The following is a 114379-nucleotide window of genomic DNA, read 5'->3' as shown; positions in this document are numbered from 1 at the left end:
ACGGTACGGGTACCGACTTCCAGGCCGACCTGCGAGGCGTCGTACGCGCTCTGTGCCGAGACCACGGCCAGGCGACGGGCCTCCACTTCGCTGATGCCCTGTACCAGGGTCTGGTAGGCATTGCGGGTGTTGCGGTCCAGGGCGCGCTTCTGCTGCTCGTAGCCGTCCTGGGCGATGTCACGCTGGGCCAGCGCCTGGCGTACGCCGGACTGGGTGGCACCACCGGAGAAGATCGGCACGCTCAGGGTCAGGCCGATGCTGTTGGTGCGGGCGTCCGGCGACAGCGAACCGGAACCAGTGCTGTCACCCCAGGTCGCGCTCTTGCCCCAGCTACCGCCCAGCGACAGGGTCGGGTAATGGCCGCCACGGGCGGCCTGCACGCCAGCCTCGGCGGCGCTGACCTTCAGTTCCTGCGCCTTCAGCGCCGGATTCTGGGTGGTGGCCTGCTGCACCAGCTCATCGATGTTGCCACGGTTGGCCGGCACTTCCGGGCGGAAGTCGGCCGGCAGCCCACGCAGGTTGGTCACCGGCTGGCCGGTCAGTTCGGTCAGGGCCTGGTAGTTATCGGCCAGGGTGTTCTGCGCAACGATGGTGTTGGCACGCGCCTGGTCGTACTGGGCGCGTGCTTCGTGCACGTCGGTGATCGGCGCCAGGCCCACTTCCAGGCGCTTGTCGGCGAAGTCGAACTGCTTCTTCGCGGCCGCTTCATTGGTCTGTGCGGCATTCAGCGATTCGATCGCCACCAGCACGTTGAAGTAGGCCGCCGAGGTGCGAACGATCAGGCTGTCGTTGGCCGAATCGAGGGTGAAGTCCGCCGCCTTGCTCAGCTCGCGCTGCGAACGCAGGTTGTTGATCTGGGTCCAGTTGAACAGCGTCTGGCTGCCGTCGATCGTGTAGGTGCGGCGCTTGTTGGTGAACGAGCCGGAGTTGGCGTCGGCGTTCGGCTCACTGCGCGTGCGGTTCAGCTGGGCCTGGCCGTTGATCTGCGGCAGCAGGGCGGCGCGCGCCTGCACGGCGCCTTCCTTGTCATACAGCCGGGTCGATTCGGCGGCGGACAGCTGCGGATCGCCATTGCGCGCCATTTCGTAGACCTGCAGCAGGTCGGCGGCATGGGCGGACAACGGCAGCAGGGCAGTGGCCAGCGCAACAGCGAGGGATCGGCGGATCATTGCGGCTTCCTTGGACTCAGAGGTGGAACTGGGGGGCCGGGGCGGCACCACGCAGGTAATCGATATCGGTCTCGAACAGGGACTCGCTGCTGCCGTCGGCCTTGACCAGCAGGGCCTCCATCGCCGGCGAGCGGCCGTGGATCACGAACAGGCGACCACCCGGACGCAGCCACGAGGCGAACTGTGACGGCACCACGTCGACCGCACCAGTGACACAGATCACGTCAAAGCGGCGTTCGGTCTGCCAGGACAGGGCGTCGGCCACTTCCACGCGGACGTTGGTGCCCAGGCCGGACGCGTCCAGGCGGGCGCGCGCGGCGGCGGCCAACTCCGGGTCGATTTCCAGGCTCAGCACGTCGCGCGCCAGCGCGCCGATGCAGGCCGACAGGAAGCCGCTGCCGGTGCCGATTTCCAGCACTTCGTCACCCGGCTGCAGGTCCAGCGCCTGCAGGGTACGGCCCTCGATGACCGGCTTCATCATCTTCTGGCCATGGCCGATCGGCAGTTCGACATCGGCGTAGGCCAGTGCCCGGTGTGCATCGGCGACAAAAGCCTCGCGCGGCAGGCGGGCCAGGACGTCGAGCACCTTGATGTCCAGCACGTCCCAGGGACGGATCTGCTGTTCCACCATCAGTTCGCGGGCGTGGGCGTAATCAATCGTCATGAGGTTCAAATCCAGCGCAGTGGGCCGGCCATTTTACCGGTGCCGGAGGCCGGCGGCGCGCCCAGAGCATCAGCTGCCGGGTGGCCGGGGTCGCAGTGCCGGAAGTCATCGCGACCTCCGGTTCGTTCAGTTTTGGTTATTCAGCCGTCCCGACCCCTCGCGGCGCATAGGCGCGCAGGAAGAAGTCGATGCTGGCAGTCACGTGGGCAAGAGGGTCGCATTCCACCGGTGACAGTGGCATGCCGCACATCATATGCATGTGCACTTCACCCTTGACCAGGGTCAGGAACTGCTCGCCAGCCAGCGAATAGTCGGTGATTTCCAGCTCGCCGCGCTCGGCGCGTGCCCGCAGGAAGTCAGCCAGGGCCTCGCAGGTACGTTCCGGTCCTGCCTTCCAGAACAGCTCGCGCAGGCGTTCGTCGGTCTCCGGCGCCATCATCATGCGCTGGATCGAGATCGCCGCATCGGACGTGATCAGTTCGAAGAAGGCCAGACCGATGCCGATCAGCTGGTCGCGCAGCGGGCCGTCCGCGTCGGCCACGAACAGGGCATCGGGCAGCATTTCAATGCACTTCGACTGCACGGCCTCGGAGAACAGGGTCTCCTTGTCGCCGAAGTGGCTGTACACAGTCAACTTCGAGACGCCGGCCTGAGCGGCGATGGTGTCCATGCTCACGCCGGTATAGCCCTGTTCGATGAACAGTGTCTTGGCTGCTTCAAGGATCGCCGCGCGCTTGCCGAGGTCCTTGGGGCGCCCGGGTCCGGCGGCCTTGGCAGCGGGCTTGGCCGACGGCTTGCGGGAAGTGTGAGAACTCATCACCACAATACTAGACCAAGCGGTTCGATATTTATACTATACCGGCCGGTTTATTAAATTGGGCCGGCAGTCGCGGCTCCCCCTTAGTTGCAACCCTGCGTTTTCAGGACGTTGACCGATGAAGATCGTGCGCTGGATGGGCGGTATGGTGTGGATGGCTGCGCTGGCAGCCTGTTCGGGACAGGAACAGGCGCCCCAGGCGGCCGTTCCGGTGCTGGTGGTTCACCCTGGCGAGCAGGCCGGGCAGGCGCCGGCGGCGTTCCCGGGCACGGTGCGTGCGCGGCAGGAAAGTCCACTGTCGTTCCGCGTTGGCGGCAACCTGGTCAAGCGCCACGTCGATGCCGGGCAACGGGTGAAGAAGGGCGACGTGCTGGCCGAGCTGGACGTGGCCGACTTCGCGCTGCAGGCCCGCGCCTCGCAGGCGCAGCTTGCTGCGGCCGAAGCCGATCTGGTGCGTGCCCGTGATGATCTCAAGCGCTACCAGGTGCTGGCCGACCAGCAGCTGGTCAGCCGCTCGCAGCTGGACCAGCAGTCCGCCGCCTTCAAGGCCGCGCAGGGCCAGGCCAACGCCGCCCGCGCCAACCTCGATGTGCTGCGCAACCAGGCCGACTACGCACAGCTGCGCGCGCCGTCCGATGGCGTGATCGCCAGCCGCGAGGCCGAAGCCGGGCAGGTGGTGTCGGCCGGCCAGACCATCTTCAACCTGGCCGCCGATGGCGGGCGCGAAGTGCTGATCGACCTGCCCGAGGCCACCATCCGCGACTATGCGGTGGGCCAGCCGGTCGAGGTGGAGCTGTGGAACCGTCCTGGCCAGCGCCTGCCAGGCACGATCCGCGAGATCGCCGCTGCCGCCGATCCACAGGCACGCACCTATGCAACCCGGGTCAGCCTGCCCGCCGATGCGCTGGCCGATGTCGAACTGGGCCAGAGCGCGCGCGTCTACAGCAGCGCCGGCCGCCACGGCACCCTGCAGCTGCCGCTCGGTGCGCTGCAGCGCGGTGCCAACGGTGCCGCCAGCGTGTGGGTGGTCGATCCGGCCAACAGCACGCTGAAGGCCGCGTCGGTCACCACCGGTGCCTATGGCAGCGAATCGGTGCCGGTGCTGTCCGGCGTGAATGCGGGTGACTGGGTGGTCGCTGCCGGCGGACACCTGTTGCGTGCCGGCCAGCCGGTGATCGCCGTGGACCGCCAGAACCGCCCGGTGCTGAAGCCGGCCACGCCGGCCGCTGCCGCCAAGGCCAAGGAGTAAGCCGGTGCGCCGCTTCAATCTTTCCGAGTGGGCGTTGTCCAACCGCCCGCTGGTGCTGTTCGCGATGCTTGCCTTCGCGCTGATCGGCGCATGGTCGTACGAGCATCTGGGCCAGTCCGAGGATCCGCCATTCACCTTCAAGGCGATGGTGGTGCGCACGCTTTGGCCGGGCGCCACCGCCGAACAGGTCTCGCGGCAGGTGACCGAGCCGATCGAGAAGGCGCTGATGAACACCGGCGAGTACGAGTTCATCCGCTCCTATTCGCGCCCCGGCGAATCGCAGGTCATCTTCATGGCGCGCGACAGCCTGCGTTCCAGGCAGATCCCGGACCTGTGGTACCAGGTTCGCAAGCGCGTGGGCGACATCCGTGCGACGCTGCCGCGCGAGATTGTCGGCCCGTTCTTCAACGATGAGTTCGGCGACACCTACGGGAACATCTATGCGTTGACCGGCAAGGGCTTCGACTACGCGGTGATGCGCGACTACGCCGACCGCATCCAGCTGGAACTGCAGCGCGTACCCGATGTCGGCAAGATCGACCTGGTCGGCCTGCAGGACGAGAAGGTGTGGATCGAACTGTCCAACACCCGGCTGGCAACGCTGGGTGTGTCGATGCAGCAGGTGCAGCAGGCGCTGGCCGACCAGAATGCGATCACCGGCACCAGCTTCTTCGAGACCGCCACCGATCGCGTGCAGCTGCGCGTGACGGGCCAGTTCAACGACATCGACGCCATCCGCCAGTTCCCGATCCGTGCTGGCGACCGCACCGTGCACCTGGGCGACATCGCCGAGGTCAAGCGTGGCTTCGCCGATCCGGCGTCGCCGAAGATGCGCTTCATGGGCGAAGAGGCGATCGGCCTGGCGGTGGCGATGAAGGATGGCGGTGACATCCTCAAGCTGGGCGCCAACCTCGACGCCGAGTTCGAGCGGCTGCAGAAGACCCTGCCGGCCGGCATGCAGCTGCGCAAGGTGTCCGACCAGCCGCAGTCGGTGGAGGAGTCGGTTGGCGAGTTCGTGCAGGTGCTGACCGAAGCGGTGGTGATCGTGCTGCTGGTCAGTTTCTTCTCGCTGGGCCTGCGCACCGGCCTGGTGGTGGGCGTGACCATTCCGCTGGTGCTGGCGATGACCTTCTTCGTCATGCATTACTTCGACATCGGCCTGCACAAGATTTCGCTGGGCGCACTGGTGCTGGCGCTGGGCCTGCTGGTGGACGATGCGATCATCGCGGTGGAGATGATGGCCACCAAGATGGAGCAGGGCTTCGATCGCCTGCGCGCGGCCAGCTTCGCCTGGGAATCGACCGCGTTCCCGATGCTGACCGGCACATTGATCACGGCAGCCGGCTTCCTGCCGATCGCCACGGCGGCATCGAGCACCGGTGAATACACCCGTTCGCTGTTCCAGGTGGTGACCATTGCACTGGTGGTGTCGTGGATCGCAGCGGTGCTGTTCATCCCGTACCTGGGCGACAAGATGCTGCCGGACCTGTTCAATCCGCAGCCGCCGAAGCCCGGCAGCCTGTCCGCGCGTTGGCTGGCCAAGCGCCAGCAGTGGGCCGACCGCTATCCGCCGCTGGCCAACCTGATCGCACCGCCGCAGCATGGGCACGACCACGATCCCTACCAGCGCCCGTTCTACCGCAGCTTCCGGCGCTTCCTCGACGCCTGCCTGCGCCGCCGCTGGTGGGTGATCGCCGCGACCGTCGCCCTGTTCGTGTTCTCACTGATGATGTTCCGCTTCGTGCCGCAGCAGTTCTTCCCGGACTCGACCCGGCCGGAACTGATGGTGGACATCGAGCTGGCCGAGGGGGCGTCGCTGCGCTCGACCCAGGCCCAGGCCGAGAAGCTGGAGAAGCTGCTGTCCAGCCGCGAGGGCATCGCCAACTATGTGTCCTATGTGGGTACCGGTTCGCCGCGCTTCTACCTGCCGCTGGACCAGCAGCTGCCGGCGACCAACTTCGCCCAGTTCGTGGTGCTGGCCAAGGACATCAAATCGCGCGAAAGCACTCGTGACTGGCTGCTGCACGAGGTGATTCCGAAGTTCCCGGACGTGCAGATGCGCGTGACCCGCCTGGAGAACGGCCCGCCGGTCGGTTATCCGGTGCAGATGCGCATCTCCGGCGAGCACATCGAGAAGGTGCAGGCGATCGCGCGCCAGGTCGAGGCCAAGGTGCGTGAGAACCCGCACGTGATGAACGTCAACCTGGACTGGAGCGAGCCGAGCAAGGTGGTGCGGCTGGTGATCGACCAGGAGCGTGCCCGCGCGCTGGGCGTGAGCAGCGCCCAGGTCAGCCAGTTCCTGGCCAGTTCGCTGGCCGGCCAGTCGGTGAGCGTGTATCGCGAAGGCAACCGCCAGATCGAGATGCTGCTGCGCGGGCCGGCCGATGAGCGCAACCAGCTGGAGCTGCTGTCCAGCCTGTCGATGCCGACCGCCAACGGCGGCAGCATCACGCTGTCGCAGGTGGCGACGATGGAGTACGGCTTCGAGGACGGCATCATCTGGCACCGCAACCGGTTGCCGACCGTGACCGTGCGCGCCGACATCAGCGATGGCATGCAGGCGCTGGACGTGGTGCACCAGATCGTGCCCACGCTGGATGGCATCCGTGCCGAGCTGCCCAGCGGCTACCTGCTGGAAACCGGCGGCACCGTGGAGGACTCGGCGCGCGGGCAGAACTCGATCAAGGCCGGCATGCCGCTGTTCCTGGTGGTGGTGGCGACGCTGCTGATGCTGCAGCTGCGCAGCTTCTCGCGTGCGGCGATGGTGCTGGTGACCGCGCCGCTGGGCATCATCGGTGCGACCCTGTTCCTGCTGCTGTTCCGTGCGCCGTTCGGCTTCGTCGCGCTGCTGGGCACGATCGCGCTGGCGGGCATGATCATGCGCAACTCGGTGATCCTGATCGACCAGATCCAGCAGGACATCGATGCCGGGCATGATCGCTGGCATTCGATCATCGATGCCACGGTGCGCCGCTTCCGCCCGATCGTGCTGACCGCGCTGGCGGCCGTGCTGGCAATGATTCCGCTGTCGCGCAGCGCGTTCTATGGCTCGATGGCGATCTCGATCATGGGTGGTCTGATCGTGGGTACGGTGCTGACGCTGGTGTTCCTGCCGGCGTTGTACGCGGCGTGGTTCCGGGTGAAGCCGGACGAATCCGGGGCGTAATGCCCCGGGTTCTGCGGCTGCACCCATCCACGCATGGCGTGGATGGATCTGCTCGCGGAATCTGCCTTCTGTAGAGCCGAGCCATGCTCGGCTGCGCTATGCGCGATGATGGGATGAGTCGAGCATGGCTCGACTCTACAGAAGCACCCACGCATGACGTGCATCTACAGCAGCGGATCGTTGCCCTGGTAGGTGCCAACCTTGGTTGGCACTGCAGCATGCATCCACGCATGGCGTGGACTGATCTGCTCGCGGGATCTGCTTTCTGTAGAGCCGAGCCATGCTCGGCTGCTCTTCGCTCTTCGCTCTTCGCGCGATGATGGGATGAGTCGAGCATGGCTCGACTCTACAGAAACATCCCCGCATGGCGTGGATCTACCGCAACTGGTCCTTGTCCTGGTAGGTGCCAACCTTGGTTGGCACTGAAGCATGCATCCACGCATGGCGTGGACTGATCTGCTCGCGGGATCTGCTTTCTGTAGAGCCGAGCCATGATCGGCTGCTCTTCGCTCTTCGCTCTTCGCTCTTCGCGCGATGATGGGATGAGTCGAGCATGGCTCGACTCTACAGAAGCACCCGCGCATGACGTGGATCTACTGCAGCTGCAGGCCGATCCGCAGCACTGGCAGCAGCCACTCGACGAACACCTGCACGCGCAGTGCACGGTGTTGCCGATGCGGTTGCAGCAGGGTCACCGGCAGCGGCTGCGCCGCGTACTGCGGCATCACCTCCACCAATGCGCCTGACTGCAGCTCGGCCTGCACGTCGTAGCGCGGAATCTGCAACAGCCCCAATCCCGCCACGCAGCACGCGATCGAGGCCTCGGCGCTGTTCACGCGTACCCAGCCGGGCATCGGCAGCGTGCGCAGCTGGCCGCCATCCTGCCATTCCCACGGTTCCACCCGTGCCGTGGTCGGCGATGCGTAGTTCACCGCGCGGTGCTGCTGCAGGTCGGCAGGGTGCTGCGGCATGCCGTGCTCGCGCAGGTAGGCCGGCGCGGCCACGTTGACGAAGTCGAGCTGGCCCAGCGTGCGCGCCACCAGGCTGGAATCGCCCAGCTGGCCGACCCGCAGCACGGCATCGCAGCCGTCTTCGATCAGGTTCACCGCGCGGTCGGTCATGCCCAGGTCCAGTTCCACCTGCGGGTAGCGCGCGAAGAAATCCGGCAACGCCGGGGCGATGATGCGACGGCCGATGCGGCTGGGTACGTCGATCTTCAGCAAACCGGCCGGTTGCGCGTCGTCCTGCCGGAACAGCGACTCGGCGTCTTCAACCTCCGCGATCAGGCGCAGGCAGCGGGCATGGAACACGTCGCCGTCATGGGTGGTGGATACCCGTCGGGTCGAGCGCTGCAGCAGGCGGGTGCCAAGCCGCTGTTCCAGCTCGGCAATCGCCGCCGAGACGGTCGAGCGGGGCAGGCCGAGCTGGTCGGCGGCGCGGGTGAAGCTCGCGCACTCCACGACCCGGGTGAAGATGCGGAAGCGATCGATCCGGTCCATTGTTCGCTGGCTCTGGAAAGTTAAGTCAATGTGGCGGGCTTTATCCGCTTTTTCTGCACGATATCGTCGTCAGGGCAGGGTTGCCACCCCGGGCAGCCCCCTCCCGAGACCGAAGCCATGACCGAGCATTCCCTCAAGGGCAAGACCGTGCTGATCGCCGGTGGCGCCAAGAACCTGGGCGGCCTGATCGCCCGCGACTTCGCCGCACAGGGCGCCAAAGCCATCGTCATCCACTACAACAGTGCCGCCACCCAGGCCGATGCAGAAGCAACCGTTGCCGCCGTGCAGGCGGCCGGCAGCAGGGCGGTGGCCCTGCAGGGCGACCTGACCTCGGCGGCAGCGATGGAGCGCTTGTTCGCCGATGCCGTGGCCGCAGCCGGCCGTCCCGACATCGCCATCAATACGGTCGGCAAGGTATTGAAGAAGCCGCTGCTGGACATCAGCGAAGCGGAGTACGACGAGATGAGCGCGGTCAACGCCAAGGCGGCGTTCTTCTTCCTCAAGGAGGCCGGCCGCCACGTCAACGACGGCGGTCGCATCTGCACCCTGGTCACCTCGCTGCTGGGTGCGTTCACGCCGTTCTATTCCAGCTATGCCGGCACCAAGGCGCCGGTCGAGCATTTCACCCGCGCGGCGTCAAAGGAGTTCGGTGAGCGCGGCATCTCGGTGACTGCGATCGGGCCGGGCCCGATGGACACGCCGTTCTTCTACCCGGCCGAGAGTGCCGATGCACAGGCGTACCACAAGACCGCGGCCGCGCTCTCGGCGTTCACCCGTACCGGCCTGACCGACATCGCCGACATCGTGCCGTGGATCCGCTTCCTGGTCACCGATGGCTGGTGGATGACCGGGCAGACCATCCTGGTCAATGGTGGGTACACCACCAAATAATGCAGCCGCGCATGGCGTGGATCTGCTGCGCGACATTCGAACGATCCACGCATGGCGTGGATCTACAGTAGAGCCACCCCATGGGTGGCTGCGCACAATGACCAAAGGCAGAGGCGCCACGCATGGAGTGGCGCCATCGGATCAGTTGAGTTTGGCCAGCACCGCATCCGTGGCGGCGGCGGTACTCACGGCCTGGCCCTTGGCGGCCAGGTCGGCAGTGAACACCCCATCATCCAGCACCGCGTGCACCGCCGCTTCCACTGCTGCGGCTTCGTCTTCCAGCCCCAGCGAATGGCGCAGCAGCATCGCCGCACTGAAGATCGTTGCGTAGGGATTGGCGATGCCCTTGCCGGCGATGTCCGGGGCCGACCCGTGGATCGGTTCGTAGATGCCGACCGCACCCGGCTCACCCAGCGAGGCCGAGGGCAGCAGGCCGAGCGAGCCGGCCAGCATCGAGGCTTCGTCGGTGAGGATGTCGCCGAACATGTTCTCGGTGACGATCACGTCGTACTCGCGCGGCTTGGCCAGCAGGTGCATGGCCATCGAATCGACCAGTTGGTGCTCCAGCGCCACCTCCGGGAACTCCTCGCGGCCGATGCGCGCGGCCACGTCGCGCCACAGGCGCGAGGTTTCCAACACGTTGGCCTTGTCCACCGAGGTGACCTTGCCACGCCGCTGCCGGGCCAGGCGGAAGGCACTGCGCAGCACGCGCTCGATCTCGGCCACGGTGTAGCGGCACAGGTCGCTGGCACTGTCGGCATCGCGGGTCTTGTCGCCGAAGTAGATGCCGCCGGTCAGTTCGCGCACCACCACGAAGTCCACACCCTGCAGCAGCTCGGCCTTGATCGGCGAGGCGTGCAGTGCGGCCTCATGGGTGCGCACCGGGCGCAGGTTGGCGTACAGGCCCAGCGCCTTGCGGATCGCCAGCAGGCCCTGTTCCGGACGCACCTTGGCGTTCGGGTCGGACCACTTCGGGCCACCGACTGCGCCCAGCAGTACCGCGCTGGCGGCCTGGCAGGCGGCCAGGGTCGACGCCGGCAGCGGTTCGCCGTGGCGGTCGATGGCGATGCCGCCGATGTCGTGCTCGCTGAAGGTGAAGCTGTGGTTGAAGCGTTCGGCGACGGCCTTCAGGACGGCGACTGCCGCGGCGGCCACTTCCGGGCCGATGCCATCACCGGGCAGGACAACAATTTCAGCGTGCATGCTCACTCTCGTAACGTTCGATTTCAGGGACACGGCCCAACAGATACCCCAACTGGTCGACACCTTCCAGCAGGCAGGTCTGCGAGAAGCCGTCCAGCGGGAAGGAATAGACGCGGCCGTCCGGCGTGCGCAGTTCGCGCGCGGCCACGTCGATGGTCAGCTCATCATCCGGGCGCTGCATCAGCGCCTGCACGTCGGCCTCGTCCAGCACGATCGGCAGCAGGCCGTTCTTCAGCGAGTTGCCACGGAAGATGTCGGCGATCTCGCTGCTGACGATGGCGCGCAGGCCCAGGTCGGTCAGCGCCCACGGTGCATGTTCGCGCGACGAGCCGCAGCCGAAGTTGCGACCCGCCAGCAGGATGCTGCGGCCGGCGTTGTGCGGCTGGTTGAAGGCGAAGTCGGCCACCGGTGAACCGTCGGCCTGCCAGCGCCAGTCATTGAAGGCGTTGCGGCCCAGGCCGGCGCGTTCGGTGGTGGACAGGAACCGCGCCGGGATGATCTGGTCGGTGTCGATGTTGGTCTGGCGCAGCACCACGCTGGCCGAGGTCAAGGTACGGAAACCGGCCATCACGCCACCTCCTGTGCGAACAGCTCGCGGGTGTCGGCGACATGCCCGTTCACCGCGGCCCACGCCGCGCTCATCGGTGAGGCCAGCAGGGTGCGCGAACCGGGACCCTGGCGGCCTTCGAAATTACGGTTGCTGGTACTCACGGCCAGTTGCCCGGGCGCGACCAGATCACCATTCATGGCGATGCACATCGAGCAGCCCGGCTCGCGCCATTCGGCACCGGCCGCGCGCACGATCTCATGGATGCCTTCGGCCTCGGCCTCTCGCTTGACGATCTCCGAGCCCGGCACCACCAGCATGCGCACCCGGTCGGCGACGCGACGACCGCGCAGCACCTGCGCCACCTCACGCATGTCACTCAGGCGGCCGTTGGTGCAGGAACCGACGAACACCACGTCCACCGGCGTTCCGGCCAGCGCCTTGCCGGCCTGGAAATGCATGTAGTCCAGGCCCTTCTGTGCGGCGGCATCGTTGGCGGCCGGGATCGGCGCATCCACCGCGATGGCGGTACCCGGGTGGGTGCCCCAGGTCAGGGTCGGGCGGATATCGGCGGCGTCGATGTGCACTTCGCTGTCGAAGCGCGCGCCGTCATCACTGCGCAGCTGCTGCCAGCGCGCCACCGCAGCCTCGAAATCGGCGCCCTTTGGGCCGCGCGGGGTGTTGGCGACGAAGTCGAAGGTGACCTGGTCCGGCGCCACCATACCGGCACGCGCACCCGCTTCGATCGACATGTTGCACAGGGTCATGCGCTGTTCCATGTCCATCGCTTCGATGGTGCTGCCGCGGAACTCGATCACGTGGCCGGTGCCGCCATTGACGCCGATCACGCCGATGATGTGCAGAACCACGTCCTTGGCGCCGACACCCGGCGCCAGCGGCCCATCGACGGTGATCGCCAGCGTCTTCGCCTTGCGCTGCAGCAGGCATTGCGTGGCCAGCACGTGGCCGACCTCGCTGGTGCCGATGCCGAACGCCAGCGAACCGAAGGCACCGTGGGTGGAGGTGTGGCTGTCGCCGCAGACGATGGTCATGCCCGGCTGGGTGAAGCCCTGCTCGGGCGCGATCACGTGGACGATGCCGCGGTTGTCCGAGGCCATGTCGAACAGCTCGATGCCGTGCTCGGCGCAGTTGCGCGCCAGCGTGGCGACCTGTGCCTCGGAGGCGGCGCTGGCATAGGGCAGCGTGCCGTCCGCGGCGGCCGGCAGGGTCGGCGTGGAGTGGTCCATCGTCGCCTTGGTGCGGTCCGGCCGGCGCGGCGACAAGCCGCGTTCGCGCAGTTCGGTGAAGGCCTGCGGCGAGGTCACCTCGTGGATCAGGTGCAGGTCGATGTACAGCACGGCGGGCGCGCTGTCGGATTCGGGAACCACCACGTGGGCGTCCCACAGTTTGTCGTACAGGGTGCGGGGTGCGGAAGTCATGCGTATGCCTGGCAGAAGTACGAAATAGCGAACATCAGTAAGGAAAGCGGAACGGTCAAGTCAGCGACGGCGGGCGAGCACACGCAGGCGCACGTAGTCGGCCAGCGGCTGGCCAGATGCGTCACGCGGCAGCTCGGCCAGCAGTGCGGTGGCCGCCTCGCGCACGGTGGCGCGGGCCTCGGCCGGCAGGTCGTCCAGCAGCGGTGCGGCGAATACCCGCAGCCAGCCGGCCACGCCGGTCGGCAGTGCGGTCGGGCGCGGCGTGCACTCGATCAGTTGCACCTGGAAGCCATGCTGGCGCAGGCGATCGGCGTAGGCGTCGGCCGTCGGGAAGTACCACCGGAAGGTGCTGGCGCCATGCCCGTGGGCCACGCGCGCGGCCTGCACGGCCGCGACGATCGTGGCCACGTTGCCGTGGCCGCCGAACTCCGCGACGAAGCGGCCACCGGGGCGCAGGGCGCGGCGCACGCCTTCCAGCACGCGGTCCGGAGTCGTCATCCAATGCAGTGCCGCATTGCTGAACACCGCATCGAACTCGCTGTCGAACGACAGTGCGTGGCCGTCCATCAGCTGGGCGTCGACGCCGCGCGCACGGGCGGCGATCACCAGTTCCGGCGAGGCATCCACGCCGTGGATGCGCGCACCGCTCAGGGCCAGTTCGGTGCTGAGTACGCCATCGCCACAGCCCAGGTCGAGGATGCGCTCACCGGCGCGCGGGTCGAGCAGGCGCGATACCGCACCGCCGAGCAGCGGCACGAAGCCGGCATCGATCGCATAGTCCTGGGCGTTCCACTGCTGGCCAGCGGCGCTGGCCGGGGTGGGGGTGTCGAAGGCGCTCATGGTGGGATCCTCAGGCGGTGGCGGAAGCGGGAACGTCGGTGCTGCTGTGGACGGCGGCCTGACGCTGGCGCAGCAGGCGGTTGGCCACATCCAGCCAGGCCAGCGCGGAGGCTTCGATGATGTCCTTGCTGGTGCCGGTGCCGTCGTACTCCACGCCGTCATGGCGCACACTCAGGTTGGCTTCGCCACGCGCATCGGCACCGATGCCGACGCTGTGCACGTGATAGCTGTCCAGCATCAGCTGCACGCCGGTGGCGGCCGACAGCGCGCCGAACAGCGCATCGACCGGGCCGTCGCCCTGCGCGGTCTCGGCCACACGGTTGCCATCCGGGTCGGACAGTTCGACCAGCGCGTTGGCGCGGCTGCCGACGTCGCTGATGGTCATCGAGGCCAGGCGGTAGCCCTGCGCGTTGGAGCCGCCCTGCATCAACGTCTGCAGGTCGGCATCGGTGACCACGCGCTGCTGTTCGCACAGGCCCTTGAACTGCTCGAACACCAGCTTCAGTTCGTCTTCGTCCAGCCAGAAGCCCAACGCACGCAGGCGCGCTTCGACGGCGGCGCGGCCACTGTGGCGGCCCAGCACCATCTGCGAATCTTCCCAGCCCACGTCTTCCGGACGCATGATTTCGTAGGTGCCGCGGTGGCGCAGCATGCCGTGCTGGTGGATGCCCGATTCATGGGCGAACGCGTTGGCACCGACGATGGCCTTGTTGCGCTGTACCGGCATGCCGACCAGACGCTGCAGCAGCTGCGAAGTGCCGACGATGCGTGGGGTGTTGATCGAACTGTCCTGTTCGTAGAAGGCCTGGCGGACCTTCAGCACCATCGCGATCTCTTCCAGCGAACAGTTGCCGGCGCGCTCGCCGATGCCGTTGATGGTGCACTCGACCTGGCGTGCACCGCCTTCGATGGCGGCCAGCGAGTTGGCCACCGCCAGGCCCAGGTCGTTGTGGCAGTGCGCGCTGAAGATCACGTTGGCCGCGTTCGGCACGTCGGCGACGCCGGCGATGACCTGCTGGAACATCGCGCGGATTTCTTCCGGCGTGGTGAAGCCGACGGTGTCGGGCAGGTTGATGGTGGTGGCGCCGGCGGCAATGGCCACGCGCGAAACCTCGATCAGGTAGTCCAGCTCGGTGCGGGTGGCATCCTCGGCCGAGAACTCGACGTCGTCGATGTAGGAACGGGCCAACGAGACGTGCTTGCGTACCGACTCCAGCACCTGCTCGCGGGTCATCCGCAGCTTGTGCTCGCGGTGCAGCGGGCTGGTCGACAGGAACACGTGCAGGCGCGGGTTGGCTGCCGCTTCCAGTGCACGTGCGGAGGTCTCGATATCGGCCTGCAGGCAGCGCGACAGCACCGCCAGGCTCAGGCTCGGGCGGCGCAGTTCGCGGCCGATCATCGCCATCGCCTCGCGGTCGGATTGCGAGCTGGCCGGGAAGCCGGTCTCGATGATGTCCACGCCCAGTTCGTCCAGCGCACGCGCCATCACCAGCTTCTGCGGCGGGCTCATGCTGCAGCCGGGGGACTGCTCGCCGTCACGCAGGGTGGTGTCGAAGATGCGGATGCGCGGGGTGGTAATTCGTTCGATGGTGGTCACAGGGAAATCTCCTCGACAGCGGGTGCGACGGCTTGCAGGGGGGAAGGGGAAGAGGCGGGGGAGGCGAGGGCGCTGGCCTTGGTCGGCGAGCGCGGGGTTTCGCTGCGCCGTCGCCGCGGTTTGCGTGGCGGGCGCGGACGGATGTCGGTGAGCAGGCCGGCCAGGACACCGGCATCGATGTTGCCGCCGGACACCACCGCACACTTGCGGCGGCCGGCGACGCGGCGGCCGGCCGCCAGCGCCAACGCGCCCGCGCCCTCGGCGATGATGTGTTCCTCCAGCGCAAGCCGGACCAGCGTTTCGCGCAGTTCGGCCTCGCGCACGATCACCACATCGTCCAGCAGCGAGGTGCACAGGCGGCGGGTCAGGAAGCCGGGAATCTTCACCCGCACGCCGTCGGCCAGAGAGGCAACCGGGGCGATCTCGCGCACGTCGCCGCGGATCGCACGTGCCATCGAATCGACGCCTTCCACCTGCGCGCCAATCACGCGCACGCCCTGCGATTTCAGCGCCAGTGCAACGCCGGAGGCCAGTCCACCGCCGCCGATCGGCACGATCACCACGTCCGGCGCGTGTGCGGCCAGCTCGATGCCGACCGTGCCCTGGCCCGCGATCACATCGGCGTCGTCGAACGCGGACAGGAAGCGGTAGCCGTGTCGCTGTGCCAGTTCGACCGCGAAGGCGTAGGCCTCGTCGTAGCTGGTGCCGTGCTGGCGAACGGTCGCGCCCCAGTGGGCGACGCCGGCGATCTTGGTGGCCGGTGCGCCATGCGGCATCACGGTGATGGCCGGCACGTCCAGGCGGTAGGCCGCCCACGCCACGCCCTGGGCATGGTTGCCGGCCGAGGCGCAGATCACCGGCCGGGTATCGCCGCGCTCGCGGCCGGCCAGCAGCGCGTTCAACGCGCCGCGTACCTTGTAGGACCCGGTGCGCTGCAGGTTCTCCAGCTTCAGCCAGGTGCCGAAGCGCTCGGCATGGTGCAGCGGGGTAGGCGGCAGGAAGCGGCGCAGCCGGGCCTGCGCCGCCAGTACGTCGGCGACGCTTACGTCGCCGACATCGCTTTCCTGGCTGGCATCAGCGGCCGGCATGGGCCACCAGCGCGGTGCGGGCGACCGCCGCATGCGGGCACGGGCGGCGAAGAAGACGCCTCCGTACCGGCACCGTGGTCACTACGGTACGGGTGTTCATACGGATGCTCCTTCCACGGCAGTGACCTGCACGGACACGCAGTCGTAGATCTTCTCGATCTGCCGGCACAGCGTTTCCGCCGGGCGCTGGCCATCCACCACCAGCTGCAGGTGCCAGCGGCCATCGTCGTCGGCCACCGGCGCACCGCTGATCGCGCGCGGTGCGAAGCCGCGGCGTTCGGCCATGCCGATCACGCGCAGCAGCGCGCCTTCGGCCGGGTGCAGCACCAGGTCAAGCCGGTATTGCATTGGGGGTCTCCTGGCGGGCATGGGCGGGGTTGCTTTCCAGCATCGTGCTGTTGGCGGTGTTCGGCGGCACCAGTGGCCACACGTTGGCACGTGCATCGATGGCCACGTGCAGCAGGGCCGGGCCCGGTTCGGCCAGCAGCGCGGCCAGGCCGCCTTCCACGTCGTCGCGGTTGTCGATGCGGGTGGCGGCGATGCCGAACACCTGTGCCAGCGCCACGAAGTCCGGGTTGTCGGACAGGTCGATCTCGCTGTAACGCTCGGCGAAGAACAGTTCCTGCCACTGCCGCACCATGCCCAGCGAACTGTTGTCCAGCAGCACGATCTTCACCGGCAGGCGGCAACGCGCGATGGTCGCCAGCTCCTGCACGTTCATCATGAAGCTGCCGTCGCCGGACACCAGCACCACGGTGCGCTCCGGGCATGCGAACTGCGCACCCATCGCCGCCGGCAGGCCGAAGCCCATGGTGCCCAGCGCGCCACTGGTCAGGTGGTTGCGCGGGTGGTTGAAGCGGCAGTGCTGCGCCACCCACATCTGGTGCTGGCCGACATCGCAGGCGATCACCGCATCGGCCGGGGCCAGCTCGCTCAGGCGCTTCAGCAGCGCCGGGGCGTAGATGTGCTGGCCCGGTGCGTCGTAGCGTGCCGAGAAGCGGTCGCGGTGCTGCGCGCAACGCCTGCGCCACGCGTCCTGATGGGCCTTGGGGGAGGGGAAGGCCGCACGCAGGGCACGGATGGCATGGCCGACGTTGCCAGGCACGGCGACATCGGCGCTGCGCAGCTTGGAGATCTCGTAGGCGTCGGCATCGATATGGACGACGCGGGCGAACGGTGCGAACTCGGCCAGCTTGCCGGTGGCGCGGTCGTCGAAGCGTGCACCCAGCACCAGCAGCAGGTCGCTTTCCTGCACCGCCATGTTGGCCGCGCGGGTACCGTGCATGCCCAGCATGCCCAGTGACTGCGGATGGCTGGCCGGCAGCGCGCCCAGGCCACGCAGGGTCATCACGGTGGGGATGGCGCTGGCTTCGACGAAGTCGCGCAGGTCCTGCACCGCATCGCCCAGCGCGATGCCGCCACCGGCGTAGACCACCGGCTTCTCGGCGGCTGCCAGTGCGGCGATGGCTTCGGCGATGGCCGCTTCGGCCGGCGCAGGTGGCGGCTCGACGCTGCTCGGCACGTGCGCCGGCAGGTGGCTGGCATCGGCCAGCTGCACGTCCTTGGGCAGGTCGATCAGCACCGGGCCGGGCCGGCCCTCGCGGGCGACACGGAAGGCATCGGCGACCACGCGCGGCAGGTCGTCGACGCTGCGCACCAGCCAGCTGTGCTTGACGATCGGCATGGTCAGGCCGAACACATCCAGTTCCTGGAAAGCGTCAGTACCCAGCAGCGGCGTGGCGACCTGGCCGGTGATGCAGACCATCGGCACCGAATCCAGCATCGCATCGGCAATGCCGGTGACCAGGTTGGAGGCGCCCGGGCCGGAGGTGGCCACGCAGACGCCGACCTGGCCGCTGGCGCGGGCGAATCCATTCGCCGCCAGTGCGGCACCCTGCTCGTGGCGCACCAGGATGTGCTTCAGCGACGAATCCACCAGCGCGTCGTAGAACGGCATGATGGTGCCGCCGGGATAGCCGAACAGCGTGCGGATGCCTTCGGCTTCCAGCGCCTGGGTCAGCCAGCGCGCGCCGTTGGGCGGCGCGCTGCGGTGTGTGGAAGAGTTCATGGGGGAACCTTGCAAAGCGGGTGGGGGAGGGCCGCGCGGTTACGCGGCCTGTCCTTGCAACCAGACCATCTTGGCGCGCAGTTCCTTGCCCACCTTCTCGATCGGGTGCTCCAGGTCGGCCTGCTTGAACCGGTTGTAGTTCGGCAGGCCCGCTTCGTACTCGGCCACCCAGTTCTTGGTGAAGGTGCCGTCCTGGATGTCCTTCAGCACTTCCTTCATGCGCGCCTTGGTGCCGGCGTCGATCACCCGCGGGCCGCTGACGTAGTCCCCGTACTGCGCGGTCTCGGAGATGAATTCCAGCATGCGCGAGATACCGCCTTCATAGAACAGGTCGACGATCAGCTTCAGTTCGTGCAGCACTTCGTAGTAGGCGATCTCCGGCTGGTAGCCCGCTTCGACCAGGGTCTCGAAACCGGCCTGCACCAGTGCCGAGGCACCGCCGCACAGCACCGCCTGCTCGCCGAACAGGTCGGTCTCGGTCTCTTCCTTGAAGGTGGTCTGGATCAGGTTGGCGCGTGCACCGCCGAGGCCGGCCGCATAGGCCAGTGCGTACTCGGCCGCCTTGCCGCTCTTGTCCTGGTAGACCGCCCAGATGCAGGGCACGCCACGGCCGATCTCGTACTCGCGGCGCACCAGCGCGCCCGGGCCCTTGGGCGCAACCAGCACCACGTCCAGGTCGTCGCGCGGCCTGATCATGTCGAAGTGCACGTTCAGGCCGTGCGCGAACAGCAGCACCGCACCCTGCTTCATGTTCGGCGCCAGCACGTCGTCGTAGAGCTTCTTCTGCACCATGTCCGGGGTCAGCACGGCGACCAGGTCCGCATCCTTCACCGCGTCGGCCGGTGCTTTCACGGTGAAGCCGTCGGCCTGTGCCTTGACTTCGGTCGGGCCGCCCGGACGCAGGCCTACCACCACGTCGAAGCCGGATTCGCGCAGGTTCAGTGCGTGGGCGCGGCCCTGGCTGCCGTAGCCGATGACGGCGATCTTGGTCTGGGGCAGGTCGTTGGTGCTCATGGGGGAGGTTCCTTGCGGTGGGAAGAAAAAAAGAACGGCCGGTCGTCGAGGTGACGTACCGGCCGGTCAGGGGAAAGCGGTGGAGGAGGCACCATGCGCCGCGCAGGCACAGCCACCACGAGGCGTGGCGGCGGTGTGGGTCCGGGTTTTGCGTTGGGCGTTGTGCATGGTGGTTGCGTCTGAAACCAGGTTCTGAAATGAAAAAACCCGCACCGGGGCGGGTGCGGGTTTTTGAAGAGTTCCGGTGTATTCGTTGCTTACACGCTGGCTCGTCCCGCACCTGTTGGTTGGGTAATAAGTACGAGCACAAGAATCGAACGCAGCGAGGCGGCGCCGATGTCGGCGGCTTCGTTGTGGGTTCGCGGTGGCGTGTTGTGATGCAACATGTGATCGAGAGAAACACAGCCGTTTTGGCGATGTCAACCCTCGCGACGGAATTCTTGTTGGTTTCCGTTGCATCCGGCGCAATCGCCTGTGGCACAAGGATGGTTGCCGCTGAAAGTGTTTCGGTGAACCGGAATTCACTCCTTTCAGGGGGGTTTTTGCGCGGAATCCGGCGGATCCTCGCCTTGCTGGGTGCGGACCTTGCACACCCACCCCAGGATCAACGTCCATGACCTCTGCCCGATACCCCAGGATGGCCGCAGCGGCGAAGATCGGGGGACCACCCTTCCATCGGAACCCGACCGTGTCCCGACGCCTTGCCCGTTCCCTGCTGGCCGCCGCTGTACTGGCCGCTGTGCCCGCACTGTCTTCGGCCGCCGACCGCATCACCGGCCACACCTTTGCCACCCGTTCGGAGGTGATCGCCCCGCATGCGATGGCCGCTACCTCGCAGCCGCTGGCTACCCAGATTGCACTGGACGTGATGAAGGGGGGAGGCTCGGCGGTGGACGCGGCGATCGCCGCCAACGCCGCGCTTGGCCTGATGGAGCCGACCGGCAACGGCATCGGTGGCGACCTGTTCGCCATCGTCTGGGACCCGAAGACGCAGAAGCTCTACGGCTACAACGGTTCGGGGCGCTCGCCGAAGTCGCTGACCCTGGCCGAGTTCCAGCGACGTGGCCTGAAGGACATCCCGGCTACCGGCCCGCTGCCGGTCTCCGTGCCCGGCGCGGTCGACGGCTGGTTCGCGCTGCACGACCGCTTCGGCCGCAAGCCGATGGCCGACAACCTGGCGCCGGCCATCCGCTACGCGCGCGAGGGCCATCCCGTCGCCGAGGTGATCGCCTACTACTGGGACCGCTCGGTGCCCAAGCTGTCGCAGTACCCGGGCTTCAAGGAGCAGTTCACGATCAACGGCCACGCCCCGCGCAAGGGCGAGATGTGGAAGAACCCGAACCTGGCCAGCACCCTGCAGCAGATTGCCGACGGCGGACGCGATGCCTTCTACAAGGGCGCCATTGCCCACACCATCGGCGACTACTTCAAGGCCAATGGTGGCTACCTGAGCTACCAGGACATGGCCGACCACCATGGTGAGTGGGTCGAACCGGTCAGCAGCAACTACCGTGGCTACGACGTGTGGGAGCTGCCGCCGAACAGCCAGGGCATCGCCGCCCTGCAGATCCTCAACGTGCTGGAAGGCTACGATTTCTCGAAGATCCCGTTCGGTTCACCCGAGCACGTGCACCTGTTCGTCGAAGCGAAGAAGCTGGCCTTCGCCGACCGTGCGCGCTTCTATGCCGACATGGCCTTCCAGCCGGCGCCGGTGCAGAAGCTGATCTCCAAGGAATACGCCGCGCAGCGCCGCGCACTGATCTCGATGGACAAGGCGCTGAAGGAAGTGCAGCCGGGCACGCCGAAGCAGCTGGAAGAAGGCGACACGATCTACATGACCGTGGCCGACGCCGACGGCATGATGGTGTCGTTGATCCAGTCCAACTACCGCGGCATGGGCAGCGGCATGGCGCCGCCGGGGCTGGGCTTCATCCTGCAGGATCGTGGCGAGATGTTCGTGCTGCAGAAGAACCATCCCAACGGCTATGCACCGGGCAAGCGGCCGTTCCAGACGATCATCCCGGCGTTCATCACCAAGGGCGGCAAGCCGTACGCCAGCTTCGGCGTGATGGGCGGCGCGATGCAGCCGCAGGGCCACGCGCAGATTGTGATGAACCTGGTGGATTTCGGCATGAACCTGCAGGAAGCCGGTGACGCACCGCGCATCCAGCACGAGGGCTCGACCGAACCGACCGGACAGGCCACGGCGATGACCGACGGTGGTGAAGTGAATCTGGAAACCGGCTTCCCGTACGAGACGGTGCGTGCGCTGATGCGCAAGGGGCATCGCATCGTGTTCGCCGATGGCCCGTATGGCGGGTACCAGGCGATCATGCGCGACCCCGAGAGCGGGGTTTATTACGGAGCTTCGGAGAGTCGCAAGGATGGGCAGGCGGCGGGGTATTGAGGGTTCCCGGCCACCGGGCTGAGCCCCCTCTGCGGTGGGTTCAGAAGCGGAATAGCTTGTTGGGCCGGGTGGGTAGGCTGTTCGGGGGACGCCGCAAGTACGTCCTTGTAGGCTTGGCAGCCGCATCCATGCGGCTGACACCCCCGCCCAGCCCACCCACCCGGCCTCTGACAGTTTTCTGCGGCCGCCACCGCAGGAAGAAAAAAGAAGATCAAAAGCAACAGCAACAGCAACAGCCGCGTGCTGATGGTTGGGGTCGGATCCGTTTTCCGCAGGAAAACGGATCCGACCCCTTCTTGTTTTCCGATACACCTCATCCACGCATGGCGTGAAGAACCAACCGTCACCGAAAATCTGTCGGGCGTGGGGCGGTGTGGGTGGGCAGGACCGTTGGCGCCATGGATGGCGCCATCGAGCCCCCAAGGATGGGTTCACGGCGTGTCCTGCCCACCCACACCGCCCCGCCAAACCCTCAGCATCCCAGAGCCGGTTTAGACGTTGCCGTTGCTTGAAAAAAGCGGTGCAGCCGCAGGCTGCAAAACACCCTCAATCCTGATCGTGCGCGCGCGCGGCCTCGGCCTGCGTCTCCTCCTGTGCCGCCATCTCGCGTGCGATCCACGCATCGATCATGTGCCGCTGGCGCTGCGCCTGCCGCCGCTCACGCGTGTACTCCTGGTCGAGCACGCGGTACAGCGACACCATCACCAGCACCATCAGCAGCGCGAATGGCAACGCCGCAATCGTGATCATGCCCTGCAGTGCATCCAGGCCACCGGCCAGCAGCAAGGCCGCTGCGATCAACGCCACCGCGATGCCCCAGGCCAGCTTGCGCTTCAACGGAGGATCGCCTGCTTCGTCAGTGGACATGCTGGCCAGCACCAGTACCGCCGAGTCGGCCGAGGTCACGAAGAAGATCATCAGCAGTACCAGTGCGATGCACGACAGCAGCAGCGGCAGCGGCATGCTGTCGAACAGCGTGAACAGCACGGTCTCGTAGCCATTGCCCAGCGCCTGCACCAGGTCGGCATGGCCGAAGATCTGTGCCCACAGCGCGGTGCCGCCGAATACCGCGAACCAGAAGAAGCCCAGCAGCGTCGGCGCGAGCACTACGCCGATCACGAACTCGCGCACGCTGCGGCCGCGCGAGATGCGTGCGATGAACGACCCCACGAACGGTGCCCACGAGATCCACCAGGCCCAGTAGAAGATTGTCCAGTCCGCCACCCAGGTGCTGCCGGAGAACGGTGACATGCGCAGGCTCATCGTCACCAGCTGGTTGAGGTAGGAGCCCAGCGTGGTGGTGAAGGTATCGAAGATGAAGCCGGTCGGCCCCAGCACCAGCAGGATGGCGGCCAGCAGGGCAGCCAACGCCAGGTTGAAATTGGACAGCCACTTCACACCTCGCTCCACGCCACTGGCGGTGGACGCCATATACAGCACGAAGGCGACGGCAATGATGGTCATCTGCACTGCGACGGTAGCCTGCACGCCGAACACGCGCTCGATGCCGGCGGCGATCTGGATGGTGCCGAAGCCCAGCGTAGTCGCGACACCGATCGCGGTGGCGACCACTGCAGCGATGTTGACCGCCCTACCGATCCAGCCGCGATGGTGGCGGCCGATGATCGGCTGCAGCATGTCGCTGACCAGGCCGCGGCCGTTGCGGTTGAACTGGAACCAGGCCATTGCCAGCCCGATCAGCGCATAGATGGCCCACGGGTGCAGGCCCCAGTGGAAGAATGCATAGCGCATCGAGGCGCGTGCCGCATCCAGGCTCTGCGGAGCAAGCCCTTCCGGTGGCTTGCTGAAGTGCGAAATGGGCTCGGCGGCGCCCCAGAACACCAGGCCGATGCCCATGCCGGCGGCGAACAGCATCGACATCCAGCTGGCTCGCGAGAACTCGGGCTCGGCGTCTTCGCCACCGATGCGCAGGTTGCCGAAGCGACCGAACGCCAGGTACATCAGGAACACCAGGGCCAGGAATACCACCAGCAGGTACAGCCAGCCGACGCTGCGGATGACTTCTGCCAGCATCGACTGCACCACGGCATTGAAGGGGCCTGGTGCAATACCGGCAAGCAGCACCAGCAGCAGAACCAGTGCGATGGAAACGCGAAACACCATGAAGGAGCTTCTCCGATCAAGGGATTGAGGGGAGCGAGCAGAGCTTGCAGCGAAGGACCGGCGGCATGCAGCGCGAACCGGGCAGGGGCCGCGTCGGCGTCGAAGGAGGCATCGGTCGCTGGAGGGCGACGGACGTGCACGTTACTGAACGCGACGTCATGGTTCTGTTAACGAACAGCGATCCGGATCAGATCCGCTTTCCACAGGAAAGCGGAACTGACCGCGGGGGCAACTCCCGGAGCGGGCGCTCTATGCTCTAATGCACGCCAAGAAGCGGGGGTACCGCGGCCATGTGGCCACGGTTGAGACAGTCCCTTGGAACCTGATCCGGCTCATACCGGCGTAGGGAAGCTTTGCAGTGCAGCCGTGCCCGGACACCGCCCAAGGACCGTCCGTGCGCGGTCGCAGTGCGCCGCCGCTTCGTCCCTGACCTTCCTGGACGATGCCCGATGAACGCACAGCTCTCCGCCCTGCAGCAACAGGCCCAGCAACTCTCCGAATCCGTGACCCGGCCCATTCCCGGCTCGCGCAAGATCCACGTACCCGGTTCGCGTCCGGATCTGCAGGTGCCGATGCGCGAGATCGCGTTGACCCGCACGCCGACGCTGTTCGGCGGCGAGGAGAATGCACCGGTCACGGTCTACGATACGTCGGGCCCGTACACCGATCCGGACGCGCGTATCGATCTGTCCGCGGGCCTGCCGGCGCTGCGTCGTGGCTGGGTGGAGGAGCGCGGCGATACCGAACAGCTCGACGGCCTGAGTTCGTCGTTTGGCCGCGATCGCGAGCACGACCCGAAGCTCGATGCTGTGCGCTTCCCCACACGCAGCCTGCCGCGACGTGCACGTGCAGGCGCGAACGTCACCCAGATGCACTATGCGCGCCGCGGCATCATCACGCCGGAAATGGAATTCGTCGCCATCCGCGAAAACCAGCGGCTGGACGCGATCCGCGATGCCGGCCTGCTGCAGCAGCACCCGGGCGAGGCGTTCGGCGCCTCGATCCAGAAGATCATCACGCCGGAGTTCGTGCGCGATGAAATCGCGCGCGGCCGCGCGGTGCTGCCCAACAACATCAACCATCCGGAAAGCGAGCCGATGATCATCGGCCGCAACTTCCTGACCAAGATCAACGCCAACATCGGCAACAGCGCGGTGTCCTCGGGCATTGCCGAAGAGGTGGAGAAACTGGTGTGGGCGATCCGCTGGGGTGGTGACACCGTGATGGACCTGTCCACCGGCAAGCACATCCACGAAACCCGCGAGTGGATCATCCGCAACTCGCCGGTGGCGATCGGTACCGTGCCGATCTACCAGGCGCTGGAGAAGGTCGACGGCCGCGCCGAAGCGCTCACCTGGGAGATCTTCCGCGACACGCTGATCGAGCAGGCCGAGCAGGGCGTGGACTACTTCACCATCCACGCCGGCGTGCTGCTGCGCTACGTGCCGCTCACCGCCAAGCGCGTGACCGGGATCGTCAGCCGTGGTGGTTCGATCATGGCCAAGTGGTGCCTGGCGCACCACAGGGAGAATTTCCTCTACACGCACTTCGAAGACATCTGCGAGATCATGAAGGCCTATGACGTGACCTTCTCGCTGGGTGACGGCCTGCGCCCGGGCTGCATCGCCGATGCCAACGACGCGGCCCAGTTCGGTGAGCTGGAGACGCTGGGTGAGCTGACCAAGATCGCCTGGAAGCATGATGTGCAGACCATGATCGAAGGCCCCGGCCACGTGCCGATGCAGCTGATCAAGGAGAACATGGACAAGCAGCTGCGCGAATGCGGCGAAGCGCCGTTCTACACGCTGGGGCCGCTGACCACCGACATCGCGCCGGGCTACGACCACATCACCAGCGCGATCGGTGCGGCGATGATCGGTTGGTTCGGCACGGCGATGCTCTGCTACGTGACGCCGAAGGAACACCTCGGCCTGCCCAATCGCCAGGACGTGCGTGACGGCATCATGGCCTACCGCATCGCCGCGCATGCGGCCGACCTGGCCAAGGGCCATCCGGGCGCGCAGGTACGCGACAACGCACTGAGCAAGGCGCGCTTCGAGTTCCGCTGGGAAGACCAGTTCCACCTTGGCCTGGATCCGGAGAAGGCCAGGGAGTTCCATGACGAAACGCTGCCGAAGGATGCGCACAAGCTGTCGCACTTCTGCTCGATGTGCGGCCCGCACTTCTGTTCGATGAAGATCACCCAGGATGTGCGTGACTACGCCGAGGCCGGCATGAAGGAGAAGTCGGAGGAGTTCCGCGCCGCGGGTGCCGAGGTCTACCACCAGGGGTGATGCGCAGACGGTGGTGCCGGCCCGCGGCCGGCACTACCGCTCATCACGCCGCTCCCGGCTATCCTCCGCCCATCATCCCGGGGAAAGGACACCATGCCTGTTGCCATGACCACCCGTTGGCTGGCCATTGCCCGCCGGCATCCTTCGGCCTGGTTGCTGGGCGCGCAGCTGCTGGCGGTGCTGCTGTATCCCGCGCTGGATGACACCGCCGCCGGCCGCGCGGCACTTGGCATGTTCGGCATGGCGGTACTCGGCCTGGCGCTGTGGGTGGTCCAGCGCAGCCCGCTGGGCACCTGGCTGGCGCTGTTGCTGGCCATTCCCTCGGTGGTGTTCTCGTTGGCAGGCGCATTGCTTGATCGCACCGCATTGCTGACCACCGCGCAGGTGCTGGAGAGCCTGCTGTACTTCTACACGGCTGGCGCCCTGATTGCCTACATGCTCCAGGACCACAAGGTCACCCGCGACGAACTGTTCGCAGCTGGCGCAACCTTCACCCTGCTGGCGTGGGCGTTCGCCTTCGCGTTCGCGGTGTGCCAGCAGTGGTATCCGGGCAGTTTCCAGGGCACCGGCGGGCAGGCGCAGCGCAGTTGGATGGAGCTGCTTTATCTCAGCTTCAGCTTGCTGTCTGGAGTCGGCTTGAGTGATGTCGTGCCGCTTCATCCACAGGCACGAGCACTGGTCATGCTGGAGCAGTTTTCCGGCGTGATGTACGTGGCTTTGGTGGTTTCGCGGCTGGTCGGATTGACCATGCTGCGGCGCATGTGAAAATGAACGCCAGATAAAAATTTCGCGCCCAAGAGGGCGCGAATGATGTCGCGAATTATGTGAATGCGTCGGCGAGAGAGAGCCTGATGTCGACCACGCGATAGGCGAGGTAACTTGCATAGGCTAGTATTCGCGCGCTCGATTGTTTTTGCGGTATGCGCCGATGCTTTGTGCGGAGTCTGGCTTTTCGCTGTTCCCAGGACGGGACCGTAACGAAGGCAAACACTGCCCGGGACCTGTCTCTACTGTGTAGCAGAAAATGAACAGCAGCGAAATACAGCCACCCGTGTCCGATCGGATACGGATAGGAGAGTGCATCGTCACTCTGTCCTCGCGCGAAGTCGAGGTCGTCGGTGCGCGTCGTCCGCGCCGGCTGACGCCGAAGGCGCTGGGCGTGCTGCGCGTGCTGCTGCGGCAGCCGGGCCGTGTGGTCACCCGCGACGAGTTGTTCGCCGAGGTGTGGCCGGACACGCTGCCGACCAACGATGTGCTGACCCAGGCCGTTACCCAGCTGCGCAAGGCGTTCAGCAACGACGACGACAGCGGTCAGGCCTACATCGAGACCATTGCCAAGACCGGCTATCGGCTTCTGGTGCCGGTACAGGCGCTGGACGATGCGGAGCCGTCGGCTGCGGGCTTGCCTGACGACGAAGGTGTGGACGTGCAGCCCGCACTCGCCGCCGCTGCGGTGCTGCCCGCGCGCGCGCGGGAATCGCGCCGCCGCTGGCGCCATGTCCGCCGCCGCGTGCTGCTGGCGCTGGGCGTGTTGATGCTGGCCACGCTGCTGGTGATGACCACGCTGCTGCTGCGCCGCGCACCGGCCAGCAGTTCGCCGGTGGAGGCCGCCGTGGAGAACGGCACGCGGGTGATCGGCAGCCCCCAGCGTCCCTATCGGTTGATCACCGCAACCAGCGGCTTTGAAACCTATCCCACGCTGTCACCGGATGGTTCGCTGGTGGCCTATGAAGGCGCCAACGAAGATGGCAATGGCGGTGGTGCGATCAAGGTACAGACCTCCGGCAACGCGCCGGCGCGCCAGTTGCTGGCGCCGCCGGCCGGTGCCGTCGATCGATTCCCGAACTGGTCGCCGGATGGTCGCGAAATTGCCTTCGCACGGTTCTCCGCCGACGCTGGCTGCCAGGTGCTGATCGCCAGCGCAACCGGTGGCGCCCTGCGCCAGGCCACGCGCTGCGATGGCACCGAGCTGCTCAGCTTCGACTGGACGCCCGATGGTCGCGGCCTGGTGTTCGGCAGCATGGTCGGGCGCTACGCGCACCGTGGCATCCGCGTGCTGGACCTGGCCAGTGGTCAGTGGCGCGCGCTGGCGTACAGCGTCGACCAGGACGACTTCGACTACGCACCGCGTTACTCGCCCGATGGGCAATGGCTGGTGTTCGTGCGCAATCCGCAGCTGGGCGATCTGTGGCGGGTGCCGGCCGCGGGCGGTAAGCCCGAGCAGCTGACCAACGAGGCGGCAGAGCTGCGCGGATGGGCCTGGCTGGACGATGGCCGCACCATCGTGTTCGGTCGCCGCGTCGACAGCGAGGCGCGGCTCTATTATCTGGACGTCGAGCGGCACACGCTGCGCGATGCCGGCCTGGATGATGCGCAGTGGCCCGCCGTGTCGCGACGTGGCGGGATGCTGGCCTTCGTCCACCGGCGCGCGCAGTTCGGCGTGTTCAAGGTGCCGGTGCAGGGCAGCGGCGCGCCCGAACGCCTGTTTGCATCCAGTGGCCGCGATGGGCAGCCGATGGCAGCGCCGGATGGCCGCCAGCTGGTCTTCACCTCGGATCGCTCCGGCAGCTTCGCCCTGTGGTGGGCGGACATGCAGCGGCCGGATTCGCTGCGCCCCATTGAAGGGCTGCGGCCGGAAGCGCGGCAGGCACCGGACTGGTCGGCCGACAGCCGCCAGCTGCTCGTGGTCGGCCGCGACGCGCATGGGCGCACGGTGGTCTACGAGATCGCGCCACGCGATGAACGCCTGCAACCTTTGCCGGTCCCGGCCGAACAGCCGCTGCAGGCCCTGTATGGCGCGTCGCCGGAGCAGTTGTTTGTGGTCGAGCGCGATGCCGACCAGCGCACCCGGTTGAGTCTGTTCGACCGCAGCACCCAGCCCTGGCGCCGGTTGGCCAGCATCGAAGGGGTGTCGCAGGCGCGCTTCGACCGCAGCAGTGGCCGCGTGTTGTTCACCCGCCTGGCCGCAGGTGGCCTGTGGTCGGCCGACGCCGCGTTGTCGTCGGGCAGCGTGCAGCAGATCAGCGATGACCGGCCCAGCCGCTGGCGATACCGGGCCTGGACCGTGGCCGGCAACACTGGCGTCGGTTACCTCGGCACTTCGAGCACGTGTGGCACCACCTTCGTGCGCATCCTGCCCGGCCGCGCGGAGCCGGAACGCTGCCTGGATGCGGAACGGCTCAGCGCCGGCAACGGACTCAGCGCCAGCGCTGACGGGCGTGACCTGTTCGTGGCGATGGCGGTCAGCGATGGTGCCGACATCGGTGTGATGCGGTTGCCCGAACGCCCCCCCGCGCTGTTCCCGGCGTTCTCCAAGTTGTTGTTTTTCAGTGGAAATGGGCCTTCGTAATTTCTTCGTCTGGATCTCGTCGCGAATTCGTGGCGATCTCGTCGGACTTTCCTGACGCGGTGCCGCCTGATTAGGCAAAACGGAGTCCTGTACTAGGCAAATCCGTGGTGCCCCCATGCGTCAACTCTCGCTGGCCGATCGCGGCCAAACCGTCTCCCTGGACCGGTCGCTCGACGATGTCACGCCGACCTGCCTGGGCGTGGCCCGGCTGGGCAGCCTGCAGACCGCCGGCTCCAGCTTCACTGTCTGGATGCAGGTGCGTGGTAGTTCGTGGGTGGAGGCCAAGGAAGGACGATTCCGCCTGCGCCAGGGCGAGTGGATCGCCTTCGAGAAGGAATCGCGGCCGTTGGTGCAGGCCGGTCGCAACGGGTTGTGCGTTGGCCTGAACCTGAACGTTGAAGCGCTTCGCGTGCTGACCGAGATGGCCGACTGTGGCCTGTATGCCGGTCGTGGCCGCATGAACCGCAGTGACGCCCGCGTTGCGCTGCGCTTGTGGCGCGATGCGCTGGCCAGCGGCCAGCCGGCCCAGGCCTTGCGTCCGTTGCTGCTGCACCTTGCTGGCCTGCAGCGTGGCCTGGCCGACAACGTGCAGCGCTGCCCGGGCCGCTCGCGCAGCCGCAAGCGCCAGGTGTTCGGCCGCATGCAGCGTGCGCGCCTCTATCTGGAAGGCAACAGCCACCGGGTGGTGCGCATCGGCGAACTGGCCGAACTGACCAACTTCTCCAGCTGGTACCTCTCCAAGACCTTCCAGAGCCTGTACGAGGAAAGCCCGCAGTCGCTTTCGGCACGACTGCGCCTCGAACGCGCCGCTGATCTGCTGCGCGACACCGACATGATGGTGGGCGAGGTCGCTGCCGCCAGCGGTTTCGACAACTGCTGCAGCTTCGCGCGTGCGTTCCGCGCCCGCTACGGCCAGTCCGCGTCGCGCTTCAGGGAGAACGGCGGCTTGCTCCCGCCACAATCTGCAAAGTCTCCGGTTGGTTCGCGCAAATACAGCGCTGCAACGCAATCGTAACGTGCTGGGGTGTTTTAACACGCTGCTAACACGTACCTTGGAGAGATAGATGAACGTTCGTAATCCCGCAGTGCGGTTCGGCTTGCTGCCGGCCGGCATTGCGCTGGCGCTGGCGCCGGCCTTTGCTTCGGCTCAGGAAGCAAAGGGCACCACCGACCTGGACCGCATTTCGGTCACCGGCTCGCGCATCCGCGGCGCCTCGGTGGAGACCCAGCAGCCGATCCTGACGATGACCCGCGAATCCTTGGAAAAGCAGGGCTTCTCGAGCGTCGCCGACGTGCTGAACAACCTGACCTCGGCCGGCTCCCCGGCCATCTCGCGTTCGGAGTCGCTGGCTTCGGGCGAGAACGTGGGCGGCTACTACGTCGACATCCGCAACCTGGGCGCCGAGCGCACCCTGGTGCTGATGAACGGCAAGCGCCTGGGCGCTTCGACCTCGGGTCTGCAGGACCTGAGCCAGATCCCGATGTCGGCCGTTGAGCGCATCGAGATCCTGAAGGACGGCGCCTCGTCGATCTACGGTTCCGACGCCATTGCCGGCGTGGTCAACGTGATCACCCGCAAGAACTTCGACGGCGGCGAAGCCAATGTGTACGTCGGCCAGTACGGCAAGGGCGACGGCGACAGCGAAACCTATTCGATGACCCTCGGTGCCCGCGGTGAGCGCGGCAGCCTGACCCTGTCGGCCGAGTACTCGAAGCAGGATCCGGTGTGGGCCAAGGACCGCTGGTACAGCCGTGACGGCTCGCTGGGTCCGAACTCCACCTCGGCTGATTGGAGCCCGATCAGCCAGAACGGCAGCTGGTGCAACCCGAAGCTGTACGACTGCAGCAAGTCGAGCGCGGTGTGGCAGACCCTGAACCCGGGTGGCAATCCGAAGAACCCGAACGACTACCACGCGATCACCGAAGACGAGTTCGCCAACTCGAACGAGCAGATGACCCTGCTGACCGGTGTGAAGCGCAAGTCGGTCTACATCAACGGCACCTACGACTTCACCGATTCGATCAGCCTGAACACCGACGTGCTCTACAACGAGCGCCAGACGTTCCAGCAGATCGCCGGCTATCCGTACCAGTCCGCTTCCAAGTCGATCAACACCCCGCTGTCGGCAGACAGCGCCTTCAACCCGGTTGGCCAGGACGTCAGCTTCCGCCGCCGCCTGTGGGAAGTGCCGCGTACCACTGACAGCCAGCTGAAGACCCTGCGCTTCGCTCCGACCCTGACCGGCTTCTTCGAGCTGGGTGGCAAGACCTTCGACTGGGATGTCGGCGCGCTGTGGAACCGCAACGAGTCGATCAAGAGCAACCGCGGTGACATGAGCCTGATCGGCGCGCGTCAGGCGCTGGGCCCGTCGTTCATCGATGCCGGTGGCGTTGCCCGCTGCGGCACCGCCGCCAACCCGATCCTGGGCGATTGCCGTCCGTGGAACCCGCTGCTGCCGTACGGCGTTGAGGGTCAGGGCTCGCTGGCGAACCAGGAGCTGCAGGACTTCCTGTTCCCGACCTTCACCACCCGTGGCGTCACCAAGACCACCAGCTTCACCGCCAACCTGTCGGGCGCCATCGTGACCCTGCCGGCCGGCGACCTGGGCTTCGCCCTGGGTGTCGAGCACCGCAAGGAAGAAGGCAGCTACGTGCCGGACGCCTTCGCACAGTCGGGCCAGTCCACCGGCCTGGGCCAGAAGCCGACCCGCGGCCAGTACGATCTGAACGAGGTCTACCTCGAACTGAACGTGCCGCTGCTGGCCGACATGGCCTTCGCCAAGGAACTGACCCTGAACGTTGCCAGCCGTTATTCGGACTACAGCAACTTCGGTGGCACCACCAACAGCAAGTTCGGCCTGACCTGGCGTCCGCTGGATGAACTGCTGGTCCGCGGCACCTACGCCGAGGGCTTCCGCGCTCCGACCATCAGCGACCTGTACGGTGGCCTGAGCTCGAGCTTCGAGTCCTACATCGATCCGTGCGGCGTGAAGGCTCCGGGCAGCGTTGCAGGCAATGCCGCGTGCTCCGGCGCAGGCGTGCCGGCCAACTACGTGCAGCTGGGCCAGGCAGGCAAGGAATGTTCGACCCTGCCGTGCCAGTCGGGTGACCAGTTCATCTCGGGTGCCAATCCGAACCTGAAGCCGGAAACCTCCAAGAGCACCACCTTCGGCCTGGTGTGGAGCCCGCGTTGGGTGCAGGGCCTGGACGTGTCGCTGGATTGGTACAAGTACGAAATCAGCGACATGATCATCGCTGACAGCGTCGACCGCATCCTGCGTGACTGCTACGTGCTGGGTAACGCTTCGCGCTGCTCGAGCGTGACCCGTGCGGCTGACGGCCACGTCAGTGCGATCACCTACGGCACCGCCAACCTCGGCAAGATGGAAACCCAGGGCTACGATCTGGGCATCAAGTACCGCCTGCCGGAACTGGCCATTGGTCAGTTCAGCATCGACTGGCAGACCAGCTACACCGCCAAGTACGACGAGCAGCGCCAGAACAGCGCGGGCGACAACATCATGGTCGGCCGCGTCAGCGAGCCGGGCCTGTTCCGCGTGCGTTCGAACCTGGGCGTCAACTGGCAGTACGGCGATTTCGGTGTGAACTACACCGCGCGCTACTACTCGGGCATGAAGGAAAGCTGCATCTCGCTGGCTGACGGCTGGTGCGATGCTCCGAACCACATGGCCAACGGTGAGACCGATCCGCTGCGTCACACCGGTTCCAACACCTTCCACGACCTGCAGGTCAGCTGGAAGGCGCCGTGGGATGCGACCATCGCCCTGGGCGCGAACAATGTGTTCGACCACAAGGGTGCCCTGCAGTACTCGGCTCCGAACTCGGCGTTCGCCTACTACGGCGGCTTCGACGTGGGTCGCTTCCTGTACATGAAGTACACCCAGCGCTTCTGATTCATCGAAGTGCGGTAGCAACAGAAGGAGGGCGGACCGCAAGGTCCGCCCTTTTTCTTGTAGGGGAATTCCGGAAATTGTTGGAAGGTGAGCGCAGTCACGGTCCCGTCGTGTCGTAATCAACACAGTCAGGAGGTCCACTACCGGACGCTTGCATGTGGAGAGGGATATGAAGAACACGTTGCTGCGGCAGGCATCCGCCGCTGCATTGATCTACGCAACGCTGGTGGGCGCGGTGTTCGCGCAGGGCCTCGGGGTCTGCGGCGGTGGGCTCTACTGCGAGGAGTTCCGCCAGCAGTGCCTGGCCAGTGGCAAGTCACCGGTCATCTGCGAGTCGCAGTACCGTCGCTGCGTGCAGGACGCCTGCGGTACCCGCTGACATGGAAAGGGCGCACCTTGTGGGTGCGCCCTCTGTCATCCGGACATCATGCAACGCGCTCAGGCGTCGCTGGGCACCAGTCCCATCAGCGCATTGGCGTGTTCGCGCCATTGCGGCAGTTTGTTCAGCACGCCTGCGCGCTGCAGATAGTCCTCGTCCACCGGATCGCCATTGACCAGCGCCAGGGCCACGTGCACCGCACCGGTCACCCAGAAGCTGCGGGTGTTGGCGCGCTGCGGCTGCAGGTGGAAGGCCACCGCTTCGATGATCGGCATCGGCAGGCCCCACAGGCCCAGCAGGTAGGCGCCGGCCTCGGCATGGCCAGGGCGGGTGTCGCCGGCCAGCGAGGGCTCGCTGCGCTCGTTGCGCACACCCGGCAGCAGCAGGCCGATGTCGGCCAGCAGCGCGGCAGTCGCTCCCAGTTCGGCACTGGATTCGGGCAGCAGGCGTGCGGCGAGCCGCGAGGCCAGCAGTGCGCGCTGTTGCAGCGAGTTGCGCTCGGCGGCCGACAGCGTCGGTGCGGAGAACACTTCGCTGGCCAGCACCAGGTCACGCAGCGTGGCCAGGCCCAGCCGGGTCACGGCGGTGCGCAGGTCGGCAATGGTGCGGCCCTGGCTGAAGAAGGCCGAGTTCGACAGTTGCAGCACCTTGGCGGCGATCGCCGGATCGGCGGCGACCAGCTTGGCGACATCGGCACTGTCGGCGTCGTCGTCATGTTCCAGGGCCTGGGTCAGGCTCAGGTACAGGTGCGGCGGCGAGGGCAGTTTCTCGATACGGCCGATGGCATCGCGCAGGCGCGGGCTGTCCAGCACTTCGCGCAGTTCTTCCAGGCTGGTCAGTGCCTCCAGCAGCACTTCCGGCGCCAGCGGCAGCGGCAGGAAGCGGTGGGCGACACCAATGAGGCGCGCCGGCGGCGGCCGGTTGCCATGCTGCGCATCGACCAGCGCGATGCGGATGGTCTCCGGGCGCAAGGTCCGGATCTGCCCCAGCAGCGTGGTGGCATTGAGATCCGGCAATTGCGGGCAGACGATCACCGCGTCCACGCCCTGCGTGGCCACCGCGGTCATCGCGGCCTGGCCATCGGTGGCGGTCAACGGCTGCCAGTCTTCCCCAAGATCGGCAATGAATTCGGTCAGCTCGGCCGGCAGGCTGGCTGCATCCCCAACAAGCAGAATACGCACGACACATTCCCCTGGCTGTCTCGACGATGGATGTCGATGACGTGTGAAGTGACGCAATTTACCTAATACGGCAGCAAGAGTGATGTGCCGTCGTCATGAAACGTGACCCGCATCGCTCCGGCAGGGTACCGCCGGAGCGATCCGGTTCAGGCTCAGGCTTTGCTGTCGAGATGGCGCTGGTGCGCCTCGATCAGGATCTGCTTGGCCTCAGCGGCGCCGCCCCAACCGTCCAGCTTGACCCACTTGCCCTTCTCCAGGTCCTTGTAGTGCTCGAAGAAGTGGCCGATGCGCTCCAGCCAGTGGCTCGAGACCTGGGCGATGTCTTCGACGTGGGCGTAGCCGCTGAAGATCTTCGAGACCGGCACGGCCAGGATCTTCTCGTCGCTGCCCGCCTCATCGCTCATCTTCAGCACGCCGACCGGACGGCAGCGCACGACCGAGCCCGGCACCAGCGGCAGCGGCAGCACCACCAGCACGTCGGCCGGATCGCCGTCGCCACACAGCGTGCTCGGCACGTAGCCGTAGTTGCACGGGTAGCGCATCGGGGTGGAGAGGATGCGGTCGACGAAGATCGCGCCGGTTTCCTTGTCCACTTCGTACTTCACCGGCTCCGAGTCCTTCGGGATCTCGATGATGACGTTGATTTCTTCCGGCGGGTTCTTGCCGGGCGAGACGAGTTCCAGACCCATGGTGTGCTCCAGGTGGGGGGATATAGACGGATAGCTCACCATTTTATGCCTTTGCCGGGCGCTGTGCAGCGGGCGGGTGGCCGACCTGCCGACGCGGCAAGGCCTGACGGGGGGCGCCGCCCTTGGCCGATGGGCCAGGAGGGCAGGCCGGCGCAGGCTGGACGCTCATTCCCGAGGAGTTCCGCCGATGTCCTGGCATGCCCGATGCATGGGGGTCGTGCTGTTGCTGGCGTCCCTGCCTGTCTCCGCCCGCGGTCTGCACGTGGACCTGATCGATTACCCCCGGCCCAAGGCCAACTGGGAGCGCGCCTACGGGCTGCAGGCCGCCCTGGCAAGGGAGTTCGACCGGCTCTGTGCCGATACCTGGTGCGAAGGTGAGTACAGCAACTACCGGGTGATGGAGGTCCGCTGCGCGGTGCTGGCCCATCGCGGAACGGTGCAGCGCTGTGCCTGGGTGGTGATGGCCAGCGAGCTGGCCGTGCAGGCCGATACCGGGGAGGTGCAGGTCGACAATGGCCGCTGGGTCTGTCCGTTGGAGTTGGGGCCAGGGGTACCTGTTGACGCCTTCCATGCTTCACTGGAAGCACCAGATGGCCTGACGGCGAACCTGCCTGGACTTGACCATGGCCTGTTCGATGCGCTGCCGGACTGCCTCCGGAAGACCGGGAGGGCGGGGTGATGCGCGTCTTCCCGGCACGATGGCTGGTCTGCGCGCTGCTGATGGCAGCCAACGCCCAGGCGACCCCTCAATTTGTCGATGCCCGTGACTACCCGAATCCGGCGACCGGGCGCGAGCGCTTCCTGGCGGCCGAACGTCTGTTGGTGCGCGGCTTTGACGATATCTGTGGGGATACCTTCTGCGAAGGGCAGTATTACAACCTGCGGGCGATGCGCTTGCGTTGCTCAGTGCAGCGGGCCACCGGTGTTGTGACCCGTTGTGTCTGGACGTTCGCCGGGAGCTACACCTGGGTCCAGAAGACCGGGCAGATCGATGTTGACCAGGGACGCTATGCCTGCATGCTGCCACTGGCGGCGGGAACCCGCCTGGACGAGCTGCTGGCAGCGTGGGAGCGCGCCGGGCATGAAGCCCTGCATGCCACCCTGCCCGGAACCAGCACCCACGTTTACGAGGGGCTGACTGATTGCCTGTGACCATTTCGACAATGCAAACGTGACTGATTCGCATTTGCGGAGTAGCATGCGCGGCGCCTCCCGTCTGTCGTCCCGGCTCCGCGCATGTCCTCCAATGCTGCCTCCCTCACCGAACTGCTGATCCGCGAGCGGCCAGCGCTGCTGCGCCGGGTGCAACGGATACTGGGGGGCGACAACGGCGCCGAGGATGTGATCCAGGCGGTGTGGTTCAAGGCCCGTGGGGTCGATGACAGCCAGGCCATCGACAATCCGCGCGCCTATCTGTACCGGCTGGCCGCCAACCTGGCCACCGACCACGGCCGCGAGTCGACCCGGCGCAACCGCCTGTTGGCCGATCACTACCTGTGGGGGCCGGACGAGGTGATCTCCACCGAAGAGCAGGCCATGGCGCAGGACGAGCTGCAGCGGGTACTCGACGCGGCCGGCCATCTGCCGGAGCCGACCCGCACCATCTTCCGGCTCAACCGCCTTCAGGGCCTGACCCAGGCCGAGATCGCACGCCGCCTTGGGGTATCGGTGACCACGGTGGAGAATCACGTACGCACCGCGCTGCAGCGCCTGGCCTGGGCCCGCAGCGGCCGATGATCGCGCCGCCTTGGGGCTGGCCTTCGCGCAAACGTCTTGATCATTGGACCGTGGATGCGGTCCAGTTCCCCCGCCCCGCGCTTGAATGCGCCTGTCCGCCAGCCGATGAGCCCGCCGAACATGCTGCCTGCCGCCAATGACGATGCCCTGGCCGAGCAGGCCCGGGACTGGATCGCGTGGCTGGCCTCGGGCGATATCAGCGACGCGCGCATGCAGGCGTTCGAACACTGGCTGCAACAGCCGGGGCACCGCAGGGCCTTCGAACACGAGCGCGCGCTGTGGCGCAGCGTCGGGCCGCGAGCGCAGCCGGCCCGCGTGGCTGGTCGACGCCCGCGCCGACGGCGTTGGGCCATGGCTGCGGCGGCAATGCTGGCGATGCTGGTGGCATGGCCGGAGGCGTGGCTGCGCCTGCAGTCCGATCACCGCAGCACGCACCAGGTGCAGAACGTGCTGCTGCCTGATGGCAGCCGTGCGGTGCTGGACGCCGACAGTGCGATTGCCGTGCACTTTGATGCGAACGCCCGCCAGGTCGAGCTGTTGCGCGGGCGTGCCTGGTTCGAGGTCAGTCCGGACGCGCAGCGACGTTTCAGCGTGCGCGCCGGCAATGGCGTGGTCGAGGACATCTCGACCGCCTTCACCGTGGCGCGGGGCCACGACCAGGTGGAAACCCAGGTCGGGCAGGGCAGGGTACGGATGGCCAGCCCGGTTGACGGTGGCTGGACCTACCTGCAGCAGGGCCAGCGCGCGGCCTACGGTGAACACAGTGGGGTGAGGCGATTGGGGGACGTTGCGGCCGACAGCGTCGGCGCCTGGCGTCAGGGCGAGCTGCTGTTGGAACAGGCCCGCGTCGCTGACGCGGTGCAATGGGTGGGGCGCTATCGCGCTGGCCCGACCTTCGTGCGTGGTGATCTATCGCAGCTGCCGGCGGTAAGCGCGGCGTTGCGCATCGACCGCCCGGAACAGGCGCTGGATGCGCTGGCCGCGACGGCTGGATTGCAGGTGACCCGGCTGCCGCTCGGCGTCGCCATCGTCCATCGGTAGATCCACGCCATTGCCCCGGTGCCGACCAACGGTCGGCACCCACCACTGCAACCAGCCACGCAACCGTCGGCGCCCACCACTGCAACCGGGCGCGCAACCGTCGGCACCTGCTTCGACTGCAAATCCCCTTGGGGTTGCCACGCTTTCATCCGTCTTACTCCGCGAACGTACCCGCCGCCGCCACGTACGTCGCCGTGTCCGCCCGTGTTGCGGATGACGCCGCGTTCGCGGCACCGATTACCTGACAGGTTCCCCCATGTTCGACTTCCATCGCCCGGGCCGCGTGCTGCGCCGGTCCCGCCTGTGCATCGCGTTGCTCGCCGCCGGCCTGGCCAGTGCCGCGCCGTCCGTACTGGCGCAGAGCGCCAGCAGCGACCACGCGGCCGTGCTGCGCTTCGATATTCCGGCGCAACCGCTGGATGACGCGCTGCGCAGCTACATGCGCCAGTCCGGTGTGCAGGTGGTCTATCCCGCATCGCTGGCACGTGGCGTAACTTCTCGCGCGGTCGGCGGCAGCCTGTCGGCCAACGAGGCGCTGCAGCAGCTGCTGCAGGGCAGTGGCCTGGCAGTGCGCCGGGTCAGCGCCGATGCGGTCACCCTGGAAGCGGCAACGCCGTTGCAGGCCGACAGTGGTGTGATCGTCACCGACACGCTGAGTGTGGCCGGCGACCGCGTCGGGAGCGGCGCGACCAGTGATGAAGCACGCCTGCTCGACAGCTATCGCAGCGTGGGTTCGACCACCACGCTCAATCGCACGCATCTGGAGCGTTTCCGCGGCACCTCCAACGGCGACATCGTCAAGGGTGTGGCCGGTGTCACCGCCGGTGATCCGCGCGTGGGCAACGGCTTCGACGTCAACATCCGCGGTATCCAGGGCCAGGGCCGCGTGCCGGTGATCATCGACGGTGGCCAGTCCAGCATGGATACCTACCGTGGCTACGCCGGCCAGTCGCAGCGCACCTACCTCGACCCGGACCTGATCTCCAGCCTGACCATCACCAAGGGGCCGAGCCTGCAGGCCAACGCGTCCGGTGGCATCGGCGGCGTGGTCGAGATGGAGACGTTGAAGATCGGTGACGTGCTGCGCGAGGGCCGCGACGTCGGCGTGCGCGTGCGCGGCGGCCTGGCCAATGGCAGTGCCAACAGCCTGCCGTCCTACAGTGCGGCACCGCGCACCGATCGCAGCGCCACCGGCAGCCAGTTCTTCAACGTGGCCGCCGCAGGGCACTGGGACCGCTTCGATCTGGTCGCCGCTTACGCCTACCGTGACAACGGCAACTACTTCTCCGGCCGCCATGGCTACGACGACTTCCCGCAGGATCGGCGCACGCTGGCGCCGCTGAATCCGCCGCGCACCGAGGTTTTCAATACCTCTTCGCGCTCGAAGTCGGCGCTGCTCAAGGGAACCTGGCGCATCGACGACACGCAGACGCTGGAAGCCGGCTATCGCCGCTATGAAGGCACTGCCGGCGAGATCATGGCCTCGCAGATCATCCGCGTGGATCGTGACCGCATTCCACAGTGGGATCCGGGCCACGTCGACATGGACAGCTACAGCCTGCGCTACCGCTTCAATCCGGACAGCGAGCTGATCGACCTGCGCGTCAACGCCGCGTACACCGACACCGACAGCGTGATGTACAACAGCCTGACCGGCATCACCCCGTGGTACTTCGACCGCCGCACCGAGTGGTATGACGCGCCCAGCTTCAGCGGTGACCCCGGCTACAAGGATGCCTACCGCAATCCGCTGCGGCACAAACGCTTCGGCCTGGATGCCAGTAATACCTCCAGGTTCGACACCCGCGCCGGTGCGTTCACCCTCGACTACGGACTGTCCTACAGCGACGAAGACATCGCGCCGGGCAGTTCGGGGCCGGTCATGCACGATGACCTGGTCAACAACCGTTTCCTGCGCAACGCCGAGCGCAAGGAGTACAGCGCCGTGGCCTCGCTGAAGTGGCAGCCCGATGAGCATTGGGAACTGCTGGCCGGCGGCCGCTGGAACCGCGTGGATGTACATGACCGCAACCGCCTGGCCACGCCCGATGCCTATGAAGTGCAGGGACAGTACCGCTACACCGAACTGCTCAATGGCAACCCGGCGCTGCCGTCGTGGCGGGCCAAGCGCATCGCGCTGCTGAACTGGTACCCGGATGCCAACGGCAACTTCACCCGGGAATCGCTGCTGGCCTCGCCGTACAAGAAGGGTACGGTGGCCGACATCGGTGGCTGGAACTTCTACGACGCTGGCAAGGCGCAGGATCTGGAAGTGCCGGTCAGCTGGAGCTGGTCGCAGCCGATCCGCCGCCGCGACAGCGCGTTCTCGCCGACCGCCAGCGTGGCCTATCGCTTCAGCGAAGACACCATGGTCTACGTGAAGTACGCCGAAGGCACCAAGCTGCCGAGCCTGTTCGAGACCACGCTGGGCCTGTTCACCGCCGCCAAGCCGGTGGGCGAGCTTAAGCCGGAGCGCGCGCGCAGCTGGGAAATCGGCGCCAGCACCCTCCGCTACGACCTGTTCACTGCCGGCGACCGCCTGGCGCTGAAGCTGGCGTATTTCGATACCCGTATCGACGACCTGATCACCCGTGACTACCGCACGCTGTCGGCGGGCCTGATCCGCAACGTCGACCAGTTCAAGGTCTCGGGCATGGAGTTCCAGTCCAGCTATGACAGCGGCAAGGTATTTGCCGATCTGTCCGCGCACTACTACTTCAAGGCCAAGACCTGCGCGCCGGACATCGCCGCCGAGCGCCGTGCCTATGGGGCGCAGCGCAGGAACGGCGAGCTGGCCAACACGCCCGACTGCGTGGACGGCGGCTTCGAGGGCTCGTACACCAATACCCAGAACCCACCGCGCTACATGGTCAACCTGACCCTGGGCTCGCGCCTGTTCGACGAGCGCCTGACCTTCGGCACCCGCGTGGTCCACAACGCTGGCCCGATCAGCAAGCTGGACAAGGACTGGAACGTGGGCCTGTCGGCGATCCAGCAGTTGTACCGGCCGACCACGCTGGTCGACCTGTTCGCCAGCTGGAGCTTCAACGACCAGCTCTCGGTGGAAGCCGGCGTGGACAACCTGACCGATCGTTACTACCTGGACCCGCTGGCCTTGGGCGTGATGCCGGCACCGGGCCGTACGGCCCGGCTGGCGTTGACCTGGAAGTACTGATCGGTCGCGGATGAGCGCTGGGGTCGGATCCCTTTCCTCCGGAAAGGATGAGCGGCGGGGTCGGATCCCTTTCCTCCGGAAAGGGCTCTGACCCCACCAGCGGGGGATACCCCGCTTACAGCCCCGTCGCCGCCTTCACCGCGTCCTCGTGCAGCGACTCGTTCAGCTCATCCACCACGGTGGTCCATGCCGCATCGGCCTGCAGCGACTCGGACAGGAACTGGCGCTGCGCATCGTTCCAGTACGGCGCCTCGACCACTTCCACATCGGTGGCCAGCTGGTGCTCGCGGATGAAGCGGGCGATGCCCTCGGCGCTGGCGTCCAGGCCCAGCTGCAGGAACAGGTTGGTCATGCGCGGTTCGGTGGTGATCATCGTCGGTTCCTGCGGTAAGAAGGGATGCGCCATTATCGGCGCACATAGCCTTGGGGAAAGCCCCGTGGCGAACGTCTACAGCAGGACGACCCCCTTGGCATCCCCCATGAACGCACACACCGCCCCTGAAGACAGCCGCAGCCTGCGGCTCAAGGCCGCCACCCGCGACAGCCATGGCGCCCTGGACAAGCGCATCATGGCCGGTGACATCTTCGCCGACCGCAGCAACTTCGCCCGGTTCCTGCGCGTGCAGTACCGCTTCCATCGCAGCATCGATGCGCTGTATGCCAACCCTGCGCTGGACGCACTGCTGCCGGACCTGGGCGAGCGCCGCCGCCTGGCCCAGGTGGCGCGCGACCTGCAGGATCTGGAGCAGACGCTGCCCGGGGCCGACATCGCGGCGTTGCCGTCCGATCTGGAACTGCCCGCCGCGTTGGGGTGGCTGTATGTGGCCGAAGGGTCCAACCTCGGCGGCACCATTCTGTACAAGATGGCCGCCAGGCTCGGCCTGGATCGTGATTTCGGCGCCCGCCACCTGGCCGCGCATCCGGATGGCGCGGCGCGCCACTGGCGCGAGTTCACCGCTGCGCTGGACGCGGTACCGCTGAGTGCCAGGCAGGAGCAGCAGGTGATCGATGCGGCCGACGCCGCGTTCCGCAGCGTGCACGGCCACGTCGAAGTGGAATTCGCCTGATGCCTGGTGCCCGCCTGCGGATGCAGCGCTGATGCGTTGGCTCTGGTTCGCGCTGGGGTGGTTGATGGTCGTCCTCGGGGTGATCGGCGCGTTGCTGCCGGTGATGCCGACCACCATCTTCCTGATCCTCGCCGTGGGCTGCTTCGCACGCAGCTCGCCGAAGTTCGAGCAGCGCCTGCTGGCGCATCCGCGCTACGGCCCGTCACTGCGGCTGTGGCGTGAGCAGGGTGCGGTGTCGCGCAAGGGCAAGGCGTTCGCCAGTGCCGGCATGGCCGTGGGTTTTGCGCTGTTCTGCTGGGGAGCGCACCCGTCGTGGCGCCTGCTGCTGGGCGTGGGCCTGTTCTTCGCGGTCAGCGCCGGCTACGTGCTCAGCCGACCCGCGCCGCGGCTGCAGCCCCATCCGGTCGTGGAAGTGGACGACGCCAATGATCCGCGTGCGACCCGCCGTCGCGCAGCGACCCCTGATGCTGATGGAAACCGAGACGATGCTGCCTGCTGACCTGGCCCCTGTGGCCGCCCCCGCATTGACTCCGTGGGGCATGTACCTGGCCGCCGACGTGGTGGTGAAGGCCGTGATGATCGCGCTGGCACTGGCGTCGCTGGCCACCTGGACCGTGCTGCTGGCCAAGGGCTGGGAGCTGGCGCGGCAGGCCCGGCAGCTGCGTGCGGCACGCGCGCTGTTGCTGCAGTCCGCACAGCTGCCGACGCAGAGCGAGGAAGCGACCCTGCAACAGGGCGCCGCACTGACGATGCTGGATGCTGCACGCACCGAACTGCGCCTGTCGCAGGAGCTGGACAGCCACGACGGCATCAAGGAGCGCGTCGCCTCGCGCCTGGAGCGCATCGAGCTGGAAACCGCGCGCGTGCAGCGGCGCGGTATCGGCGCGCTCGCCAGCATCGGCGCGGTGGCGCCGTTCGTCGGCCTGTTCGGTACGGTGTGGGGCATCATGAACAGTTTCATCGGCATCGCCCACAGCAACACCACCAGCCTGGCGGTGGTTGCGCCCGGCATCGCCGAGGCCCTGTTGGCGACAGCGCTCGGCCTGGTCGCGGCGATTCCCGCGGTGCTGGTCTACAACCATTTCAGCCGCGTGCTGGCCGGCCTGCGGGGGCTGCTCGGCGATCTGTCGGCCGCCGTGCAGCAGCTGGTGTCGCGCGATCTTGATCGTGCCGTCCCGCGTGCCGCTGCGGCGCCGCTGCGCGCGGTGCACTGAGGCGCGACGATGGCGATCAGGACCGCGTCCGACCGCGACGATGCCCCCGAAGAAGCGCACGAGATCAATGTCACGCCCTTCATCGACGTGATGCTGGTGCTGTTGATCATCTTCATGGTGGCCGCACCGCTGGCGACCGTGTCGGTGCCGGTGCAGCTGCCGGCCAGCAGCGCCAGTGACACGCCGCCCGAACAGGCGCCGGTGTATGTGACTGTGCAGGCCGATCTGTCGCTTCGCGTTGGCGAACAGGCCGTAGCGCGCGACGGGCTGGCGGCTGCATTGCAGGCGGCCACTCACAGTGACACCGCGCAGCGTATCTTCCTTCGCGCCGATACCCACGTGCCCTACGGCGAACTGATGGCCACGCTGGATGCATTGCGTGCGGCCGGTTACCTGAAGGTGGCACTGGTCGGCCTGGAGCAGCGCACGCAATGAGCGGACTGCGGCGCTGGGCGACCAGCCTGGCGATCGTACTGCTGGTGCACGCGCTGTTGATCGGCGCGGCCTGCTGGTGGGTGGCGCGCGCACCGGTGCAGGCTGCAACGGCTCCCCCGGCAGCGCTGACGCTGGAGCTGGCGCCGATGGCGCAGGCACCGCCGGCGCCGCCGCGCGAGGTCGCCACCGGGCCGCTGCAGCAGCAACAGCAGCGGCAGCAGGCGCCAGCGCCAGCCGTGCGTGAGCAACCCAAGGCACCCGTGCAGCCGCAGGGTGAGCTGCCTCCGCCAGAAGCGCCGGAACCAGCGCCCGCGCCGGACAGCGCCGATGCCAACGTCGCGCAGACCAGCGCACCGCCGCAGGTGGCCGCCGACGCTGCCGCACGCTACACCGCGCCGCAGACCACGGCGGGTGAGCGCAGTCGTGCCGAGGCGACCTGGGAAGGGCGCCTGCTCGGGCACCTGCAGAAGCACCGGCGCTATCCACGCCAGGCCGAGCGGCTGCGCCAGCAGGGCGTGGTCTACGTGCGCTTTGCCGTGGCCCGCGACGGTGTGGTTTCGGCGGTGGTGCTGGGCCGCAGCAGCGGCTTCGCGTTGCTCGACCAGGAGACGCTGGACACCGTGCAGCGGGCCAGCCCGCTGCCGGCGCCGCCGGCCGAAATGGCCGGCGACCCGGTGGAAGTGATGGTGCCGGTGTCGTTCTTCCTGCGTGGGCGGTGATTGACGGTGGGGTCGGATCCCTTTCCGCAGGAAAGGGCTCTGACCCCATCGAGGCCGTCATCCACGCATGGCGCGGATCTACAACAGCGGCACCAGCAGCAGCGCCACGATGTTGATGATCTTGATCAGCGGATTGATCGCCGGGCCGGCAGTGTCCTTGTACGGATCGCCGACGGTGTCGCCGGTCACTGCCGCCTTGTGTGCCTCGCTGCCCTTGCCGCCGAAGTGGCCATCCTCGATGTACTTCTTGGCGTTGTCCCAGGCACCGCCGCCGGTGGTCATCGAAATGGCCACGAACAGGCCGGTCACGATGGTGCCGATCAGCAGGCCGCCCAGCGCGCGTGGCCCCAGCAGCAAGCCGACCACCACCGGCACCGCCACCGGCAGCAATGACGGCACGATCATTTCGCGGATCGCCGAGCGGGTCAGCATGTCCACCGCCTTGTCGTACTGGGGCTTGCCGGTGCCCTGCATGATGCCGGGGATCTCGCGGAACTGGCGGCGCACTTCCTCCACCACCGCACCGGCGGCGCGGCCGACCGCTTCCATCGCCATCGCACCGAACAGGTAGGGAATCAGGCCGCCGATCAGCAGGCCGATGATCACCGTGTGGTCGCTGAGATCGAAGCGGAACTCCTGGCCGGGATTGGCCGCCTGCAGGTTGTGGGTGTAGTCGGCGAACAGCACCAGTGCGGCCAGCGCCGCCGATCCGATCGCATAGCCCTTGGTCACTGCCTTGGTGGTGTTGCCCACTGCATCCAGCGGATCGGTGATGTCGCGGATCTCCGAGGGCAGCTCGGCCATTTCGGCGATGCCACCGGCGTTGTCGGTGATCGGGCCGTAGGCATCGAGGGCGACAATCATGCCGGCCATCGACAGCATCGCGGTAGCGGCGATGGCGATGCCGTACAGGCCGCCCAGCGCGAAGGCTCCCCAGATCGCCGCACACACCGCCACCACTGGCAGCGCGGTGGACTTCATCGAAATGCCTAGGCCGGCGATGATGTTGGTGCCATGGCCGGTGGTCGAGGCCTGCGCCACGTGCTGCACCGGCTTGTACTGGGTGCCGGTGTAGTACTCGGTGATCCACACGATCAGCCCGGTCAGCACCAACCCGATCAACGCGCAGCCATACAGCGCCATCGGCCCATGCACGTTGTCGGACATCAGCCCGGTGGTGATCGGATAGAACGCAATCGCCGCCAGCACGCCGGAGACGATCACGCCCTTGTACAGCGCACCCATGATCGAGCCGCCCGGCTTCACCTTGACGAACAGCGCACCGATGATCGAGGCGATGATCGATACGCCGCCCAGCACCAGCGGGTAGAGCACCGCGTTGGCGCCGGCCTCGGCCAGCATCAGGCTGCCCAGCAGCATGGTGGCGATCACGGTCACCGCGTAGGTCTCGAACAGGTCGGCGGCCATGCCGGCGCAGTCACCGACGTTGTCACCGACGTTGTCGGCGATCACCGCCGGGTTGCGCGGATCATCTTCGGGAATACCGGCTTCGACCTTGCCGACCAGGTCGGCGCCGACGTCGGCTCCTTTGGTGAAGATGCCGCCGCCCAACCGCGCGAAGATCGAGATCAGCGACGAACCGAACGCCAGCCCGACCAGCGCGTGCAGCGCCTGCTCCATCGGCAGGCCAATGCGCAGCAGCAGTGCGTAGTAGCCTGCCACGCCCAGCAGGCCCAGCCCGACCACCAGCATGCCGGTGATCGCGCCGCCGCGGAAGGCGACGTCCATCGCCGCGCTGATGCCCTGGCGCGCCGCCTCCGCGGTGCGCACGTTGGCGCGCACCGACACGTTCATGCCGATGTAGCCGGCGGCGCCGGACAGCACCGCACCGACCGCGAAACCAATCGCGGTGTACCAGCTGAGGAACACCCCGACCAGCACGAACAGCACCACGCCGGCGATGCCGATGGTCAGGTACTGACGGTTGAGGTAGGCGCGCGCACCTTCCTGGATCGCGGTGGCGATCGCAACCATGCGCTCATTGCCGGTGGGTTGGCGCAGGATCCAGCGCGCCGAGACGATTCCGAACAGGATCGCGAGAATGGCGCAGCCCAGCGCCAGTGACAGCCCGTGACGTTCCAGCATTAGACCCCTCCGCAGAATGGATGTAGGCATCCAGTGGCGATGAACGGCACCACGAGGGGGACGACGGGCTGCAGCCTGGAACCAACCCGTACCGACCTTGGTGGTCGTCCGACGTATGGCGGTGTTCAGCATTCCCTGGTGCCTGCAGTATGCGTGCCGCTCTTTGTAGAGTCGAGCCATGCTCGACTGGCCCGTGGGAGCCGCGCCGCATGACCCGTGGGCGCCCTGCCAATGAGCGCGTCGACATGCGCGCGGACCCGCCGCCAGGCAAGGGCATGATTTGCGAGCCACCGGCCTTTGCACCCCGTTAAGCCAGCCTCTGCAAGCCTGCGCGGAGTCCCGATGGAGATCCCCCATGCGCCTGTCCCTGTTGATGCTCGCCGCCCTGGCCCCGGCCGTGCCGGCACTCGCTGCGGAAACCCCGGAGCTGCAGCGTGCCGTGGGCGCACCCCAGACGGTGGGCGCGGTGCATACGCTGCGGCAGATTCCCGAGGCCTGCGCACGCCTGGAAGGTGCGTTCACCGGCGATGCCGCCGCCCCGTACCGCTTCTCCGCCGTGCGTACCAGCGAGCAGTGCCAGCCACGTGCGCGCTTCGTCGACTACACCAAGGCACAGCCGAGTGCCGACAAGGGCTGGAAGCTCAACGATGTGATCCGCGTGCCCAACGCGGCATGCCCGGCGCAGCAGGCGGTGGTGCGGGTGTGGCGCCTGCCGTCGAGCAACAAGGTCGAGCTGGATGGGCAGGGCCAGTCGCGCATCTATCTGGAAGAGGCCAAGAAGCAGGCGGCAGCCGGCCAGATTCCGCAGGTGACGATGTTCGCCGCGCAGCTGCAGATGGAAGGAAAGGCCTGCAATTGAGATGATGCGTGCGCTGCGCCCACGCAGTCGTCCACGGGTGGTAGTGCCGGCCGCTGGCCGGCATCCGGCTGATCTCACTCCGCCAGCGTCGCCCCGCGCGCCACCAGCAGCTCGCGCAACGCCCTGCGATGGCAATGCGCTTCGTCCTCGCAGTAGCAGCCCACGCTGAGGTCGCTGTGCTGCGACATCGCGGCCAGCAGGTCCAGCGCGTGCGCGGCATCGGGCGCTTTCATCTCGGCCTTGTAGTGGCGGAAGAACGCAGTCCAGTCGGCGGCGGTCTTCGCCTCATGGGCCTGTTTCACCAGCTCCGCGCTGGGTGACAGAGTCGGGAACCAGACGTCGTACCAGTCCCGTTTCGCGAATTCGCTGCGGGGCACGCCGCGTGGTGGTCGCCGCACGGTGCCGATGCGCAGACCCTCACCGGGTTGGCGCGGGCTGCCGAGACGAACAACACGCAGTGCCATGATGACCTCCAGGCGGGGCGTCCATCATCCTGCGATGCACGTGCGCCAGGCGTGAACCGCTGGGGAAACGAAAAGGCCCGGGCGCCTGCGCACCCGGGCCTTTTCCCATGCCGGCAGCGGTCAGTTGCCGCGGCAGTCCTTCAGCCACAACACCCGACCGATCTGGTCGTAGCTGTCGACCACGCCGGTCAGCGTTACTTTCTCGCGCGGGCGCAGGGCCAGCGCATACGCGGCCTGGTTGGCTGCGAACGAGCAGGAAATGGCCACACGCTCAAAATCGATGCTGCCATCGCTGGGCAGGTCGAAGCTGGTGTTGTAGGTGCCGCCACTGCGCAGCACGGTGGTGATGCGACCGGTGATGGCGTAGGTCTTGCCCTTGTAGCGCGGCTCGACCGCGGCCGGGTTGTCCTTGTTCTGGTTGCGCAGCTGGAAGCCGAAGCGGTCGGCGGCAATGGTCACCACCGAGGCCTGCGGAGTGGCCTTGGCCGCCTGTTCGCCCGCCTTGCCTGGCTTGATCTGGTTGAGCAGCTTGCACATTTCTTCGCGCACGCCGTCGGCCGGGGCGATGGCGCCCTTGTTGACCTTCACCACCATGCCGACGGTGCCCTGGCCGCCTTCGGAGGTGGCACTGATGATCATCGGAATCGGCTTGTGGGCCATGGATTCCGGCTCTTCGATCAGCATCGAGCCGCCTTCCACGTCCTCGCTGAGGACGTCCATGTTGGCGTTCTTGGCGATTACCCGCATCTGGCCGATGGCGCTGGCCACGGTCAGGTCAGGATGGGTGACCGATGAAGTGAAGGTAGTGCCGACGAAGGGATTGCCCTTCTTCTGGAAGTTGCTTTCGCAGGTCGCAGCGAAGGCCGGCGCGGCAGCACCGCACAGCAGCGCGGCGATCAGGATCGGGTGCTTCATGGTTACAGTCCTTGTGAAATGGCAGCACGGGCCCGGGCCTTGAGGGCCGGGCAGCGTCGAATCTTGCTTGCAGCGGCCCCTTTGCCCCGGGCCGGAGCCCGATTGTGGGGCGCTTCGGCGGCCGCCGCAATGCGCCCTGTGCGCCGCACAGGACGCAGGCACACTTCAGCCCTCGAAGGCCGGCAGCTTCTGCTTCACCGCCACGTTCTTCAGTGTCACGTACTTCGGCAGGCCGTCGGTGCCATAGGGAAGCGGCGCTTCGCCCTTGATCAGCGGCGACAGGTAGGCGCGCGCCTTGGCGGTGATGCCGAAGCCATCGCGGCGGATGAAGCCGGCTGGCATCTTCTTCTCGTGGTTGGCGATCTTCGACAGCGGGGCCGCTTCGATCTTCCAGCGATAGGGCGCATCGCTGCTGCGCACGATCACCGGCATCACGCCGTTCTGGCCCTTCAGTGCCAGCTGCACGGCGGCCTTGCCGACCGCCTGTGCCTGCTCCCAGTCGGTCCTGCTGGCCAGGTGGCGGGCCGAGCGCTGCAGGTAGTCCGGCAGCGCCCAGTGCACCTTCAGGCCCAGCTGGTCCTTGACCCGTGCAGCAAGGTGCGCGGCCACGCCGCCCAGCTGCGAGTGACCGAACGAGTCCTTGCCGCCGCCTGCGTCGGCGACGAAGCGGCCATCGGCGGTCGCGATACCTTCCGACGCCACCACCACGCAGTAGCCGACGCGCTCGACCACGGCCTTCACCTTGGCCAGGAATGCGGCCTCGTCGTAGGCGCGCTCGGGCAGCAGGATGATGTGCGGTGCTTCGTCATCACCGTTGCCAGCCAGGCCGGCGGCCGCGACCAGCCAGCCGGCGTGGCGGCCCATCGCCTCGTAGATGAAGACGCGGGTGGAGGTCTCGGCCATCGCCGCAACGTCCAGCGCCGCCTCGCGCACCGAGACGGCGGTGTACTTGGCCGCCGAGCCGAAGCCGGGGCAGGTGTCGGTCACCGCCAGATCGTTGTCGATGGTCTTGGGCACGCCAATGCAGGTCAGGTCGTAGCCGGAGGCCTTGGCCAGCTGCGAGACCTTCAGCGCGGTATCGGCCGAGTCGTTGCCGCCGTTGTAGAGGAACCAGCGCACGTCGTGCGCGCGCAGCACCTCCAGCAGGCGGTCGTAGCGGGCGCGGTCGGCGTCCAGCGATTTCAGCTTGACCCGGCACGAGCCGAAGGCACCGCCCGGGGTATGGGCCAGCGCGCGGATGGCCGCGGCACTCTCCTTGCTGGTGTCGATCAGCTCCTCGCGCAGGGCGCCGAGGATGCCGTTGCGGGCGGCCAGGACCTTGATGCCCTTGGCCCGCGCCTGCTCGATCACCGCCGCCGCCGTGGCGTTGATGACGGCGGTGACACCGCCGGACTGGGCATAAAGGAGAGTACCGTTGCGCATGCTTCTACCTGCTCGGGGGAGGGGACATTGCAGGGACATTACCCGGATGCGGTAAAGTGGCGCTATTGCGGTGCAGCGATACCGGACCGTCCGGGACGCGAACCTTCTTTGTTTTCAACACGTTGGAGTCAGGTCAATGCGATTGGTTCTGTTGGGACCGCCCGGTTCGGGCAAGGGGACACAGGCGACGCGCCTGAAGGAAAAGCTGGGCATCGCCCACATTTCGACCGGTGACATGCTGCGCGCGGAAATCGCCGCCGGCACCGAGCTGGGCAAGCAGGCCAAGACGGTGATGGATGCCGGCAACCTGGTGTCGGACGACATCCTGCTGGGCATGCTGGAGTCGCGCCTGACCCAGGCTGATGTCGCCAAGGGCTTCATCCTCGATGGCTACCCGCGCAACGTGGCCCAGGCCAATGCGATGGACGGCCTGCTGGCCAAGATCGGCCAGCCGCTGGACGCCGTGGTGCAGCTGGACGTGGCCACCGAGCTGCTGGTGGATCGCATCGCCGGTCGTGCCAAGGAGCAGGGCCGCGCCGATGACAATCCGGAAGCGGTGCGCCAGCGCCTGCAGGTCTACAACGAGCAGACCGCCCCGGTGGTCGATTTCTACGCCGGCCGTGGCACCCTGGCCCGCGTCGATGGCGTCGGTGAGCTGGACGAGATCGAAGCCCGCATCCTGGCGGCGATCAAGGCCTGATCCGGCCGGGCCGGCGCGAATTGCCGGCTCCCCGGGCGCAAAAAAACACAGGCCTGGTCCGCGAGGATCAGGCCTGTGTCGTTTGACAGGCGCCAGCGAAGGGCTTGCTCAGGGCCCCGCAGCATGAGCTCCCTTGGGGATGGCCTCTTGGGGAGTAGGACCGGTTCGGGTACTGCGGCTGGCAGTTCGAATTGTGTCCGGGTTCACAGAACATCGCTATCGGGAATTCCCTGACAGCTGATTGGAGTTTTCTCACATCCCGTGTAGGGGTTGTCTTACCCGATAGCGGACATTGGCCCTATACAGCCGTCATCGGTCACAATCCTCGGTCATGAGCAGCGTACATATCCTTGCAATTGCCGGCACCTTCATGGGCGGCGTGGCCGCCCTGGCGCGGGAACTCGGGCATTCCGTCAGCGGCAGCGACCAGGCCATCTACCCGCCGATGTCGACCCAGCTCGAACAGCTGGGCATCACCCTGGACCAGGGCTACCGTGCCGACAGCGTGCCGGCCGGCACCGACGAGGTGGTGATCGGCAACGCGCTGTCGCGCGGCAATGCCGCCGTGGAAGCCGTGCTCGATGCCGGCCAGCGCTATATATCCGGTGCGCAGTGGCTGTCCGAGCAGGTGCTGCCGGGCCGCGACACGCTGGCCGTGGCCGGTACCCATGGCAAGACCACCACCACCACCATCCTCACCTGGCTGCTGGAAAGTGCAGGGCGCTCGCCCGGCTTCCTGATCGGCGGCGTCGCCGAGGATTTCGGAGTCTCCGCGCGCCTGGGCCAGGGCCGCGAGTTCGTGGTCGAAGCCGATGAGTACGACACGGCCTTCTTCGACAAGCGCAGCAAGTTCGTGCACTACCGGCCGCTGGTGGCCATCCTCAACAATCTTGAATACGACCACGCCGACATCTTCCCGGACGTGGCGTCGATCCAGCGCCAGTTCCATCACCTGGTGCGCACGGTGCCGGCGCGTGGCCGCCTGATCGTCAACGGCGATGATCAGCACCTGGCCGAAGTGCTGGCGATGGGCTGCTGGACCCCGGTCGAGCGGTTTGGTTTCGATCCGTCGCTGGAGTGGCATGCCGAGCTGCTGGCCGCTGATGGCAGCGCGTTCCGCGTGCACCATCGTGGGCAGGCGCTGGGCGACGTGCAGTGGTCGCTGCTGGGCCGCCACAACGTGCTCAACGGGCTGGCCGCGCTGGCCGCTGCGCATGCAGTGGGCGTGGCGCCGGCCACGGTGATCCCGGCGCTGGCGCGCTTCCGCAGCGTCAAGCGCCGCATGGAAGTGATCGGCAGCCATGGCGGCATCACCGTCTACGACGATTTCGCCCATCACCCCACCGCGATCGCCACCACGCTGGAAGGCCTGCGTGCCAGGGTCGGCGATGCGCGCATCGTGGTTGCGATGGAACCGCGCAGCAACTCGATGCGGTTGGGCGCACATGCGCAGGCACTGGCACCGTCGCTGGCGCTGGCTGATGAAGTGGTGTTCCTGCATCGCCCGGAACTGGCCTGGGATGCCGCTGCGGTGATCGCTGCGGTACGTGGTGACGCCCACGCGGTGCCGGATACCGACGCATTGCTGGCGCAGCTGCAGTCCAGCGTGCGTAGCGGCGACCACGTGGTGTTCATGTCCAACGGTGGCTTCGACGGCGCCCCGCGCCGCTTCCTCGCCGCGTTGCAGGCCCGATGAGCGTCGACAGCCCGCTGCCGCTGTTTCCGCTGCACACCACGCTGGTGCCGGGTGCGGCGGTGGGCCTGCGTGTTTTCGAGCGCCGCTATCTGGACCTGGTCCGCGACAGCGGCCGCAGTGGTGAGGGGTTCGGTGTCTGCCTGATCCTCGATGGCGAGGAAGTCGGCGCACCGGCGACGCCGGCGGCCTACGGTGTGCAGGTGCGCATCGAAGACTTCGATGTCGGTGCCGATGGCGTGCTGCAGCTTCGCCTGCGCGGCACCCGCCGTTTCCATGTGGAGCGTACCCGCGTGCGCGACAACGGCCTGGTGGTGGCCGACGTGCGCTGGTGCGAGGAAGACCCGGACGACGAACTGCGACCACAGCACGCGCTGCTGGCCACGGTGCTGGGGCACATCATCGAACAGGCCGGCGAGGCTTATGCGCCGGCCAACCCGGCGTTGCTGGACCAGGCCAGCTGGGTCGGCTGGCGGCTGGCCGAGCTGTTGCCGCTGAGCGAGCAGCAGCGCCTGCAGCTGCTGCAGATGGACGACCCGCACCAGCGATTGCAGCAGTTGCTGGGCTGGATGCCGTAGCAGCCTGCCTTGGGTGGGTGTGCACCTTGGTGCACACGCTGGGGCATGCGTGGAATGCCATCCACGCACGGCGTGGATCTACTGTAGAGCCGAGCCTATGCTCGGCTTGATGGTTCCCGCGAAGAGCAGCCGAGCATGGGCTCGGCTCTACAGTGGGTGATCGCGCACCGGTGCCGGTCAGGGCGCCGTGGTCTTCAACCGCAGCACCGGCAACCCGGTTTCGCTGTGCACATCCTCGCGCTGCGGCAGGTCCTGCACGGCGTCCTTCACTGCGTTGAGCGCCGGGTCGACGCCACGCAGCGGGTGCCACATGCCGATCCACTCGAAATGACGCTCGTAGCGCAGGGTCTGCGCACTGCCCAGCCATAGCGGCGTATTGCCCGGTTGCAACTGCGCAGGGGCTGGCCACAGGCGCAGTACATAGCGCTCATCGCGGTGTGTACCCGGGCGCACCATCAACAGCGCTTCCACGCGCGTGTCCAGCGTGGCTGGCAGCACCGGCAGTTCGTCGGCACCCGTGTTCTTGTCCAGCATCAGCAGCGCCTCCTGCCAGCCGGCCTGTTCCTGCCGCTTCCAGCCGCGTGCTTCCAGCTGCGCCTGCAGCGGGGCCAGCGGGCCCGCCACCTGCACGTCCAGCGGCCAGCGCTGGTCGTCGTCGAACTCGTTGCGGCGCGCCGGCAGTGTCGCCCAGTCGTGCTGCCACCAGGCCTGCATGTCCATCGCCTGCGCCGCCGGCAGGGTCGGCTCGAAGCGTTCCAGCTTCACCGGAATGTGGCGCGGCGCGTACCACATCGCCGCCACGGCGAAGACACCGTAGAACAGCCACGCCACCGGCTTCACCCAGAACGAGCGGTTGAAGCGGCGGCGGTAGGCGATGCCCAGCACCAGCAGCCAGAACGTGCCGAACAGCATGCCGCCGATCACATCGCTCAGCCAGTGCGCGCCCAGGTACAGGCGCGAGAAGCCGATCAGGCTGACCACGATGCCCGACACCAGGTACGGCCAGACACGGGTGCGGCCAGGCATCTCGCGGGCGATCAGCACCGCGAAGAAGCCGAAGGTGATGGTGGCCATGGTCACCGACACCGACGGGAAGCCAAAGCCACTGCTGGCATCGACCGGTCGCACCACATCCACCGTTGCGCCGAGCAGCATGGTCAACGCCAGGCCGAAGGCAAGCGCGGCCAGCCAGTGCGCGGCTGCCATCCAGCGGCGGCGCCAGATCAGGTAGCCCATCGCTGCAGCGGTGGCCGGCAACAACACCTGCCAGGCGCCCAGCGATGCCAGCGCGGCCATCGGGTAATCGGCCAGCGGATTGCGCAGCGCCAGCATGGCCTGGTGCACCAGCAGGTCGATCGCCAGCGGCTCGCCATGGGCGACCACCACGGTCAGCAGCGCGAACCAGCCCCAGCCCAGCACCAGCAGCATCAGCGCCAGCATCGCCAGCGGCACCGACTCGCGGCGCTTCGGGTCCAGCACACCGACGGTGTAGCGGCCCAGCGTCGGGTGTCGGTTGGACCAGTCCAGCAGCCGCGCCAGCCAGTTGTCCATGCGCGCGGCCGACCAGCGGTAGCCGTACAGCACGATGGCCCAGACCAGGCCGAGGATCACTGCCAGCAGGCCGACCACCACCACCAGTCGCCCTGCGACGGCGGCCACCGCGTCATAGGCCTCGCCGAGCACCCAGCCCGGTGCCAGGAACAGCACCGCCCACGAAATGCTGGCGATGCCACTGGCCTGCATGTAGCGGCTGGCCGGCATTTTCATCATGCCGGCGATGGCCGGCACGAACGGCCGGATCGCGCCCACGTAGCGTGCTACCAGGATGCTCTTGAAGGCATTGCGGCGGAACAGGTTTTCGCCGCGGTCGAGCAGCTGCGGGTAACGGCTGAAGGGCCACACGCCACGCAGGCGGTCACCCCAGCGGCGCCCGATCCAGTAACTGATGCCATCACCGGCGAATGCGCCCAGTGCGGCTGCCGCCACCGCATACGGCCCGGAGATCTGGCCCAGCCCGATGAACACGCCCACCGCGAACAGCAGCGGCAGGGCCGGCACGATGGCGCCGAGAATGATCACCGCATCGCAGAAGGCGATGAGGAAGATAACGGCACCCGCCAGCACGGGGTGAGCGGCAATCCACGCGAGGGTGGCGTCGATCCATGAAGAGTCCATTGCCCGATTATAGGGGCGTGAAGGTGACTGGTTCCCAGCCGCTTGGTGACCGTTTGCAACGGGCGCCTTCGCCTAGAATGCGCACATGCCGCATTCGTCAGACACGCCCTCGCACGCCCTGAAGGCCGACAGCTTCGGTCGCATCCTCCTTGTGGAAGGGCCGGCCGGCTCCTTTGTACGCCGTGATCTGGGCGCCACACCACTGTGGTTGCGGCTGCCGGCCTGGTGGCTGGCCCGCCGTGAAGCACGCGCACTGCGCCACATCCACGGCATGGCCGATGTGCCGCAGCTGCTGGCGTGGGATGGACGTCATCTCGACCGCAGCTTCATGGCCGGCGACGCCATGTACCAGCGTCCGCCTCGCGGTGACCTGGCCTGGTTCCGCGCCGCGCGTCGTCTGCTGCAGCAGCTGCATCGCAATGGCGTGGCCCACAACGATCTGGCCAAGGAAGCCAACTGGCTGGTCACCGACGATGGCCGCCCGGCGCTGATCGACTTCCAGCTGGCGGTGATCGGCAACCCGCGCTCGCGCTGGATGCGCCTGCTGGCCCGTGAGGACCTGCGCCACCTGCTCAAGCACAAGCGCATGTACTGCCGCGAGTCGCTCACCCCGGTGGAAAAGCGGGTGCTCAAGCGCACCTCCTGGGTGCGCGAGCTGTGGTTCGCCACCGGCAAGCCGGTCTACCGCTTCGTCACCCGCCGCATCCTGCATTGGGAAGACAACGAGGGGCAGGGGCCGAAGCCGTGAGCCGTACGCAGGTGGTGACCGGCCCGCCGAGTGCAGGCAGCATCCTGCGCCCACAGCTGGCTGGCGCCGACTTCGTGCACGCCTGCCAGGCGACGACCCGTCGTGATGGGCGCTCGGCCTTGCAGGCCTATCGCGACATGGCGGCGACCATTCCCGGCTGGTTCGATGGGCTGATGGCACTGCGCAATCGCGGCATGCGCCTGCTCGGCATGAAGCACCTGGGCTCGTTGCGTGCGGTACAGGACATCGCGCAGCCGCGTCCGGGGCAACGGCTGGGCATCTTCACCCTGCAGTCGCTGGATGACGATGCCATCGTGCTGGAAGACGACGACCGCCACCTGCGTGTGCAGCTGGCCCTGCAGTGGCAGGGCGATGTGCTGGAAGTGGCGACGGTGGTCCATACGCACAACGCGTTCGGGCGCGTGTACATGCTGCCGGTTGCACCCGTGCATCGGCTGATCGTGCCGCATCTGCTGAGGAAGCAGGTGCAGGCGTACCGGTAGATCCACGCCATGCGTGGGTGCATTAAGCAATTCAATGGTCGCGTGCAAGTGCCAGATGATTGCCGTTGACGACCCCTTCCATCTGTTCGCAGCGCTCGCCTAGAATCAGGAACGAGAGAGTCGCATGGAAGCAACGTCGCGCCGTCCTGGCGCGGCTACGCATGCGGACGCGAGGGGAAAATTGTGAAGCGAGTTGCTGCTTGGCAGTGCCGTGTTGCTACGGCACTGACGCTGTGCGTGGTCGCAGGTTCGGTCTCGGCAGTCGAGCCCTACCAGGAATACCGCAAGCTCATTGAGTCCGCCCAGAACCTGACGGCGCTGAAGGATGATCTTTTCGGCGAGAGCGTCAGCCTCTACAACGGCAAGACTGAGTTTGCCGTCACCGACGTCAGCCTGCCAGGCAACAACGCCCTGCCGGTGCAGATGCGGCGCCGGTTCAGTGTCGAGATGGACCTGGTCGGGAGTGGCAGCTTCAACGCCAGTCTCGATGGTGTGGGCGGCTGGGAGGTCGACACGCCGTACATCACCGGCATGTTCCCCGGCGCGAGCGCCTGGCTGAACAATCGTTGCAGTGGCGACATGGTGCCTCAGTGGCCCATTTCCTTCCGGCTCAACGAAGTCTGGCAGGGCAACATGATCCATGTCCCGGGTGGTGGTGATCGCACCATGTTGGGGGCCTGGAACAACACGCCGATGCCGACAGACGGCGTTGCACGCAAGTGGAGCACCTCGCATCGCGATGCCATCGACTGTATTCCAATGAAGTCGGGTCTGGCTGGCGAGGGCTATCGGGTCAGGACCACCTCGGGCGAGTCGTACTTCTTCGATACCGCGTTCACGCGCTTTGGCGGCACGCTGGAGCGCTCGGGCGGCGAAGGAGACAGGACCAAGATCGCTCGCACGCGCATCTACCTCATGGCCAGCCGTGTAGAGGACCGGTCGGGCAACTGGGTACAGTACGAGTACAACGGCAACGGTCACCCGACCCGGATCTGGTCCAGCGATGGCCGCGAGATCACGCTGGCCTACAGCGGCACGCTTCTGGTGTCGGTGACTGCCGCGGGCCGTACCTGGAACTATGGCTACGGTCAGGTCGAAGGCCAGAACCGCCTCACCGCAGTTACCCAGCCCGATGGAAGCACTTGGTCCTACGCCTACTCCAGCGCGCTGCGCGCCTGGGAGAAGGTGAACTGGGACGGCAACAGCAACGAGACCTGTCAGGAGCAGCCGCCGGAGCGTGACGGTACGCTGGTCATGACCATCAAGCATCCGTCCGGTGCGATGGGTGAGTTCCAGTTTTCGAATGGTCGCCAGTACCGCAGTGGCGTCCATGCCAGCGAGTGCATCCGCCGGATCGCACAGTCGGCGTACTACTACGAAATCGTCACCCCGTTTTTCTACGACGTAGTCTCGCTGAGAGCCAAGAAGATCTGGGGACCGGGCCTGCCGAAGGTGCTGCAGTGGAGCTATGACTATGGCAGCGGCTACGAGCCGCTCTGGGGCGGCGTGGGCGGTGCAGCCATCTACCCCTGCACGACCTGCAAGAAGGAAAAGCAGGTCACGATCTCAAATCCCGACGGAACCCGCACGGCCTACCGCTATGGCTCGCAGTACGCGCTGAATGAAGGGCGGCTGCTGGGTAGCAGCGTCATTGACGCGGCCGGGAATGTGGTCAAGAGCAGCACCTCGGTCTACATGACCGAAGACGAAGTGAAATCACAGCCATTCGCCCCGCTTCACGGGATGATCTACAGTGGCGACGAGCCGAGCACAGCTCAGGTGCGGCCGGTCGTGGCCGAGGCCATCCAGCAGGATGGCGTGACCTACCAGACCAGCATATTGTTGTTCGATGATCTGGCTCGCCCGTTGCGTGTCAATAGCGCCAGTCCTTTGGGCGGCCGCACCGATGCCACTCAGTATGCGGACGACCGAAGCAGATGGATTCTGGGCGCGATCGCGAAGGTCACCAACGAGAATACCGGCGTGGTGGTCGAGCAGACGACGTTCGATGGCCTGATGCGGCCCACGGAAGTGCGTTCGTATGGGTTGTTGAAGCAGGTACTGGGCTACAACCCTGACGGAACCGTGGCCATGGTGGATGACGGTCGTGGCAATCGCACTACGCTTTCCGGCTGGAAGCGCGGCACGCCGCAGCAGATCCAGTTTGCCGACGGCGCTGTGCAGTCGGCGGTGGTGGACGACAATGGCTGGGTCAGCAGCGTTACCGATGAGAACGGTGCAACCACCCAGTACGGCTATGACGCAATGGGACGCATGGCCACCATCGACTGGCCGGCGGGCGACAGTGTGGCTTGGGCACGTACGACACAGAGTTTCACCGCCATCAACGGCGACGAGTACGGTATCGGAGCGGGTCATTGGCGGCAGACCGTCGCAACCGGAAACGCGCGGCGCAACGTCTATTTCGATGCCTTCTGGCGTCCGCTGCTGACTGAGGAATATGACGAGTCCTCGCGTGGCGTGACCCAGCGCTACCAGAGGTTTGCCTACGACGAAGCGGGTCGGCAGGTGTTCGCCTCGCACCCTGGCGAGTCTGCTGTGCTGAGTACAGGTACATGGACCGGCTACGACGCGCTGGGGCGACAGACCTCGGTGTCCGTCGACAGCGAGGCCGGTCTGCTGACATCGCTGACCAGTTATCTGGCGGGTGGCGGCTTGAAAGTGGTCGACCCCAAGGGCAATACGACGCTGACCACTTTCCAGGCGTTCGGTGCGCCGTCGACGGAATCCCCGGTGTCGATCATTCACCCGGCGGGCGCGTTCACCGATATCGATCGCGACATCTTCGGCAAGCCGCGCTCGATCGTGCGCCGCAACCAGGACGGCAGCGCCCGGATTGCCCGCAATTATGTGTATGACGGTCATCAGCAGCTCTGCAAGAGTGTGGAGCCGGAGACCGGCGCAACGCTGATGGGTTACGACGCAGCGGGCAATCTTGCCTGGAGCGCAGCTGGCCTGGACCTTTCCAGCACCACGGCATGCGACGCTGATGCTGGACCGGTTGCGGCCCGCAGGATCGTTCGTGGCTACGATGCGCGCAATCGGCTGTCGACACTTGCGTTCCCGGATGGGAATGGCAACCAGGGCTGGACGTATACAAGGGACGGCAAGCCGGCCACGGTGACCACGGCAAACGATGCGGGGACGACGCAGGCGATCAACACCTATACCTACAACAAGCGTGGGTTGTTGACGGCCGAAACCTCCAGTGACAGTACCCTCGGCATCCAGTCGCTGGGATATGCCTACAACGCCAATGGCGCACTTTCAGGCCTGACCTATCCGAGTGGGCGCTTCGTTGACTATGCGCCCAACGCGCTGGGCCAGCCGACCAAGGCGGGAGGCTACGCCTCAGGGGTGACTTACTACGCCAATGGGGGCATGAAGCAATTCACCTATGGCAATGGCATCGTGCACACGATGGCGCAGAACCAGCGCCAGTTGCCTACCCGGGTGGTCGACAGTGCCGGAGCGCTGGACACGACCTATGAGTACGACGCCAATGGCAACGTCGCGCGTATCGTCGACAATCTGGACGGGCAGCGCACGCGCACCATGGCCTACGACGGACTGGATCGTCTGATTCAGGCCACCTCGCCTTCGTTTGGCGGAGATGGCGTGTACCGCTACACCTACGATGCTGTGGACAACCTGCGTTCGGCCGCGCTGACCGGTGTCAAGGATCACGTCTATTGGTACGACACCCATAACCGGCTTACCAACGTACAGAACAGTGGAGGCGCCACCACTCTGGGCTTGAGCTACGACGCACAGGGCAACCTCTCCAGCCGCAACGGCGTCGGCTACAGCTTCGACTTCGGCAATCGCCTGCGCAGTGTGGCCAGCGCGGAGCGATACCGATACGACGCACATGGCCGGCGCATCCTGTCGGCGGGCGCCAATGACGGTGCCACCATTCGATCGCTGTACGGCAACGACGGTGTGCTGCGCCGGCAGGAAAATGCCCGGGAGGGCCGCAATACCGAGTACATCCACCTCAATGGCAGCCTGGTGGCGCAGGCCATCCAGGTCGTCGCGCCGGTTACGCCGGTCCTGACCGCGCCCGCGTTCAGCAACAACGGTGCCTATGCACTGCAGTGGACGGCGGTGTCTTACGGCAGCCGTTATGAACTGCGAGAGCAGGCAGCTGGCGGAGCTTGGGCCACGATCTACAACGGCGCCGAACGTAGCTGGAACACGTCCGCGAAGGCGGAAGGAACGTTTGGCTATGCTGTCCGCGCTTGCCAACAGGACAGCTGCAGTGGCTGGTCGGCGACGGCCAGTGTCGTGGTGCAGCGTCCTCCTGCGGCAAAGGCTGCTGTAAGCGCGCCCGCAACGGCATTCAATGGCAGCTACAGCATTACTTGGACGGAAGCGGCGGGCGCGGCAACCTATCGCCTGCAGGAGCAGGTGGGAGCGGGCGCCTGGCAGACGGTGCAGGAGAGCGCGGCGCGCAGTCTCGCGGTCTCCGGCAAGCCGGCCGGGACGTATGGGTACCGGGTCTTTGGCTGTAACCCAGCGGGCTGTGGTCCTGAATCAGATGTTGTCCGGACCCAGGTGATCTATCCGCCTGCAGCGGCACCTTCGCTCAACGTGCCGGGGCAGAGTCTCGATGGCAACTATACGATTGCGTGGAGCAGCGTCGACGGCGCATTGCGCTATGCACTGGAGGAGAGCTTCAACAATGGTGCATGGGCACAGGTTGCCTCACTGGCCAGCACCAGTCAGGCATTCGGTGGCAAGGGGACCGGCAACTATGCCTACCGCGTCCGGGCCGGCAACGATGCGGGGTGGGGCGTGTACTCGGCGACGAGTGTTGTTTCAGTGATCCGGCCACCGGCACCGCCCAGCCTGAGTGCGCCCGCAGGAACCTCGTCGGGCAGTGTCACGTTGAATTGGACGGGCGTTGCCATGGCGGCCAGTTACCTGCTGGATGAGAGTGTCAATGGCGGAACCTGGACGGCGGTCCAGAACGACGGTTCGACCCAGTCGCAGCGCAATGGTCTGGTGTTCGGCAACTACGCCTATCGCGTAAGGGCATGCAACATCTCTGGCTGCAGTGACTTCTCCAACACGGTGGTCGTCGCTTCCAATCCGCCCCCGGGTACGCCGCAGTTCATTCATTCCATCAAGTCGCAATGGAAGGAAGGGCGCGCCACCAAAATCTCCTGCGAGGTGAAGTGGACCAGCATGCCGGGTGCAACCAACTACGAGATGATGGCCTACGGCGGAAGGCTCGAGTATTCCGGTCCGGAGAGCTCAATCGAAGCTCAGGGCGCGGTCTACTGCGCGGAAGTACAGATTGTGCGCGCCTGCAATGCCAGCGGTTGTTCAGCCTGGTCCAACCCGTATCCGCAGAGCGTTGTGGATTACGGCGACCTGACCAACCCTCGGTGACCTGAAAATGAAGATCAAGAAAATTCTGGTTGGTGTCGCTGTTCTGTTGGGACTGTTGCTGGGCACAGTGAGTGTTTCGGCGCAGGAGATCGTCCAGTATGTGCATACCGACGCGCTGGGTTCCCCGGTTGCCATCTCTGATGCCAACGGCGCGATCGTCGAGCGCACCGTTTATGAGCCCTATGGTGCGACCGTAGGTGATGCGAAGGGGGATCGCCCGGGATTCACCGGGCATGTGTCGGACTCGGCGACGGATCTGACGTACATGCAGCAGCGGTACTACGATCCGTTGGTCGGGATATTCCTATCGACAGATCCGGTCGACGTGGGCTTGGACAACGGAGCCCTATTTAATCGATACATGTATTCGGCACTGAACCCCTATACTTTCGTTGATCCAGATGGCCGCTGCACTGGCTCTAGAATCACGAATAGTGACGGTACTTGTAAGAGTACCGGTGGGAACACGACGGCCACTGGGCCGACATCATCTGACTCCGCGATTCCGAGGGCGCCATCCTCTGGCTCATCTCCGAGCGTGGCATCTGGCGGAGAATCAAACTCCAACTGGCAAGAGATAAAGTCGCGTCTTGGCTTGTCGGGAGATTTGACAAAGAATGGAAACATCTTTGACGTCGGTGCCCTTTTTCATGATATCGCGATACCCGCAATGTACTCGCGGGGCGGCGGAGGGCTGGCCTCTGTTCCTGCTGCAATTCCAATGCTTGCTCGATTCAATTTTGCGGTACGAGCAGAGCATGTATTTAGAAGCGCCGCAGGGCATGTGAATCCCACTACGGTTGCTTCACAAATGAGATTTGTTGGTCTTTTCCAGCGTGTCAGCTCAAACCCGGCGAACCTAAGGGTGGATGCGGTTGCCGCGCGGCTAATGACGCAAGATGCAGCCTCTGCCGGTGTCAGTACGTACACTCAGACGATGAGGGGAGGGGCGCAGGTTTGGGTTCATGTGCGGAATGGTGAGATAGTCAACGCAGGCGTTAATGCCGCGGGAAAGGTAAGATGATGATTGATTCTGATGAATTGACTGATGTGGCGAAAACTCTTGCCTGGTACAAGAGTAATTTCTTCGAGGGCTGTGAAGAGAGCTTTGTTGCGGATTTTATGGTTTTTTGTTGGCAGGCGGTTGATCCCGGTCGCGTTGCTTCGCTGGATTTAGATGATGAAACTGTAGATGCATGCGCCGACATGCTCTCTGAGTTGAAGCTCTTTGTTGATGAGAGATGCGGGGAATGGGGGGCGCCTGCTTTCTGGAGGCGCTATATCGATTGGGCGGACTACGCCGCAGATTTTCCGCTTGATGAGTGCAAGCGGTTTATGCGAGAGACTGTTGGTTATCTTGAGCCTTCATTTTTCGTATTTACGACCACCGGCGGCACTGAGATGAGGTCCGAAGCAATGACGATTTTTGCCGAATACTCGCAGTCCCGCAAGGCGCGGGCTGCCTATGTTCGATCGGTAATTGAAAGTCGGCTGACGACTGACTCCTTCTATCAGCGATCCCGTTGATTCTCTCTGTCGCGAGATGCGAGAAACTGCTGCTGCGGTCGTCGTTCGGCTTTGTGGTCAGGGCAAAGCCGATATGTATGCTTCGCGCGGTCGATGTCGCCGGGCATGGCCCGGTCCACAGAGCATCTCGGCGCTTAACGCTAACGCTTAATGCCTTACGGCGTCGCCGGCACCACCTGCTGGCCAATGAAGTTGCGCTTGGCGTCGAAGTCGTACGCGATCTGCAGCTGGCCCACATCCGGGCAGGCGTGGCAGTCGCGCAGCGGCGTGCGGTACAGCAGGCGGACGCCACCGTTCTCCAGCGGCGTGGCCCCGGCCGACTGCGCCGGTGCGAACGGCGTGGCCTGCGGGTGGTCCTTCAGCAGGGCCTGCACGGCGGGGTCGGCACGCAGGGTGTCGTCCAGCTGCACGGCATCCACATCGATGCGCTTGCCGGTGGCGTCGACCAGGCGGGTGCCCTCGTTGGTGTTGGCGCGGAACGGATACTCGACCGTCGCAATGCCCAGGCCTTCGTTCTCGTGCCAGGCCGTCACGTAGGCCAGCTCGCCCCCGGTGGACAGCTGTTCGGCGGCGGTGATCGCATCGGCGCTGGCGCCGCCGGCGCGCATCGCATCGCGCAGGCAATCACGCGTGGCGGCGTTCTCACCCTGGCGGCAGGCGTTGAGGTCGCCATCCCACACCACGGCCTCGCTCCAGCGCAGCTTGCCGTCGGCGGCGGCCTTCTCTGCGCTGGGCGTGTCACCGGCAGGTGGCTCCTTGCCCGGTTCCGGTGAACGGCCCTGGCAGGCGGTCAGCAGCGCAAGCCCCAGGGCAGGCAGCAACAGGCGGGAACGGCGCATGGCGTGGACCTCGTGCGTTGTCTGGAGGCCCAAGTATCGTCAAGGCCGGGTGAACTCCACGTCGGCGCGGCATACTAGCGGCTCATTGCATACGCTGGAGTGTGGGACGTGGGCAGTCTGCAGGGCAAAACGCTTTTCATCACCGGTGCCTCGCGTGGCATCGGCCTGGCCATCGCACTGCGCGCTGCGCGCGACGGCGCCAACGTGGCCATTGCGGCCAAGTCGTCGGTGCCGAATCCGAAGCTGCCGGGCACCATCCATACCGCGGCCGAAGCGGTGACGGCGGCAGGCGGGCAGGGCCTGGCCCTGAAGTGCGACATCCGCGAGGAGGAGCAGGTACACGCCGCAGTTGCGGCCACGGTCGATACCTTCGGTGGCATCGACATCCTGGTCAACAATGCCAGCGCGATCTGGCTGCGTGGCACGCTGGATACGCCGATGAAGCGCTTCGACCTGATGCAGCAGGTCAATTCGCGCGGCAGCTTCCTGTGCGCGCAGGCCTGCCTGCCGTACCTGCTGCAGGCGCCGAACCCGCACATCCTCACTCTCGCGCCGCCGCCGAGCCTGGAACCGAAGTGGTGGGGCGCGCATACCGGCTACACGCTGGCGAAGATGGGCATGAGCTTCGTCACGCTCGGCCTGGCCGCGGAATTCGGCCCGCAGGGTGTGGCGGTGAACGCGCTGTGGCCGCGCACGGTGATCGCCACCGATGCGATCAACATGATTCCGGGCGTCGATGCGGCCGGCTGCCGCACGCCGCAGATCATGGCCGATGCTGCGCACGCGGTGCTGGTGCGCGAGGCGGCGGGTTTCCACGGCCAGTTCCTGATCGACGATGACGTGCTGGCACAGGCGGGTATCACCGATCTGTCCGGCTATGCGGTGGATCCATCGCGTCCGTTGTTGCCGGATCTGTTCCTGGAGTGATCGCGCGTCGCCGGCAGAGGCCGAGGGCTGCGACCTTCGGCCTGCTGCGCTAGAATGCGCGGCTGTAATCGTTTTCAACAAGGACGTGAACCCATGTCACGCACTCTTTCCGTCGCGGCGCTGGCCGCTTCGCTGTCGATTGTCCTGGCTGCCTGCGGCGGCAAGGCACCCGCAACCACTGGCGACGCCGGCCCTTCCAGCACGCCCGACGCCAGCGCGGCGCCATCCGACGCACAGCAGCAGTTGACCGCCAAGCTCAACGCCTACATCGGCTGCTTCAACACGCTTGATTCGAAGACCCACGGCAGCATCGAGTCCTATACGCGCTGGATCAAGGACGTCGACGCCGGCCCGAGCGGGCGCGAGACCCAGGTGTACGGTCCGTTCGAGATCAGCGATTACGACATGAAGCAGTGCGATGGCCCCGTGACCGAGGCGATGGCTGCCAAGCCGGCGCTGGCTGAGCTCGATGCCGCTGCTGGCCATTACCAGCAGGCGCTGAAGGCACTGGTGCCGCTCAGCAAGGACGCGCACGACTATTACGATCGCCAGGACTACGAAGACGACCAGTTCGCCAAGGGAAAGCAGCTGCACGCGCCCTTGATGGCCGCCTTCAAGGAGTTCGTGACTGCCAGCGAAACGTTCAACGCCGAGCTGGAGCGCCAGAACGACGCCGCCCAGCGCGAGCAGCTCAAGGTATTGGAACAGGCCGAGGGACGCACGCGCGAGTACTACCGTCTGGCAATGATGCTGGAAGCCAAGGCCATCATGGATCTGATGAGTGAGGATGACTTCGATCAGGCCAAGGCGCGCGAGCGCCTGGATGCGTTCAACCGCATTTCCGACGAAGCGCATGCGAAGGTGGCTGATCAGGAGCCGGGCAAGCTGGACTGGAACAGCTTCGAGCGTGAAGCCGAGAACTTCCGTCGCGAAGGCAAGGAGCGGCTGCAGCGCGTCAGCGAGAAAAAGCCTTACAGCGATTTCGAACGACGCATGCTGGATTCGCCCTCGATGGCGCCGCGTGGCTCCGCCAACAAGCTGATGCAGGAATACAACTCGCTGGTTTTCCAGAGCAACCGCCAGTAGCGAAGCTCAACGTTATTTTTGTCGCGATCGAGCAGGATGATTGCGACATGACGCGCCCCGCAGCCCCGAATGCCAGCACCTTCCCGAGGTGCTGGAGCGCGCGCCCCCGCCATGCATGAAGATGCCTGCAGTTTTCACTGGTGCAAGGAACTGATTTGAACGCATCCACACGCCTGATTCCCGTTCTCCTGCTTGGCGCGCTGGCCGGCTGCAACAACCCGGCGGGGCTGGCGGTCGCCGACCCCGGGCTGGGGAAGGTGAACGCCTACATCGAGTGTTACAACGGCGTCGAACAGCCCATCCGCGAGGGTTTCCAGACCTATACGGGCTGGATGAAGGATCCCGAGGCCGGCCCGACCGGCAAGGAAGCGCAGCCGCGTTCACCCGGCAAGCTGTTGTCGCACCGGGTCGACTATTGCGGCCAGCCGCTGACCGATGCGCTGGCAAAGACCCCTGCCACGCCGCTGGATGCACCAGCGCGACAGTACCAGCGGGCATTCCAGGCACTGAACACCCTGATCGAGCGTGCCGATGGGTACTTCACCCGCGAGGACTATCGTCGCGATGGTGGCGAAGGGATGCGCAGCCAGCATACCCCGCTGATGCAGGCCTATGCTGATTTCTTCAAGGCCAGCGAAGCGATGGATGCTGCGCTGGAAAAGAACGAGAACGATCGCCGCGCCGCCCAGCTGAAGCAGATCGAGGAAAGCGAAGGCCGCTCGCTGGCCTATTACCACCTGCGCCTTGTCGGCGATGGCAAGCAGCTGGCGATGGCGTTCCAGAGCGACGCACCGGACGTTGCGGCGTTGCGCGGCCAGCTGGCCGACTATCAGGCGCTGGTGACGGAAATCCAGAACAGTGGTGTCGGCAAGGACGACCCGATGTGGGGTCATGTGCAGCGTTCGGCCGACAAGCTGGTGCGTACCGCCGGTCGCGGTGTCGAGCGTCTGGAGCAGGGCAAGCCGATCACCGCCGATGCGTTGGCCGCCGAGCGCAAGGCGTCGGGCAGCTGGCTCACCACCGATCCTGAGGGCGCGCAGTCGACGATCCTGGATGCCTACAACGACCTGGTGACCACCAGCAACCGCATGCGTTGAGGAGGATCCACGCATGGCGTGGAGCTACCGAGGGTAGTGCCGGGTCACGCCCGGCACGCACCCTGCGGGTTTGGTAGTGCCGGCCGCTGGCCGGCATGTGCCTCAATGGCTGAATGCATCCGGTAGTTCACCCCCGCACTTGCGGCAATGCCGTGCATCCGGCTCGTGGCCTTCCAGCCCGCAGTGCGGGCAGCCACGCGCATCGCGGCGCGCGGCCAGCTCGGCTTCACGCATGGTGCTGGCCAGCTCCGCGGTGTAGATGCCGGTGGGCACGGCGATGATGCTGTAGCCGATCAGGATCAGCACCGACGTGACGAAGCGGCCAAGCACGGTCTGCGGCACGATGTCGCCGAAGCCGACCGTGGCCATGGTCACCACCGCCCAGTACATGCTGGCCGGGATGTTGGTGAAGCCGTGTTCGGGGCCCTCGATCACGTACATCAGCGCGCCGGCGATGATGGTGATGGTGATCACCGTGAACAGGAACACCAGCACCTTGCGCCTGCTGCGCCACAGCGACGTCATCAGCACGCCGCTTTCCTCGATGTAGCGGGTCAGCTTGAGGATGCGGAACACGCGCAGGATGCGCAGCGCGCGTACCACCAGCAGGCTCTGCGCGCCAGGAATGAACATCGACAGGTAGGCGGGCAGGATCGACAGCAGGTCGATGATGCCCCAGATGCTCACCGCGTAACGCAGCGGACGCTTGACCACGGCCAGCCGCAGCAGGTACTCGGCGGTGAAGATGATCGTGAAGGCCCATTCCAGGATGTACAGGCCGGTGGACCATTCGGCATGCAGGTGCTGCACGCTGTCGATCATCACCACCAGGATGCTGGCGACGATCGCCACGACCAGGATCAGGTCGAAATTGCGCGAGGGCCGCGAGTCGTGGCGGTAGATGATGTCGAACCACCGGCGGCGCCAGCCGGTCTCGGTGGCGGGGTTCAGCTGGGGGGCAGAAAACGGTCGCATGGGCGCATTGTGCCGCAGGGGTTCCGGCGCGAGAATGGGGATTCCTGAACCCTGCCGACTGCCATGACCGCCGCTACCGATCCGCTGATCTCCCTTTCGCACTATTACCTGCCGGTCTACAAGCCCCGTCAGGTGGTACTTGAGCGAGGCCAGGGCGCCCGCGTGTGGGACAGCCAGGGCCGTGAGTTCATCGACCTGGCCGCCGGCATCGCCGTGTGCGGGCTGGGCCACAACGATCCGGACCTGGTGGCCGCACTGGTCGAGCAGGCCGGCAAGCTCTGGCACACCAGCAACGTGTTCTACAGCGCACCGCCGCTGCACCTGGCCGAGGAGCTGGTGAAGGCCAGCCGCTTCGCCGAGCGCGTGTTCCTGTGCAACTCCGGCGCCGAAGCCAACGAAGTGGCGATCAAGATGGTCCGCAAGTGGGCCTCCAGCCAGGGCCGCCCGGCCGACAAGCGGGTGATCATCACCTTCCGTGGCAGTTTCCACGGCCGCACCCTGGGCGCGGTGACCGCCACTGCCCAGCCGAAGTACCAGGAAGGCTACGAGCCGCTGCCCGGCGGCTTCCGCTACATTGATTTCAACGATGAAGTACAGCTGGAAACCGCGATGGCCGCCGGCGACGTGGCGGCGGTGATGCTGGAGCCGATCCAGGGCGAGGGCGGCGTGATGCCGGCCAAGTCCGGTTTCCTCAAGCGCGTGCGCGAACTGTGCGACCAGCACAACGCACTGCTGGTGCTGGACGAGATCCAGGCCGGCATGGGCCGCACCGGCACGCTGTTCGCGCACTGGCAGGACGACGTGGTGCCGGACATGGTTACCCTGGCCAAGGCACTCGGTGGCGGCTTCCCGATCGGCGCGATGCTGGCCGGCCCGAAGGTGGCCGAGACCATGCAGTTCGGCGCGCACGGCACCACCTTCGGTGGCAACCCGCTGGCTGCTGCGGTGGCCCGCGTGGCGCTGCGCAAGCTGGCCTCGGCGGAGATCGCCGCCAACGTCAGCCGCCAGTCCAAGGCGCTGCGCGATGGCTTCGCCCGCATCAACGACGAGTTCGGTGTGTTCAGCGACGTGCGTGGTCGTGGCCTGATGCTGGGCGCGGTGCTGAGCAAGGACTTCGCCGGCCAGGCCGGTGCGATCCTCGACCACGCCGCCGAGCACGGCCTGCTGACCCTGCAGGCCGGCCCGGACGTGCTGCGCTTCGTGCCGTCGCTGAACATCACCGACGAAGAAGTGGCCGAAGGCCTGAAGCGCCTGCGCGCGGCGATTGCCGCGTTCATCGCCGCGCGCTGAGGCCATCGTGCCGGGGTCGGATCCCTCTCCTGCGGAGAGGGCTCTGACCCCGTTGCTGAGGAATGCCCGTAGAGCCGAGCCCATGCTCGGTTCATCGCGATGCCAGGCCACAGCAGCCGAGCATGGGCTCGGCTCTACAGTAGTTCACGCAATCCGGTAACGCTTCAACACCTTGCCCAATCCCCGGCCATCGCGCACGGTTTCCGCGTGCAGGCCGGCAGCGCGCGCGCCACGCACATTGGCGAACAGGTCATCGACGAACAGCGTGCGCGAAGGTGCCACGCCCAGCGCTTCCAGCGTGCGCAGAAACACCGCCGGCGCCGGTTTGCGCAGGCCGAAATCCGCACTGCAGAACACGCGCGCCTGCAGGGCAGGAAACAGTTCCGGCAGCAGGGTGGGCAATGCCTGCTGCATCAGCGCGCCGTTGTTGGTCAGCACCGCGATTGGCAGTTGCAGGGCCTGCAATCGTTGCAACACGGCCGCCTGAGGATGGCTGGCGGCCCGTCGCGCCGCGGTCCATGCAGCCACATCGACAGTCGTGCCCAGAAGCTCTCCCAGCTGCGCCAGATAGGCCGGGCCATCCAGCGTGCCATTGTCATGCGCTGCTTCCAGCCCGCTGTCGTACAGCGCGGCCTGTACGGCGTGCGTCGGAACCTGCAGTGTCCGGGCCAGATGCAGCACGCGTTGCCCGCGCTGGTACTGCACCAGCACGCCATCCACATCCAGCAGCAACAGGTCGATCCGCATCGGCTGAGCATGCCATTGCGATGAGTGCGCGGGAAACCCTGGAGCTGGCATGCGACAGACGGTCGCAGACGGCGCCGCAGGGGGCTGCCTAGAATGGCGCTTGAATCCGCAGGAGATGCAATGATGAAGGCTTGGAGGGTGGCAGTGGGACTGGGTGCGCTGATGCTGGCGCCGTCGGCGATGGCGCGGGTGTGTGCGGTGAGCATCGACAGCACCGACCAGATGAGCTTCAGCAGCCGCGAGATCAAGGTTGCCGCTGATTGCACCGCCGTGGACCTGACCCTGCGCCATACTGGCAAGCTGGCGGTCACCGCGATGGGCCACAACTGGGTGCTGACCCGCAGCGCTGATTACCAGCCGGTGGCGATGGCGGGCATGCGCATGACCCTGGCTGACAGCTACCTGCCGAAGGCCGACAAGCGCGTGCTGGCGCACACCAAGGTGATCGGCGGCGGCGAGACCACGCGCGTGCGTTTCTCTACCCAGGGCCTGCAGAAAGGTGGCGACTACACCTTCTTCTGTTCGTTCCCCGGCCACTTCGCGATGATGAAGGGCAAGTTCCTCTTCGGTTAGAAAAAAAAGGGGACGGAGGGGATTAAGTCGTTTGTGCACAAACGACTTAATCCCCTCCGTCCCCTTTTTGCGATCAGCCCTTGGTGGCCTTGAACGCCACGCGTGCAGCGGCGAGGGTGGCCTCGATCACCGCATCGTCGTGCGCGCTGGACAGGAAACCGGCTTCGTACGCCGACGGCGCCAGGAACACGCCCTGGTCCAGCATCGCATGGAAGAAGCGGTTGAACGCCGGGATGTCACAGGCAGTGGCCTGCGCATAGGTCTCCACCTTCTCGCTGGTGAAGAACAGCCCGAACATCGCGCCCACGCGGGTGGTGATCACGGCCACGCCGGCTTCGGCGGCGGCCGCTTCCAGGCCGGCACACAGGCGCGCGGTGCGCTCGGCCAGGTCGGCGTGGAAGCCCGGTTGCTGGATCAGTTCCAGCATCGCCAGGCCGGCGGCCATCGCCACCGGGTTGCCGCTCAGCGTACCTGCCTGGTAGATCGGGCCGGCCGGGGCGATCTGCTGCATCAGCTCGCGGCGGCCGCCGTAGGCCCCGACCGGCATGCCGCCGCCAATGATCTTGCCGAAGGTGGTCAGGTCCGGGGTGATGCCGTAGTGCGCCTGTGCGCCGCCGAGGGCGACGCGGAAGCCGGTCATCACCTCGTCGAAGATCAGCAGCGCGCCATGCTTCGTGCACAGTTCGCGCAGGTGCTGCAGGTAGCCCTCGCGCGGCGGGATGCAGTTGGCGTTGCCGACCACCGGCTCGATGATCAGGCCGGCAATGTCGTCACCCTGCTGCGCGAACAGCGCAGTGGCCGCTTCGAAATCGTTGTAGGGCAGGGTCAGGGTCAGTTCGCTCAGCCCGGCCGGGACGCCCGGCGAGGTCGGCACGCCCAGGGTCAGCATGCCGCTGCCGGCCTTGACCAGGAACGAGTCGCCATGGCCGTGATAGCAGCCTTCGAACTTCACGATGCGGTTGCGGCCGGTCGCACCACGCGCCAGGCGGATCGCCGACAGCGTGGCCTCGGTGCCGGAGTTGACCATGCGCACCATCTCGCACGACGGCACCAGGCGGGTGATGGTCTCGGCCATGGTCACTTCGGCTGCGCACGGCGCGCCGAAGGACAGGCCGTTGTCGATCGCCTTCTTCACCGCCTGGCGCACGGCCGGGTGGTTGTGGCCGACGATCATCGGGCCCCAGGAACCGACGTAGTCGATGTAGCGGTTGCCGTCGACGTCGTACAGGTAGGCTCCGTCGGCGCGCTCGACGAAGAACGGTTCGCCACCGACCGATTTGAACGCGCGTACCGGCGAATTGACGCCGCCCGGCAGCAGTTGCTGGGCGCGGGAGAACAGGGCGTGGGACTGGTCGTGGTTCATGGGGCTTTCCTGGGCGTTACGCGAACTGGGCGAGGTAGGCGCGCTGGGTCGCGACCGGGTCTTCGGCGGCGAACACGCTGCTGACCACGGCGACCAGATCGGCGCCGGCGTCGATGATGGGACCGACATTGTCCGGCGTCAGGCCGCCGATCGCCACCCGCGGCACGCCCAGTGCGGCGCTTTGCCGCAGCAGGCCGGTATGCGCGCGGCTGCTGGTGACCTTGGTCGTGGTCGGGAAGAACGCGCCGAAGGCCACGTAGCTGGCGCCGGCGGCCACGGCCTTCTCTGCATTGGCAAGCTGGTCGTAGCAGGAGGCGCCGATGATGGCCTCGGCACCGAGCAGGGCGCGTGCGCTGGGGATGTCACCGTCGGTGCCGCCCAGGTGCACCCCCGCCGCGCCAACGGCTTTGGCCAGCGCCGGGTCGTCGTTGACGATCAGCGGCACGCCGTGTTCCGCGCACAGCGCCTGCAGGGCGGTGGCCTGCTCCCGCCGCAGCGCGTCACTGGCGGTCTTGTTGCGGTACTGCAGCCAGGTGGCGCCAGCGGCCAGCAGCGGCGCGGTACGGGCCAGCAGGCATGCGGTATCGGGCTCGTCCGGGGTGATCAGGTAGACGCCGCGGGGCGCCGGGGAAGCAGAAGTCATCGATGGCTACCGGTGAGTGGACCGCGATGGGACAATGGCGGCCCGTGAATCCAGCCCTGATTATCCGATGAGCGATGCCACCCCCACCACCTTGCGCACCTGGATGTGCGTGGTCTGCGGCTTCCTGTACAACGAAGCGGAGGGCCTGCCGGAGGAGGGCATCGCGCCGGGGACGCGCTGGGAGGACATTCCGGAGACCTGGACCTGCCCGGACTGCGGGGTCACCAAGGCCGATTTCGAGATGGTCGAGGTCGATTGATGAGGGTAGGTGTGGACCGTTGGTCCACACACCGACACCCTCAATGCAGCCGCGGCATCGGTCCGCCGAGGTCGATCAGCTTCTCGCGCAGCCACTGCGCATCACTGGCTTCCGGGTTGCGCTTCAGGTACTGCCCCAGATCGTGGCGGGCACCGGCCAGGTACTCCAGTTGCAGGTAGGCCAGGCCGCGGTCACGCAGCGCATCGTCCTGCTCCGGGGCGAGCTTCAGCAGGCGGTCGGCACTGCGCGCGGCGCGGTCCCATTCGCCGGCCTCGGCATACACGCCGTGCAGGTTGCGCAGCATGCGCATCAGGATCGCGCGCGCCGGCGCCGGGTCCAGAATCTGCGCCAGCACCTGGTCGTCGGGCATCTGCCCGCCCAGGTGCGACTTGGCGCGTTCGCGCAGTTCGTCCACGTCCAGCGGGCGACCACCATTGAACGGGTCCATCACCAGCACGCCGTCGTCCACCGGCAGGCGCACCAGGAAGTGGCCGGGGAAGGACACGCCGTCGAGCGGAATGCCCAGCCGCCGCGCGACTTCCATCTGCACCAGCGCCAGCGAGATCGGGTTGCCCAGCCGGCGCTCGAATACCTGGTTGAGGTAGCTGTTGCGCGGGTCGTAATACTCGTCGTGGTCGCCGCTGTAGCCCAGCTCGTCGAACAGGTGGCGGTTGATCGCCGCCATCTTCAATGGACTGTTGTCGATGCTCTCCACTTCCGAGCGGAGGTGGTCGACATGGCTCTGGATCAGCGCATCGTAGGTCGACGGCTGCAGATCGGGGTATTCATCGCGCGCGATCAGCAGCGCGGTCGGCAACAGTGGCAGCGCCTCGTCTTCGAGGTCGGCCAGTGCATCCCAGTCGGGGAGTGTGATCCGGTCCTGCATGGCCACAGACTGGCGTCATTCGCAGGCCGTTTCAAGCGGTGCCGCGTGAAAAATGCAGGGGTCAGATCCCTTTCGCACGCGAAGGGGATCTGACCCCTGCAGGGTTGCCGGCCAGCGGCCGGCACTACTGCGGGTGCCGGGCGCGGCCCGGCCGTACCTTACTTTTCGATGCCCGGGCCGAATTTCAGCTCCGTGCCGTCCTTCAACTGCAGCTTCTCGGCCTGGCCGGCGTTGAGTTCCAGCACGTAGCGCGCCGGGCCACCGCTGGGGTAGGGCGGGCACATGTCGCCAGCCGAGCACGGCGGTACGTCGCGCTGCTGGCTGACCAGCCTGCGCTGGCTGTCGAAGTACAGGATGTCCAGCGCGATCCTGGTGTTCTTCATCCAGTACGCCTGCATTTCTTCGCGGTCGTGGATGAACAGCATGCCGTGGTCGGCCGCCATCTGGTCGCGGAACATCAGCCCGCGCGCGCGGGTTTCGTCATTGGTGGCCAGCTCCACCTGGTAGCGGGCGCCATCCAGTTCGACCCAATGGCGGGCCGCGTCGGTGGCACAGCCGGCCAGGGCCAGCAGCGGAAGCATCAGCAGCGAACGCAACAGCGACATCGTCAGGATCCTTCGGAAGGGTCAGAGCACGACCGGCGGCTCGCCGCCGACGATCACCACGTCGGCGCGACGGCGCGCGAACAGGCCCACGCAGACCACGCCCGGCAGTTGGTTGAGCTCGCGCTCCAGCTTTTCCGGATCGGTGATCTGCAGGTTGTGGATGTCCAGGATCTGGTTGCCATTGTCGGTGACCACGCCTTCGCGCCAGGTCGGCTGGCCGCCGGTCATGTCGCGGATCTGGCGGGCGACCAGGCTGCGCGCCATCGGGATCACTTCCACCGGCAGCGGGAACCTGCCCAGCACCGGCACCTGCTTGCTCGGGTCGACGATGCAGATGAAGCGCTCGCTGGCCTCGGCGATGATCTTCTCGCGGGTCAGTGCGGCGCCGCCGCCCTTGATCAGGCACTTGTTCGGATCGCACTCATCGGCGCCGTCCACGTACAGCGACAGGTTGCCGCTGTGGTTCAGCTCGATCACTTCGATGCCGTGCTGCTTCAGGCGCGCGGTGCTCTGCTCGGAGCTGGACACGGCGCCCTTGATGCGGTGCTGGATGCGGGCCAGGGCATCGATGAAATAGGCCACGGTGGAACCGGTGCCGACACCGACGATCATGCCGTCTTCGACGTATTCGATGGCTTTCTCGGCGGCCAGGCGCTTGGCTTCGGACATGGGAGAACTCTCAGGCAGGGAATCAGGATTTCTTTTCCAGCGACAGCAGCAGCTTCCACTGCGCGGCGGTCACCGGGAACACCGACAGGCGGTTGCCCTTGGCAACCAGCGGGAAGCCTTCGCCCAGTTCCTCGGCGTGCAGCTTGATCTCGTCCAGCGCGATCACCTGCTTCAGCTTGCGGTCGAAGGCCACGTCCACCAGCATCCAGCGCGGGTTCTCGCGCGTGCTCCTGGGGTCGTAGTAGTCGGATTTTGGATCGAACTGGGTGTCGTCCGGATAGGCGGTGCTGGCCACCGTGGCCAGGCCGACGATGCCCGGCACCTTGGTATTGGAGTGGTAGAACAGGATGCCGTCGCCCACCTGCATGCCATCGCGCATGAAGTTGCGCGCCTGGTAGTTGCGCACCCCGTTCCAGGGTTCGACCTTGACCTTGGCCAGGTCATCGATGGAGAAGGCGTCCGGTTCGGACTTCATCAGCCAGTAGCGCTTGCGGGCGGTCATGCGTTCACGGGGGCAGCGGAGGGGAACAGGGTGCCGTCTTCGGTGCAGATCGCATCCACCGGCACGTCCCACGACGCCACCGGCAAGGACTCGACCTGCTGCACCGCGAACGCAGCACCGACCAGCCAGGGCGGCGCCGGCCGGTCATGGCGGAAGGCGAAGCTGCGATCATACCAGCCGCCCCCCATGCCCAGCCGCCGGCACTGTGCGTCGAAGCCCACCAGCGGGGCCACCACCAGCGCCATCTGCGCCGGTTCCAGCGTATCGTCCAGCGCTACGTCCGGTTCGGGAATGCCGTAGCGGTTGCTGGTCAGCGCCTGTCCCGGCCGCCACGGCGCGAAGCGCAGCACGTCGCCGGCCAGCACCGGCAGGCAGTAGGTGAGGCCTTCGGGCAGTTGCAGCTGCCAGCGGTGCAGGGCGATTTCGCCATCCAGCGCCCAGTAGCCGGCCACGGCGCCTTCGCGTGGGGTGAACGGCAGGGCGAGCAGGGCATCGGCAAGGGATTCGGCGGCAGCGATGCGCTCACCGGCGGAAAGGTCGCGGCGGCGTTGCCGCAGGTCGTGGCGCAGGGCCTGGCGCGGGTCGGTCATGGCAGCGTGCGGCAAGGATCAGCCGCCATTGTGCCGGAAAGAACAAGGGCGACGCCCGAAGACGCCGCCCTTGCTGGAATATTGCATTCTCCGCAATGTCGATGCATGCGAAACGACCTTGAACCCGGGGGCTCAAGTGGGAACGCTGGAGAACCATCGGGCTTCCCGCTACAAGGCGGACCTGCACTCCCGGCGCTGTCGCGCTCCCGGTGTCGTTCTTAAGGGACAAGGCGAATGTTTGCACATGCCGTCGAGTACCGCAGAGAACGCGTGGCCATTATAGCCAGCGTGCAGGATCTGGATAGGCCGTTCGTCGGCAACAGTCCGTGCCAATTCAGATATGCGAAAAAGGGGACGGAGGGGATTAAGACGTTTCCGGCACGCATGGGGCGAATGCGCCTTAATCCCCTCCGTCCCCTTTTTCTAGGGGGTGCCGTCGATCGCGCGGTCGAGGCGCCTGTTCAGGTCGGCCAGCGTCTGCTGCAGGGCCACGGCCTGGCGGGCGTTCTCGTCGCGCAGCAGCTGCAGTTCGTGGGCCAGGTTCAGTGCGGCCAGCACGGCGACGCGGTCGACGGCGGCCATGCGGTTGCTGCCGCGGATTTCGCGCATGCGCGCATCGAGCAGGCGCGCGGCGGCCATCAGGCTGTCGCGTTCATCGCCGCCGACACCCACCGTGTATTCACGATCGAGGATGCGGACACTGACCGGTTCGGCGCTCATGTGTGCTGCTCCAGGGATTTGAGCCGGCTGATCATTGCTTCCACCCGCGAGCGTGCCTGCTCGTTCTTGGCCAGCAGCGTGGAACGCTCGGCCACCAGCTGTTCCTGCTGGTGGCGCAGGCTGCGGTTCTCCTCGGCCAGGCGCTGGTTGCGTTCGAGCAACGCTTCCACGCGGGCGGCGAAGTCCTGCAGCTGGGCAAGGGGATCGGCGGGTTCCATGCGGGCACGATAGGCAAGCCGGGCAAGGGCGGTCAAGCGTTGTCGCAGCAAGGCCTGGCGGCCGCAGAGAGGACGCCGCCGGGTTGCTACACTACGGGGTCTCACGGGCGCGCGCGTGCGCGCCCCGGGTTTCCTTCTCCGAACGAGCCGCACGATGACCGAACTTCCCTCCGTCGACGACGTTACCCGCGCCAGCCAGGAACTGGGCCTGGGCGCTACCGCTGCCGAGCTGCACGGTGCGCTGTGTGGCTGGCTGGCCGCCGGTGGCGCCCCCGGCAACGACTGGCCGGCACGGGTGCTGGCCGACGACAACCTGCCGCCGGTGGCTGCCGACAGCGTGCTGGGGCAACTGCTGCAGGCGACCATCAAGCAGCTGGAAGACCGCGACTTCGCCTTCGAACTGCTGCTGACAGACGGCGACGATGTGTCCGCGCAGGCCGATGCCATGTTCAGCTGGACCCGCTCGTTCCTGGGTGGTTTCGGCCTGGGCAGCGGCGGCCGTCGCCCGACCTTGTCCGAAGAGGGTGAAGAAGCGCTGACCGACATGGCCAGCCTGGCACGCGCCTCCAGCGAGGATTTCGAAGCGGGTGGCGATGATGACGACGAAGCCCTGTCGGAGATCGAGGAGTTCATCCGCGTGGCGGTACTGCTGCTGCACGGTGACGTGGTGCTGGCCTCGCGCCATCGGCAGCGCCTGAACTGATGGACATCAAGCAGCGCACCGGCATCGCGGCCGGCGAATACAAGCGTCGGCGCCGCCAGCTGATGGACATGGCCGGCGAGGACGCGATCCTGGTGCTGCCGGCCGCGGCCGAGAAGGTGCGCAGCCTCGATACCCATTACCCGTTCCGCCAGGACTCGGACTTCCGGTACCTGAGCGGTTTCCCGGAGCCGGAGGCGGTATTGGTGCTGATCCCGGGCCGGCGCCACGGCGAGGCCATCCTGTTCTGCCGCGAACGTGATGCCGAGCGCGAAGCCTGGGACGGCAGCCGTGCCGGCCAGGAAGGCGCGGTGGCGCAGTACGGCATGGACGATGCGTACCCGATCGATGATCTGGACGACATCCTGCCGGGCCTGTTGGAAGGCCGTTCGCGCGTCTACTACCACTTCGGTCGCGACGCCGATTTCGACCTGAAGCTGATCGGCTGGGTCAACCGCGTGCGTTCGCAGGTGCGCCACGGCGCGCAGCCGCCGCATGAATTCCTTGAACTGGGCCATCTGCTGCACGAGCAGCGCCTGTTCAAGTCCGGCGCGGAAGTGGCGCTGATGCACCACGCTGCGCAGATCAGCGTGCGTGCGCATCTGGCGGCGATGAAGGCTGCCAGGGCCGGCATCCACGAATACGAGCTGCAGGCCGAGCTGGAACGCGTGTTCCGCGCCAGCGATGCAGTGCCGGCGTATTGCAGCATCGTCGGTGCGGGCCGCAACGGTTGCATCCTGCATTACCGGGACAACAACGCGCGTTCGCGCGACGGCGAGCTGGTGCTGATCGACGCCGGTGCCGAGTACCGTGGCTACGCCAGCGACATCACCCGCACGTTTCCGGTGAATGGCCGCTTCAGCGCCGAGCAGCGTGCACTGCACGACCTGGTCGGCGATGCACAGGCCGCCGCGCTGGCCCAGGCCAGGCCGGGCGTGCCGTACGAGGCCGGTCACCTGGCCGCGGTGCAGACCCTGACCGAGGGCCTGCTGCGGCTGGGCCTGCTGAAGGGGACGCTGGAAAAGAACCTGTCCGAAGGCCTGTACCAGCGTTTCTACCGGCACAAGACCGGGCACTGGATCGGGCTGGACGTGCACGATGTGGGCGATTACCGCCTAGCGGGCGATTCGCGGCTGCTGGAGCCGGGCATGGCATTCACCATCGAGCCGGGGCTGTACATCGGCGTGGACGATACGACGGTGGAACCGCGCTGGCGCGGCATCGGCATCCGTACCGAGGATGATGTGCTGATCACCGACGACGGTCATCGCGTGCTGACCGAAGGTCTGGCGCGCAGCGCCGACGAGATTGAAGCGGTGATGGCGGGGTAAGGGGTGTTCTGCAGGGCTTGCAGCCCTGCACCCGCAGAGGCAACAGCAAGAGCAACAGCAACAGCAACAGCGCGCATTCCGTGGGATGGCGGGGCACTGTGGGTGTGCGGGGACGCCGTGAACCCATCCATGGGGGCTTGGTCGCGGCATCCATGCCGCTCACACCCCGCAAACCCACAGTACCCCGCCTTCGACAGGTTCACGCGGCTGTTGGCAACCGCGGTTATTGGCACGCGCGGCTGTTGGTAGGTGTCGACCTTGGTCGACACGGAGCGAGCGCAGCGAGCGACCCGCTTCTGCTTTTCTTTCTTCTTTTTCCGTGGTTGGACGCAGCAGGAAACTGTCAAAGGACGGGCGGGGTGGGTTTGCAGGACCGTTGGCGCCATGGATGGCGCCATCGAGCCCCCATGGATGGGTTTACGGCGTGTCCTGCAAACCCACCCCGCCCGGCCAAGCGCGGCCTTTGATATCAGCGCCCAACCACGAGGGGCTCAGCCGTTCGCCGCCGCAAACGCCGGCCGCGTCAGGTTGTCCGCCTCGCCCTCGGTGCACAGCACTTCGTCTTCAATGCGGATGCCACCATACGGACGGAAGAAATCCACGCGGTCCCAGTTGATCGCATCACCATGGCCGGCATCCTTCACTTCGTTCAACAGCATGTCGATGAAGTACAGGCCCGGTTCAATGGTCACCACCATGCCCGGTTCCAGTACGCGGGTCAGGCGCAGGTACGGGTGGCCCGCCGGGCGCTCGATGCGGCCGCCCTCGTCGCTGGCCGCGAAACCGGCCACGTCGTGCACCTGCAGGCCGATCAGGTGGCCGATGCCATGCGGGAAGAACGCGGCGCTGACGCCGGTCTCCAGCGCGGTCTGCGGCGAGACCTTGATCACGCCGAAGTCCTTCAGCACGCCCATCAGCGAAAGATGTGCGTCCACGTGCAGCTGCCTGTAGTCGAAGCCCGGGCGCACCGCTGCGCACATCTGCTGCTGGGCGGCGTCGACGGCAGCAATCATCGCAGCGAATTCGTCGTGGCCCTGCGCGGCGTAGGTACGGGTGATGTCGCTGGCGTAGCCGTGCGCGCTGGCGCCTGCATCGATCAGGAAGCTGCGCAGCGGCTGCGGCGCCTTGCGGCCCAGCTCGGTGTAATGCAGCACGGCGGCATGTTCATTGAGCGCCACGATGTTGCCGTAGGGCAGCTCGTTGGCATCCTGGCCCACTGCCTGGCAGTACGCCATGTGGATGCTGAATTCGTCGGCGCCGTTGCGAAACGCGGCTTCGGCGGCGCGGTGGCCGCGCACGCCCAGCACCTGCGCCTGGCGCATCAGCGCGATCTCATACGGCGTCTTGCTGCCGCGGTGCCATTCCAGGTAGTTCACCACCGGTGCCGGGTTGTTCGGCACGTAGCTGCCCAGCGCGCTCTGCGGCTCGCCGAGGATCGCGCTGCGCGACGGGTCGGCCGGCAGCAGGGCCAGCGCCTCTTCGGGCTTGCGGATGATGTGGATGTCGAAGTGCTCCACCCACCAGCCACTCGGTGCGTCCGGTACCACGTGCCAGTAATCGAAGGGCTGGTGGAAAATCACCGCCGGGCGCTTGCCCGGGGTGAACACGATCCAGCTGTTGGGCACCCGGGTCAGCGGCAGCCAGGCCTTGAACTGCGGATTGACCGCGTACGGGTAGTCGCGATCGTCGAACACCTGGTAGTGCAGGGTGCCGCTGGGCACGACCAGATGGTCGAAGCCGCCGCGGGCCAACGCCTGTTCGGCACGTCGGCACAGCACGGCCAGGTGGTCGGGGTACAGGGCGCCGGGGTCTTGCTGGATCATTGCGGTGGCTCGACACGGAAAACGGCCCTAGATTCTGCCGCATACCGGGAAAAACCGCTGTGCTGGAACCGGCACTCAGGCCGTCGAAACCGGTGCCTCGTCGCTGTCTTCGCCTATCCACTGGCGCAGCAGCTGCCGATGTTCGCGTGACAGGGTGAGGAAGCGGAAACCGGTCCAGCTCTGGCCGGGCACATGCGCCGGCTCGCTCCACAGCAGGTGCACGCCCACGTCAATGGCCTCGTGGCGGCCGTCACCGATCGGCAACGGGAAGCGGAACTGGTACAGCGCGTCCTCGCGCAGCGGGGTGCTGGCCAGCATCAACATGCCAGTCTCGGAGACATTGCCGAGCCGGCCCACCACGCATTCGCGCATCTGGTCGGTGACCGGTACCAGGTCCGAGACCTGGCGACGCGGCGCGCGGCGGGTGTCCTGCGGCGGTTGCACGTTCAAACGGACGCCTCCCTGTAACGGCCGCCGGCCAGCGCACGCAGCGCACCGAGGCTGGCCTGCCATGCGCGATCGACCAGCCGCCCCTTGTCTTCGGTGACCAGCTGCGCGCGTCCGGCGCTGAGCTGCCGGGCCAGCGTATCAAGGTCGGTATCGGCGATCTTCTGCCCGCGCGGATTGACGAACAGGGCGTGGCCGGTCAGCAGGCTGTACCAGGACAGGCGCTGGCGGCGCAGGGTGCCGTCACCGTTGTCGATGTCGAACCAGCTGCCAAAGGGCAGGGTCACGAGCTGCTGGTAGGCCGCCTCTTCGGCGCTGCTGCGCGGCGTGCGCGGGGCGTCGGCGCTGCCGCTGGCAGCATGTTCGCCCAGTCGTGCACGTGCCTTCAGGCGCGCACTGAGCTCGGTGCGCGAGGTGCTTTCATCCTCGCCTCCTGGCGTGGCCAGGCGGCGCGCAACGGCGGCGGCTTCCTCGGCGTGATAGCCGACCTGCACGAGCGCCGATTCCACCTCGTTGGCCAGCACTGCATCGGTGCCACCGTTGGCATCGACGGCCTGCGCGGTCACCGCGGCGATGCGCTCGGTCTGTAGCAGGCGTTCCTGCCACTGCGGCGAATCTTCGCCATGGCGCAGGCGGGTGAGGGTGAGTGCATCGGCCCAGGCCTGGCGCAGCAGGGTCTGCACGAAGCGCGGCGGCGCCTGCGTGTCGCAGCACTGGTCGATCTGCGCATTGGCCTGGCGACGCGCCAGTTCCAGCCGTTCCTTGCCACGCGCGGCCTCGACGTGGCGGCGCTCGGCCAGTTCAGCACGATGGGCCGCCGCGCGCTGATGCTGCTGCACGTCCTCGTTGGCGGTGGCGAAGGCCTCGGGCGAGCGTGCATCCTGGCCGAGCAGACCCTGCACGCTCTGCGCCATGCGCTGCAGCAGCTGGGGATCCACATCATCGTCGCCCAGCCAGTTGGCGCCGACTTCGGCAATCTGGTTGAGCAGTTCGCGTGCAGGGTGTTCATCGCGCACGAAGAAGCCGGGGTCGGCCATCGCCGCACGCGCCAGTGGTACCTGCAGGCGCGCCAGCAGGGCGGCCGGCACCGGGTCGGGGCGCTGCTGTTGCTGCACCTGCTGCATCAGCAGGCGCAGCAGGTCGAGGTTGTCGCGGTCGTGGCTGCCCAGCTGGGCCTGCGCGCCGTGCTCGCTGCGCAGCTGGGCGACCACCGCAGCCTGCAGGTCGGCGACGCCGGTGGCCGCGCTGGACTGGGCCTGCAGTCGCGCGAGGACCGCATCGACGGCCGCACTGGGCACGGCAGCGGTGTCCGCAGGAGGGGCAGTGGCATGGCGGGCCTGCTGCAGCAATTCATGCAGCGCACTGCCGGTGGACGTGGTCACGCCAGCGGTGGCTGCGCCCGGCGTACCCGCGTCGTTGAATGCGTCCTGCACCAGGTTCGACCAGGAACCGGCCGGAGCGGAGCCGTTCCAGCCGGTCAACGGCGCGGCGGAACGCTTGGCAGGCTGGGTTGTGCGGCCGCCGCCCACCGACTGGGTGATGATCCGCCGGGTGCTCGACGAGCGTGCCAGGTACGGGGTGTAGACCAGGCCCGGCAGCACGCCATGCTGGGCCAGCAGCGCATTGGCGCGGTCCAGCACATCGCCCAGGCGTTCCAGCACCTGCCGTTCGAAGCTGCGGTACAGCGCAAGCTGCACCTCCACGCCAAGGGCGTCCTGTTCGGCGATCCGGCGCACCATCGCGCACAGGGCCTGCGGTGCCAGTGGCAGGGTGTCGGCCTCGAACGCCGGCGCCGCCGCGAGCACGCCCAGGCGCTGTCCCAGCAGGTTCAACGTATTGGTTGAACGCAGGGTCTCGCGCCGGATCATTTCGGTCAGCAGCAGGTCGCGATCCACCTCGTGCTCATCGACCAGCGACAGGCCGAGCGCGCCCGGTAGCGGCGGCGGCGAAGCAGGGGCCGCAGCGACGGTGGACGGCTCGCGCAGGCCCGCCAGCGCTTCGGCCACGGCATCGAGCATGCGGTCGGCGAAATGGCCGGCGAAGGCGTGCAGCTGGCCACGCTGGGCCATCAGGTCCGCCTGCTGCATCGGATTGCGTGCACGGTCGGCGTCGTGCAGCAGCGTCTGCTCCAGCGCTTCGACGGTCAGGATCAGGGGCGCGGCCAGCGTTTGCCGGCACAGGCCGATCAACGCACCCAGCAGTTCACGCACCCGCGATGGCAGGTCGCTGGCGGCCAGGCGTGCTTTGTCGGCAGAGGTGATGGAAAAGACAGCTGACATCGGCGAGCGGTACCCGGATTCCCGCGGATCGATCCTGTGAATCTACCGTGTCGGCCGCAGTCGGCGCTACTTTAGGCTGAACGTGTCTCACGTTCATCGGGCAGGGCCGACGGATGAACGGTAGTGCCTGCCGCTGGCCGGCAGCGCTGTCTTTACCAGAGTGTCGGCCAGCGGCCGGCACTACCCGGTATGGCGGAAGGCTTATTCCTCCAGGAACAGGCTCACCACATCGTTGGTGAACCGGCGGCCCAGCTCGGTCGGTTGCACATGACCCTCCGCCACCTCCAGCCAGCCGCGCTGGACGGCCTCGGCCAACGGAGCGTCCAGCACGCCGCGCGGCAGCCCGGTGCGCGACTCGAAATCGCGAAGGCCGAACCCTTCGTGCAGGCGCAGCAGGTTGAGCATGTACTCGAACGGCAGGCGCTCGGCTGCGATCACATCGTCACCCCCGAAAGAGGCCGGCGTGCCAGCGCTGTCCAGGTAGGCCTGCGGATGCTTCAGCTTCCAGCGGCGCAGCACGTGTTCTTCGGCGCCCGAGCTGATCTTGCCGTGCGCACCGGCACCGATGCCCAGGTAATCGCCGAAACGCCAGTAGTTCAGGTTGTGCGCGCTTTGCCGGCCGGGGCGCGCATAGGCGCTGACCTCGTACTGGCCGAAACCAGCCTGAGCCAGCAATGCCTGGCAGTGTTCCTGCATGTCCCAGGCGTTGTCTTCATCGGGAATGCCCTGCGGCGGCCGCGCGAAGAACACCGTGTTCGGTTCCAGGGTCAGCTGGTAGTGCGAGATGTGCGCCGGTTGCAGTGCAAATGCACGCTCCAGGTCGGCCTCGGCGCCGGCCAGGGTCTGTTCCGGCAGCGCATACATCAGGTCGATGTTGAAATTGTCGTAGCCCGCGTCCTGCGCCATCTTCACCGCGCGCTCGGCTTCGCCACTGTCGTGGATGCGGCCGAGGCGCTTGAGCATGGCGTCGTCGAAACTCTGGATGCCGAAGCTCAGGCGGTTCACGCCGGCCGCGCGGTAGCGGTCGAAACGGCCATGCTCGGCGGTGCCCGGGTTGGTTTCCAGGGTGATCTCGGCATTGGGGGCAAAGCGCAGGCGCGCGCTGGCCTGCTGCAGGAAGCGGTCGATCGCCTCCGGCGGGAACAGGCTGGGCGTGCCGCCACCGAAGAACACGCTGTGCACCACCCGGCCCCAGACCAGCGGCAGGTCCTGGTCCAGGTCGCGCAGCAGTGCATCGATGTAGGCCTCGAACGGCAACTCGCCCTTGGCCTGGTGCGAATTGAAATCGCAGTACGGGCATTTGCGCACGCACCACGGCAGGTGCACGTACAGCGACAGCGGTGGCGGCACCAGCCGCGGTGCGCTGTCGTGGTCAGCGGAGCAGGCTTCGCCGGGCAGGTGGTTGCAGTGGTCGTGGGCGTGCGGCATGGGCTTCATCGGTAGTGCCGGCCGTTGGCCGGCTTCCCTGGTTCGATCAGGTCGGGCGTCAGTACAGCGTCGCCAGCTGTTGCTTGAGCTGCTGCAGGGCAACGGCACGGTGGCTGATGGCGTTCTTCAACGCCGGCTCCATTTCCGCGGCGGTCAGGCCGTGGGTGGTGTCCAGGAACACCGGGTTGTAGCCGAAACCATTCGTGCCACGCAGCTCACGGATGATCTGCCCTTCCCAGCGGCCTTCGCAGATCAGCGGCTGCGGGTCGGTGGCGTGGCGCAGCAGCACGATCACCGCATAGAAGCGGGCACTGCGCTGGCCATCGGGAACACCGGCCATCGCGTCCAGCAGCTTGGCGTTGTTGGCAGCGGCGTTGGTCGGGTGGCCGGCATAGCGCGCGCTGTACAGGCCCGGTGCACCACCCAGGGCATCGACGATCAGGCCGGAATCATCGGCCAGCGCCGGCAGGCCGGTCGCTTCGCAGGCGGCGCGTGCCTTCAGCAGCGCGTTCTCGACGAAGGTCAGGCCGGTCTCTTCCACGTCGCCCAGGCCCAGCTCGGCGGCCGAGGTGATCTGCAGCGGCAGGTCGGCGAGGATCTCCTGCATCTCCACCAGCTTGCCGGCATTGTGGCTGGCCAATACCAGTTTCTTCATTGACGGGGCTCCAACAGGTCCCAGGTGTTGCCATACAGGTCGCGGAATACCGCGACCGTTGCATAGGGTTCTTCGCGCGGTGCTTCCAGGAACTCGACGCCGGCGGCCAGCATCGCCGCGTGGTCGCGGTGGAAGTCGTCGGTGTTGAGGAAGAAGGCAACGCGGCCACCGGTCTGGTTGCCGATGCGGCTGCGCTGTTCCTCGTCGCTGGCACGGGCCAGCAGCAGGGCGGCGGCGCTGCCGTCGGTCGGGCCGACCACCACCCAGCGCTTGTGCCCCTGGTCGATGTCTTCGAGCAATGCGAAGCCGAGCTTGCCGGTGTACCAGGCAATGGCTTCGTCATAGTCGGACACCACCAGGGTGGTCAGGGCGATGCGCCGGTTCATGCCGACAGCGCCGCCTGCTGCGCGGCCAGCAGCTCGGCCACGCCCTTCTCGGCCAGGCCCAGCAGCGCGTCCAGTTCATCGCGACGGAAGGCATGGCCTTCGGCGGTGCCCTGCAGCTCGATGAAGCCGCCACCGTCGTTCATCACCACGTTCATGTCGGTGTCGCAGTCGCTGTCTTCGGCGTAGTCCAGGTCCAGCACCGGGGTGCCGCGGTACACGCCCACCGACACTGCTGCAACTGCGCCCAGGACCGGGTTGCGCTTGATGTCGCCACGCTTCATCAGCACGTTCACCGCATCGACCAGGGCCACATAGGCGCCGGTGATGGCGGCGGTGCGGGTGCCACCGTCGGCCTGCAGCACGTCGCAGTCGAGGGTGATGGTGCGTTCGCCCAGCGCATTGCGGTCCACGCAGGCACGCAGGCTGCGGCCGATCAGGCGCTGGATCTCCAGCGTGCGACCGCCCTGCTTGCCACGGGCCGCTTCGCGGTCGCTGCGGGTATGGGTGGCGCGCGGCAGCATGCCGTACTCGGCGGTGACCCAGCCTTCGCCCTTGCCGCGCAGGAAGCCCGGCACGCGGTTCTCGACGCTGGCGGTGCACAGCACGCGGGTTTCACCGAAGCACACCAGCACCGAACCTTCGGCGTGGCGGGTGAAGCCGCGTTGGATGACGACCGGGCGGAGCTGGTCGGGCTGGCGGCCGCTGGGGCGGGAATCGGACATGGTGCGGGTTCCGTAATGGCGAGGGAGTACGCCGCCACGCCCGCGGCCTTCACGGGGCGGGCAAGGGGGCTCTGGTGAGGGCGCTAGGGTACCATTCCCCCTTTGCACGCACCGGACACATTCCATGATTCGAAGCATGACCGCCTATGCCGGCGGCGAGCGGGTCACCCCGTGGGGCACGCTGGGCTGCGAGCTGCGCTCGGTCAACCACCGCTTCCTGGAGGTCGGCACCCGCCTGCCCGAGGAACTGCGGGCGCTCGAACCGCAGCTGCGCGAGCGTATCGCCGCGCGCCTGAGCCGCGGCAAGCTGGATCTGGTGATGCGCCTGCGCGCGCCGGAGGCGGCTGCCAACCTGCAGGTGGACGAGGCTCTGCTGGGCCAGCTGGGCCGCCTGGCCCACCGCCTGACCTCCGATTTCCCGAACCTGCAGGTCAGCTTCACCGATCTGCTGCAGCTGCCGGGCGTGACCCGCGGCGAGGCCACGGATGCCGCCGCCCTGCAGGTCGAGGCGCTGGCCCTGCTGGACCAGGTGCTGGACGGCTTCGTCGAAGCGCGTGAGCGCGAAGGCGGCAAGCTGGCTGCGGCCATCAGCGAACGCGTGGACGGCATCGAACGCATCGCCACCGAAGTGCGCACCTTGATTCCGGCCATTCGCGACGGCCAGCGCGCCAAGCTGGCCGCCCGTCTGGCTGACCTGCCGCACCCGGTCGACCCGGGCCGTGCGGAGCAGGAGCTGGTCCTGTGGCTGCAGAAGCTGGACGTGGATGAAGAGCTGGACCGGCTCGGCAGCCATATCGTCGAGATCCGCCGCGTGCTCAAGCAGCGCGAGCCGGTCGGCCGCCGCCTGGACTTCCTGCTGCAGGAGTTCAACCGCGAAGCCAATACGCTGGGCTCGAAGTCGGTGGACAGCCGCACGTCCAATGCCGCGGTGGAGCTGAAGGTGCTGATCGACCAGATCCGCGAGCAGGTGCAGAACATCGAGTGATGTTGCGTGCAGCGATACAGCAGGGGCGCCTTCGGGCGCCCTTGTCGTTCCAGCGCATCAGCGCACGCTGACGCCCGGCGCCCCTTCACCCAATCGCCCGACCACGGCCGCCTGGCCGAACCCTGCGTCGTGGAAGCAGGCCAGCACCGCATTCACTGCCTCCGGGGTGCAGGACACCAACAGCCCGCCACTCGTCTGCGGATCGGTCAGCAGTGGCTGCCAGTGGCCGGCCAAGCGCTCGGCGAAGCGCACTTCGGCGCCATACGAGGCCCAGTTGCGGGCGGAGGCGCCGGTCACGCAGCCGCGCTGCAGCAGCTCCAGCGCGTGCGGCAGCAGCGGCACCTGTGCACTGTCCACTTCGGCAGCGACGCCGCTGGCGCGGCACACTTCCAGCAGGTGGCCGAGCAGGCCGAAGCCGGTGACGTCGGTCATCGCGTGCACGCCGTCCAGCGCGGCCAGCGGCACGCCCACGCTGTTCAGGCGGGTAGTCGACGCGATCATCTGCCGGTAGCCCTCTGCATCCAGCACTTCTTTCTTCAGCGCCGACGAGTACACGCCCACGCCCAACGGCTTGCCCAGCACCAGCACATCGCCGGCGCGGGCATCGGCATTGCGCTTGAGCCGCTGCGGATCGAGCACGCCGATCGCGGCCAGGCCGTAGATCGGTTCCACCGAATCGATGCTGTGGCCGCCGGCCACCACGATGCCGGCGTCGGCGCAGGCACGCTCGCCGCCCTGCAGGATGCCGCGGATGGTGTCCTGCGGCAGGGTGTTGATCGGCATGCCGACGATGGCCAGCGCGAACAGCGGCCGCGCGCCCATCGCGTACAGGTCCGACAACGCGTTGGTGGCGGCGATGCGGCCGAAGTCGAACGGGTCGTCGACAATGGGCATGAAGAAATCGGTGGTGGCGACGATTGCCTGCCGGTCATCGAGGCGGTACACCGCGGCGTCGTCGCTGGTCTCGCGGCCAACCAGCAGTTCGGCCGGTGCGGGAAGTGCTGGAACGCCGCGCAGCAGTTCGCTCAGCACGCCCGGCGCGATCTTGCAGCCGCAGCCGCCGCCATGCGCGAGAGAGGTCAGTCGTTGCGGGGCATCGGCCGTTGATGGGGCGGGTGACTGCGCGTGCGTGGCCATGCCGACATCTCCTGCGGAAACACGAATGGCGGAAGGCAGCAGGAGTCGAACCTACCAGGGAACGATCGACGCCCCCTACTGGGTTTGAAGCCCAGCCACATGCCCGGATGCGCATGCCTTCCGAAAGTACGGCGGTACCGGTGGGCTCAGTCGCGGGCTGCGTTCCACTGCAAGTCGCCGCGCGGCCGATGCTGGTCACCGACGCGTCGAGTGTAGCCAACGCGATTGAAGAACTCCAAGATCTGGATGCTGCGTTTGCGGCCCAGGCCGATGGCATCGCGGAAGGCCGCCGCATCCACCGCGCCGCTGGCCTGTGACAGCTGCGCGACCATCGCGGCGAGTTCCGCAATGCGTGCGGGTGCATAGAACAGGTCCGGCACCACCTGGAACAGTTCGCCACGTGCGGCGGCGCGGCGCAGGACGGCGCGGACTTCGTCCTCGGCCAAGCCGATCTCGGCAGCAAGGGTGCGCACCCACGGCGGATCGAAGCCACCGGCGTGCAGTTGCGGCAGCACGCGTTCCAGCAGCAGGCGCTCGCGTTCCGGTGGCGCATGGTCATGGCCGGGCAGGCGCCACCAGGCGCCCACGCGTTGCACGCTGCCGTCGTCCAGCAGGTCCTGCAGCAGCGCACTCCAGAGCCCCGTCGCAAGCGCGGGCAGGGTGCTGCGTTGCAGGCGCCCGCTGTCGACACCGGGTTCGTCCGGGCGTCGCTCATGCCAGCTATGCAGCGATGTGATCACCTGCTCGCGCAGCACCTGCCAGTGCGAGGCAAGGATGACCACCGTGTCCTCGCGGGTGATGATGCGCTGTGCGTCTGGAGGAAGATCGATCCGGTCGGCCGCGCGCCGGCAGTAGCGTTGCAGCGCGGCCATGGCAATGCCGAAGGGCGCCTGCTGCAACAGCGGGCCGATTCCCGCACCTGTGGCCAGCTGCTCCAGTGCGCCCAGCCAAGCGAGCCGTGCCGGGCTGCGCCGGCGCCGCTGTGGCGGGTTCGGGTCGAGCACGACGCCACCGCCCAGCGTGTGGGTCGCGGCGGAATCGCGGGCGATGAAGCGATCACCACACATCGCACAGACCGGTGCATCGAAGACCAGCTGCACCAACTGCCCATCACCTTGGTCACGGTCCTCCAGCAGCACCACATGGGCCTGCCGGTGCATCGTGCCCCAGTGGATGTGCAGGGGTGCCCAGGCGCGCAGTGGTGCTGCCCGTGCGGACAGGCGCAGGCGCACATCGACGCGGGTGGTGGCCAGCAGCGCGCGCGGGTCGGCAATCCAGTCGCCACGATGAATCTCGTCGCGGGCGATGGCGGCCAGGTTCAACGCGCAGCGCTGTCCGGCCATCGCGTGTTCGCTGGCCTGGTTCTGCGCGTGGATGCTGCGTATGCGCACTTCAGTGGCGGCCGGCATCAGCTGCAGGTGCTCGCCCACCGCGGCGACACCGCCATGTACCGCGCCGGTCGCCAATGTGCCGTGGCCGGCCAGCGAGAACACGCGGTCCACCGGCATGCGGAACAGCTCGCTGCGCAGCGCGGCCTGGCGCGCGTTGGCCTCGCCGGCGGCCCATGCGTGCAGGTGGGTGCGCAGGGCGTTGATGCCTGCGTCATCGGGGGACGTGCTGTTGCAGGCGAACACGGGGGAATCCTGCAGCGGCGTTCCGGCCAGCAAAGCGGCAATCTCGATCTCGACCCGGGCGATGCGCGCGGCGTCCACGCGGTCGATCTTGGTCAGCGCCACCGCGCCGCGATCCACGCCCAGCAGCTGCAGGATCGCCAGATGCTCGCGGGTCTGCGGCATCACGCCGTCGTCGGCGGCGACGACCAGCAGGGCGACATCGATACCGGTGGCGCCGGCCACCATCGTGTGGACGAAGCGCTCATGACCCGGCACATCGACGAAACCCAGCATCGCGGCGGGGCCTGTGCCGTTCGCGCTTTCCACCGGGACATAGGCATAGCCCAGTTCAATGGAGATGCCGCGCGTGCGTTCTTCCTGCAGGCGATCGGTTTCGATGCCGGTCAGTGCCCGCACCAGGCGCGTCTTGCCATGGTCGATATGCCCGGCGGTGCCGACGATCATGGTTGCAGCATGCTCCATTGGGCGAGGAAGTCCGCTTCGTCGGCCGGTTCCAGGCAACGCAGGTCCAGCCACAATGCGTCCTCGCCGATGCGGCCCAGCACCGGTCGCGGCAGCTGGCGCAGGCGCTTGGCCAGGCGGTCCAGGCCGCCACGTTGCGCAGTGGTGATGCGCAGGCCGGCACTGCCGAGCTGCGCCTGTGGCTGCGCACCACTGCCGATCTGGCTGTGCATCCGTGCCTGTTCAAGCATGTAGCCGGTCGGCAGCGCCGAGCGCAGCGGCGGCAGCAGGCGCTGGGCCTGCGCATCCATGTCCTGCTGCGTGCGCGAGAGCGTACGCAGTGTCGGCAGCCGTTGCGCCAGCAGCTCCGGCTCGCGGTACAGCGCCAGTACCGCCTCCAGCGCGGCCAGGCCCATCTTGTCCATGCGCAGCGCACGCTTGAGCGGGTTGCGGTTGATCCGCGCGATCAGGTCGGCGCGGCCGGCGATGATGCCGGCCTGCGGCCCACCCAGCAGCTTGTCGCCACTGAACGAGACCAGGTCGGCACCGGCCGCCAGTGTTTCCTGCACGGTCGGCTCGTGTGGCAGGCCGAAGGCCGCCAGGTCGCACAGGCTGCCGCTGCCCAGGTCCACCACCAACGGCAGGCCATGGTCGTGCGCGATCGCTGCCATCGCCGCGGTGTCGACCTTGGCGGTGAAGCCGGTGATCGCGTAGTTGCTGGCGTGCACCTCCATCAGCAGTGCGGTGCGCGCGCCGATGGCATGGGCGAAGTCGGCCGGGTGGGTGCGGTTGGTGGTGCCCACTTCCAGCAGCCGCGCGCCGGCACTGCGCATCACATCGGGAATGCGGAAGGCACCGCCGATCTCCACCAGTTCGCCGCGCGACACCACCACCTCGTGGCGGTTGGCCAGGCTGTTGAGCAGCAGCAGGACCGCCGCCGCATTGTTGTTGACCACGGTGGCGGCTTCGGCACCGGTCAGCTCGCAGACCAGCGCCTGCACCCGTGCATCGCGGTCGCCGCGGCGGCCGCGGGTGATGTCGAATTCCAGGTCAACCGGTGCGGTCATCGCGCGGGTGACGGCCTGCACCGCGGCCTCGGGCAGCAGGGCGCGACCCAGGTTGGTATGCAGCACGGTGCCGGTCAGGTTGAACATCGGCTGCAGGTTCAGCCGTGCATCGGCGATGAGTGCGGCGTCGAGCGCCGCGACCAGTGCCGGGCCTTCAATGGCCTGATGCAACTGCTCGGCCGAGAGCTGCGTGGCACTGATGCGCTCACGCAGCGCCTGCAGATGTACGCGCAGCAACTGGGTGATGCGGCTGCGGCCGTGGCCCTCGATCAGTGTTGCCAAGGCAGGCAGGCGCAGCAACCGGTCCAGCGAGGGCAGCGCGGAAGCCGATGCCGGGGTGGGGGGCGTGGCTGTCATCGCCTCACTCGCCGTCGGATTGCCACAGCAGCGGATTCTGGCTGGCGCGTGCATAGCCTTCCTCGCCCAGCAGCAGGTCCAGCGCCAGCGTGCCAAGGTCATCAGCCACCGGTTCCAGCGACGGATCTTTTTCCAGATACAGGATCTTGCGGTAGCTGTGGCAGTGGTCGCAGGTTTCTGCACGTACCGCGCTCTCGCGCACCGCCTGGCCGGTATCGCCGTCGGCATCAGCCAGGGCGCGATAGGCGATGTCCTTCCCAGCGGCGCCACACTGGCTGCACTGCACGCGCACGTAGTGCCACTGGCAGGCGCACAACGAGCACGACAGGTAGCGGTAGGAGGCATAGGGCGGGCGGGCCTGCACCATGCTGGTCACCGGCAGGGTGCCGCACAGCGGGCACAGCCCTGGCGCATCGGCCAGCGGCTTCAGGTCGCTGGGGCGGAAGCTGGCCGCCAGTACTGCCCAATACACCTGCAACGCATTCATCACCAGCAGCGCAGCGACCGCGTCGACCGGGGGCGCGTCAGCGCGTTCCAGCACGGCGTGGGCCTGCGCATCCAGCCAGGTGTCGTCGGCGGCGGCGACGCGCAGCAATTCCTGCCGTGTTTCCGCCGGTAGCCCCGCTTCGTCGGCGCAGTGCCGGCACAGCGTGCGCAGCCAGTCGCGCCAGCGCCCGTCCAGATGAAGCGTGTTGGCGGGCCGCAACGGCATGCCGGCACTGGCGGCCGCGCTGGACTGCTGCGCGCGCGCGTGGTCCTGCAGCGCCTCGCGTTGCTGGGGTGTCAATTTCTCCAGCAGCGCCTGCTGTGCATCGGCCAATGCCGCCAGCAGCTGCAGGTAACCGCCGATGGCGCTGTGCGCGGCCAGGCTGCGCAGGCGCGCCGCGCGTGTGGCGAACAGCGACCCGGTATCAGGCAGGATGATGCGCGGCACGTCGCGCGAGGCGAGCGTCTCGATCTCACCGGGTTCAAGGATGCGTTGCGCCATGCAGGGCCAGCCAGAAGAACCAGCCTCCATCCTCGCCGTTGTCAGCGCTGGCGTCCAGCGCACTGTAGGCCATTTGAAATGGTCGGGGTCAGATCCGTTTTCCATAGGAAAACGGATCTGACCCCATCGGTTGCTGCCGTGTTCATCGTGTCGACCAAGATCGACACCTACCAAAAGCACCGGGGAACTGTCGAAGGCGCCTCTGCAGGTGCAGGGCCGCAGGCCCTGCCGTTACCCCTCTTCCCGACGTCCGCGCAGGATGTCCCGGAACCACTGCCGGTGGTGCTTGTACGCCCACCCATAGGTCACCTTGCCCTGGGTCATCGCCCGCACCGAGCCCTTGATCCAGAGCGCCGCATAGATGTGCACCACGATCGCGCACACCAGCACCCAACCGAACAACGCATGGGCCAGCACCGAGAAGCGGATCAGCCCGATCGGGAAGAGATGGCTGAAGTATTGCCGCCAGATCACGAAGCCGGTCAGCAGCAGTGCCGACAGGCAACCAATGATCGCCCAGAACAGGAGCTTCTGGCCGGCATTGAAGCGGCCCACCGGCGGCAGCCTCTCATCCTCGTTGCGCAGCACATCGCGCATGCCGCGCATCCATGCGCGATCGTCGGCCGTCGGCAGATTGTCGCGCCACATGCGGAACGCCAGAAACGCAAAGCCGACCACCATGGCCAGCCCGATGAACGGATGCAGGATGCGCGTCCACGGGCCGCCACCGAACAGCTGGGTCAGCGGGAACAGCGCGGGATGGAACAGTGCCAGCCCGGACAGCGCCGTCAGCACGAAGCAGATCGCCACGATCCAGTGATTGATGCGGGTCGGCGCGCGGTAGCGGATGATCTGCCGCGGGTGCGGGGCGTACTTCATGGCCGCTGCTCCTCTTCGATCTTCTTCGCCTCGTGTTCGGCTTCCTCTTCTTCCTCGTCATTGACCGTGTTGCGGCCGATGCCGATGTAATGCAGGAAGCCGGCGAAGGCGGTGGCGGCGATCGCCAGCACGCCCAGCGGCTTGGCCACGCCCTTCCAGACTTCCACCATCGGGCTGATCCGCGGGTCCTTGGGCAGGTCGGCGTACAGCTCCGGCTTGTCCACATGCTGCAGCACGTACATCACGTGGGTGCCACCCACGCCCTGCGGGTCGTACAGGCCGGCGTTCCCGTAGCCGCGCGATTTCAGGTCTTCCACGCGGCCGGCCGCGTGCTCGGTCATCGCCTGCTTGCTGCCGAAGGTGATCGCCCCGGTCGGGCAGGTCTTCACGCAGGCCGGTTCCTGGCCCACCGCCACCCGGTCCGAACACAGCGTGCACTTGTAGGCCTTGTGGCCCTTCTTGGAAATGCGCGGCACGTCGAACGGGCAACCGGTCACGCAGTAGCCGCAGCCGATGCAGTTCTCTTCCTGGAAGTCGACGATGCCGTTGGCGTACTGGATGATCGCGCCCGGCGACGGGCAGGCCTTCAGGCAGCCCGGGTCGCTGCAGTGCATGCAGCCCTCCTTGCGGATCAGCCACTCCAGCTTGCCCTTCTCGTCCTCGTACTCGCGGAACTTCATCACCGTCCACGACTGGTCGCTCAGGTCGGGCGGGTTGTCATAGCTGCCAACGCAGCTGCCGACCTCGTCGCGCAGGTCGTTCCATTCCATGCAGGCGACCTGGCAGGCCTTGCAGCCGATGCATTTGCTCACATCGATCAGCTTGGCGACCTGGCCGGTGTGCGCACCGCGCGCTTCCGGCGAGGGCGTGGTGGTGGCCGAGCGGCGGATGATGTCCAGCGATTGCAGTGACATGGCGTGTCTCCTACACCTTCTCGACCTTGACCAGGATGCACTTCGATTCGGGCGTCTGCGAGTTGCCGTCACCGATGGCGTTGGTCAGCGTATTGGCGATGTATCCAGGCTTGGCCGCACCGAGGAAACCCCAGTGGATTGGCACGCCCACCTGGTGCACGGTCCGGCCATCGATCTGCAGGGCCTTGATGCGCTTGGTCACCATGGCGACCGCTTCGATGTGGCCACGCTTGGAACTGACCCGCACGCGGCTGCCGTTGTTGATGCCCAGCTCGTCGGCCAATGCCGCGCCGATCTCGACGAACTGCTCGGGCTGGATGATGGCGTTCAACTTGCCGTGCTTGGTCCAGAAGTGGAAATGCTCGGTCAGGCGGTAGGTGGTGGCCACATGCGGGAACTCGTCCGGCGAACCGATCTGTGCGCGATCGCTGGCGAATACGCGGGCGGCCGGGTTGTTCAGGGTCAGTGCCTGGCCGGGGCTGAGCGGGTTGCTGCGCAGCGGTGTATCGAACGGTTCGTAGTGCTCCGGGAACGGGCCTTCGGCCATGCCGGCCTTGGCGAAGAAGCGGGCGATGCCCTCCGGGTTCATGATGAACGGGCCCATTCCGCCGGCGGGATCTTCGTCGGCCTTGAAGTCGGGCACGTCCACGCTGCCCCAGTTTTTCCCGTTCCACGCCAGCAGCGTGCGCCGCGGATCAAACGGCTTTCCGGCGACGTCGCACGAGGCGCGGTTGTACATCACGCGACGATTGGCCGGCCACGCCCAGGCCCAGCCCAGCGTGTTGCCGATGCCAGTGGGGTCGCTGTTGTCACGCCGCGCCATCATGTTGCCGGTCGGGCCCCAGGCACCGATGTAGATCCAGCAGCCCGACGCGGTGCTGCCATCGTCGCGCAGGTCGCCGAATGCGGCCAGCTGCTCGCCGGCCTTGCGCACCAGTCTGGTCGGGTCCTTCGGATCGAACACGTCGGCCAGCGCCTTGCCGTTGTATTCCATCGCCAGTTCTTCGGGCGTGGGTACCTCAGGGTTGGCGTAGTTCCAGGCCAGGTCGCGCACCGGCTCCCACCACGCACCGCCGTCCTTCTCGTACATCGCTTTGATGCGATGGAACAGCTCGGACATGATCTCGATGTCGCTGCGCGCTTCTCCCGGTGGGTTGGCACCCTTCCAGTGCCACTGCAGCCAGCGCGAAGAATTCACCACCGCGCCGTTCTCCTCGGCGAAGGAGGTGGTCGGCAGGCGGAATACTTCGGTCTGGATCGTGCTCGGGTCGACGTCGTTCAACGCACCGTGGTTCTGCCAGAAGGCGATGGTCTCGGTTTCCAGCGGGTCCATGCTGACCATGAACTTCAGCTTGGAGAACGCGCTGATCAGCTTGCCCTTGTTCGGCGCCGAGGCCAGCGGATTGAAGCCCTGGCAGATGTAGCCGTGGATCTTGCCTTCGTTCATCAGCTCGTACGCCTGCAGCATGTCGTACGGCTTGTCGAGCTTGGGCAGGTAATCGAAACACCAGTTGTTGTCGGCGGTGGCGGCGTCGCCCCACCACGATTTCATCAGGCTGACGTGGAACTTCGGGTAGTTCTGCCAGAACGACATCTGGTTGGCGCGCAGCGGCTTCTGCGTGCGCTTGGCGATGTAGGCCTCGTAGTCCTGCTCGTCCTGTTTCGGCAGGGTCAGGTAGCCGGGCAGCAGGTCGGACATCAGGCCGATGTCGGTCAGGCCCTGGATGTTGGAATGCCCGCGCAAGGCGTTCATGCCGCCACCGGCCACGCCGATGTTGCCCAGCAGCAGCTGCACCATGGTGCCGGCACGCACGTTCTGCGCGCCGATCGAGTGCTGCGTCCAGCCCAGCGCGTACAGGATGGTCATCGCCTTGTCCTTGCCGGCGGTGGACGCGATCATGTCCCAGATCTGGCGGATGCTGTCGGCCGGCGTGCCGCAGATGCGTTCGACCATCTCCACCGTGTAGCGCGCATAGTGCTGCTTGAGCCGGTTGTAGACGCAGCGCGGGTCCTTCAGCGTCGGGTCGCTGCGCACGAAGCCATCGTCACCGTAGGCGTAGTCCCAGCTGGAGCGGTCGTAGCTGCGCTTCTCTTCGTTGTAGCCCGAATACAGGCCGTCCTTGAAGGCGAACTCGTCCTTCACCAGGAACGACATGTCGGTGTAGTTCAGCACGTACTCGTGCTGGATGCGGTCCTCGGTCAACAGGTAGTTGATCAGGCCCCCCAGGAACACGATGTCGGTACCGGTGCGGATCGGCGCGTACACGTCGGCCACCGCGGCCGAGCGGTTGAAGCGCGGATCGACCACGATCAGGCGCGCCTTGTTGTGTGCCTTGGCCTCGGTCACCCATTTGAACCCGCACGGGTGCGCCTCGGCGGCATTGCCACCCATGATCAGGATCAGGTCGGCATTCTTGATGTCGACCCAGTGATTCGTCATCGCACCACGGCCTAGCGTCGGGGCAAGACCTGCCACCGTCGGGCCGTGTCAGACACGTGCCTGGTTGTCGAATGCCAACATGCCAAGGGAGCGCACGACCTTGTGGGTCAGCACCGCGGTTTCATTGCTGGTGGCCGAGGCCGCCAGCATGCCGGTGGTCAGCCAGCGGTTGACCGTCTGCCCGGCCTCGTTCTTCTGCACGAAGTTGGCATCGCGGTCTTCCTTCATCAGCCGCGCGATGCGGTCCAGCGCATCGTCCCAGCTCAGCCGCTTCCACTCGTTCGAGCCCGGCGCGCGGTACTCGGGGTAGAGCAGGCGCGACTTGCTGTGGATGATGTCGGCCAGGCCGGCGCCCTTCGGGCACAGCGTGCCGCGGTTCACCGGATGGTCCGGGTCGCCTTCGATATGGAAGATGCTCGGCTCGGCGTTCTTGGCACCATCGCCGAGGCTGTACATCAGGATGCCGCAGGCCACCGAACAGTAGGTACAGGTGTTGCGGGTCTCGGTCGCGCGGGTCAGCTTGTACTGCCTGACCTCCGCGAGCGCGATGCCGGGCGCGAAGCCCATCAATGCCAGGCTGGAGCCGACCAGGGTTGTCCCGGTCACTTTCAGGAACTGGCGGCGGCTCATCGATGGCATGCCGTTCTCCTGGGATGGCGGGGAGGCACGGGCCTCCGGGCTGTCGTTGGGTACGGCCCGGTTATAGCACAGGCCCCCGCACGCCCATGTGGCACAAGGCCCGGCGCCGGCGGGGCGGGCGCGCAACGGGGCCGCTCTGGTAAAGTTGCGTGCCCGCCCCCCGGGGAAGCGTCTGCCGGGCCTGGTTCCAGGATGTTCCGCGCAGCCCCCGCCGTCCTGGCGCGATCCTCCGCGCCGGATCTGGAACACCGAGGAAAAATTTTGCGAAATCAACCCGTTGGATCCCCCGCATGAGCGCCCCGTCGAAGCCGTCGGACGCCGTTGCGCGCGGCACGCTGTACATCGTTGCCGCCCCGTCCGGTGCCGGCAAGAGCAGCATCGTCAATGCCACCCTGGCGCGTGACCCGCAGATCGCGCTGTCGATCTCCTTCACCTCGCGCGCGATGCGCCCGGGGGAAGTGAACGGCCAGCACTACCATTTCGTCTCTGCGGAAAGGTTCGAAGAAATGATCGCCGCCGGCGACTTCTTCGAGCATGCGTGGGTGCACGGCGACTGGAAGGGCACGGCCCGGCAGTCGGTGGAGCCGCAGCTGGCCGCCGGCCAGGACGTGCTGCTGGAAATCGACTGGCAGGGCGCGCAGCAGGTGCGCCAGCTGGTGCCGGGCACGGTCACCGTGTTCATCCTGCCGCCGTCCAAGCAGGCCCTGCAGGATCGCATGCGCAAGCGCGGCCAGGACAGCGAGGCGGTCATCGCCCAGCGCCTGGGCGCGGCGCGCGATGAAATGCTGCACTTCAACGAGTTCGACTACGTCATCGTCAACGAGGTGTTCGACACCGCCGTGGACGAGTTGTGCGCCATCTTCACCGCCAGCCGCCTGCGCCGGGAGGCCCAGAAGGTCCGCCACGCCGGCCTGATCCAGGCCCTGCTGACTCCCGATCCGGGCGCAACTGACTGATTCCAAAAGAATCGGGTAGGGGTTGGCTTGATTTTGTCCAGCCCCTGCCAGTACACTCCGTCCCCTTTCCCTCATTCGACTGAGCGGCCGACCGGTCGCCGGGAGCCCGTATGGCCCGCATCACCGTAGAAGATTGCCTGGAAGTCGTTAACAACCGTTTCGAACTGGTCATGATGGCATCCAAGCGTGCCCGCCAGCTCGCCAACGGCGTGCAGGCCACGCTGGACAACAGCGAGACCGAGGACAAGCCGACCGTGCTGGCGCTGCGCGAAATCGCCGCCCGCAAGATCGACAACGCGCTGATCGACGAAGTCGAGAAGGCCGAGCGTGAGCGCGCCGAGCGCGAAGCGCTGGAGTGGGCTGCCGCCGAAGTGGTCGCTGACGAAGACATGTCCAAGAACGACGATTGATCGCATCGATCAACGTAATCGTTGGATACACCGAACAGCCCGCCCCGTGCGGGCTGTTTCGCATTCAGGATTTGCCGTAAACGTCGCGCTGGAATAGGCTGCGGGCATGAACCCAGGCCCCACTGCCAAGGTCGCCGCAGCCCCCACTGCCGCCGTACCCGACTACGTCCTCCAGCTTGAACGCGCCGCCCATTACCTGCCGCCGGAACAGCTGCCGCTGTTGCGCCGTGCCTGGGAAGTCGGAGCCTCCGCGCACGCTGGGCAGACGCGCAAGTCGGGTGAGCCCTATATCACCCACCCGGTGGCGGTGGCCCAAGTGCTGGCCGAGCTCGGCCTGGACGTGGAAGCGCTGATCGCCGCGATCCTGCACGACACCATCGAAGACACGCCGCTGACCCGCGAGGCGCTGGCCGCCGAGTTCGGCGAAGCCGTGGCCGAACTGGTCGACGGCGTTACCAAGCTGGACAAGCTGAAGTTCCGCGACCGCCAGGAGGCGGCCGCCGAGAGCTTCCGCAAGATGCTGCTGGCGATGTCGCGCGACCTGCGCGTGATCATGATCAAGCTGGCCGACCGCCTGCACAACATGCGTACGCTGGGTGCGCAGAGCCGCGAAGCGCGCGGCCGCATCGCCCGCGAGACGCTGGAGATCTACGCGCCCATCGCCCAGCGCCTGGGCATGAGCCTGGTCAAGAGCGAGCTGCAGAACCTCGGTTTCAAGGCGCTGTACCCGTGGCGCCACGCCATCATCGAGAAACACATCCGCAGCCAGCCGGTGGTGCGTCGCGAGGCGATGGCACAGGTGGAAGTGCAGCTGTCGCAGCGCCTGGCCAAGGAGGGTATCGAGCATCGGCTGATCAGCCGCATCAAGACCCCGTGGAGCATCTACAACAAGATGCGCGACGAGAACAAATCCTTCGACCAGGTGATGGATGTGTTCGGCTTCCGCCTGGTCGTGCGCAGCGTGCCCAGCTGCTACCACGCGCTGGGTTCGGTGCATGCCACCTTCAAGCCGCTGGATGGCCGTTTCCGCGACTTCATCGCCATTCCCAAGGCCAACGGTTACCAGTCGCTGCACACGGTGCTGTTCGGGCCGTATGGCTCGCCGATCGAAGTGCAGATCCGTACCGAGGAAATGGACCTGATCGCCGAACGCGGCGTGGCCGCGCACTGGACCTACAAGTTCGGCGGCGATTCGCCCAACAGCGCACAGAGCCGTGCCCACGCGTGGATCGTCGAGCTGATCGACTCGCAGCGTGCCGCCGGTTCCTCGCTGGAGTTCCTGGACAACGTCAAGGTCGACCTGTTCCCGGACGAGGTCTACCTGTTCACCCCGAAGGGCAAGATCCTGGCCCTGCCGCGCAATTCCACCGCGCTCGATTTCGCCTACGCCGTGCATACCGACGTCGGCAACATGGCGGTGGCCTCGCGCGTGGACAAGAAACTGGTGCCGTTGCGCACCAAGCTGGTGTCGGGGCAGTCGGTGGAGATCATCACCGCACGCTCGGCCACGCCGAAACCGCAGTGGCTGGAATTCGTGGTTACCAGCAAGGCGCGCACCGCCATCCGCCACCAGCTCAAGCAGCTGGAGCACGAGGATGCCGTGCAGCTGGGCCACCGCATGCTCGACCGTGCGCTGGAGGCGATGGATTCGTCGCTGGAGCGGCTGCCGAAGGGGCGCCTGGATGCGTTCCTGGCCGAACACCGCTTCCCGCGCCTGGAAGCCCTGCTGGCCGAGGTCGCACTGGGCAACTGGATGCCGACCCAGGCCGCGCAGGCGCTGATGGCCTACGCCGAACTGCGTGGCGGCCCGCATTCGCGCCACCACTCGCAGGAAAAGATCCTGATCAACGGCAGCGAGCGTGGCGTGGTCACCTTCGCCGGCTGCTGCCAGCCGATTCCCGGCGACGAGATCATGGGCTACCACACCGCCGGCAAGGGCATCGTGGTGCACCGCATGGACTGCCCGAACCTGGCCGAGCTGCGCAAGTCGCCCGAGCGCTGGGTGCCGATCGGCTGGGACACCACCGTCTCCGGCGACTACGACACCTCGCTGGTGGTTGAAGTGGAGAACGGCACCGGCGTGCTGGCACAGCTGGCCGCTGCCATCGCGCAGAGCCACTCCAACATCGAGCGCGTGGACTACCTGGATCGCGATTTCAACGCCGCGGTGCTGGCGTTCAACATCCAGGTGCGCGACCGCAACCACCTGGCCGAAGTGATGCGCCGCCTGCGCCGCCTGTCGGTCGTGCAGTCGGTACGCCGCCAGTAGGTCCACGCCATGCGTGGATGACGTTCCGCGCACACGACATACGGGGTCGGATCCGTTTCCCGCCGGGAAACGGATCCGACCCCCAGCCGATGCCGCGCCCACCCGGTACAATCACCGCTCTGTTTTCCCCCAAAGCACCGGAGCGACCCATGTCCCGCCAGATCATCAACACCGAAAAGGCCCCCGCCGCCATCGGCCCGTACTCGCAGGCCGTGCGCGCCGGCAACACCGTGTACTTCTCCGGCCAGATCCCGCTTGACCCGGCTACCGGCGACATCGTCGGCGCTGGCGACGTCGAAGCGCAGGCCCGTCGCGCCTTCGACAACCTCAAGGCCGTGGCCGAAGCCGCCGGCGGCTCGCTGGACAAGGTCGTGCGTCTGGGCCTGTACCTGACTGACCTGGGCGAGTTCGCCAAGGTCAACGCGGTCATGCAGGACTACTTCCAGGCCCCGTACCCGGCCCGTTCCACCATCGAAGTCTCCGGCCTGCCTAAGGGCGCCAGCTTCGAGGTCGACGCGGTGATGGTCATCGACTGACCACCACGTGGCACGCAAGGCGGCGGTCACCCCGGTCCTGTCACCGTCCGGCGAAGCATCCCTGGCGATGCTCGCCGGCGTCGGTCCGGCCGTGGCCGCCAAACTGCAGGCGCGTGGCCTGGCCACCCTGCAGGATCTCTGGCTTCACCTGCCCCTGCGCTATGAAGACCGGACCCGGCTGACCCGCATCGAAGACCTGCGCAACGGCGTGCCGGCGCAGGTGGAAGGGCGGGTGGTCGCCGTCGAGCGGGGCATGCGCTACCGGCCGATGCTGAAGGTCGCGGTGGAGGACGAAGGGCAGGGCACCCTGGTGCTGCGCTTCTTCCATTTCCGCCAGCAGCAGGTCGGCCAGTTCGCGGTCGGCAACCGGCTGCGCTGCTTCGGCACGCCCAAGCCCGGCCACCTCGGCCTGGAGATCGTCCATCCCAGTTACCAGGTGCTGGGGCGCAACGACGATCCTGAACTCGGCGAGCGCCTCGACCCGGTGTACCCCACCGTCGAAGGCGTCGGCCCGATGACCATGCGCAAGCTGATCGGCCAGGCGCTGGACCGCCTGCCCGAGGAAAACGCGCTGGAACTGTTGCCCGGCGGCTGGCTCGATGGCCTCGGCCTGCCGTCGCTGCGCAGCGCGCTGTTGACCGTGCACCGGCCACCGCCGGATGCCGACCTGGCCGCGCTGGCCGCCGGCACGCACCCGGCGCAGCGCCGCCTGGCGATGGAAGAACTGCTGGCCCACCACCTCAGCCTGCGTCGCCAGCGCATTGCACTGCAGGCACACCACGCGCCGCCGCTGGCTGGTCCTGGCAAGCTGGCCAAGGCGCTGCTGAAGCAGCTGCCGTTCGCGCTCACCGGCGCGCAGGCGCGCGTGTTCAAGCAGATCCGTGAAGACCTCGCGCGCCCCAGCCCGATGCTGCGGCTGGTGCAGGGCGACGTCGGTTCCGGCAAGACCGTGGTGGCCGCACTGGCGGCGATGCTGGCGGTGGAGCAGGGCAAGCAGGTCGCATTGGCAGCGCCCACCGAACTGCTGGCCGAACAGCATCTCAACAACCTGCGCGGCTGGCTGGAGCCGCTCGGTGTGCGTATCGCCTGGCTGGCCGGCAAGGTCACCGGCAAGGCGCGCGCCAAGGTGATGGAGCAGGTCGCCAGCGGCGAAGCGCAGGTGGTGGTCGGTACCCACGCGCTGATGCAGGAGGCGGTGGTGTTCCAGGATCTGGCCTTGGCCATCGTCGACGAACAGCACCGCTTCGGCGTGCACCAGCGCTTGGCGCTGCGCGACAAGGGCGCGGGCGGCAACAGCGTGCCGCACCAGCTGGTGATGACCGCCACGCCGATTCCGCGCACGCTGGCGATGTCCGAGTACGCGGACCTGGATGTGTCGGCCATCGATGAACTGCCACCGGGACGCACGCCGGTGCAGACCGTCGCCCTCAACAATGACCGTCGCCCGGAACTGATCGAGCGCATCGCGCTGGCCTGCGAGGAAGGGCGGCAGGTGTACTGGGTGTGCACGCTCATCGAGGAAAGCGAAGAACTGGATGCCACCCCGGCGCAGGCCACCTACGAATCGCTGCAGGCACTGCTGCCCGGCGTTCGCGTGGGGCTGGTGCACGGACGCCTGAAAGCCGCCGAAAAGCTGGCGACGATGGTGGCGTTCAAGACCGGCGAGATCGACCTGCTGGTCGCGACCACGGTCATCGAAGTGGGCGTGGACGTACCCAATGCTTCGTTGATGGTGATCGAGAACGCCGAACGCCTCGGCCTGGCCCAGCTGCACCAGCTGCGCGGCCGCGTGGGGCGTGGTTCGGCGGTATCGCGCTGCGTGCTGCTGTACCAGGCTCCGCTTTCGCAGATGGCGCGTGAGCGCCTGCAGACCATGCGCGAAACCAACGATGGTTTCGTCATCGCCGAGAAGGATCTGGAACTGCGCGGCCCCGGCGAACTGCTGGGCACCCGCCAGACCGGCCTGGCCGGTTTCCGCATTGCAGACCTGGCCCGCGATGCCGGCCTGCTGCCCGGCGTGCATGACCTGGCCGAGCGGCTGCTGGCCCAGCAGCCCGCGTTGGCCGATCGCGTGGTGCAGCGCTGGATCGGCACCGCCGTGCGCTACGCCTCGGCGTAAGTGGCGGGGTCAGGCCCCTTTGCACAGCAAGGGGCTCTGACCGCATCCCCGGGACGCTCATCCCCGCATGGCGTGGATCTACTGTAGAGCCGAGCCCATGCTCGGCTGCCGTTCGCGCTGCGCGCGTGAGTCGAGCATGGCTCGACTCTACAGAGAGCTCTTCCCTGCCATCCGCGGGAAACCCGTTTTCGGCGTTGCTGTTGAAGTTGTCGGCCAGCGGCCGGCACTACCGCGGGTGCAGGTCGCAGCCCTGCCGCCCCCCATACTTGCAACGGTCATCATCCCGGTCCACACTTCGTTGCCGATCTGAAGACGGCAACGATGACCCACAAGATCCCCCTGTTGATCGACACCGACCCCGGTGTGGACGACGCCCTGGCCCTGCTGATGGCCTTTGCCGATGAACGGCATGACGTGGTCGCCCTGACCATCGCCGCCGGCAATGTCGGCCTGCAGTACACCGTCCGCAACGCCCTCAAGCTCTGCGACATCGTCGGCCGCACCGACGTGCCGGTGTTTGCCGGCAGCCCGGATCCGCTGCTGCATCCTTCCGTAGACGCTGCCCACGTGCATGGCCGTGATGGCTATGGCGACGTGGACCTGCCGCCGCCGAGCCGCCAGGCCGAAGCCGAGCATGCTGCGCTGGCCATCCTGCGCCTGTCGCACGCGCATGCCGGCGAACTGATGCTGGTGATGCTTGGCCCGCTGACCAACCTCGCGCTGGCACTGAAGCTGGACCCGACCCTGCCCCAGCGCATCAAGCGCATCGTGGTGATGGGCGGCGCGGTCACCTGCCACGGCAACATCACCCCGGCAGCCGAATTCAACATCGCCTTCGACCCGGAAGCCGCGCATGTGGTGTTCACCTCGTTCAAGCACCTGCTGGTGTCGGACTGGGAGGCCACCGTCGCCCATGGCCTGCCGCTGGAAGAAGCCGAGAAATGGCTGCAGGCCGATTCCGATCGCGCCCGCTTCTACGAGCTGATCTCGCGCAAGACCCGGGGCCTGTCCGAAGACAGCAAGGGCGGCCGCTGGTACACCGCCGACGCGGTTGCCATGGCCTGGGCACTGAACCCGGAAGGGCAGCTTCGGGTCGAGTCGCGTCCGCTGAACGTGGAGCTGAATGGTACGTTCAGCCGCGGCGCCACCATCGTCGACTGGAACCGCCAGACCGGCCAGCCGGACAACTGCGATCTGCTGATGGCCTACGACCAGCAGCGTTTCGAGGCCCTGGTACGCCAGGCCCTGGGCGCGGACTGAAGCCGATTGACCGGCACCGGTTGCCCCGGGCGGCAACCGGTGCTTATAATGCCGCTCTTGACCACCAGCCCATTTACGGTGTGAGCCCATGAAGGCCGATATCCATCCGAACTACCGCGACGTCGTCTTCCATGACGTCACCTCCGATTTCAAGATCCTGACCCGCTCGACCATGGCGACGAAGGAAACCATCAAGTGGGAAGACGGCAACGACTACCCGCTGGTGAAGGTTGAAATTTCCTCGGCTTCGCACCCGTTCTACACGGGCAAGCACAAGGTCATCGACACCTCGGGCCGTATCGACAAGTTCCAGAAGCGCTACGCGCGCTGATCTGTCGATCCAGCTTCGAACCGACGGCCGCGCTCTGCGCGGCCGTTTGTTTTTCCCCAACGCCTACCCAACGGGCGTTTGGATGGACAGAACACTGCGTTCGTGTGACAACGCTTTTGCCGATCCGGGCCGCTTGCTGGCCGGGTTCTGGCCGCCTGCCGTCTACGACTTCTGTCTAGCGCCGGGCAAATGCTGCTGTGCGATAATGGCATGATCCCCGGCACAGGCCGAGGACGTCATTCACGTGCCTGACCAATGCGCTTGGGCAGGCGCCTTCCCATGAAGGAGCGCACACAGTGTCCGATCTTGATCAGGTCACGCTCAACGCCGGCGATAAGTCCGTCGTTCTGCCCGTCATCAAACCCACCCTTGGCAACGACTGCGTCGACATCGCGAAGCTGACCAAGGAAACGGGGTTTTTCACCTACGATTCCGGCTTCACCGCGACGGCCAGCTGCAAGTCCGCCATCACTTACATCGACGGCGACAAGGGCGTGCTGCTGTATCGCGGCTACCCGATCGAGCAGCTGTCGGAAAAGTCGAGCTACGTCGAAGTGGCCTACCTGCTGATCAACGGCGAGCGCCCGAGCGCCGAGCAGCTGAAGGCCTTCACCGATGAGCTGACTGCCGAAGCCAATGTCGACGACTCGATCAACACCCTGATCGGCAGCTTCGCCAAGGACGCCCACCCGATGGCCATTCTGGCTGCTGCGATCGCGCAGCTGTCGGCCATCTACCACGATGCGCTGGACCTGTCCGACGCCGAACAGCGCCGCCAGGCCGCCGTGCGCCTGATCGCCAAGGTGCCGACCCTGTCGGCGCTGATCTACCGCCATGGCAAGGGCCTGCCGGCCAACAAGCCGGACACGTCGCTGGACTACGTCAGCCGCTTCCTGAAGCAAACCTTCGAGTCGGCTGACGGCCAGTACGATCTGAACCCGGATGTGGTCAAGGCGCTGGACCTGCTGTTCATCCTGCACGCCGACCACGAGCAGAACGCCTCGACCTCGACCGTGCGCCTGGTCGGTTCGACCGGTGCCAACCCGTACGCGTCGGTCGCCGCTGGCGTCACCGCGCTGTGGGGTCCGGCCCACGGCGGTGCCAACGAAGCCGTGCTGAAGATGCTGGAAGAGATCGGCAGCGCCGACAACGTCGAGTCCGCCGTGGTCAAGGCCAAGGACAAGACCTCCGGCTTCCGCCTGATGGGCTTCGGCCACCGCGTCTACAAGAACTTCGACCCGCGCGCCAAGGTCATCGGCGAGATGACCAGCAAGGTGCTCAAGCAGCTGGGCGTGCAGGATCCGCTGCTGGACGTGGCCGTGAAGCTGGAACAGGCCGCGCTGCAGGACGAGTACTTCGTCGCGCGCAAGCTGTACCCGAACGTCGATTTCTACAGCGGCATCATCTACAAGGCGCTGCAGATCCCGACCGAAATGTTCACCGTCATGTTCGCCCTGGGCCGTACCTCCGGCTGGGTCTCGCATTGGCTGGAACAGCAGGTCGATCCGGAAATGAAGATCGGCCGTCCGCGCCAGGTCTACACCGGCAGCGATGTGCGCGACTACCAGGGCTGATCGCCCCGCGTAGGTTGTGCCGAGAACGCCCCGCATGCGCGGGGCGTTTTTTTTCCGCCGCCCTGGTGGGTGCCAACCAAGGTTGGCACGCTTTCGACACTCGCGAAAAACCATCCACGCATGGCGTGGATCCACTTGTTCCCGCCCTTGGTTGGCACGCTCCCCCATCCACGCGTGGCATGGAGTTACCGCGTTCCCGCCTTTGGTAGGTGCCAACCTTGGTTGGCACGCTCTTCAACGCGACAAGACCGCGTGATTCAGGGGTCTCACCAGCTTCACAAGCGCTCGCGCAGCCTCAGGACGCCAGCTGCATCCGCAGCACCTGAAATGGAGCGTCCATCCCGATGAGTACCCGATTCGACCCACCCGAGCGCGGCCCGCTCGGCGCTGACGTCGCCGCTGTCGTCACTGCCCCCATCGTTCCGCCCGCCAGCGAAAGCGCGGTGTCGTGGGGAGCCATCTTCGCTGGCGCCGCCGCCGCCGCTGCGCTCTCTCTCATCCTGCTGATCCTCGGCGTGGGCCTGGGGTTGTCGTCGGTGTCGCCCTGGTCGTTCGAAGGCGTCAGCAAGGAAACCTTCGGCTGGTCCAGCATCGCCTGGCTCACCTTCACCGCGCTGGCCGCTTCCGGCCTGGGTGGCTATCTGGCGGGTCGCCTGCGCACCAAGTGGACGCAGATCCACGGCGACGAAACCTACTTCCGCGACACCGCGCACGGCTTCGTGTCGTGGGCGGTGGCCACGCTGCTGACCGCGGGCCTGCTGACGTCGGCCATCGGTGGCGTGCTGGGTGCGGGCGCAAAGGTGGCCGGCGCCACTGCCGGTGCCGCTGCGTCCACCGTCGGCGTGGCTGCAGCCGGTGCCAGCGGCGCTGTGGCGGCTGCACCGGAAGGCGACCTCGACTATTGGGTGGATGCGCTGTTCCGCAGCACGACCCACGCAGGGCCGGCCGATCCCGCAGCGCCGCCGCCGGGCGCACCGATGGACCCGGATGCCGCGCCACCGCCGGCAGCGGGCGCCGGTCCGCGCGACGCGCGCATGGCCCCGCCGCCGCGACCGGCGCCGGGCAACGGTCCGATCGGCGATCGCCGCGAAGTGCGTGCCGAAGTGAACCGCATCATCGTCAACAGCCTGCAGGGGGAAGGCCTGGATCCGGCCGATACCCAGTATCTGTCACAGCTGATCGCGCGCGATACCGGGATGAGCCCGGCTGAAGCGCAGGCCCGCGTGACCGATGTGCAGACGCGCATGCGTGCAGCGCTGGAGAAGGCCAGGAATACCGCCAAGCAGGCTGCCGACGATGCGCGGAAGGCGACCGCCTACGCCGCATTGTGGCTCTTCATCACCCTGCTGATCGGCGCGTTCTTCGCCAGCCTCAGCGCCACCTGGGGCGGCCGCCGCCGCGACCTGTAATCCACCCTTCCATGCAAGGAGACCTGCCATGAAGATGATTCTGCTCTGGTTGCTGGGCGTGCCGATTCCGCTGCTGATCCTGTACGCGATCTTCTTCTGATCGCGCACCACCGCGCCGTGTCATCAGGCCGCCGAAAGGCGGCCTGATGCCATCCCGCAGATCCACGCCACGCGTGGATGCCCCACAGTAGAGTCGAGCCATGCCCGACTCTACAAACGCAATGCAATGAGGTTTATTGCATTCAAACAGTGAGGGAAATTGCATAACCCTCAAACATAGAGCGCCTTCAAAAATTCTCCTTAACGTTCAACGTTTTAGGAATGCTTGAATGGCCTGCATGGCAATGGATTTCTAACATTCTCTCCGTCGCCCGCACCCATCCCCGCGGGCGGCGCTTCCCTCCCTTTTCTCCTTGGGGAGGGGAGCTTTCAAATTCCCCCTTGTCCGAGAGAGACAACCATGCACGCCATTATCAAGAAGGCCGCGCTCGCTGCAGCGCTGGCTACTGCTTCGCTGTCCGCGCACGCGCTGGAAACCAAGATCACCGTCTACGCCGACGTCGACCCGACCCTGGCGCTGCTGCGCGACGATGGCACCCCGCTGCCGGACACCGTGCAGCTGACCCACGATCCGCTGCGTGGCCTGCTGCCGTCGACGCAGCAGGTGCGCATCCATTCCAATGACGAAACCGCGGACATCGAGGTGCGCCTCGGCCACGATCCGGTGCTGCTCAATGGCGCCACGCGCGTGCCGCTGGCCGTCAGCCTGAACACCGACGCGCTGACCACCGCGGTCACCGAGTTCAAGGCGGCTGACCTGTTCAACGGCGCCAGCTCGACGCCGGGTGCCTCCATCTCGATGCCCCTGACCATCGCCCAGGCGGGTGCCGGTGGCCCGCTTACGGTCAACGGCCGCTACGAAGGCATGGTCTACATCGTCATGAACCAGAAGCCCTGATCCACGGCTTCCCGCGCCGGCCCGCACTCCGGGCCGGCCGCTACTCCAGCGGTACCCCCCATGACCCCACATGCCCCCGCCGTTACACGGTTGGCGGTCGCGCTCGCCCTGGCACTGGCTGCTCCCTCGGTAGCGGCCCACGGCGTCCCCGCCGGTTTCGAGGATCTGGTCGAAGGCCAGACCGAACAACTCGACATCCAGCTGTTCGGCCGCTCGGCCGGGCTGTCGCCGGTACGCGTGACCCTGGAACACGTGCAGCTGGAAGACCCCGCGCGCGTGCTGCAGGCGCTGGGCCTGCCTGCCGAAGCACAGGCTGCGTTGCTGCCGGCGCTGTCGCAACCGCTGCCGCGCAACAGCCACCTGGCCTGCCGCTTTGGTGGCGCCACGGCCGGCTGCGGCTATCTCGATCCACCCGAAGACCCCAGCGCCGCGAGAGCGCTGTACGACGAAGGCGAGGGCGCCGTGCGCCTGTTCGTGGCGCGGCAGTGGATTCCCGGCGAGCCGGCGGCCGAGCGTTACCACACGGTCACGGCCAATGCCGAGAACGCCTTCCTGCACCAGCAGACACTCAACGTCAGCGGCGGCCGCGACTACCAGGCGCTGTCCGCGCGCGGCGTGGGCACGCTGGGCCTGTTTGATCGCGGCCACCTGTCCGCCGACTGGTACTACACCCAGCAGCGCTACCGCAGCCGTGGCAGCGACGACGACTTCCAGTTCGACAACGTCTATTACCGCCATGACCTGGGCCAAGCGCATTACCTGCAGGCCGGGCGCATGGACCGCCGCAACCTGTCCAGCCCGCAGGGCGGCACCTTCAGTTTCAGCATGCTGCCGCTGGACCGTTTCCAGGGCGCACGCGTGGGCACCACCCAGGCCTATGTGGACACCGACGCGGCCGTGCAGGCCACGCCGCTGACCGTGCTGCTGGCGCGCGATGCACGCGTCGACGTGTTCGACGGCGAGCGGCTGCTGCAGACCTTCTACCTGCAGGCCGGCATCAACCAGATCGACACCCGCAATTTCCCGTTCGGCAACTACCTGGTGCGCATGCGCATCTACGAAGATGGTGTACTGGTGCGCACCGAGGAGGCGCCGTTCGACAAGGGCGGCGACTGGACCAACAGCCAGTGGCAGTGGTTCGTGCAGGGCGGCCGCCGCAACGAGCGCCGCAGTGACCGTTTCGATGGAGAAAGCGTGGCAATGGCCGGCGTGCGCGTGCCGCTGGGCCGCGATGCCGCCATGACTGCCGGCGCTGCCAACCTCGGCGGCCACAGTTATGGCGAGCTGCGCCTGGACCTGCGCCGCGTGCTGGCCACCCAGGAAATGCGCGCCTCGCTCAGCGGCATGCGTGGAAGCGATGGTAGCAATGGTCAGCAGCACCAGCTGTCATACCGGCGCAAGGCATCGTGGAATCTCTACCAGCAGCGCATGCGCGGCAAGGCCTGCCAGTTCGAGGCCGATGCGCGCGACCAGCTGGGCTGCACCAACTCACTCAGCGGCTCGGTATCGCTGCCGCTGGCCGGCGGCAACGTCTACGTGGGCTACACCCGGCGCCAGACCTGGCGCACCGGCTGGCATCGGCCCGGGTTCGAGCAGGACCCGTTGTTCGGGCTGGATCCCTTGCTGCCGCCCGGTCCGCTGGAGCCGCGCCGCGAGCCCGTGCTCAGCCGGACCTGGCAGGCCAGCTTCAGCCGCAGCCACCGCTGGCAGGACTTCAGCGTGTCCACGCGCGTGGGGCTATGGCAGCAGCGCAGCACCGACAGCGTGCGCGGCAGCAACGAGCGTGACCGTGGCATCTACTTCAACCTCAGCCTGACCCGCCTGCAGCGTAACCATGACAGCAGCGGCCAGCGCCGCTACGCGGTGGACGTGCGCCAGCCGCAGCATCAGCGCCCGGCCATCGACTACAGCGTGGGCCAGAGCCTGCGCCAGGACCGGGACACGCACTATCGGGAGCTGAACGCCGAACTGCGCGGCAACAACACTGACCGTTACAGCGCCTCGCTGAGCGGCCAGCTGCAGAACGGCATCGGCAACACCGCCGCCAGCATCGCGCACTATCAGCAGCGCGGGCGTGGCGAGACCGGCTACAGCGGCAGCCACAGCTCCGGCTTCGCACTGGGCCGTCGTGGTTTCTACTGGAGCGGTGCCAACGGCGCCGAGGCCGGCCTGGCCGTGCAGGTGGACGGTTTCGACGATGCCGACCTGCATGGCGTGGCCGCGGAATTGCAGGTGGGGGGACTGCGCCGACAGCGTCTGCAGATCGGCGAGCGCCGGCTGCTGCCGCTGCAGGCCTATCAGTCGCAGCGCGCCGAAGTGCAGGACGCCAGCACGCTGGACAGCATCGCCGCGATCCGCGTGACCGGCGTGGGCGGTGCACGGCCGATGTTCCTCACCCCCGGCAAGCTGATGCGCATGCCGGTGCCGATTGAAGTGACCTACACCTTCATCGGCAACGCCAAGGACCTTGCGGGGTCGTCGCTGGGCGGCGCCCGCATCCTCAACGCGCCGGTGCCCGGCACCAGTGCCAACGGCAGCTTCGTTGCCGATTTCCCGCGTCGCGAAACAACGCTGTACCTGCTGCAGGACGACCGCCTGCTGCATTGCCCGCTGCTGGTGCGCGAGCGCCGCCAGGTGGTGCTGCTGGTCGGCGCCGTGCACTGCGAGCCGCTGGCCGTGGCCCAGCTGCCGCCCGAGATCCGCCAGCAGGCCCGCGTGACCCGCCTGCTGCAGGAACGCGCGTTGATTGCCGCCACGCCCCAGACCGCTGCTGCAGGAGGGACGCCATGAGCCGGCGTTGGATGTGTGTGTTGATGCTGGTGTGTGCGCTGGTGCTGGTGATGCCACGGGCGTGGGCGCAGTGGCCGCCGGAGACGCATCCGACGGACCAGAGCCGGGACATCGTGATGAGTTGGGATCGCTCGACGATGCCGGGTGATGTGGTGCTGTGGGCGCCACGGACGGTGCTGGGGTTCAGTCACGACCTGGCGTTCAAGTATGGGCAGATCCATGTGGTTTGTGGGTCTGCTTCTGATAGTGAGTTTGGGCGGTGCCCTACGGAAGGAGATTCATCGATAGTTAGCGGGCCATCCGAAATTGTCCTGCGGCTTGTGGAGAGCCGGACAGGCCTGCGCACGGAGCTTTGCGCGGTAGGAAGCCTGCAGCGAGTTATGTCGGGTCCTCGCTGCAATCTCGATTACTGGGACGATCGGAAGCGCATTCTGAATGAAGC

At 66.7% G+C, this 114379-nt stretch carries 98 protein-coding genes, 1 tRNA gene, 1 other RNA gene and 1 riboswitch (2 of these 101 only partly in view); of the genes, 50 read left to right on the top strand and 50 right to left on the bottom strand.

Going from position 1 to position 114379, the window contains the following annotated elements; all coding sequences use genetic code 11:
* The 3 genes from AC5P7I_RS02465 to AC5P7I_RS02455 all read right to left on the bottom strand — a co-directional run.
* Positions 1-1169: the 5' portion of a TolC family outer membrane protein gene (locus tag AC5P7I_RS02465; RefSeq protein WP_014648347.1), read on the bottom strand. 190 nt of this gene lie to the left of the window's left edge; only the first 1169 of its 1359 coding nucleotides appear in the window; its start codon is at positions 1167-1169; its stop codon lies off the left edge, out of view.
* 16 nt (positions 1170-1185) lie between these two features.
* Positions 1186-1833 (bottom strand): protein-L-isoaspartate O-methyltransferase family protein, encoded by a 648-nt coding sequence (locus AC5P7I_RS02460; protein ID WP_014648346.1) that lies wholly within the window; start codon positions 1831-1833, stop codon positions 1186-1188.
* 136 nt (positions 1834-1969) lie between these two features.
* A complete protein-coding gene (locus tag AC5P7I_RS02455) occupies positions 1970-2650 on the bottom strand; it encodes a TetR/AcrR family transcriptional regulator (RefSeq protein WP_069117902.1) in 681 nt (226 codons plus the stop codon).
* Between the two features lie 118 nt (positions 2651-2768).
* Between AC5P7I_RS02455 and AC5P7I_RS02450 the strand changes: the two genes are divergently transcribed.
* Both AC5P7I_RS02450 and AC5P7I_RS02445 read left to right on the top strand, forming a co-directional pair.
* On the top strand, positions 2769-3899 hold the full coding sequence (locus AC5P7I_RS02450; protein ID WP_032958176.1) for an efflux RND transporter periplasmic adaptor subunit: 1131 nt from the start codon (positions 2769-2771) through the stop codon (positions 3897-3899).
* A gap of 4 nt (positions 3900-3903) precedes the next feature.
* Entirely contained in the window at positions 3904-7065 is a 3162-nt protein-coding gene (locus tag AC5P7I_RS02445; protein ID WP_262088120.1) for an efflux RND transporter permease subunit, read from the top strand.
* A gap of 593 nt (positions 7066-7658) precedes the next feature.
* Here the strand turns inward: AC5P7I_RS02445 and AC5P7I_RS02440 are convergent.
* Positions 7659-8564, bottom strand: a complete 906-nt coding sequence (locus AC5P7I_RS02440) for a LysR family transcriptional regulator (RefSeq protein WP_014648342.1) — start codon at positions 8562-8564, stop codon at positions 7659-7661.
* A gap of 117 nt (positions 8565-8681) precedes the next feature.
* Here AC5P7I_RS02440 and AC5P7I_RS02435 point away from each other — a divergent pair, with 117 nt between their 5' ends.
* Positions 8682-9455: an SDR family oxidoreductase gene (locus AC5P7I_RS02435; protein WP_262088119.1), complete on the top strand. Its 774-nt coding sequence runs from the start codon at positions 8682-8684 to the stop codon at positions 9453-9455.
* A gap of 141 nt (positions 9456-9596) precedes the next feature.
* Here the strand turns inward: AC5P7I_RS02435 and leuB are convergent, their stop codons facing one another.
* From leuB to ilvC, 9 genes are all read right to left on the bottom strand, one after another.
* Positions 9597-10658, bottom strand: coding sequence for a 3-isopropylmalate dehydrogenase (leuB, locus tag AC5P7I_RS02430; RefSeq protein WP_053496221.1), 1062 nt, complete (start codon positions 10656-10658; stop codon positions 9597-9599).
* Entirely contained in the window at positions 10648-11226 is a 579-nt protein-coding gene (gene leuD, locus AC5P7I_RS02425) for a 3-isopropylmalate dehydratase small subunit (protein ID WP_005410953.1), read from the bottom strand. The genes leuB and leuD overlap by 11 nt, the downstream gene beginning before the upstream one ends.
* Complete coding sequence (gene leuC, locus AC5P7I_RS02420; protein ID WP_032958185.1) at positions 11226-12644, bottom strand: 3-isopropylmalate dehydratase large subunit; 1419 nt, start codon at positions 12642-12644, stop codon at positions 11226-11228. Before leuC ends, leuD begins: the two co-directional genes overlap by 1 nt.
* Positions 12645-12704: 60 nt before the next feature.
* Positions 12705-13484, bottom strand: coding sequence for a class I SAM-dependent methyltransferase (locus AC5P7I_RS02415; protein ID WP_032958187.1), 780 nt, complete (start codon positions 13482-13484; stop codon positions 12705-12707).
* A 10-nt stretch (positions 13485-13494) separates the two neighbouring features.
* Positions 13495-15081 carry a 2-isopropylmalate synthase gene (locus tag AC5P7I_RS02410; RefSeq protein WP_111206940.1) on the bottom strand — a complete coding sequence of 529 codons (1587 nt, stop codon included), beginning with the start codon at positions 15079-15081 and terminating at the stop codon, positions 13495-13497.
* Complete coding sequence (locus AC5P7I_RS02405) at positions 15078-16169, bottom strand: threonine dehydratase (protein ID WP_049420878.1); 1092 nt, start codon at positions 16167-16169, stop codon at positions 15078-15080. Before AC5P7I_RS02405 ends, AC5P7I_RS02410 begins: the two co-directional genes overlap by 4 nt.
* Before the next feature lie 96 nt (positions 16170-16265).
* Entirely contained in the window at positions 16266-16517 is a 252-nt protein-coding gene (locus AC5P7I_RS02400) for an ACT domain-containing protein (protein ID WP_014648335.1), read from the bottom strand.
* Entirely contained in the window at positions 16501-18237 is a 1737-nt protein-coding gene (gene ilvG, locus AC5P7I_RS02395; RefSeq protein WP_014648334.1) for an acetolactate synthase 2 catalytic subunit, read from the bottom strand. Before ilvG ends, AC5P7I_RS02400 begins: the two co-directional genes overlap by 17 nt.
* A gap of 39 nt (positions 18238-18276) precedes the next feature.
* Positions 18277-19251 carry a ketol-acid reductoisomerase gene (gene ilvC, locus AC5P7I_RS02390; protein WP_014648333.1) on the bottom strand — a complete coding sequence of 325 codons (975 nt, stop codon included), beginning with the start codon at positions 19249-19251 and terminating at the stop codon, positions 18277-18279.
* A 688-nt stretch (positions 19252-19939) separates the two neighbouring features.
* Here ilvC and ggt point away from each other — a divergent pair.
* Complete coding sequence (gene ggt, locus AC5P7I_RS02385; protein ID WP_046432417.1) at positions 19940-21658, top strand: gamma-glutamyltransferase; 1719 nt, start codon at positions 19940-19942, stop codon at positions 21656-21658.
* A 546-nt stretch (positions 21659-22204) separates the two neighbouring features.
* Here ggt and AC5P7I_RS02380 read toward each other — a convergent pair.
* Positions 22205-23782 (bottom strand): BCCT family transporter, encoded by a 1578-nt coding sequence (locus AC5P7I_RS02380; protein ID WP_075076028.1) that lies wholly within the window; start codon positions 23780-23782, stop codon positions 22205-22207.
* A gap of 265 nt (positions 23783-24047) precedes the next feature.
* Positions 24048-24149: riboswitch (TPP riboswitch) on the top strand.
* Positions 24150-24231: 82 nt separating this feature from the next.
* Here AC5P7I_RS02380 and thiC point away from each other — a divergent pair.
* The 6 genes from thiC (at position 24232) to AC5P7I_RS02350 (ending at position 33718) form a co-directional block, all read left to right on the top strand.
* Positions 24232-26076: a phosphomethylpyrimidine synthase ThiC gene (gene thiC / locus AC5P7I_RS02375; protein WP_032955989.1), complete on the top strand. Its 1845-nt coding sequence runs from the start codon at positions 24232-24234 to the stop codon at positions 26074-26076.
* Positions 26077-26169: 93 nt separating this feature from the next.
* A complete protein-coding gene (locus tag AC5P7I_RS02370; RefSeq protein WP_142235200.1) occupies positions 26170-26841 on the top strand; it encodes an ion channel in 672 nt (223 codons plus the stop codon).
* Between the two features lie 259 nt (positions 26842-27100).
* Positions 27101-29425, top strand: a complete 2325-nt coding sequence (locus tag AC5P7I_RS02365; RefSeq protein WP_262088118.1) for a winged helix-turn-helix domain-containing protein — start codon at positions 27101-27103, stop codon at positions 29423-29425.
* Between the two features lie 115 nt (positions 29426-29540).
* The gene (locus tag AC5P7I_RS02360; protein WP_032955994.1) at positions 29541-30440 is read left to right on the top strand and encodes a helix-turn-helix transcriptional regulator; all 900 of its coding nucleotides are present in this window, start codon (positions 29541-29543) and stop codon (positions 30438-30440) included.
* Positions 30441-30489: 49 nt separating this feature from the next.
* Positions 30490-33339, top strand: coding sequence for a TonB-dependent receptor plug domain-containing protein (locus AC5P7I_RS02355; protein ID WP_014648326.1), 2850 nt, complete (start codon positions 30490-30492; stop codon positions 33337-33339).
* 169 nt (positions 33340-33508) lie between these two features.
* Positions 33509-33718, top strand: coding sequence for a hypothetical protein (locus AC5P7I_RS02350; RefSeq protein ID WP_014648325.1), 210 nt, complete (start codon positions 33509-33511; stop codon positions 33716-33718).
* Between the two features lie 59 nt (positions 33719-33777).
* On the opposite strand, the gene AC5P7I_RS02345 is transcribed toward AC5P7I_RS02350, so the two are convergent.
* Both AC5P7I_RS02345 and ppa read right to left on the bottom strand, forming a co-directional pair.
* A complete protein-coding gene (locus tag AC5P7I_RS02345; protein ID WP_014038392.1) occupies positions 33778-34899 on the bottom strand; it encodes an HDOD domain-containing protein in 1122 nt (373 codons plus the stop codon).
* 152 nt (positions 34900-35051) lie between these two features.
* A complete protein-coding gene (gene ppa, locus AC5P7I_RS02340; RefSeq protein ID WP_005410935.1) occupies positions 35052-35588 on the bottom strand; it encodes an inorganic diphosphatase in 537 nt (178 codons plus the stop codon).
* Positions 35589-35775: 187 nt separating this feature from the next.
* On the opposite strand from ppa, the gene AC5P7I_RS02335 reads away from it, so the two are divergent.
* The 5 genes from AC5P7I_RS02335 to AC5P7I_RS02315 all read left to right on the top strand — a co-directional run bounded on the left by AC5P7I_RS02335 (position 35776) and on the right by AC5P7I_RS02315 (position 41541).
* Positions 35776-36267 carry a hypothetical protein gene (locus tag AC5P7I_RS02335; protein ID WP_262088117.1) on the top strand — a complete coding sequence of 164 codons (492 nt, stop codon included), beginning with the start codon at positions 35776-35778 and terminating at the stop codon, positions 36265-36267.
* Positions 36267-36740, top strand: coding sequence for a hypothetical protein (locus AC5P7I_RS02330; RefSeq protein ID WP_197606361.1), 474 nt, complete (start codon positions 36267-36269; stop codon positions 36738-36740). The genes AC5P7I_RS02335 and AC5P7I_RS02330 overlap by 1 nt, the downstream gene beginning before the upstream one ends.
* 84 nt (positions 36741-36824) lie before the next feature.
* Positions 36825-37325 (top strand): RNA polymerase sigma factor, encoded by a 501-nt coding sequence (locus AC5P7I_RS02325; RefSeq protein WP_014038389.1) that lies wholly within the window; start codon positions 36825-36827, stop codon positions 37323-37325.
* Between the two features lie 105 nt (positions 37326-37430).
* Complete coding sequence (locus AC5P7I_RS02320) at positions 37431-38366, top strand: FecR family protein (protein WP_049408701.1); 936 nt, start codon at positions 37431-37433, stop codon at positions 38364-38366.
* 256 nt (positions 38367-38622) lie between these two features.
* On the top strand, positions 38623-41541 hold the full coding sequence (locus AC5P7I_RS02315; RefSeq protein WP_262088116.1) for a TonB-dependent receptor: 2919 nt from the start codon (positions 38623-38625) through the stop codon (positions 41539-41541).
* A gap of 115 nt (positions 41542-41656) precedes the next feature.
* Here AC5P7I_RS02315 and AC5P7I_RS02310 read toward each other — a convergent pair whose 3' ends face one another.
* Entirely contained in the window at positions 41657-41914 is a 258-nt protein-coding gene (locus AC5P7I_RS02310; protein WP_006390068.1) for a DUF2789 domain-containing protein, read from the bottom strand.
* Positions 41915-42020: 106 nt separating this feature from the next.
* On the opposite strand from AC5P7I_RS02310, the gene AC5P7I_RS02305 reads away from it, so the two are divergent.
* The 5 genes from AC5P7I_RS02305 to AC5P7I_RS02285 are packed head-to-tail and all read left to right on the top strand — an operon-like array spanning position 42021 to position 44976.
* Positions 42021-42608, top strand: a complete 588-nt coding sequence (locus tag AC5P7I_RS02305) for a biliverdin-producing heme oxygenase (RefSeq protein ID WP_014648320.1) — start codon at positions 42021-42023, stop codon at positions 42606-42608.
* Positions 42609-42639: 31 nt separating this feature from the next.
* On the top strand, positions 42640-43107 hold the full coding sequence (locus tag AC5P7I_RS02300) for a YbaN family protein (protein WP_014648319.1): 468 nt from the start codon (positions 42640-42642) through the stop codon (positions 43105-43107).
* Positions 43094-43822: a tonB-system energizer ExbB gene (gene exbB, locus AC5P7I_RS02295; RefSeq protein ID WP_014648318.1), complete on the top strand. Its 729-nt coding sequence runs from the start codon at positions 43094-43096 to the stop codon at positions 43820-43822. Before AC5P7I_RS02300 ends, exbB begins: the two co-directional genes overlap by 14 nt.
* 9 nt (positions 43823-43831) lie before the next feature.
* Positions 43832-44257 carry a TonB system transport protein ExbD gene (exbD, locus tag AC5P7I_RS02290; RefSeq protein WP_014648317.1) on the top strand — a complete coding sequence of 142 codons (426 nt, stop codon included), beginning with the start codon at positions 43832-43834 and terminating at the stop codon, positions 44255-44257.
* On the top strand, positions 44254-44976 hold the full coding sequence (locus AC5P7I_RS02285; protein ID WP_014648316.1) for an energy transducer TonB: 723 nt from the start codon (positions 44254-44256) through the stop codon (positions 44974-44976). The genes exbD and AC5P7I_RS02285 overlap by 4 nt, the downstream gene beginning before the upstream one ends.
* A gap of 78 nt (positions 44977-45054) precedes the next feature.
* Here the strand turns inward: AC5P7I_RS02285 and AC5P7I_RS02280 are convergent, their stop codons facing one another.
* A complete protein-coding gene (locus tag AC5P7I_RS02280) occupies positions 45055-47082 on the bottom strand; it encodes a sodium-translocating pyrophosphatase (protein ID WP_180835282.1) in 2028 nt (675 codons plus the stop codon).
* Positions 47083-47437: 355 nt separating this feature from the next.
* Between AC5P7I_RS02280 and AC5P7I_RS02275 the strand changes: the two genes are divergently transcribed.
* Positions 47438-47941, top strand: a complete 504-nt coding sequence (locus AC5P7I_RS02275; RefSeq protein ID WP_197621495.1) for a hypothetical protein — start codon at positions 47438-47440, stop codon at positions 47939-47941.
* Between the two features lie 74 nt (positions 47942-48015).
* On the opposite strand, the gene AC5P7I_RS02270 is transcribed toward AC5P7I_RS02275, so the two are convergent.
* The 3 genes from AC5P7I_RS02270 to AC5P7I_RS02260 form a co-directional block, all read right to left on the bottom strand.
* A complete protein-coding gene (locus AC5P7I_RS02270) occupies positions 48016-48405 on the bottom strand; it encodes a DUF488 domain-containing protein (protein WP_014648313.1) in 390 nt (129 codons plus the stop codon).
* Between the two features lie 120 nt (positions 48406-48525).
* Positions 48526-49320, bottom strand: coding sequence for a hypothetical protein (locus AC5P7I_RS02265; RefSeq protein ID WP_046432358.1), 795 nt, complete (start codon positions 49318-49320; stop codon positions 48526-48528).
* Between the two features lie 165 nt (positions 49321-49485).
* Positions 49486-50742 (bottom strand): 6-phosphofructokinase, encoded by a 1257-nt coding sequence (locus tag AC5P7I_RS02260; RefSeq protein ID WP_262088115.1) that lies wholly within the window; start codon positions 50740-50742, stop codon positions 49486-49488.
* 136 nt (positions 50743-50878) lie between these two features.
* Here AC5P7I_RS02260 and AC5P7I_RS02255 point away from each other — a divergent pair, with 136 nt between their 5' ends.
* From AC5P7I_RS02255 to AC5P7I_RS02245, 3 genes are all read left to right on the top strand, one after another.
* A complete protein-coding gene (locus AC5P7I_RS02255) occupies positions 50879-51442 on the top strand; it encodes an adenylate kinase (RefSeq protein WP_032956019.1) in 564 nt (187 codons plus the stop codon).
* A 331-nt stretch (positions 51443-51773) separates the two neighbouring features.
* On the top strand, positions 51774-53138 hold the full coding sequence (mpl, locus tag AC5P7I_RS02250) for a UDP-N-acetylmuramate:L-alanyl-gamma-D-glutamyl-meso-diaminopimelate ligase (protein ID WP_262088114.1): 1365 nt from the start codon (positions 51774-51776) through the stop codon (positions 53136-53138).
* Positions 53135-53713: an LON peptidase substrate-binding domain-containing protein gene (locus AC5P7I_RS02245; RefSeq protein WP_262088113.1), complete on the top strand. Its 579-nt coding sequence runs from the start codon at positions 53135-53137 to the stop codon at positions 53711-53713. The genes mpl and AC5P7I_RS02245 overlap by 4 nt, the downstream gene beginning before the upstream one ends.
* A 177-nt stretch (positions 53714-53890) precedes the next feature.
* On the opposite strand, the gene AC5P7I_RS02240 is transcribed toward AC5P7I_RS02245, so the two are convergent.
* The gene (locus tag AC5P7I_RS02240) at positions 53891-55888 is read right to left on the bottom strand and encodes a bifunctional DedA family/phosphatase PAP2 family protein (protein WP_046432354.1); all 1998 of its coding nucleotides are present in this window, start codon (positions 55886-55888) and stop codon (positions 53891-53893) included.
* Positions 55889-55973: 85 nt separating this feature from the next.
* Between AC5P7I_RS02240 and AC5P7I_RS02235 the strand changes: the two genes are divergently transcribed.
* The 5 genes from AC5P7I_RS02235 (at position 55974) to AC5P7I_RS02215 (ending at position 64084) form a co-directional block, all read left to right on the top strand.
* Positions 55974-56636: a serine/threonine-protein kinase gene (locus AC5P7I_RS02235; RefSeq protein WP_014648307.1), complete on the top strand. Its 663-nt coding sequence runs from the start codon at positions 55974-55976 to the stop codon at positions 56634-56636.
* On the top strand, positions 56633-57139 hold the full coding sequence (locus tag AC5P7I_RS02230) for a DUF2867 domain-containing protein (protein WP_041863783.1): 507 nt from the start codon (positions 56633-56635) through the stop codon (positions 57137-57139). Before AC5P7I_RS02235 ends, AC5P7I_RS02230 begins: the two co-directional genes overlap by 4 nt.
* Positions 57140-57376: 237 nt before the next feature.
* Complete coding sequence (locus AC5P7I_RS02225) at positions 57377-62557, top strand: RHS repeat domain-containing protein (RefSeq protein ID WP_262088112.1); 5181 nt, start codon at positions 57377-57379, stop codon at positions 62555-62557.
* Between the two features lie 7 nt (positions 62558-62564).
* On the top strand, positions 62565-63581 hold the full coding sequence (locus tag AC5P7I_RS02220) for an RHS repeat-associated core domain-containing protein (RefSeq protein WP_169412112.1): 1017 nt from the start codon (positions 62565-62567) through the stop codon (positions 63579-63581).
* Complete coding sequence (locus AC5P7I_RS02215) at positions 63578-64084, top strand: hypothetical protein (RefSeq protein ID WP_041863781.1); 507 nt, start codon at positions 63578-63580, stop codon at positions 64082-64084. The genes AC5P7I_RS02220 and AC5P7I_RS02215 overlap by 4 nt, the downstream gene beginning before the upstream one ends.
* Before the next feature lie 155 nt (positions 64085-64239).
* Here the strand turns inward: AC5P7I_RS02215 and AC5P7I_RS02210 are convergent, their stop codons facing one another.
* Complete coding sequence (locus AC5P7I_RS02210; protein WP_032956036.1) at positions 64240-64923, bottom strand: hypothetical protein; 684 nt, start codon at positions 64921-64923, stop codon at positions 64240-64242.
* Positions 64924-65031: 108 nt separating this feature from the next.
* On the opposite strand from AC5P7I_RS02210, the gene AC5P7I_RS02205 reads away from it, so the two are divergent.
* The 3 genes from AC5P7I_RS02205 to AC5P7I_RS02195 all read left to right on the top strand — a co-directional run bounded on the left by AC5P7I_RS02205 (position 65032) and on the right by AC5P7I_RS02195 (position 68033).
* Positions 65032-65850: an SDR family oxidoreductase gene (locus AC5P7I_RS02205; protein WP_014648303.1), complete on the top strand. Its 819-nt coding sequence runs from the start codon at positions 65032-65034 to the stop codon at positions 65848-65850.
* 93 nt (positions 65851-65943) lie between these two features.
* Positions 65944-66936 carry a YiiG family protein gene (locus AC5P7I_RS02200; protein WP_169412110.1) on the top strand — a complete coding sequence of 331 codons (993 nt, stop codon included), beginning with the start codon at positions 65944-65946 and terminating at the stop codon, positions 66934-66936.
* A gap of 155 nt (positions 66937-67091) precedes the next feature.
* Positions 67092-68033 carry a YiiG family protein gene (locus AC5P7I_RS02195; protein WP_069117945.1) on the top strand — a complete coding sequence of 314 codons (942 nt, stop codon included), beginning with the start codon at positions 67092-67094 and terminating at the stop codon, positions 68031-68033.
* Between the two features lie 102 nt (positions 68034-68135).
* On the opposite strand, the gene AC5P7I_RS02190 is transcribed toward AC5P7I_RS02195, so the two are convergent.
* Positions 68136-69008, bottom strand: a complete 873-nt coding sequence (locus tag AC5P7I_RS02190) for an ion transporter (RefSeq protein ID WP_014648300.1) — start codon at positions 69006-69008, stop codon at positions 68136-68138.
* A 63-nt stretch (positions 69009-69071) separates the two neighbouring features.
* Between AC5P7I_RS02190 and AC5P7I_RS02185 the strand changes: the two genes are divergently transcribed.
* Positions 69072-70298 carry an acetylornithine transaminase gene (locus tag AC5P7I_RS02185; protein WP_014648299.1) on the top strand — a complete coding sequence of 409 codons (1227 nt, stop codon included), beginning with the start codon at positions 69072-69074 and terminating at the stop codon, positions 70296-70298.
* Positions 70299-70442: 144 nt separating this feature from the next.
* On the opposite strand, the gene AC5P7I_RS02180 is transcribed toward AC5P7I_RS02185, so the two are convergent.
* Positions 70443-71045, bottom strand: a complete 603-nt coding sequence (locus tag AC5P7I_RS02180; protein ID WP_014648298.1) for an HAD-IA family hydrolase — start codon at positions 71043-71045, stop codon at positions 70443-70445.
* A 123-nt stretch (positions 71046-71168) separates the two neighbouring features.
* On the opposite strand from AC5P7I_RS02180, the gene azu reads away from it, so the two are divergent.
* Positions 71169-71618 carry an azurin gene (azu, locus tag AC5P7I_RS02175; RefSeq protein ID WP_032956045.1) on the top strand — a complete coding sequence of 150 codons (450 nt, stop codon included), beginning with the start codon at positions 71169-71171 and terminating at the stop codon, positions 71616-71618.
* Between the two features lie 73 nt (positions 71619-71691).
* Here azu and hemL read toward each other — a convergent pair whose 3' ends face one another.
* On the bottom strand, positions 71692-72981 hold the full coding sequence (gene hemL / locus AC5P7I_RS02170; RefSeq protein WP_262088111.1) for a glutamate-1-semialdehyde 2,1-aminomutase: 1290 nt from the start codon (positions 72979-72981) through the stop codon (positions 71692-71694).
* A gap of 16 nt (positions 72982-72997) precedes the next feature.
* On the bottom strand, positions 72998-73624 hold the full coding sequence (gene thiE, locus AC5P7I_RS02165) for a thiamine phosphate synthase (protein ID WP_014648295.1): 627 nt from the start codon (positions 73622-73624) through the stop codon (positions 72998-73000).
* A gap of 34 nt (positions 73625-73658) precedes the next feature.
* Here thiE and AC5P7I_RS02160 point away from each other — a divergent pair, with 34 nt between their 5' ends.
* On the top strand, positions 73659-73883 hold the full coding sequence (locus tag AC5P7I_RS02160; protein WP_075076014.1) for a rubredoxin: 225 nt from the start codon (positions 73659-73661) through the stop codon (positions 73881-73883).
* Between the two features lie 40 nt (positions 73884-73923).
* On the opposite strand, the gene AC5P7I_RS02155 is transcribed toward AC5P7I_RS02160, so the two are convergent.
* From AC5P7I_RS02155 to AC5P7I_RS02120, 8 genes are all read right to left on the bottom strand, one after another.
* Positions 73924-74769 carry a SirB1 family protein gene (locus tag AC5P7I_RS02155; RefSeq protein ID WP_024957828.1) on the bottom strand — a complete coding sequence of 282 codons (846 nt, stop codon included), beginning with the start codon at positions 74767-74769 and terminating at the stop codon, positions 73924-73926.
* Positions 74770-74927: 158 nt separating this feature from the next.
* Positions 74928-75374, bottom strand: a complete 447-nt coding sequence (locus AC5P7I_RS02150) for a DUF192 domain-containing protein (RefSeq protein WP_014648292.1) — start codon at positions 75372-75374, stop codon at positions 74928-74930.
* A 21-nt stretch (positions 75375-75395) separates the two neighbouring features.
* Entirely contained in the window at positions 75396-76043 is a 648-nt protein-coding gene (gene rpiA / locus AC5P7I_RS02145) for a ribose-5-phosphate isomerase RpiA (protein ID WP_014648291.1), read from the bottom strand.
* A gap of 22 nt (positions 76044-76065) precedes the next feature.
* Positions 76066-76545: an EVE domain-containing protein gene (locus AC5P7I_RS02140; protein WP_046432339.1), complete on the bottom strand. Its 480-nt coding sequence runs from the start codon at positions 76543-76545 to the stop codon at positions 76066-76068.
* A complete protein-coding gene (locus AC5P7I_RS02135) occupies positions 76542-77135 on the bottom strand; it encodes a 5-formyltetrahydrofolate cyclo-ligase (RefSeq protein ID WP_075076013.1) in 594 nt (197 codons plus the stop codon). The genes AC5P7I_RS02140 and AC5P7I_RS02135 overlap by 4 nt, the downstream gene beginning before the upstream one ends.
* An 83-nt stretch (positions 77136-77218) precedes the next feature.
* Positions 77219-77404, bottom strand: a non-coding RNA gene (ssrS, locus tag AC5P7I_RS02130) — 6S RNA.
* A gap of 154 nt (positions 77405-77558) precedes the next feature.
* Complete coding sequence (locus AC5P7I_RS02125; protein WP_005410899.1) at positions 77559-77855, bottom strand: cell division protein ZapA; 297 nt, start codon at positions 77853-77855, stop codon at positions 77559-77561.
* A complete protein-coding gene (locus tag AC5P7I_RS02120) occupies positions 77852-78073 on the bottom strand; it encodes a TIGR02449 family protein (RefSeq protein ID WP_005410898.1) in 222 nt (73 codons plus the stop codon). Before AC5P7I_RS02120 ends, AC5P7I_RS02125 begins: the two co-directional genes overlap by 4 nt.
* 154 nt (positions 78074-78227) lie before the next feature.
* Between AC5P7I_RS02120 and AC5P7I_RS02115 the strand changes: the two genes are divergently transcribed.
* Together AC5P7I_RS02115 and AC5P7I_RS02110 are read left to right on the top strand one after the other, a co-directional pair.
* Entirely contained in the window at positions 78228-78776 is a 549-nt protein-coding gene (locus AC5P7I_RS02115) for a YecA/YgfB family protein (RefSeq protein WP_014648288.1), read from the top strand.
* A 5-nt stretch (positions 78777-78781) separates the two neighbouring features.
* On the top strand, positions 78782-80104 hold the full coding sequence (locus AC5P7I_RS02110) for an aminopeptidase P N-terminal domain-containing protein (RefSeq protein WP_126412545.1): 1323 nt from the start codon (positions 78782-78784) through the stop codon (positions 80102-80104).
* Positions 80105-80595: 491 nt separating this feature from the next.
* Here AC5P7I_RS02110 and pepQ read toward each other — a convergent pair whose 3' ends face one another.
* The 7 genes from pepQ to rph form a co-directional block, all read right to left on the bottom strand.
* The gene (gene pepQ / locus AC5P7I_RS02105) at positions 80596-81927 is read right to left on the bottom strand and encodes a Xaa-Pro dipeptidase (RefSeq protein ID WP_180835291.1); all 1332 of its coding nucleotides are present in this window, start codon (positions 81925-81927) and stop codon (positions 80596-80598) included.
* A 75-nt stretch (positions 81928-82002) separates the two neighbouring features.
* Complete coding sequence (locus AC5P7I_RS02100; RefSeq protein WP_014648285.1) at positions 82003-82377, bottom strand: PilZ domain-containing protein; 375 nt, start codon at positions 82375-82377, stop codon at positions 82003-82005.
* The gene (locus tag AC5P7I_RS02095) at positions 82374-84653 is read right to left on the bottom strand and encodes a DUF1631 family protein (RefSeq protein WP_126411322.1); all 2280 of its coding nucleotides are present in this window, start codon (positions 84651-84653) and stop codon (positions 82374-82376) included. The genes AC5P7I_RS02100 and AC5P7I_RS02095 overlap by 4 nt, the downstream gene beginning before the upstream one ends.
* 201 nt (positions 84654-84854) lie before the next feature.
* Positions 84855-86081 (bottom strand): radical SAM family heme chaperone HemW, encoded by a 1227-nt coding sequence (hemW, locus tag AC5P7I_RS02090; protein ID WP_014648283.1) that lies wholly within the window; start codon positions 86079-86081, stop codon positions 84855-84857.
* Positions 86082-86139: 58 nt separating this feature from the next.
* Entirely contained in the window at positions 86140-86736 is a 597-nt protein-coding gene (gene rdgB, locus AC5P7I_RS02085) for an RdgB/HAM1 family non-canonical purine NTP pyrophosphatase (protein WP_032956061.1), read from the bottom strand.
* Entirely contained in the window at positions 86733-87122 is a 390-nt protein-coding gene (locus tag AC5P7I_RS02080) for a VOC family protein (RefSeq protein WP_495222139.1), read from the bottom strand. Before AC5P7I_RS02080 ends, rdgB begins: the two co-directional genes overlap by 4 nt.
* Complete coding sequence (gene rph / locus AC5P7I_RS02075; protein ID WP_014648280.1) at positions 87119-87844, bottom strand: ribonuclease PH; 726 nt, start codon at positions 87842-87844, stop codon at positions 87119-87121. The genes AC5P7I_RS02080 and rph overlap by 4 nt, the downstream gene beginning before the upstream one ends.
* Positions 87845-87968: 124 nt before the next feature.
* Between rph and AC5P7I_RS02070 the strand changes: the two genes are divergently transcribed.
* Positions 87969-88829, top strand: coding sequence for a YicC/YloC family endoribonuclease (locus AC5P7I_RS02070; protein WP_005410888.1), 861 nt, complete (start codon positions 87969-87971; stop codon positions 88827-88829).
* Positions 88830-88886: 57 nt separating this feature from the next.
* On the opposite strand, the gene selD is transcribed toward AC5P7I_RS02070, so the two are convergent.
* From selD to fdnG, 8 genes are all read right to left on the bottom strand, one after another.
* Complete coding sequence (selD, locus tag AC5P7I_RS02065) at positions 88887-89966, bottom strand: selenide, water dikinase SelD (RefSeq protein ID WP_169412100.1); 1080 nt, start codon at positions 89964-89966, stop codon at positions 88887-88889.
* A gap of 26 nt (positions 89967-89992) precedes the next feature.
* Positions 89993-90088, bottom strand: a tRNA-Sec gene (locus AC5P7I_RS02060).
* A 24-nt stretch (positions 90089-90112) separates the two neighbouring features.
* On the bottom strand, positions 90113-92044 hold the full coding sequence (gene selB / locus AC5P7I_RS02055) for a selenocysteine-specific translation elongation factor (RefSeq protein ID WP_262088109.1): 1932 nt from the start codon (positions 92042-92044) through the stop codon (positions 90113-90115).
* Positions 92041-93465, bottom strand: coding sequence for an L-seryl-tRNA(Sec) selenium transferase (selA, locus tag AC5P7I_RS02050; protein WP_262088108.1), 1425 nt, complete (start codon positions 93463-93465; stop codon positions 92041-92043). Before selA ends, selB begins: the two co-directional genes overlap by 4 nt.
* A gap of 4 nt (positions 93466-93469) precedes the next feature.
* Entirely contained in the window at positions 93470-94453 is a 984-nt protein-coding gene (gene fdhE, locus AC5P7I_RS02045) for a formate dehydrogenase accessory protein FdhE (protein ID WP_262088107.1), read from the bottom strand.
* A gap of 231 nt (positions 94454-94684) precedes the next feature.
* On the bottom strand, positions 94685-95332 hold the full coding sequence (locus AC5P7I_RS02040; protein WP_014648274.1) for a formate dehydrogenase subunit gamma: 648 nt from the start codon (positions 95330-95332) through the stop codon (positions 94685-94687).
* Positions 95329-96246, bottom strand: a complete 918-nt coding sequence (gene fdxH / locus AC5P7I_RS02035) for a formate dehydrogenase subunit beta (RefSeq protein WP_262088106.1) — start codon at positions 96244-96246, stop codon at positions 95329-95331. Before fdxH ends, AC5P7I_RS02040 begins: the two co-directional genes overlap by 4 nt.
* Before the next feature lie 10 nt (positions 96247-96256).
* Positions 96257-99325, bottom strand: coding sequence for a formate dehydrogenase-N subunit alpha (gene fdnG, locus AC5P7I_RS02030; protein WP_262088105.1), 3069 nt, complete (start codon positions 99323-99325; stop codon positions 96257-96259).
* Positions 99326-99615: 290 nt separating this feature from the next.
* On the opposite strand from fdnG, the gene gmk reads away from it, so the two are divergent.
* From gmk to AC5P7I_RS01970, 12 genes are all read left to right on the top strand, one after another.
* Positions 99616-100281, top strand: coding sequence for a guanylate kinase (gene gmk / locus AC5P7I_RS02025; protein ID WP_032956072.1), 666 nt, complete (start codon positions 99616-99618; stop codon positions 100279-100281).
* Positions 100282-100391: 110 nt separating this feature from the next.
* Positions 100392-100691 carry a DNA-directed RNA polymerase subunit omega gene (gene rpoZ, locus AC5P7I_RS02020; protein ID WP_005410877.1) on the top strand — a complete coding sequence of 100 codons (300 nt, stop codon included), beginning with the start codon at positions 100392-100394 and terminating at the stop codon, positions 100689-100691.
* A 106-nt stretch (positions 100692-100797) separates the two neighbouring features.
* The gene (locus AC5P7I_RS02015; protein WP_005418955.1) at positions 100798-102960 is read left to right on the top strand and encodes a RelA/SpoT family protein; all 2163 of its coding nucleotides are present in this window, start codon (positions 100798-100800) and stop codon (positions 102958-102960) included.
* A gap of 149 nt (positions 102961-103109) precedes the next feature.
* Positions 103110-103496, top strand: coding sequence for a RidA family protein (locus AC5P7I_RS02010; protein ID WP_005418954.1), 387 nt, complete (start codon positions 103110-103112; stop codon positions 103494-103496).
* Positions 103497-103503: 7 nt separating this feature from the next.
* Positions 103504-105615: an ATP-dependent DNA helicase RecG gene (gene recG, locus AC5P7I_RS02005; protein WP_262088104.1), complete on the top strand. Its 2112-nt coding sequence runs from the start codon at positions 103504-103506 to the stop codon at positions 105613-105615.
* A gap of 321 nt (positions 105616-105936) precedes the next feature.
* Positions 105937-106875, top strand: a complete 939-nt coding sequence (locus tag AC5P7I_RS02000) for a nucleoside hydrolase (RefSeq protein ID WP_049407499.1) — start codon at positions 105937-105939, stop codon at positions 106873-106875.
* An 88-nt stretch (positions 106876-106963) separates the two neighbouring features.
* Complete coding sequence (locus AC5P7I_RS01995) at positions 106964-107206, top strand: type B 50S ribosomal protein L31 (RefSeq protein ID WP_010484049.1); 243 nt, start codon at positions 106964-106966, stop codon at positions 107204-107206.
* Between the two features lie 296 nt (positions 107207-107502).
* Positions 107503-108780, top strand: coding sequence for a citrate synthase (locus AC5P7I_RS01990; RefSeq protein ID WP_014648268.1), 1278 nt, complete (start codon positions 107503-107505; stop codon positions 108778-108780).
* A 344-nt stretch (positions 108781-109124) separates the two neighbouring features.
* On the top strand, positions 109125-110189 hold the full coding sequence (locus tag AC5P7I_RS01985; protein ID WP_046432315.1) for a membrane protein: 1065 nt from the start codon (positions 109125-109127) through the stop codon (positions 110187-110189).
* 460 nt (positions 110190-110649) lie between these two features.
* The gene (locus tag AC5P7I_RS01980) at positions 110650-111147 is read left to right on the top strand and encodes a CS1 type fimbrial major subunit (protein WP_046432313.1); all 498 of its coding nucleotides are present in this window, start codon (positions 110650-110652) and stop codon (positions 111145-111147) included.
* Positions 111148-111207: 60 nt separating this feature from the next.
* Entirely contained in the window at positions 111208-113937 is a 2730-nt protein-coding gene (locus AC5P7I_RS01975) for a TcfC E-set like domain-containing protein (protein ID WP_262088103.1), read from the top strand.
* Positions 113934-114379, top strand: the 5' end (the start) of a protein-coding gene (locus tag AC5P7I_RS01970) for a CblD like pilus biogenesis initiator family protein (RefSeq protein ID WP_321212325.1). Its footprint extends 688 nt past the window's final position; the window shows 446 of its 1134 coding nt (coding positions 1-446); the start codon lies at positions 113934-113936; the stop codon falls past the right edge of the window. Before AC5P7I_RS01975 ends, AC5P7I_RS01970 begins: the two co-directional genes overlap by 4 nt.

It is taken from the genome of Stenotrophomonas sp. YJH_SMC_138, from assembly GCF_059369855.1.
The sequence above is the reverse complement of the archived record's forward strand: the minus strand, read 5'-3'. Positions and strand labels throughout refer to the sequence as shown.

What these genes read in the sequence shown, in the direction of transcription:
- AC5P7I_RS02460 (WP_014648346.1), bottom strand. Translation starts at nt 1,833, where the DNA reads ATGACGATTGATTACGCCCACGCCCGCGAACTGATGGTGGAACAGCAG.
- AC5P7I_RS02455 (WP_069117902.1), bottom strand. Translation starts at nt 2,650, where the DNA reads ATGAGTTCTCACACTTCCCGCAAGCCGTCGGCCAAGCCCGCTGCCAAG.
- AC5P7I_RS02450 (WP_032958176.1), top strand. Translation starts at nt 2,769, where the DNA reads ATGAAGATCGTGCGCTGGATGGGCGGTATGGTGTGGATGGCTGCGCTG.
- AC5P7I_RS02440 (WP_014648342.1), bottom strand. Translation starts at nt 8,564, where the DNA reads ATGGACCGGATCGATCGCTTCCGCATCTTCACCCGGGTCGTGGAGTGC.
- AC5P7I_RS02435 (WP_262088119.1), top strand. Translation starts at nt 8,682, where the DNA reads ATGACCGAGCATTCCCTCAAGGGCAAGACCGTGCTGATCGCCGGTGGC.
- leuB (WP_053496221.1), bottom strand. Translation starts at nt 10,658, where the DNA reads ATGCACGCTGAAATTGTTGTCCTGCCCGGTGATGGCATCGGCCCGGAA.
- leuD (WP_005410953.1), bottom strand. Translation starts at nt 11,226, where the DNA reads ATGGCCGGTTTCCGTACCTTGACCTCGGCCAGCGTGGTGCTGCGCCAG.
- leuC (WP_032958185.1), bottom strand. Translation starts at nt 12,644, where the DNA reads ATGACTTCCGCACCCCGCACCCTGTACGACAAACTGTGGGACGCCCAC.
- AC5P7I_RS02415 (WP_032958187.1), bottom strand. Translation starts at nt 13,484, where the DNA reads ATGAGCGCCTTCGACACCCCCACCCCGGCCAGCGCCGCTGGCCAGCAG.
- AC5P7I_RS02405 (WP_049420878.1), bottom strand. Translation starts at nt 16,169, where the DNA reads ATGCCGGCCGCTGATGCCAGCCAGGAAAGCGATGTCGGCGACGTAAGC.
- AC5P7I_RS02400 (WP_014648335.1), bottom strand. Translation starts at nt 16,517, where the DNA reads ATGCAATACCGGCTTGACCTGGTGCTGCACCCGGCCGAAGGCGCGCTG.
- ilvG (WP_014648334.1), bottom strand. Translation starts at nt 18,237, where the DNA reads ATGAACTCTTCCACACACCGCAGCGCGCCGCCCAACGGCGCGCGCTGG.
- ilvC (WP_014648333.1), bottom strand. Translation starts at nt 19,251, where the DNA reads ATGAGCACCAACGACCTGCCCCAGACCAAGATCGCCGTCATCGGCTAC.
- AC5P7I_RS02380 (WP_075076028.1), bottom strand. Translation starts at nt 23,782, where the DNA reads ATGGTGTTTCGCGTTTCCATCGCACTGGTTCTGCTGCTGGTGCTGCTT.
- thiC (WP_032955989.1), top strand. Translation starts at nt 24,232, where the DNA reads ATGAACGCACAGCTCTCCGCCCTGCAGCAACAGGCCCAGCAACTCTCC.
- AC5P7I_RS02370 (WP_142235200.1), top strand. Translation starts at nt 26,170, where the DNA reads ATGCCTGTTGCCATGACCACCCGTTGGCTGGCCATTGCCCGCCGGCAT.
- AC5P7I_RS02365 (WP_262088118.1), top strand. Translation starts at nt 27,101, where the DNA reads ATGAACAGCAGCGAAATACAGCCACCCGTGTCCGATCGGATACGGATA.
- AC5P7I_RS02360 (WP_032955994.1), top strand. Translation starts at nt 29,541, where the DNA reads ATGCGTCAACTCTCGCTGGCCGATCGCGGCCAAACCGTCTCCCTGGAC.
- AC5P7I_RS02355 (WP_014648326.1), top strand. Translation starts at nt 30,490, where the DNA reads ATGAACGTTCGTAATCCCGCAGTGCGGTTCGGCTTGCTGCCGGCCGGC.
- AC5P7I_RS02350 (WP_014648325.1), top strand. Translation starts at nt 33,509, where the DNA reads ATGAAGAACACGTTGCTGCGGCAGGCATCCGCCGCTGCATTGATCTAC.
- ppa (WP_005410935.1), bottom strand. Translation starts at nt 35,588, where the DNA reads ATGGGTCTGGAACTCGTCTCGCCCGGCAAGAACCCGCCGGAAGAAATC.
- AC5P7I_RS02335 (WP_262088117.1), top strand. Translation starts at nt 35,776, where the DNA reads ATGTCCTGGCATGCCCGATGCATGGGGGTCGTGCTGTTGCTGGCGTCC.
- AC5P7I_RS02330 (WP_197606361.1), top strand. Translation starts at nt 36,267, where the DNA reads ATGCGCGTCTTCCCGGCACGATGGCTGGTCTGCGCGCTGCTGATGGCA.
- AC5P7I_RS02325 (WP_014038389.1), top strand. Translation starts at nt 36,825, where the DNA reads ATGTCCTCCAATGCTGCCTCCCTCACCGAACTGCTGATCCGCGAGCGG.
- AC5P7I_RS02320 (WP_049408701.1), top strand. Translation starts at nt 37,431, where the DNA reads ATGAGCCCGCCGAACATGCTGCCTGCCGCCAATGACGATGCCCTGGCC.
- AC5P7I_RS02315 (WP_262088116.1), top strand. Translation starts at nt 38,623, where the DNA reads ATGTTCGACTTCCATCGCCCGGGCCGCGTGCTGCGCCGGTCCCGCCTG.
- AC5P7I_RS02310 (WP_006390068.1), bottom strand. Translation starts at nt 41,914, where the DNA reads ATGATCACCACCGAACCGCGCATGACCAACCTGTTCCTGCAGCTGGGC.
- AC5P7I_RS02305 (WP_014648320.1), top strand. Translation starts at nt 42,021, where the DNA reads ATGAACGCACACACCGCCCCTGAAGACAGCCGCAGCCTGCGGCTCAAG.
- AC5P7I_RS02300 (WP_014648319.1), top strand. Translation starts at nt 42,640, where the DNA reads ATGCGTTGGCTCTGGTTCGCGCTGGGGTGGTTGATGGTCGTCCTCGGG.
- exbB (WP_014648318.1), top strand. Translation starts at nt 43,094, where the DNA reads ATGCTGCCTGCTGACCTGGCCCCTGTGGCCGCCCCCGCATTGACTCCG.
- exbD (WP_014648317.1), top strand. Translation starts at nt 43,832, where the DNA reads ATGGCGATCAGGACCGCGTCCGACCGCGACGATGCCCCCGAAGAAGCG.
- AC5P7I_RS02285 (WP_014648316.1), top strand. Translation starts at nt 44,254, where the DNA reads ATGAGCGGACTGCGGCGCTGGGCGACCAGCCTGGCGATCGTACTGCTG.
- AC5P7I_RS02280 (WP_180835282.1), bottom strand. Translation starts at nt 47,082, where the DNA reads ATGCTGGAACGTCACGGGCTGTCACTGGCGCTGGGCTGCGCCATTCTC.
- AC5P7I_RS02275 (WP_197621495.1), top strand. Translation starts at nt 47,438, where the DNA reads ATGCGCCTGTCCCTGTTGATGCTCGCCGCCCTGGCCCCGGCCGTGCCG.
- AC5P7I_RS02270 (WP_014648313.1), bottom strand. Translation starts at nt 48,405, where the DNA reads ATGGCACTGCGTGTTGTTCGTCTCGGCAGCCCGCGCCAACCCGGTGAG.
- AC5P7I_RS02265 (WP_046432358.1), bottom strand. Translation starts at nt 49,320, where the DNA reads ATGAAGCACCCGATCCTGATCGCCGCGCTGCTGTGCGGTGCTGCCGCG.
- AC5P7I_RS02260 (WP_262088115.1), bottom strand. Translation starts at nt 50,742, where the DNA reads ATGCGCAACGGTACTCTCCTTTATGCCCAGTCCGGCGGTGTCACCGCC.
- AC5P7I_RS02255 (WP_032956019.1), top strand. Translation starts at nt 50,879, where the DNA reads ATGCGATTGGTTCTGTTGGGACCGCCCGGTTCGGGCAAGGGGACACAG.
- mpl (WP_262088114.1), top strand. Translation starts at nt 51,774, where the DNA reads ATGAGCAGCGTACATATCCTTGCAATTGCCGGCACCTTCATGGGCGGC.
- AC5P7I_RS02245 (WP_262088113.1), top strand. Translation starts at nt 53,135, where the DNA reads ATGAGCGTCGACAGCCCGCTGCCGCTGTTTCCGCTGCACACCACGCTG.
- AC5P7I_RS02240 (WP_046432354.1), bottom strand. Translation starts at nt 55,888, where the DNA reads ATGGACTCTTCATGGATCGACGCCACCCTCGCGTGGATTGCCGCTCAC.
- AC5P7I_RS02235 (WP_014648307.1), top strand. Translation starts at nt 55,974, where the DNA reads ATGCCGCATTCGTCAGACACGCCCTCGCACGCCCTGAAGGCCGACAGC.
- AC5P7I_RS02220 (WP_169412112.1), top strand. Translation starts at nt 62,565, where the DNA reads ATGAAGATCAAGAAAATTCTGGTTGGTGTCGCTGTTCTGTTGGGACTG.
- AC5P7I_RS02215 (WP_041863781.1), top strand. Translation starts at nt 63,578, where the DNA reads ATGATGATTGATTCTGATGAATTGACTGATGTGGCGAAAACTCTTGCC.
- AC5P7I_RS02210 (WP_032956036.1), bottom strand. Translation starts at nt 64,923, where the DNA reads ATGCGCCGTTCCCGCCTGTTGCTGCCTGCCCTGGGGCTTGCGCTGCTG.
- AC5P7I_RS02200 (WP_169412110.1), top strand. Translation starts at nt 65,944, where the DNA reads ATGTCACGCACTCTTTCCGTCGCGGCGCTGGCCGCTTCGCTGTCGATT.
- AC5P7I_RS02190 (WP_014648300.1), bottom strand. Translation starts at nt 69,008, where the DNA reads ATGCGACCGTTTTCTGCCCCCCAGCTGAACCCCGCCACCGAGACCGGC.
- AC5P7I_RS02185 (WP_014648299.1), top strand. Translation starts at nt 69,072, where the DNA reads ATGACCGCCGCTACCGATCCGCTGATCTCCCTTTCGCACTATTACCTG.
- AC5P7I_RS02180 (WP_014648298.1), bottom strand. Translation starts at nt 71,045, where the DNA reads ATGCGGATCGACCTGTTGCTGCTGGATGTGGATGGCGTGCTGGTGCAG.
- azu (WP_032956045.1), top strand. Translation starts at nt 71,169, where the DNA reads ATGAAGGCTTGGAGGGTGGCAGTGGGACTGGGTGCGCTGATGCTGGCG.
- hemL (WP_262088111.1), bottom strand. Translation starts at nt 72,981, where the DNA reads ATGAACCACGACCAGTCCCACGCCCTGTTCTCCCGCGCCCAGCAACTG.
- thiE (WP_014648295.1), bottom strand. Translation starts at nt 73,624, where the DNA reads ATGACTTCTGCTTCCCCGGCGCCCCGCGGCGTCTACCTGATCACCCCG.
- AC5P7I_RS02160 (WP_075076014.1), top strand. Translation starts at nt 73,659, where the DNA reads ATGGCGGCCCGTGAATCCAGCCCTGATTATCCGATGAGCGATGCCACC.
- AC5P7I_RS02155 (WP_024957828.1), bottom strand. Translation starts at nt 74,769, where the DNA reads ATGCAGGACCGGATCACACTCCCCGACTGGGATGCACTGGCCGACCTC.
- AC5P7I_RS02150 (WP_014648292.1), bottom strand. Translation starts at nt 75,374, where the DNA reads ATGTCGCTGTTGCGTTCGCTGCTGATGCTTCCGCTGCTGGCCCTGGCC.
- rpiA (WP_014648291.1), bottom strand. Translation starts at nt 76,043, where the DNA reads ATGTCCGAAGCCAAGCGCCTGGCCGCCGAGAAAGCCATCGAATACGTC.
- AC5P7I_RS02140 (WP_046432339.1), bottom strand. Translation starts at nt 76,545, where the DNA reads ATGACCGCCCGCAAGCGCTACTGGCTGATGAAGTCCGAACCGGACGCC.
- AC5P7I_RS02135 (WP_075076013.1), bottom strand. Translation starts at nt 77,135, where the DNA reads ATGACCGACCCGCGCCAGGCCCTGCGCCACGACCTGCGGCAACGCCGC.
- AC5P7I_RS02125 (WP_005410899.1), bottom strand. Translation starts at nt 77,855, where the DNA reads ATGAGCGCCGAACCGGTCAGTGTCCGCATCCTCGATCGTGAATACACG.
- AC5P7I_RS02120 (WP_005410898.1), bottom strand. Translation starts at nt 78,073, where the DNA reads ATGGAACCCGCCGATCCCCTTGCCCAGCTGCAGGACTTCGCCGCCCGC.
- AC5P7I_RS02115 (WP_014648288.1), top strand. Translation starts at nt 78,228, where the DNA reads ATGACCGAACTTCCCTCCGTCGACGACGTTACCCGCGCCAGCCAGGAA.
- pepQ (WP_180835291.1), bottom strand. Translation starts at nt 81,927, where the DNA reads ATGATCCAGCAAGACCCCGGCGCCCTGTACCCCGACCACCTGGCCGTG.
- AC5P7I_RS02095 (WP_126411322.1), bottom strand. Translation starts at nt 84,653, where the DNA reads ATGTCAGCTGTCTTTTCCATCACCTCTGCCGACAAAGCACGCCTGGCC.
- hemW (WP_014648283.1), bottom strand. Translation starts at nt 86,081, where the DNA reads ATGCCGCACGCCCACGACCACTGCAACCACCTGCCCGGCGAAGCCTGC.
- rdgB (WP_032956061.1), bottom strand. Translation starts at nt 86,736, where the DNA reads ATGAAGAAACTGGTATTGGCCAGCCACAATGCCGGCAAGCTGGTGGAG.
- AC5P7I_RS02080 (WP_495222139.1), bottom strand. Translation starts at nt 87,122, where the DNA reads ATGAACCGGCGCATCGCCCTGACCACCCTGGTGGTGTCCGACTATGAC.
- rph (WP_014648280.1), bottom strand. Translation starts at nt 87,844, where the DNA reads ATGTCCGATTCCCGCCCCAGCGGCCGCCAGCCCGACCAGCTCCGCCCG.
- AC5P7I_RS02070 (WP_005410888.1), top strand. Translation starts at nt 87,969, where the DNA reads ATGATTCGAAGCATGACCGCCTATGCCGGCGGCGAGCGGGTCACCCCG.
- selD (WP_169412100.1), bottom strand. Translation starts at nt 89,966, where the DNA reads ATGGCCACGCACGCGCAGTCACCCGCCCCATCAACGGCCGATGCCCCG.
- selB (WP_262088109.1), bottom strand. Translation starts at nt 92,044, where the DNA reads ATGATCGTCGGCACCGCCGGGCATATCGACCATGGCAAGACGCGCCTG.
- selA (WP_262088108.1), bottom strand. Translation starts at nt 93,465, where the DNA reads ATGACAGCCACGCCCCCCACCCCGGCATCGGCTTCCGCGCTGCCCTCG.
- fdhE (WP_262088107.1), bottom strand. Translation starts at nt 94,453, where the DNA reads ATGGCGCAACGCATCCTTGAACCCGGTGAGATCGAGACGCTCGCCTCG.
- AC5P7I_RS02040 (WP_014648274.1), bottom strand. Translation starts at nt 95,332, where the DNA reads ATGAAGTACGCCCCGCACCCGCGGCAGATCATCCGCTACCGCGCGCCG.
- fdxH (WP_262088106.1), bottom strand. Translation starts at nt 96,246, where the DNA reads ATGTCACTGCAATCGCTGGACATCATCCGCCGCTCGGCCACCACCACG.
- gmk (WP_032956072.1), top strand. Translation starts at nt 99,616, where the DNA reads ATGAGCGCCCCGTCGAAGCCGTCGGACGCCGTTGCGCGCGGCACGCTG.
- rpoZ (WP_005410877.1), top strand. Translation starts at nt 100,392, where the DNA reads ATGGCCCGCATCACCGTAGAAGATTGCCTGGAAGTCGTTAACAACCGT.
- AC5P7I_RS02015 (WP_005418955.1), top strand. Translation starts at nt 100,798, where the DNA reads ATGAACCCAGGCCCCACTGCCAAGGTCGCCGCAGCCCCCACTGCCGCC.
- AC5P7I_RS02010 (WP_005418954.1), top strand. Translation starts at nt 103,110, where the DNA reads ATGTCCCGCCAGATCATCAACACCGAAAAGGCCCCCGCCGCCATCGGC.
- AC5P7I_RS02000 (WP_049407499.1), top strand. Translation starts at nt 105,937, where the DNA reads ATGACCCACAAGATCCCCCTGTTGATCGACACCGACCCCGGTGTGGAC.
- AC5P7I_RS01995 (WP_010484049.1), top strand. Translation starts at nt 106,964, where the DNA reads ATGAAGGCCGATATCCATCCGAACTACCGCGACGTCGTCTTCCATGAC.
- AC5P7I_RS01985 (WP_046432315.1), top strand. Translation starts at nt 109,125, where the DNA reads ATGAGTACCCGATTCGACCCACCCGAGCGCGGCCCGCTCGGCGCTGAC.
- AC5P7I_RS01980 (WP_046432313.1), top strand. Translation starts at nt 110,650, where the DNA reads ATGCACGCCATTATCAAGAAGGCCGCGCTCGCTGCAGCGCTGGCTACT.
- AC5P7I_RS01975 (WP_262088103.1), top strand. Translation starts at nt 111,208, where the DNA reads ATGACCCCACATGCCCCCGCCGTTACACGGTTGGCGGTCGCGCTCGCC.